The following is a 99,723-nucleotide window of genomic DNA, read 5'->3' as shown; positions in this document are numbered from 1 at the left end:
GAATCCCCAGATGCCGCTCTGAGTCAATCCGCCGCACCAGATATGTGCATGCCCTAGGGCGAAGGCCGGGACCCATACCGCGTGATCTATCAGAGAGTGGCGGTCTTCGTCCCAAAGGCCTCATGACTACCAACCTTCGCCAAACCTCTTCCTGGGGCTACGGGTCCCGGCCTTCGCCGGGACGACCTTGGGGAGATGCATTGCGCTCGTAACAGCAATGCGTTCCTCACGCACTCCGCGCCAGCGCGCCGTCGATCATATTCACCGCGTTCTGCACGCCATACACCGCGACAAAGGAGCCGAAGCGCGGGCCCTTTTCCTGGCCGAGCAGCACCTGGTAGAGCATGTTGAACCAGTCGAGTGTCACGCCGGGACGGCCGTCCTTGCCCTTCTTGACTGGATCGAGGAACGGCTCGCGGCGGCCGATCTCGTAGACGACGTTCTGGATGTCCTCGGCCGAGGCGTCCTGCGGAAGCTGCGATAATGCATCCCGCAAATCCTGCAGCGCCGCGCGCTCGGTCTCGGTCGGTTCGCGGAACGTCTTCGTCGGCGCGACGAAGTCGCGATAATAATTGATGGCATAGCCGACCATCGCGTCGAGCTTGGGATGCGTCTGCGGGCTCACGCCGGGCCGGTAGCGGCCAATGAAACCCCACAGCGTCTCGGCATTCTCCGCATTCGACGACGACACCAGCGTCAGCAAGAGCTGGAACGTGACGGGCATGTCGAACTTCGGCGGATGGCCGCTGTGGACATGCCAGACCGGATTGCCGAGCTGCTGCTTGGCGTCCTGCTTGGCAAAGCCGTCAATGAACTGCTGGTAGTCGTCGACGTTGCGCGGGATGACGTCGAAATACAGCCGCTTGGCCGCCTTCGGCTCGCGATACATGAACAGCGACAGCGATTCCGGCGAGGCGTAGCGCAGCCATTCGTCGATGGTGAGGCCGTTGCCCTTCGACTTCGATATCTTCTGGCCCTTGTCGTCGAGGAAGAGCTCGTAGTTGAAGCCCTCCGGCGGCGTGGCGCCGAGCGCCCTCGCGATCGCGCCGGAGAGTTTGACCGAGTCGATCAGATCCTTGCCGGCCATCTCGTAATCGACGCCGAGCGCGACCCAGCGCATCGCCCAGTCGGCCTTCCATTGGCACTTGACGTTACCGCCGGTGACCGGCGTCTCGACTTCCTGGTTGGTATCGGGATCGAGATAGGTCACCGTGCCGGCCGCAACGTCGCGGCGGATCATCGGCACCTGCAGCACGACACCCGTGGTCTTGCTGATGGGGAGGAACGGCGAATAGGTCGCGCGGCGGTCGGGTCCGAGCGTCGGCAGGATGATCGCCATCACCTTGTCGTAGGCAGCTAACATCTTGAGCAGCGTCGCGTCGAAACGGCCGGACGTATAATAGTCGGTCGAGCTCGCGAATTCGTAGTCGAAGCCGAAATGATCGAGGAAGGCGCGCAGCCGTGCATTGTTGTGGTGCCCGAACGACGGGTACTCGTTGGAGAACGGATCCGGCACGCGGGTCAGCGGCTTGCCGAGATGCGCGGCCAGCATCTCCTTGTTGGGGACGTTGTCGGGCACTTTCCGAAACCCGTCCATGTCGTCGGAGAACGCGAGCAGGCGCGTCTTGATCTTGTTCTCGGTCAGCACATGAAAAGCGTGCCGCACCATCGAGGTGCGCGCGACCTCGCCGAAGGTGCCGATATGCGGCAGGCCTGATGGCCCGTAGCCGGTCTCGAACAGCACCTCGTCCTTCGGGCTTTTCTTCAGCCGCGCGACAATGGCCTTCGCCTGCTCGAACGGCCAGGCGTTGGATTGTTCGGCGAGCGCACGCAGATCGCTCGGGTTCGCGGCAAGATCGATAACGGACATCTAAGGGGCCTCCGGGGCGCGGAAAATAGCGATTTCCGGGCAGAATGCAATTTTGTGAGACCCTCATCCTCAGAGCTTGTGACGCTTTTGCTCGTTCGGAGCGGAGTGGGGCTGCTTTATCGCGGTAAATGGCGGGTCTGAGTTCGTCGATGAGCTCTCGCTTCTGCGCTGCGGAGGCGGTTACCTTGCAGGATGTTGTTGGTGAGGGCGCACCAGAGCACGACGGCGTGGACTTTTTCAATCCCGCGCACGGTCAATTGCCGTAGGTTCCAGCTGCGCCAGCGGGCATGGATGCACTCGCATATCTAGCGCCTCACGTCCCGCGCGGCTTGACCCGCCGGGTCGGAAGCGCATTCGCCGGATCTTCGGGCCAGGGATGGCGCGGGTAGCGGCCGCGCAAATCGGAGCGCACGGCACTGTAGCTGCCGCGCCAGAAGCCAGGAAGATCGCGCGTCACCTGCACCGGGCGCTGCGCCGGCGACAGCAGCTCCAGCACCAGCGGCACCTTGCCGGCGGCGATCGAGGGATGGGTGTTGAGGCCGAACAATTCCTGCAGCCGCACCGCGATGGTCGGCCCCTGCTCGGCTTCATAGTCGATGGCGAGCACGCTGCCGGTCGGCGCCTCGAAATGCGTCGGCGCCTCGCGGTCGAGCCGCGCGCGCATCTCCCACGGCAACAACGCCATCAGCGCGTCGGAGAGATCGCCGGCGGAGATGTCCTTCAGCGCGATCTTGTCGTAGAGCGCCGGCACCAGCCAATCGTCGCGCCGTGCGATCAAGCCGTCGTCCGACAAATCGGGCCAGCTGTCGCCCTCGGCCTTGCGCAAAAACATCACGCGATCGCGCCATTGTTTGGCTACCTTCGACCAGGGCAGCCGGTCGAGTCCGGCGGCGATGAGCCCATCCGCGAAGATGCGCGCAGTGTCCTCCGAGGGCGACACGGCGAGCGTCGCCTCGGAGAGCGTGATCGCGTGCAGCGCGCGCTTGCGCCGCGCCCGCAGCGCCATCGCGCCGCGATCGAACGAGATCTCCTCGACGGATTCGATATGCTCGGCGAAATGCCGTTCGATCTCGTCCTGCGAGATTTGCGCTGCGAGCAGAATGCGTCCGCTCGCCGCCGTGCCCGTCATCTCGCCGATCGCGATATAGGGGGCGCGCGCGAGCGAGGAGGTTTGATCTACGGCAGCACCTCGACCGTTGGCGAGCACGAAGCTGCCATTGCCGCGGTTGCGCGCGACGCGATCCGGGAAGGCGTAGGCCAGCATCAGGCCGGTCGAGAGGCCAGCTTCTCCGGTCGCCGCCTTCTCTGACGCCGCCACCTGCGAGGCCCAGCGCCGCGCGAGGTCGCGCGCGCTTGCGGCTCGCGGGGAACGGTCGCGGCGGAACTGATCCCGACGGTGCTCGAGATCGACGCTGTCGCCGCCGAGCCCGCGCTCGGTGATGATGGCAGCGATCTCGGCGGCGGCTTCGCCCTCGCCGGCACGATGCGAATCCACGATCATGCGCGCGAGCCGCGGCGGCAGCGCCAGCGCGCGCAGGCTCTTGCCTTCCGCGGTGATGCGGCCATCGCCATCGAGCGCGTTGAGCTCGGAGAGCAGGTTTTTTGCTTCCTTCCAGGCCGGCTGCGGCGGCGGGTCGAGAAACGACAGTGCGGCAGGATCGGCGACGCCCCATTGCGCGAGATCGAGCACCAGCGAGGACAGATCGGCGCTGAGGATCTCGGGCTGGGTGTAGGGCGCGAGCGAGGCTGTCTGAGGTTCGTCCCAGAGCCGGTAGCAGACACCGGGCTCGGTGCGGCCGGCGCGGCCGCGGCGCTGGTCCGCCGCCGCGCGCGAGACGCGCACGGTCTCGAGCCGGGTCAGGCCGATGTCGGGCTCGTAGCGCGGCACGCGGGCAAGACCGGAATCGACCACGATGCGCACACCCTCAATGGTGAGCGAGGTCTCCGCGATCGAGGTCGCCAGCACCACCTTGCGCGTGCCCTTGGGTGCCGGCGAGATGGCACGATCCTGCACGGCGGCGTCGAGTGCGCCGAACAGCGGCACGATTTCGATGCTGGAATCCTGCACTCGTTCGGCGAGGAGGTTCTGGGTTCGGCGGATTTCAGCGGCGCCCGGCAGGAACGCCAGCACCGAGCCGGCATCGGCCCGTAGCGCCGAGGCGATCGCATCCGCCATCTGTCGCTCCACCGGCGCGTCCACCTTGCGGCCGAGATAGCGGGTCTCGACCGGAAAGGCGCGGCCCTCGCTTTCGACGACGGGCGCTTCGCCGAGCAATCTTGCCACGCGGGCGCCATCGAGCGTTGCCGACATCACGAGGATGCGCAAATCCTCGCGCAGGCCGGTTTGCGCGTCGCGCGCCAGCGCGAGGCCCATGTCGGCATCGAGCGAGCGCTCGTGGAATTCGTCGAACAGGACGGCGGCGATGCCCGACAGCTCGGGATCGTCGAGAATCTGGCGGGTGAAGATACCCTCCGTCACCACCTCGATGCGGGTCGCGCGCGAGATCTTCGAGCCGAAGCGGACGCGATAGCCGACAGTCTCGCCGGCGCGTTCGCCCAGTGATTTGGCCATGCGGTCGGCGCTGGCGCGCGCCGCGATGCGCCGCGGCTCCAGCACGATGATCTTCTTGCCCTTGGCCCAGGGGGCATCGAGCAGCGCCAGTGGCACGCGCGTGGTCTTGCCGGCGCCCGGGGGCGCCACCAGCACGGCGGCATGATGCGCCTCCAGCGTGCGCGAAAGGTCGTCGAGCACGGCATCGATCGGGAGGGGCGTGTCGAAACTGCGGGGCAAGGCCTGTCCATTCGTCATGCCCGGCAAAAGCGCGAAGCGCGTCTTCGCACGGAAACCGCCGGGCATCCACGTCGTCACACTAGAAAACAGACGTGGATGGCCGGGACAAGCCCGGCCATGACGGAATTATGCGCGACGTTGGATCGCTAGCCCTGCACCGGCGGCCGGCCAATGCTCTCGTAGACGAAGCCGGCCGCAGCCATCTCCTCGGGGCGGTAGATGTTGCGCAAGTCGACGATGACGGGCTGCGCCATGGTCGCCTTCAGCCGGTCGAGGTCGAGCGCCCGGAACTGCACCCATTCGGTGACGATCACGATCGCATCGGCGCCTTCCGCGCAGGAATAGGCGTCCTCGCAATAAGTGATGCTGGGCAGCTCGCTCTTCGCCTGCTCCATGCCGACGGGATCGAAGGCCTTCACCTTCGCGCCCATGTCGATCAGGCCGGTGACCAGCGGAATCGACGGCGCATCGCGCATGTCGTCGGTGTCGGGCTTGAAGGTGAGGCCGAGCACGGCGATGGTCTTGCCGCGCAGCGAGCCGCCGAGCGCCTGGCTCACTTTTCGCGCCATCGCGCGCTTGCGGTTCTCGTTGACCGCCAGCACGGACTCGACGATGCGCAAGCTCACATCGTAGTCCTGCGCGATCTTGATCAGCGCCTTGGTGTCCTTCGGAAAGCAGGAGCCGCCGAAGCCGGGACCGGCATGCAGGAACTTGGTGCCGATGCGGTTGTCCAGGCCAATGCCGCGCGCGACCTCCTGCACGTTGGCGCCGGCCTTTTCGGAGAGGTCGGCGATCTCGTTGATGAAGGTGATCTTGGTCGCGAGGAACGCGTTGGCGGCGTATTTGATCATCTCGGCGGTGCGGCGTTCCGTGAACATCAGCGGCGCCTGGTTCAGCGACAGCGGACGATAGATGTCGCTCATCACCTTGCGGCCGCGCTCGTCGGCGGTGCCGACGACGATGCGATCGGGGAATTTGAAGTCGCGGATCGCCGCGCCCTCGCGCAGGAATTCGGGATTCGAGGCGACGACCACGTCGGCTTTGGGATTGGTCTCGCGGATGATTCGCTCGACCTCGTCGCCGGTGCCGACCGGTACGGTCGACTTGGTCACGACGACGGTGAAGCCGGACAGCGACTGCGCGATCTCTTTCGCGGCGGCATAGACATAGGACAGATCGGCGTGGCCGTCGCCGCGGCGCGACGGTGTGCCGACCGCGATGAACACGGCATCGGCATCCGCGACCGGCTTGGACAAATCGGTGGTGAACTCCAGCCGCTTGGCCTTGACGTTGGTCGCCACCAGCTCGTCGAGCCCGGGCTCGTAGATCGGGATCTCGCCACGATGAAGGGCCGCGATCTTCTTCTCGTCCTTGTCGACGCAGACGACGTCGTGACCGAAATCCGCAAAGCAGGCCCCGGACACCAGTCCCACATAGCCCGTGCCGATCATAGCAATGCGCATGAAAAACCCTGTTTGGCTTGGTTAACAAAATCCCTATTCCAAGGCGGTTTAGCATTTTACCGGGGTGAGGGAACAGCCCGCGTACAAAAAACGGCACAGCACTTGTACCGGTAAAGAAATCGTAAGCAGCAAGGCGGCAAACTGCCCCGCGTTCACGCAGATCCTGGCGGAACACGCCTCAAAAAGAGACACCATGGCACCATCAGGCACAATCGCCGCGAGCGGGGGACTCAAGGCCCCGGCTGCTGGGCGCGTCGATTGGGTCGATTACGCCAAGGGCATCTGCATCGTCATGGTCGTGATGATGCATTCGGTGCTGGGGGTCGAGCTTGCTGCCGGCGAGACCGGTTTCATGCATGTCTTGGTGGCCTTCGCGAAGCCATTCCGGATGCCGGATTTCTTCCTGATTTCGGGTCTGTTCCTGCCACTGGTGATCGACCGGGACTGGCGAACCTATCTCGACCGCAAGGTGGTGCATTTCGCCTATTTCTATGTCGTCTGGGTGACAATCCAGTTCGGCTTCAAGGCCCCCGCATTCGCGGCGGAAACGAGCTGGCGCGACGCCGGCTTGCTCTATCTGGAATCCTTCGTCGAGCCGTTCGGCACGCTGTGGTTCATCTACCTTTTGCCGATCTTCTTCGTCGTCACAAAACTGACACGGCTGGTCCCGCCGCCCGCGATCTGGCTCATCGCGGCGGCACTAGAGACGGCGCGGGTCGCAACGGGCTGGACCGCGATCGACGAGTTCTGCGCGCGTTTCGTTTATTTCTATTCAGGCTATTTGTTCGCGCCCTACGTGTTCGCGCTGTCGGACCGCGCGCGCAATCATCCCGCATGGGCGCTGGCAGCGCTCGCGACATGGGCGCTGGTCAATAGCGGCTTGGTTATGCTCGGCGCCAGCGAGTGGAAATTCGTATCGCTCATGCTCGGCTTCGCCGGCGCCTGCGCCATCATCACGATGGGCACGCTGCTCGCGCGCGCGCAGTGGTTGAACGTTTTCCGTTTCTGCGGCGAACATTCGATCGTGATCTATCTCGCCTTCTTCCTGCCGATGGCGGCGACACGGACGCTGCTCTTGCGCACCGGCATCATTCCCGACATCGGCGCGGTGTCGTTGATCGTGACCATCGTCGGCGTGATCGGCTCGCTCGCGATTTGGCAGATCGCTCTGCGCCTTAGCGGCAATTTCCTGTTCGAGCGGCCCGATGCGTTCTGGATCGCGCCGAAGAAGACAGGGCCGGTGCTGCAGGCGGCGGAATAGCCGCCCTCTCGATGTCGTCGCCCGGCTTGACCGGGTGACCCAGCACGCCGAGACGTCAGTGATTGAGCCGAGAGGCCGCGGCGTACTGGATTCCCCGCTTTCGCGGGGAATGACAGTGGGGATAGCAGCGCCACGGGTCCAAAAATCCCCCTCCCAAGGCTGTCAAAGTCCGCAAAAATTCATACATTGCGGCCATGCCCAAGACATCCCCGAAGACCGTCGCCAAGGCCGAAACCAAACCCGCTGCTGCGACAGCTGCTGCCAAGCCCGTCGCCGCGAAGGCGGCCGGCAAGGGCGACCATGTCTTCCTGGTCGACGGTTCCGGCTACATCTTCCGCGCCTACCATGCGCTGCCGCCGATGAACCGCAAGTCCGACGGCTTGCAGGTCAATGCCGTGCTCGGCTTCTGCAACATGCTGTGGAAGCTTTTGCGCGAGATGCCCGAGGACAACCGGCCGACGCATCTGGCGATCATCTTCGACAAGTCGGAAATCACCTTCCGCAACAAGATCTATCCTGAGTACAAGGCGCACCGGGCGCCGGCGCCGGACGATCTGATCCCGCAATTTTCGCTGATCCGCGAAGCGGTACGCGCCTTCGACCTGCCTTGCCTGGAACAGGTCGGCTTCGAGGCCGACGATCTGATTGCGACCTATGTGCGTCAGGCCTGCGAGCGCGGCGCGAGCGCGACGATCGTGTCCTCCGACAAGGACCTGATGCAGCTCGTCACCGATTGCGTCACCATGTACGACACCATGAAGGACCGCCGCATCGGCATCCCCGAGGTGATCGAGAAGTTTGGCGTGCCGCCGGAGAAGGTGGTGGAGGTGCAGGCCCTGGCCGGCGATTCCACCGACAACGTTCCTGGCGTGCCCGGCATCGGCATCAAGACCGCGGCGCAGCTGATCGTCGAATATGGCGATCTCGAGCAACTGCTGTTCCGCGCCACCGAAATCAAACAGCCGAAGCGGCGCGAGGCGCTGATCGAGAACGCCGAGAAGGCGCGCATCTCACGGCAGCTCGTATTGCTCGACGACAAGGTCGACCTCGAAGTCCCGCTGGACGATCTCGCCGTCCACGAACCCGATGCGCGCAAGCTGATCGCGTTCCTGAAGGCGATGGAATTTTCCACGCTGACGCGCCGCGTCGCCGAGTTCTCGCAGATCGATCCGGCCAACGTCGATGCCGATCCGGGCTATTCCAGCGGCGCCAGCGTCTTCTCGCCGCTGCCGCCTTCCGACGTCGTGCCCGCCCCGGGAACCGGCACGCCGCAAGCGCCAGTGGGCCAGCGCAACGCATCGGCGACCAAGGAGGACAAGGCCGCGAGCCCGAAGGGCGCGCCGATTTCGCTCGCCGCCGCGCGCGAAGAGGCTTTGCGCAAGCTTACGGTCGATCGCAGCAAGTACCAGGCTATCAACAGCCTCGCGGAATTGAACGCCTTCATCGCGCGTATCCATGATGCCGGCCATGTCGCGGTCGAGATCCGGGCAAACTCGATCGATCCGATGCAGGCCGATCTCTGCGGCATCGCGCTGGCGCTGGCGCCGAACGAGGCCTGCTACGTGCCGCTGGCGCACAAGCAGTCCGGCGGCGGTGCCGGCCTGTTCGACGCCGGCCTCGCGCCCGACCAGGTCAGGCACAGTGATGCGATCGAGGCGTTGCGGCCGGTGCTGGAATCACCAGGCATTCTCAAGATCGGATTCGACGTCAAATTCACCGCGGTGATGCTGGCGCAGCACGGCATCACACTGCGCAACACCGACGATGCGCAGCTGATCTCCTACGTGCTCGACGCCGGCCGCGGCTCGCACGCGCTGGAGCAGCTGTCCGAGCGCTGGTTCGGTCACGCCATGCTCAAGGAGAACGAGCTGCTCGGCAGCGGCAAGGGCAAGATCACGTTCGACCAGGTGCCGATCGACAAGGCCGCGGCGCTCTCGGCGGAAGGCGCCGACATCACCTTGCGCGTCTGGCGCGTGCTGAAGCCGCGCCTTGTCGCCGAGCACATGACCACGGTCTACGAGACGCTGGAACGGCCGCTGGTATCGGTGCTCGCGCGCATGGAGCGGCGCGGCATCTCGATCGACCGCCAGGTGCTGTCGCGTCTCTCCGGCGACTTCGCCCAGACCGCGGCCCGCGTCGAGGCCGAGATCCAGCAGATCGCGGGCGAGCCGGTCAATGTCGGCAGCCCGAAGCAGATCGGCGACATCTTGTTCGGCAAGATGGGACTGTCCGGCGGCACCAAGACCAAGACCGGCGCGTGGTCGACCACCGCTCAGGTGCTCGACGAGCTCGCCGAGCAGGGCCACGACCTGCCGAAGAAGATTCTGGAGTGGCGCCAGGTCTCGAAGCTGAAATCGACCTACACCGACGCGCTGCCGACCTATGTGAATCCCCAGACCCATCGCGTCCACACGACCTACGCGCTGGCCGCGACCACGACGGGCCGGCTGTCGTCGAACGAGCCGAATTTGCAGAACATTCCGGTGCGCACCGAGGACGGACGCAAGATCCGGCGCGCCTTCATCGCAACGCCAGGGCACAAGCTCGTCTCCGCCGACTATTCGCAGATCGAGCTGCGGCTGCTTGCCGAGATCGCCGACATTCCCGTGCTGCAGCAGGCGTTCAAGGACGGTCTCGACATTCACGCCATGACCGCATCGGAAATGTTCGGCGTGCCGATCAAGGGCATGCCGAGCGAAATCAGGCGCCGCGCCAAGGCGATCAATTTCGGCATCATCTACGGCATTTCGGCGTTCGGCCTCGCCAACCAGCTCGGCATCGCACGCGAAGAGGCCTCCGCCTACATCAAGAAATACTTCGAGCGCTTTCCCGGCATCCGCGCCTACATGGACGAGACGCGCGACTTCTGCCGGAGCCACGGCTACGTCACCACGCTGTTCGGACGGAAGATGCACTATCCCGACATCAAGGCTTCGAACGCCTCGGTGCGCGCCTTCAACGAGCGCGCCGCGATCAACGCTCGGCTCCAGGGCACCGCCGCCGACATCATCCGCCGCGCCATGACGCGGATGGAGGATGCCCTGGTCCTGAAGAAGCTATCTGCGCAGATGCTGCTGCAGGTGCATGACGAATTGATCTTCGAGGTGCCGGACGCGGAGGTCGAGGCCACGCTCCCCGTCGTGCAGCACGTGATGCAGGACGCGCCGTTCCCGGCCGTGCTGCTCTCGGTGCCGCTGCACGTCGATGCACGCGCGGCGAACAATTGGGACGAGGCGCATTGATTTTTTTCTTACCTCACCCCGCTTGCGGGGAGAGGTCGGATCGCTCTTGCGATCCGGGTGAGGGGGTACAGGTACCACGGCCATCTCATGCGTGGAGAGGCCCCTCACCCCAACCCTCTCCCGAACGGGGCGAGGGAGCGCAGCGAGCGCGCGGCGGCGAATCAAATTGTCCTCCGTGCAATTGTGCGATGGCACGGCGAGGCCTCGCATACTAGAATCGTGCCATCTCCCGTGCCGGTTCAGCCATGCCCCACATCTCCGCCCTGCTCGGCTTCGCCCTCGTCTGCCTCGGTCTCGTACTCACGCCCGGGCCGAACATGATCTACCTGATCTCGCGTTCGATCACGCAAGGGCCGGCGGCGGGCATCGTCTCGCTCGGCGGCGTGGCGCTCGGCTTCGTGTTCTACATGCTGTGCGCGGCGTTCGGCATCACGGCGCTGCTGCTCGCCATTCCCTTTGCCTATGACGCGCTGCGCTTTGCCGGCGCCGGTTATCTGTTGTGGCTGGCCTTGCAGGCGGTGAAGCCGGGCGGGCGCTCGCCGTTCCAGGTGAAGCAGCTTGCGATCGACAGCCCGCGCAAATTGTTCGCAATGGGCTTCGTCACCAATCTGCTCAACCCGAAGATCGCGATGCTCTACCTCGCGCTGCTGCCGCAGTTCATCGATCCCAATGCCGGCAGCGTGCTGGCGCAGTCTGTGGTGCTCGGCGCAATCCAGATCGCGATCAGTGTCAGCGTGAATGCCATGATCGCGCTGGCGGCAGGGTCGATCGCGCTGTTCCTCGCAAGCCGGCCAAGCTGGATGGTGGTCCAGCGCTGGCTGATGGGCACGGTGCTGGCCGGGCTCGCGGCACGGATGGCGGTCGAGGCACGGAAGGTGTGAGGGCTTTTTCACCTCTCCCCGCCTGCGGGGAGAGGTCGGATCGCTCTTGCGATCCGGGCGAGGGGGTACAGGTCTCACGGCCATCTCATCCGCGGAGAGAGGCCCCTCACCCCAACCCTCTCCCCGTAAGAACGGGGAGAGGGAGAAGCTCAATCCAGCTTCGCCTCCATGCCCCGCTTCACCGCCGGGCGCGCCATCAGGGCCTCGTACCAGCGCTTGACGTGGGGAAAGTCGGCCAGGTCAACCTTGTGGCGAGGGTGACGCCAGGCCCAGCCCAGGATGGCAAAATCGGCAACCGAGAGCTCGCCGGCGACGAAATCGCGGGCCTCCAGCCGGCGGTCGAGGACGCCGTAGAGCCGCCGCGTCTCCGCCATGTAGCGCTTGAGGCCGTAGGCGCGGTCCTGCTCGTTCTCGAGCGCGATGAAATGGTGCACCTGGCCCGGCATCGGCCCGAAACCGCCCATCTGCCACATCAGCCATTCATAGACGGGGATGCGGCCCGAAAGCGGTTTCGGCAGGAATTTGCCGGTCTTTTCGCCGAGATACAGCAGGATCGCACCCGACTCGAAGATGCTGACGGGCTTGCCGTCCGGGCCATCCGGGTCGAGAATCGCGGGGATCTTGTTGTTGGGGGAGAGCTTCAGGAACTCCGGCGACATCTGTTCGCCCTTGCTGATGTTCACCGGGATCACCTTGTAGGGCAGCCCCATCTCCTCCAGCGCGACCGAGATCTTGCGGCCATTCGGCGTGTTCCAGGTGTGCAGCTCGATGGTCATTTTTCGCGTTTTCCTTCCCGGGGATATCCGGCCTCCACCTACTCCAGAACGTTGCACCACCACAACCGGCGGGCCGGGATGGCCGATCCCTGTTGACGAGGGAAGCCCCCTCTGGAATGTCGGGGCCGTCGCGGATAAATTCCGCCACTTCCAAAAACGCTCCCGAGGGCCCGCCGTGTCTAAATCAGCCTCCCGCGCCCGCCTGTTCGAGATCATCCGCCGGCGCTCCTTCGGCCGCGGGGAGGTGACGCTCGCGTCGGGCCGCAAGAGCGACTTCTACTTCAACCTCAAGCCGACCATGTTGGACCCGGAGGGTGCGACGCTGCTCGCCGAGCTGACCTATGAGGCGCTGAAGGACGACAAGCTCGATTTCATCGGCGGGCTCGAGATGGGCGCGGTGCCGCTGGCCGGCGCGCTGGCGCAGATCTCCTGGATCAAGGGCCATCCGATCGCGGCCTTCTTCGTGCGCAAGAAGCCGAAGGAGCATGGCGCGAAGCTCGCGATCGAGGGGCTGCCCAGGGGCGAGACGCTGGAGGGCAAGCGCGTCGTGATCGTCGAGGACGTCACCACCACCGGCGGCTCGGCCATGAAGGCGGTGGAAGCGGTGCGCGAGACCGGCGCTGAAGTGGTGCTGGTGCTGACCATGGTCGACCGCGAAGAAGGTGCCGACGACACCTTTGGCGCGGCCGGGCTTCCATTCCGCTCGCTGTACAAGGCGTCGGAGTTCTTGAAGGCTTGAGCGCTTTCTTCCCCCTCGCCCCGTTCTTACGGGGTCGCGACGAGCTTCGCTCGCGCTGAGAGGGTTGGGGTGAGGGGCCTCTCTCCACGGATGAGATAGCCGTGAGGCCTGTACCCCCTCACCCGAATTGCATCTTCGATGCAATCCGACCTCTCCCCGCACGCGGGGCGAGGTAAAAGGCCCTCAACCGCTCATTTACCATCCCGCCTTATGGTGAATCATGTGCTGAGACCTGATGGTCCCGGCCGGTTGGGTAGCATCGGGTGGAGTAAGCGTTTGCGTACAGTCATGTCCCATGCGCGCCGGCGGCGTCGCGCGATGCTCGTAGTTGCCACACTGGCAGCACCGCTGCTTGCGGCTCCGGCCCCGGTTTCGGCCGAAGGCTTGTTCGACTTCTTCTTCGGCGGAATGCAGCAGCAGCGGCCGCAGCGTGAGGTGCCGCAGCAGGCGAGCTCCTACGCCGACCCCTTCACCGGCCAGCAGAATGCCGCGTCCCCGCAATACGTGCCGCCGACGCGTTCGGCCGCGGCCGGCGGCTCGGGCCCGGCGTTCTGCGTGCGCAGCTGCGACGGCAAATATTTCCCGCTGATGCGCGGTCTCACCTCGCCCGCGCAGATGTGTCAGGCCTTCTGTCCTGCGAGCGCGACCAAGATCTATTTCGGCTCCTCGATCGACGGCGCAGCGTCGCAGACCGGCGAGCGCTATGCCGATAGCGAGAATGCGTTCGCCTATCGCAAGGCGCTGCGCGCTGATTGCACCTGCAACGGCCGCGAGCCGGTCGGCCTCGCGCCGGTCGATCTGGCGCTGGACTCCTCGCTGAAGCCCGGCGACGTGATCGCCACCAGCGACGGTCTCGTCGCCTATACCGGCATCCGCGTCGGCAACGACCAGGCCGCGGACTTCACCCCGGTCGCCTCCTATCCCGGTCTCACCGCGCAGGTCCGCGCACGGCTCGGCGAGATGAAGGTGGCGCCGGTGCGCGCCGACACGGTGGCGGCGGATGGCCCCGCCGCGGAGATCGTGCGCGAGACGCTGCCCGACGTGACGGTGCCGAAGACGCAGAAGCCGGCGAAGCGGGCGGGGCTGGATTGAAATCCTCATGGTGAGGAGCGCGGAACGCGCGTCTCGAACCATGAAGGCCCGCCTCGAGCAGATCGGCCTTCATGCTTCGAGACGCTTGCTGCGCAAGCTACTCAGGATGAGGGTTGAGACCGTCACCGCCCGATGATCACGCCGATCACGTTCGGCGCAGCTAGATATTTCTCCTCGATCGCCGCGCGCGCGGCGGCGCGGTTGTCTGCCGTGAGCAGGCCGCGCTTCTCGGCCAGGATCATCCAGCAAAAACCCCACCAGTCGGTGAGCATGCCCTGATCGTCGACGAGGTCATAACCCTGCTCTGCGGCGAAGATGCGCGCATGCGCCTCGTCCAACGTGTCGAGGAACAGATGGTCCTCGGCCGAGAACAGATCGTCGCTGACGTCGTCGATGGTGTAGCCCCAGATCGACTGGCACACCGCGTTGAACTCGCGGTCGAACTGGTCGTCGTCGACCGCGTAGCGCCGCGCCGCCTGATGCAGCCGCGACAGCGAGCGCGCGAAATCGGCGATCCTGGTGAGGGCAAATTGATCGAAGGCAATGGTGGACATGTAGTCCTCGCGAAGTCTGGCAGACGCTAGATATTGTGTCGGCAACACGCCGAATCACAATGATATATCAAAGACTTGCTAAAGTGTTCTTAATTTGTTCTGATGCTGGTGCGATTGTTGGAGAGTGTCGTCCCGGCGAAAGCCAGGACCCATTACCCCGGTCAGCGTTGCCTTGGCGAAGTTGAGCACACCTATGAGCGCAGGCAGCTACTACGTCTATATTCTCGCAAGCCGTCACCACGGCACGATCTACATCGGCGTGACTAGTCAAATCCGCGCACGGCTTGAATTACACCGGTCGGGTCGAGGCTCCAAGTTCGTGCAAAAGTACAAGATCTTCCGCCTTGTGCACGTTGAAACGTTCGCTACACCGCAAGAGGCGATCGCGCGCGAGAAGCAATTGAAGTTCTGGAAGCGGGATTGGAAGATCAAGCTGATCGAGGAGGAGAATCCCGACTGGAATGACCGGTCGGGCCTCCTCTGAAAGTCGGGGTAATGGGTCCTGGCTTTCGCCAGGACGACATTTGAGTGGGAGCCTTCGCCGGGACGACACCGTTTTTGTAGCGCGCGATCGTCCTCACATCGCCGACATCAACCTGTCCCCACACGCGCTCGCGTAAAACTTGCCGCCGCATTGGCGCTTGATGGCGGCGCAGCGGGTGGCGGGCGTTGCGTTTTGCGGGAGCGAGACGGCGCAGCTCAGGCCGTCGGCGCTACGGCCCATCTTGCCGGCGGCGAAGGCGGCGCTGGAGGCGGTAATGCAGACGACGAGGAAGGTGGCCGCGGCAATTTCGATCAGCCGTCGCATCACAGGTGTCATCAGAGCTTTCATGGACGTCTCCTCCACACTGATGGCTGAATTGGCCGCCATTCTAGCACCAAATCCACGTTTCCCCGTATGCGTCCGGGTTCCCAAATCGGCCCGTTCCTTGCATAATTTTACGCCATCGCAGTGCACGGTCGCACCAGCAATGGTTCCGGTACAGAGGCAAGATGCGTAGGGTCAGTAGTGTTCTCGCGACCAGGAAGTGACGACTTTGCAAGATTCATCGTTCCAGCCCAATTTCCCCGCCGCCAACCAGCCCATCGACGAACTCGCGCTGGCTGAGATCAAGGGCGCGATCCTGGCGAAGCTGCGCCTTGCCATCGGCAAGGATGCTGGCATGGCGACCAAGCACGATTGGTACCAGGCCGCGGCGCTGGCGCTGCGCGACCGCATCGTGCATCGCTGGCTCACGGCCGAGAAACACAGCTACGATGCGGGGCGCAAGCGCGTCTATTATCTCTCGCTCGAATTCCTGATCGGCCGCCTCTTCAGCGACGCCCTGAACAATATGGGGCTGCTCAAGATCTTCGAGGTCGCGCTCGGCGATCTCGGCGTTTCCTTGCCTGAGCTGCGCAAATGCGAGCCGGACGCCGCGCTCGGCAATGGCGGCCTCGGACGGCTCGCCGCCTGCTTCATGGAAAGCATGGCGACGCTGTCGATCCCCGCGATCGGCTACGGCATCCGTTATGATTACGGCCTTTTCCGCCAGATCATCAATCAGGGTTGGCAGCAGGAATATCCGGACGAATGGCTCGGCTTCGGCAATCCCTGGGAATTGCAGCGCCCCGAAGTGATCTACGACATTCGCTTCGGCGGCGGTGTCGAGCATGTCGAAGACAAGGGCCGCGATCGCGCGATCTGGCATCCGTCCGAGACCGTGCAGGCGATGGCCTATGACACGCCGATCGTCGGCTGGCGCGGCCAGCATGTCAACGCGCTGCGGCTGTGGTCGGCGCGCTCGCCCGATCCGTTGAAGCTCGACGCCTTCAACACCGGCGACTATGTCAGCGCCAGCGCCGAGCAGTCGCGCGCGGAAGCGATCTGCAAATTCCTGTACCCGAACGACGAGAGCCCGGCCGGCCGCGAGCTGCGCCTGCGCCAGGAATATTTCTTCGTCTCGGCTTCGCTGCAGGATCTGATCAAGCGGCATCTTGCATCCGACGGCCAGCTCCGCAGCCTGTCGAGCAAGGTCGCGGTGCAGCTCAACGACACGCATCCGAGTCTTGCCGTCACCGAGTTGATGCGGATCCTGATCGACGACCACAATTTCCGCTGGGACGAGGCCTGGAAGATCACGGTCGCCACGCTGTCCTACACCAACCACACGCTGCTGCCCGAGGCGCTGGAGACCTGGCCGGTCGAACTGTTCGAACGGCTGTTGCCGCGTCATCTCGAGATCATCTACCGCATCAACGTGCAGCATCTCGCGCTCGCGGAAGCGCGCGCCCCCGGCGACATCGACTTCCGCGCCTCGGTCTCGCTGATCGACGAGAGGAGCGGGCGGCGCGTGCGCATGGGCCAGCTCGCCTTCGTCGGCTCGCACCGCATCAACGGCGTCTCCGCGATGCATTCGGACCTGATGCGCGAGACCGTGTTCCACGACCTCAACCATCTCTACCCCGGCCGCATCACCAACAAGACCAACGGCATCACCTTCCGCCGCTGGCTGATGCTGGCGAACCCGAAACTGACCGATCTGTTGCGCGAGACCTGCGGCGACGCCGTGCTCGATGATCCGACGCAGCTCAGCCTGATCGAAGCCCGCGCCAGCGACGTCGAATTCCAGAAGAGGTTCCGCGCGGTCAAGCTTCACAACAAGACGGCGCTGGCGCGCCTGATCGGCGAGCGGCTCGGTATCAAGGTCGATCCGAGCGCGCTGTTCGACGTGCAGATCAAGCGCATCCACGAATACAAGCGCCAGCTTCTCAACGTCATCGAGACCGTCGCGCTGTACCAGGCGATCAAGGACGATCCCAACGGCAACTGGGTGCCGCGGGTGAAGATCTTTGCGGGCAAGGCGGCGGCGAGCTACCGCTACGCCAAGCTGATCATCAAGCTGATCAACGACGTCGCGGAAGTCGTCAACAACGATCCCGCGATCGGCGGCAAGCTCAAGGTCGTCTTCCTGCCCGACTACAATGTCAGCCTTGCCGAAGTGATCATTCCCGCGGCCGACCTCTCCGAGCAGATCTCGACGGCCGGCATGGAAGCCTCTGGCACCGGCAACATGAAGCTGTCGCTCAACGGCGCCCTCACCATCGGCACGCTCGACGGCGCCAACATCGAGATCCGCGATCACGTCGGCGCGGAGAACATCGCGATCTTCGGCATGGAAGCCGGCGACGTCATGATCCGGCGCAAGCAGGGGCTGGACGCTTCCGACGTGATCCGCAATTCGCCGAAGCTCCAGCGCGCCATCAACGCGATCGGCGCCGGCGAATTCTCGCCCGGCGATCCCGGCCGCTTCGAATCCATCGCGCACGCGCTGCGCTATCTCGACCATTACATGGTCAGCGCCGATTTCGATTCCTATTACGAGGCGCAGCGCAGCGTCGATGCGCGCTGGCAGGTGGCGCCGGCCTGGACCCGCGCCTCGATCCTCAACGTCGCGCGCATGGCGTGGTTCTCCTCCGACCGCACCATTCGCGAATACGCCGAGGAGATCTGGAACGTGCCGGTGAATCCGACCACGCCGTTGCTGCCGACCTTGCGCGACGTCGCGGGCTGAATTTCCGTGGCGTGAAATCGGTTACTCCCGAGGTAATTGCACAAGCCGGCGACGGACGTGATATGACGTCCGTCATTGAACGCCGGATCAAACAATGCACGCCAAGCTCCCGCACCCTTTCGACGACGCCACTCGCGTCACCGCCGGCGACTCGAGCTGGCAGGGACACACCAGCGACGACTATTGGGCCTTTGTCGGCCCGTTCGGCGGCATCACGGCCGCGACGATCCTGCGTGCGCTGATCGAGCATCCGGAACGTGCCGGCGATCCGCTGGCGCTCACCGTCAATTATTGCGCACCGATCGCGAAGGGGCCGTTCGATCTGGATTTGCGGCTGGTGAAGGCCAACCGCTCCAGCCAGCACTGGAGCGTCGAACTGTCGCAAGGCGGCGGCGAGGTCGCAACGCTCGCCACCGCGGTGTTCGCCGAGCGCCGGCCGTCCTGGGAGCACAGGGTGGCGCAATATCCCGACGCAAAGCCGTTCGACGAGACGATGCCGTTCCCGAAGATCGCGGCGTCCTGGGCCAACCAGTATGAATTCCGCTTCGTCGAGGGCGAGATGCGGATCGGCCCGCCCAAGCCCGAGCTCGCCAGCACTTACTCAAAGCTCTGGATCAGTGATCGCACGCCGCGCAAGCTGGACTTGCCGTCGCTGATGTCGATGTCGGACGCCTTCTTCGGCCGCATCTTTCACGCGCGGCGCGAGCTGGTGCCGTTCGGCACGGTGTCGCTGACGACGTATTTTCACACGGACGCCGAAGAGCTCGCGGCCGAGGACATCACGCGCGTGCTGGCGACCGCAGATTCAAAGATCATGCACAAGAGCTACGCCGACCAGAACGCCGAGCTGTGGTCGCCGAACGGAAGGCTGCTCGCGACGACCACGCAGGTCGCGTATTTCAAGGCGTGAGCGGACTCTTCCCCTCTCCCGCAAGGGGACAAAGAAAGACAAAAAGGGCGGCCTCGCGGCCGCCCCTTTACATTCCAGCCAGAGAGAAACTACTCCGCCGCGAGCTTCACGTCCGGCGCGGCCGCGCGCACTTCGGCGTCGACCTGGGCTTCGAACTTGGCAAAGTTCTTCTGGAACATGCCGACCAGCGCGCGGGCGGTCTTGTCGAACTCGTCCTTGTCCTTCCAGGTGTTGACCGGGTTGAGTATCTCGCTCGGCACGCCCGGCAGCGCGGTCGGGACCGCGAAACCGAAATATTTATCGGTGCGGAATTCGACGTTGCGAAGCGAGCCGTCGAGCGCAGCGGTGAGCAGCGCGCGCGTCACCTTGATCGGCATGCGCGAGCCGGTGCCGTACTTGCCGCCGGTCCACCCGGTGTTGACCAGCCAGCAGTCGACATTGTGCTGGGCGATCAGGTCGCGCAGCATGTTGCCGTAGACGGAGGGGTCGAGCGGCAGGAAGGGCGAGCCGAAGCAGGTCGAGAATTCCGGCTGCGGCTCATTGCCGAGACCACGCTCGGTGCCCGCGACCTTGGCGGTGTAGCCCGAGAGGAAGTGATACATCGCCTGCGCCGGCGAAAGCTTGGCGATCGGCGGCAGCACGCCAAAGGCGTCGGCGGCGAGCATCACCACGTTCTTGGGCTGCGGGGCGCGGCCGGTGCGCGAGGCGTTCGGGATGAATTCGAGCGGATAGGCCGAGCGCGTATTCTCGGTCTTGGAGCCGTCGTCGAAATCGACCACGCGGGTGTCTTCGTCCAGCACGCAATTCTCGAGCACCGCGCCGAAGCGGGTCGAGGCGGCGTAGATCTCGGGCTCGGCTTCCTGCGACAGCTTGATGCACTTGGCATAGCAGCCGCCTTCGAAATTGAAGATGCCGTTCGGGCCCCAGCCGTGCTCGTCATCGCCGATCAGAGTACGGTTCGGATCGGCTGACAGCGTGGTCTTGCCGGTGCCGGACAGGCCGAAGAAGATCGCGGCATCGCCCTTGGCGCCGACATTGGCCGAGCAATGCATCGGCATCACGCCGCGCTCGGGCAGATAGTAGTTCAGCGTGGTGAAGACCGACTTCTTCATCTCGCCGGCATAGTAGGAGCCGGCGATCAGCACGATCTTGCGGGCGAAATCAATCGCGACGACGTTCTCCGACTTGCAGCCATGGCGCTTCGGATCGGCGCGGAAGCTCGGCATGTCGATGATGGTGAGCTCGGGCACGAACGCCGAGAGCTCGATCGCCTCGGGACGAATCAGCAGCGTGCGGATGAACAGCGAGTGCCACGCGAGCTCGGTGAAGACGCGGGTCTTGATGCGATAAGCCGGATCGGCGCCGCCATAGAGGTCCTGCGCGAACAGCGACTTGCCTTCGGCGTGCTTGAGGAAGTCCTGGTAGAGCGTCTCGAACTGCTCTGCGGTGATCGACTGGTTGCCGGCCCACCACATCTTCTTGTCGGTGGTGGCGTCACGCACCGTGAATTTGTCCTTGGGGCTGCGGCCGGTAAACTCGCCGGTGTCGGCGCAGAGCGCGCCATCAGCCGACAGCACCGCCTCGCCCGCGGAGAGCGAGTATTGATAGAGTTGCGGCGCACCGAGGTTCCAGTGAACCTGCTTGAGATTCTTTAAGCCGAATTTGTCGGCGCCGAAGGCACCGTTGCGCACGCCCGTCTCTTGCACGAAAAATCCTCCTAGAACCCACTCAGCGCGATCATGCTTGGCGCCGCCGCGGTCACCGTGATTACAGGCCGTCCGGCCTCGGTTGGAACGACCTAATACTGATGAACGCTGGCGTTGCCAAGCTGATCCCTTAGGATTTGGTTTATTCAAGGACCGCGCCAAACGTCGCGCATGTCAGCTCTGAGCAGGCGCATCAAAAAATCAACAATGATCGCGCAACCAAATAGGCGTTTCGGCGTTTCCCAAGGTTATTGCGTCGCACAACGCCGAATACAGTCTCGATGAAATTTCCAAGCCCACCCTATCTTACCGCGCCTTCGCCGATGAGCGCGAACGGCCCCCACATTGCAGGATAGGCGTTGCGGGGAGACGAGGTGTCGTCAACATAGGTTAACATTGCGCGGCGCAAGGCTTCGGCACGCCCCATTTTTGGTTCGTTTTTGAGCAGCTCGAAAGTCATCGTGGTCAGGCGTGTAGCAGCTTCCGAATCCACGGCCCAATGCGAGACCAGCAGTGCGCGCGCACCGGCGTAGAAGAACGAGCGCGCCAGTCCCGACAGGGCCTCGGCGCCGGGCTTGTCGCCTGCGATGGTGTTGCAGGCCGACAGCACAACCCAATCCGCATTGAGCTTGAGCTGAGCGACTTCACTTGCGGTGAGTAGACCGTCGTCGAGCTCCGTGGGCTGATCGGGAATGGAGAGCGCGAGCGAGGGCTCACCCAGTCCCTTGATGTCGCCGGCAACGAGGCCGTGGGTGGCAAAGTAGATGATGCCGTATTGAGCAAGCGCTGCACGCTTGAGCGTCGTCTCGCTGGCGTCCCGGCCGAGATGAATATCGGTCTCGGCCGCCCCGACATCCCTGGCCACCGCGTTCAACTCATCGGCGGTATCAGGCAGTTGCGGCAGCGCCTGCGCAAGCCGTGCGCGATCGACGCCGGCACCGCGCCAGAAATCACTATAGGCGATGGTCGCGATGCTGCGCGCGGCGACCTTGCCGTTCGCCGCGCGCCGCTCGGCGGGCCCTTCCAGTGCAGGATTGAACACGGGATCGCCGAAGCCGGTCATCGGCTTCACGCTTTGGTCCCGGCGCGCGAAGGCGCGCAGCGATTTCAGACTGACCACCGAGGGCAGCACCGAGACGGCCTGACGCCGCAGCAGCCAGGCAGCGCCGCGATAGCCTTCGAGCGTGTCCGGGATCGCAGCCTGCGGCTTCTCGGTGACGAGCAGATGAAACGGCAATGCGGTCAGCGCAGCCGACGGCACCACCAGCAGGCTGCGCTTGTCCTTTGTCAACGCCTCGACCGGACCGAGCAGCGCGACATGGAGCTCGTTGGCGAGCGCGAGATCGAACAATCCGGATTTGCCGGAGGCATCGCGCGCTTTGCCGACGTCGAGTCCCTTGCGGAATGCCGTCACCTTCTGCGTCAGCGCATCCGCGCCGAGTGGAATCGCCTTCCAGTCGACGCCCTCGCGCGTGATCGCGATGACATAGCTCTGCTTGTCGACGACGGAGTAGAGCACCATCGCCTCGTCGGCCGACAGCAGCAGCTGAATGTCCTTTGCCGTCAACGGCAGGGGATTGGAGAGCGACGCGTAGTCGGGAAACTCGACCGCGAGCGTCTTCTGCAAGCCCGCACGCTCGTTGGTAATCGTTGCAATCCGCGCGCGGCTGCGCTGCTCGCTTGCGAGATCGCGCTGCGCGGATTGCTTCGAGACCGCGGTGACGATCGCCTTGTCGAGCGCCTCGGACTCAGCCGCGAGATCCTGGTCCCGGCGCACCAACTCGGCGAGCCGGTCGCTGCCGGCGGCAAGCCGAACCGCGAGCTTGTTCACGGCGGATGCGGCGGAGGATTGCGTGCCGCGCTGGATCGCGGCGAGGGCCTCGTCCAGCGCCTTGTCGCCGGCCAGCAGATCCTGTTGCCGTGCGGCGAACAGGACCGGCAACACGACGCGCAACTGGGCGCGATCGCCCCGAAGTGTCCTTTCCGCGAACGGCAATGCGTCCGCGGCGCGCCCGGCCACGTAGAGGAAATAAGCGAGATTGCTGGTCGAGGTCATGACGTCAGGATGATCGGGCCCGAGCGCATTTTCGCGGATGACCAGCGCGCGGCGATAGAGCGGCTCGGCGTCGCCGTAGCGCTGCTGGTGCTCGTAGAGGCCGGCGAGATTGTTCAGCGAGCGGGCAACATCGGGATGATCCGGTCCCAGCACTTTCTCCCGGATCGCCAGCGAGCGCTTGATCGGCGCTTCCGCGTCCGCATCGCGGTTGAGATCGCGATAGACTTGGCCGAGATTGTTCAGGACCGTGGCCACTGCCGGATGCTCGGGGCCGCCGGCCTTCTGATAGATCGCGAGCGCCCGCTGAAACAACGGTTCCGCGTCGGCATAGTGCTGCTGTTTCACATAGAGCGTGGCGAGATTATTGAGCGACTGCCCGACATCGGGATGCTCCCGCGACAATCCCTTCTCGCGAACGGCGAGCGCGCGCCTGAACAGCGGCTCGGCCTCAGCGTAGCGGCTCTGCCGCTGGTAAAGCGCGGCGAGATTGCTCAGTTCGGCTCCAATCAGCGGGGTTTCGAGACCGAGCGACTTTTCCATCAGCATGATGGCGCGCTTGTAGAGCGGCTCGGCCAGATCGTCGTGGCCCTGACCGGCATGAACCTGGCCGAGGTTGTTCAGCGCCGCGGCGAGCTCGCGACCGGTGTCGCTCTTCTCCAGGTTCGCGACCATGCCTTGCGCCAAAGGCAGTGCTTCCGAATATCTGCCGGCGCTCATCAGTGCGTTGATTCGCGCGCTCTCCGCGGCGAGACCTTTTTGGGCAACGCCAGGCGTGACTAGCGATGCGGTGATCGCGAGCGCCAAACCCGCAACCAGCGTCAGTCTCTTCCATTCTGCCATGACGCTCTCGCCGCCGCCTTCAGACCGGTAACGAACTTGGGTCGCGGCGATGGGCAGCAGCGTTCAATGTGTTGCGCTCTCGTCCATCCTGGTGCGCGCTTCGCCGGCGAGGCGAACCAGCATCTTGCGCAGCGCGGTGCCATCAGCCACGCGCTCCGGGAAGTCCAGCCGCAAGGCGGTCTGGCCGTCCTGCATGTCGAGGCCCTCCGGATCGCAGCCGGTGCAGCGCCAGTCGCCTGGGGCAGCGCCGAGCAGCTTTGTTGCATAGAGGCCCATGGCGTCGCGGTGGTCGGCATTCATGTGCTCGACCGCCCCCTCCTCCGCCGCCAGCAATTCCTCAGTCCCCGTGAGGTCGGTCAGGAATTGCTCCGGCTTGAGGTCGACGATCCGGCCGAAGCCGGCGACCAGATGGGTTCCCGTGGGCCGAATCCGGAAGAAGGAGAAATCCTTAAACGAAACAAAGGCCTCCGCGGAGGGATGGGCATTGAGGTACCGTCGCCGGAGCAGATCCTTGTCCGCATCGGCCGGCTCGGCATGGCCGGACAGCATGATCCGGGCGCCCTCCAGCGGATCACCCGCCGCCCGCTCGTCCAGCATCAGGGACACCCGGCTGTCGGCCAGGATGTTTTTGGTGTGCACGGCCAATCCCGAGATCAGCAGGATCGGAGAGCCATCCGGGTGGCTGGCCAGATTGACCAGGGAACAATATGGATCGCCGCTGCCGGCCATCAATGTCGCCAGGGCCCCCTGCCGTGACCGCCGCAGCAGCGATTTGGCGAGCTTTCCGGGGTCGAAATCGGGGGTCGGTTGCATCGGCTTTCTCGGGTCAGGTGGTTGCATGGAGGGCCTTTTTTCGGGTAAACCGGGGCCTGATTATGGGTCGAACGCGGCGAATCTGCCGTGTTTCGTGGAACTTGGTCACACTTCAGCCTAGCTTGCATTGCTCGGTGACAAGGTTCGAATGCCAACATCGGCACCCATGTATGCGGCGCATCAGTGGATTGCTCGCCGTTTTCAAGCCACGACCCAAACGGAAAGCAGAAAGCAGAGGCTCATGCCCACAATCGCTTTGGTCGACGACGACCGCAACATTCTCACATCCGTCTCGATCGCGCTGGAGGCCGAAGGCTATCGCATCATGACCTATACCGACGGCGCCTCCGCGCTCGACGGTTTCCGCACCACCCAGCCCGATCTTGCCATCCTCGACATCAAGATGCCGCGCATGGACGGCATGGAGACCTTGCGCCGGCTGCGGCAGAAATCCGACCTGCCCGTGATCTTCCTGACCTCCAAGGACGAAGAGATCGACGAGCTGTTCGGCCTCAAGATGGGCGCCGACGACTTCATCCGCAAACCGTTCTCGCAGCGCCTGCTGGTCGAGCGCGTCAAGGCGGTGCTGCGCCGTTCGGCGCCGAAGGACCCGACCGTCACGCCGAAGGAGAACGACGCCAAGGCGCTCGACCGCGGCCTGCTGCGCATGGATCCTGAACGGCACACCTGCACCTGGAAGAACGAGCCGGTGACGCTGACCGTCACCGAATTCCTGATCCTGCAGGCGCTCGCGACCCGGCCCGGCGTGGTGAAGAGCCGCAACGCGCTGATGGACGCCGCCTATGACGACCAGGTCTATGTCGACGACCGCACCATCGACAGCCACATCAAGCGGCTGCGCAAGAAGTTCAAGGTGGTCGACAACGAGTTCGAGATGATCGAGACGCTCTACGGCGTCGGCTACCGCTTCAAGGAAGCCTGAGGCGCACGCGCCTCCACGAAAGACCGAGAGCATCGCCGGTTCTGATTCCATCGGCACCGGGATGGCTCTAGGATGCGGGGACCTTCGCACGAGCTGTCCTAACGCGGGCGTGAGCATTGCTTGACCGAACGCAGCCTGACGAGAACCAGAACGCCGAGGACGCCAGCGCCCACGGCGCTCCGGATCAATTGGCCGAGGACAAGCCGGCCGTGCAGGGCTGGCGTCCGCTGAACTGGCTGAAGCGCGCCGGGCAGTTCTTCTTCGCGCTGTCCTTCTCGAGCCTGACCCGCCGCATCGTCTCGCTCAACCTCGCCGGCCTGGTCGCGCTGGTGGCGAGCATCCTCTATCTGTCGCAATTCCGCGCCGGCCTGATCGACGCGCGCGCGCAGAGCCTGCTGGTGCAGGCGGAGATCATCGCCGGCGCCATCGCGGCCTCCGCGACGGTGCAGACCAACGCCATCACCATCGACCCCGACCGGTTGCTCGACCTCAAGCCGGGCGAGACCTATGGCGGGTCGGACGAGTATTCCCCGCTGGATTTTCCGATCAATCCGGAGCGCGTGGCGCCGGTGCTGCGCACGCTGATCTCGCCGACCAAGACGCGCGCCCGCATCTACGACCCGAACGGCAGCCTGCTGGTCGACAGCCGCAGCCTCGATACCGTGGTGCGCTTCCCCCTGCCGTCAGTCTCCGCCGAGAAGCCGGGCATGGTCGAACGCGGCATGGTCGCGGTCCGTACCTGGCTCAATCGCGGCGACCTGCCGCTCTATCGCGAGCTCGGCCCCGAGAACGGCAATGGCTATGCGGAGGTCGGCGACGCGCTCCAGGGCCAGAAGCGCTCGATGGTGCGGGTCAATGCGCGCGGCGAGGTGATCGTCTCGGTCGCGGTCCCCGTACTGCGCTCGCGCGCCATCCACGGCGCGCTGATGCTGTCGACGCAGGGCGACGACATCGACCAGATGGTCACCGCCGAGCGCCTCGCCATCCTCAAAGTGGGCGGCGTCGCCGCCGCCGTCATGATCATGCTGTCGCTGCTGCTCGCCAGCACGATCGCAGGTCCGGTCCGCCGGCTCGCCGACAGCGCCGAGCTGATCCGTCGCCGCATCAGGACCCGGGTCGAGATTCCCGACTTCACCCGTCGTCGCGACGAGATCGGCCATCTCTCCGGTGCGCTGCGCGACATGACCAGTGCACTCTACAGCCGCATCGAAGCGATCGAGATGTTCGCCGCCGACGTCGCGCACGAATTGAAGAACCCGTTGACCTCCTTGCGCTCCGCGGTCGAGACGTTGCCGCTGGCGCGCAACGAGAACAGCCGCGCGCGCCTGCTCGAGGTGATCGAGCATGACGTCAAGCGGCTCGACCGGCTGATCTCGGACATCTCCGATGCCAGCCGTCTCGATGCCGAACTGCAGCGCCAGGATGCGATCCCGGTCGATTTGCGCCGCCTGCTGACGACGCTCGTCTCCGTCGCCAATGAAACCAAGCTCGGCCATGACGTCGCGGTCGAAATGCGTTTCGAGGGCCGCAGCCCGACCGACAATTTCGCCGTGACCGGCCACGATTCGCGGCTCGGACAGGTGGTCTCCAACCTGCTCTCCAACGCACAGTCCTTCTCCGAGCCCGGCAACAAGGTGCGCCTCACCTGCCGCCGCGTGCGCGGAGAGATCGAGATCGTGATCGACGACGACGGCCCCGGAATCCGCGACGACGCGCTGGAGCGCATCTTCGAGCGCTTCTACACCGACCGACCTCATCAGGGCTTTGGCCAGAATTCCGGCCTCGGTCTGTCGATCTCCAAGCAGATCGTCGACGCGCATGGCGGACGCATCTGGGCGGAGAACCGTCCCGGCCCGGCGGACGAGGACGGAGCGCCGAGTGTTGTCGGCGCGCGCTTCGTGGTGAGGCTGCCGGCGCTATGAGCCAAGGCAGCTTGGACGAAGGCGGCCCCAGCATTCACGCCTCGGCGGTCAAGGTTGGAGATCTGGCGGTGCTGATCCGCGGGCCCTCGGGCTCCGGCAAGTCGCGCCTTGCCTTCGATTTGATCATGGCGGGACGTAGCGGCGTGATCGAAAGGGCCGTTCTGGTCGGTGATGACCGTGTCCATCTGGCGACAGTCGGCCGCGAAATTGAGGTCCGCCCCGCCCCGGTCCTGGCCGGCCTGATCGAGATCCGGGGGCTGGGAATCCGCCGCTGCGACTTTGTGGAGCATGCGACCGTCGGCCTCGTGGTCGATCTGGACGCGGCGGATGCGGAGCGGCTGCCGCCGGCCGAATCCCTGAAAACAGCCATTTTAGGTGTCGCAATACCGCGAATCCCTGTGGGCCGCGACTATTTTTCCCTCCCTCTGGTTGTCGCGGCCTTGACCACTACCAAGAGTTCATCTTCCGTTAACCCTTCCGGCGATTGTTTGAAGGGAAATGGTAACCATATGAACCCCACACTCGCGACCGAATAGACCGGCGCAGCTCCCCTTATCCATCCGTCTAGATTCAGGGAGATACGCAACATCCCCTCTTGCGCGGGGGCTCTGGATGGTCAAAGTGGCGCGTTCGTGCGGTGCACCAAAAGCGCCCGCGAGGAGTTTTCCGATGATTGGTCTAGTACTTGTGACCCACGGGCGCCTTGCCGACGAATTCAAGGCAGCGCTTGAACATGTCATGGGCCCACAAAAGCAAATCGAAGCGATCACGATCGGCGCCGAAGATGATTCCGATCTCTGTCGAAGCGACATCATCGAGGCGGTTAACCGCGTCGATTCCGGCGATGGCGTCGCGATCCTCACCGACATGTTCGGCGGCACGCCATCCAACCTGGCAATATCCTGCATGAGCCGGCCGAAGGTCGAAGTGCTCGCGGGGATCAACCTTCCCATGCTGGTGAAGCTGGCCAAGGTGCGCGAGGAGCGTCCGCTCCCCGACGCGATCGCGATGGCCCAGGAAGCCGGCCGCAAATACGTCACCATCGCCAGCCGCGTCCTCGCCGGCAAATGAGCGACGAAGCGCCGCAAGCCGGGACGGGCGTGCCCGCGGGCGCGATCTCCAAGGATCTCCTGATCATCAACAAGCGCGGCCTGCACGCGCGGGCCTCCGCGAAGTTCGTCCAGGCCGTCGAGCGCTTCAGCGCGCAGGTCTGGGTGACGCGCGGCGGCGAAACCGTCGGCGGCACCTCAATCATGGGCCTGATGATGCTCGCCGCCGGTCCCGGCACCACCATCACGGTCGCCGCTGCCGGCGATGATGCCGAAGCCGCGCTCGCGGCGATCACCGAACTCGTTGAAAGCAAATTCAACGAGGAAGGGATTTAGGCGGCGCCGCCTCGATCACTTCCCCGGCGGCGCGATGTAGATGTTCCAGCTCATCGACGGACCGGCCTTGCCGTGGGTGAAACGGCGCGTCGTCATCACGATGCGCTCGGCATTCGGCGCAACCTCGGACACCCATTTCTCGAACGCCGGCAGGCGGCCGTCGGCCGGATCGAACACGCCGATGAAGCCGTATCTCTTGACGTCATCGGGCGAAATCAACCCGGACCCCCAGGTTTCGAGCGGCGTGAACGCGGCCGGATGATCCGGGCTGTAGAACACCATCGGCTGGATCGACTCCATGGTGCCGGCGACGACCGCCCAGCGCGAGGCGAAGCGCGCGTGCCAGGCCTGCGTCAGCTCGCGCGCGAGATCCGAGCGCGCGCCATAGGTCGCCGTGTTGCCGGCATTGGCCGCCATCTCCCGCGCGGCGATCCAGGGCGAGGCAATGAGCGTGGCGACGCTGAGCACCAGCCAGATCGCGACAATGTTGAACAGCGCCGCACTCTGCACCCGCAAGGCCGGGATCGCGACCAGCGCGAGCGGCACCAGAAAGAACAGCGAGATGCCCCAATCGGTTTTCATGTAAATGCTGAAGGCCAGCGCGCCGAGCGCGGGGCCGACCGCGACGATGATCTGGATGATCCAGACGTTGCGCGCCTGCGAAAGGTTCACGCTGGAATTCGCGCCGCGCGCCCAGGCCCGCGTGACGATGCGCGCGGGCGCATGCAGGAGCAGCCTGAACCAGGGCGGCACCAGCGCCATCGCCAGCGCGGCCAGCGCCACCGGCAATGCCAGCAGCGCGACATTATGCAGGGCATAGCCGGCCACGAGCTGATGCACCTGGCCGCTGTCCTCGAGGCTGTAGGTGTCGCCCGCATAGGTCAGCGGCACGAAATGCGCGTCCGCCAGCCAGACGATGTGCGGGATCATCGCAACCACCATCGTCGCGATCGCAATCCACGGCGCCGGCGACCACAGGAACTTCAATCGCTCCGGATGGATCAGCGCGGCAAGCCCGATGGCGCCGATCATGGTCAGCACCCAGTACTTGGTCATCAGCGCCAGCGCGCCGGCAAGGCCGAGCAAGGCTCCGGATTGCCAGCTCCGCTTCTCGAACGCATTGAGATAAGCGAGCACGAGGAGCGGCAAGGTGACCAGCTGGAGCAGGTCGGGATTGTACTTGAAGCCCTTGAAATTAAAGATCGGGTAGAGCGCGACCATCACCACGACCAGGAACGCGCGCCGCGCATCCACCACGCGCAACGCGATGAGCCAGCAGATCACCATACCGGTGCCGACTGTCGCCATCGCGAGCGCATAGGTCGCCCAGTCCGTCGGCGGGAACATTGTGAACCAGAGGCCGGCGACCCAGCCCGACAAGGGCGGGTGCTTGCCATAGCCCCAGAGGAATTTCTGGCCCCAGCCCCAGGCTTCCGCGACGTCCATGTGAACGTCTTGCGCGGCCTTGAGGTTGATCAGGATGAAGGTCCAGAGCACCGCATGCAGGATGGCGAGCTGGATCACCAGCCAGAGGCGCGCCTCGGGGCGGGTGGCGCTGGCAACCAGCCAGGCCCGGAAACGCATCAAACTCACCCGGGCTTTCGCGCGTGGCCGGGTGGAGGGGATCGATGTTGTAGACATGGCCGCTTGGGTAGCGCGTTTCGCGCTTGAGTGAAATCAGCTTGGCGTGAATGAATGACGGCCTGGAGCACGGAAACGATACGGAATCACCGGGCCAGTAGTTCCGGGCGATATTCAAAGTGCATCGTGTCGTAATGATACCATTTGCCTCCCCAGATGAACCCGTGGCGTTCGAAGATATCGACGATCTCCTGCGGCATCCTGTTCTTGTACGGGATCGACTTTCCGCGGCCCGCCCACAGCCAATAATCGGAATATCGCAGGTTCAGATCGATCGCGACGGCATAGCCATGCATGCTCATCTTACCGGTATCGGCGACCGGCCGGCACGACAGCACGCCGGCAATGGGAAAGGCTGCGGCCCTCAGCGCTGGTTCGAGCTTGTCGATTTCCGCCGACACCTCCTTGAGCCGATCCGCGACGCCATTGATCCGCGTCACCTGGACCGCCTTCCCCCATGATCGCGGCAACCAAGTGATGGTCACGAGATTCCGCTGCACCGCTCCAGCACGGCAGTCGCCATACATCTTCGTGAAGAACGCTTCGTTCCGGAATCTGCCGGGATCGGCGTTCAACGCGGGCGGCGCAGAAGCCCCTACGGGATAGGCCAACCGGAGCTGGTCGATGATCGAGGCATTGCGCAGCCGCTGGTCAAACGATTTGTCGTCGACACCATCGTCCACCGGCATCTTAGTGCCATCGCGCCACGAAATTTGCTTGCCATCGTGGCCGGTCAGGAAATCGGGATAGGCACGCACCAGCTGATCCAGAAGTTCGGTTCTGGTTTGAGCGTCCGCCGGCACGGACGCAGCCACCAAGGCGACGACGATCTGCGCTGCCCGCAATGCGATTGTCATCGACGCCTGCCGGCCTGATCGAGCAGCGCGGCATTCGTCTCCTCGATGGAATTGAGTTTCGGATTCCATGTGTTGGGGGCGTACCACGGGAAGCGTTCAAAACGGGCCTTGAGATCTGCCGCCTCGAAGTATCGCCCCCGCCGCGCGTAGATCTCGTTGCGTGCGATACGGATTTCCTCGTTCGACAGCCCGCGCAGATCCGCCGGCGTGAGCAGGCGTCGATCTGAATCGGGAAAGATGAAGCTGCCTTGAACCGGGCCGCCGGATTCATAGCGGTCGATCAGGGCGACGTTTGCCTTCTCGACGGCGTTCAGCGGCGGGTCCCAGGTGCGGGGTACATACCAGGAGAACTTGCTGAACCTCGCCGTCAGTTCGGGCGAGTTGAAGTAGCGCCCTCGCCGCGCAAAGATTTCGTTGCGGGCGAGGCGCAGCTCTTCCTTGCTCAGCGTCTTCAAATCGCCGTCGGCAAGCAGCCGGCTATCCGAATCCGGGAAAAGGAAATCCGATTGGGTTCTCGCAACCGGAGGTGTGGAAAGCGGAAGGTTCGCAGGGGGCGACGTGACCGTCGCCGGCACGTTGACCGGCGCGACCTGCACTGCAGGCGCACCTGAAAAGTAGAATGATCCATCGATCGGCGAGCTGGAGACCCAGGGCTGTTGCGAGCTACCGGTCGCGCGCTTGACGATGAGCCCCACCTGATTGAACGCCTGGAGCACGTCGAGCCCGGGTCTCTGCATCGTCTCGACCAGCGCCCGCGTGTAGGGGCTGTGTCCATCGGATCCGTCGAGCGCGACGTTGCCCGGTTGTGTGGCATAGGAGAGCAGCGTTCCCTCCGGCGCCCGGATTTGCGCCAAACCTCCGTCGGAGCCACGGAGGCCGCGACCACCGAACGGATTGTTCCTGCATGCATCGAGAATGACGATGTTCAGCTTGGTTCCTGCGCCGTCCATCTGCCGCAGCACCAGCGCGGCGTCGACCATTTGGAAATCCACATCGGACTCGCGCGTCGGATTCGCCGAGACCGGAACGAGATAGTTCGTGCCGCGGACCTGGATGCCGTGTCCGGCGTAATAGAACAGGGCGACATCTGCGCCGATCAACTGGTTGCCGAAACGTTGGACCGCATTGTCGAAGCCTGCCTTGTCCAGCTCGACCTGGGCGCCGCCGCCGACCAGCGTGAAGCCGAGCCTATGCAAGGTATCGGCCACCAGCAGCGCGTCATTCCTGGGATTTTCCAGCCGCGACACGTTCTGGTAGGCGGAATTGCCTATGACGAGGGCCACGCGTTTTTCAGCAGCGGCCGGGAAGGCGAAACACGCCGCAAACAACAAAGCGGAAAGGCGCTTCCAATGCATTGCCTGTTTCCATGACAGAAAGCCGGAAAACTAGCAGAGGCGGTCGCTGAAATCGATGGCAGGGAGGCTGGAGATTGCAGCGGCTGGCGGATCGATGCCGTCCACCCTCCTGGTCCCGCGGGAGGCAGGGCCGGCTGCCCCGTCCCGGACGCGCAGGCGCACTGCCGGACGCGCCTTCTGGGACGCAGCAGGACCAAGTGAATGGTTGCCGCACGGGGATGTGAGTGGTATCCCGCGCCCATGACGACCGTCCCCATTTCCAACATCCGCAATTTCTCCATCGTCGCCCATATCGACCATGGCAAATCGACGCTGGCCGACCGCCTGATCCAGATGACCGGCGGCCTCACCGACCGGGAAATGGCGGGCAAGGAGCAGGTGCTCGATTCCATGGACATCGAGCGCGAGCGCGGCATCACCATCAAGGCGCAGACGGTCCGCCTCGCCTACCGCGCCAAGGACGGCAAGGATTACATCTTCAACCTGATGGACACGCCCGGCCATGTCGACTTCGCCTACGAAGTCTCGCGGTCGCTGGCGGCGTGCGAGGGTTCCCTGCTGGTGGTCGACGCCAGCCAGGGCGTCGAAGCCCAGACGCTCGCCAACGTCTACCAGGCACTCGACAACAACCACGAGATCGTCCCGGTCCTGAACAAGGTCGACCTTCCCGCCGCAGAGCCCGAGAAGGTCAAGCAGCAGATCGAGGACGTCATCGGCATCGACGCGTCGGACGCGGTGATGATCTCGGCCAAGACCGGCCTCGGCGTGGCCGATGTGCTGGAAGCCATCGTCACCCGCCTGCCGCCGCCGAAGGGCGACCGCGATGCGACGCTGAAGGCGCTGCTGGTCGACAGCTGGTACGACGTCTATCTCGGCGTCGTGGTGCTGATCCGCGTCGTCGACGGCGTCATGAAGAAGGGCAGTCGGGTCCGCATGATGGGCACCGGCGCGGCCTATGACATCGAGCGCGTCGGCTTCTTCACCCCGAAGATGACGCAGGTCGACGAACTCGGCCCCGGCGAGATCGGCTTCATCACCGCCGCGATCAAGGAAGTGGCCGACACCCGCGTCGGCGACACCATCACCGACGACAAGAAGCCGGTGACCGAGATGCTGCCGGGCTTCAAGCCGGCCATTCCCGTGGTGTTCTGCGGCCTGTTCCCCGCCGACGCCGACGACTTCGAGACCTTGCGTGCGGCGATGGGCAAGCTGCGCCTCAACGATGCCAGCTTCTCCTACGAGATGGAGACCTCGGCCGCACTCGGCTTCGGCTTCCGCTGCGGCTTCCTCGGCCTGTTGCACCTGGAGATCATCCAGGAGCGTCTGTCGCGCGAATTCGATCTCAATCTGATCGCGACCGCGCCGAGCGTGATCTACAAGATGAGCCTGACCGACGGGCAGGAAATCTCGATTCACAATCCCGTCGACATGCCTGATGTGGTCAAGATCGCGGAGATCCAGGAGCCCTGGATCGAGGCCACGATCCTCACCCCCGACGAATATCTCGGCAGCGTGCTGAAGCTGTGCCAGGACCGCCGCGGCGTGCAGAAGGAGCTGACCTATGTCGGCTCCCGCGCCATGGTGAAATACGATCTTCCGCTCAACGAGGTCGTGTTCGACTTCTACGACCGCCTGAAGTCGGTCTCCAAGGGCTACGCGTCGTTCGACTATCATCTCACCGACTACAAGCCGGCCGATCTGGTGAAGATGCAGATCCTGGTCAACAACGAGCCGGTCGACGCGCTCTCGATGCTGGTGCATCGCACCCGTGCCGAAGGCCGCGGCCGCGCCATGGTCGAGAAGATGAAGGATTTGATCCCGCCGCACATGTTCCAGATCCCGATCCAGGCGGCGATCGGCGGCAAGGTGATCGCGCGCGAAACCGTCCGCGCGCTGCGCAAGGACGTCACCGCAAAGTGCTACGGCGGCGACATCACGCGTAAGCGCAAACTTCTGGAGAAGCAGAAGGAAGGCAAGAAGAAGATGCGGCAGTTCGGCAAGGTCGACATCCCGCAGGAAGCTTTTATTGCCGCGCTGAAGGTGGACAGCTGAGGCGAGCGCCTCGCCCGCCTCGATCGAGACGAGACAAGTTCGGTCCGCGCTATTCGGGCCAGAAAATAAAAATCGCGAAAACAACCCCATGCACAGTAGCGAGGGGCTTGTTCGGATTGAAGTTTTGATTTTCAGAATTTTGTTTGACCTGTCGGGCAAAACAGGGGCATAATGTCACCATGCAGCACGTGGCAATGCCGTGCGCATGAGACGCAGCATCGTCCTCCGAACGCTTTGGGAAGATGTGGACTTCAGCCGAATTGCTTCTACGTCGGAGGCAGCGTCACCCCCGTCAACTCGCCCAGTCTGTCCAGAAGCCGCTCCTGAAAATCGGGATCGGTCGCTTCGTGCGCCGGCTCCTGTTGGCGGATGTCATGCCAGTAGCGACCGCTGACCAGGGCGGCGGGATCATCGCTCACCGCCAGCCAGGTCTGCGTCCGTTGTCCGGTGACCACACCGACCGGCGCTCCGGCACCGCCCATTTTGGTGCGCGCCCAGCCGGGATCGACGGCGTTGCTCAGCACCTGCGGCCAACGCCGCGCCAAGGCAAAGGCCAGTGCGACCATGTGCAGCTTGCTCTCCGCGTACGCCTTGGCGGGATCCCAGGTTCGCCTCGTCCAGTCGAGATCGCCTAACGATCCCTCTCCGCCGCGATGAAGCCCGCTGCTGAGATACACCAGCCGATCGGGGCGCTTCATCAGAGCGGTGAGCAAATAGGGCGCGAGCGTGTTGACCGCCAGGGTGGAGGCGTGGCCTTCGGGCGTCGGGCCGCGGCTGCGCTCGGTATAGACCCCGGCGTTGTGAATGACCGCGTCCATTCGTCCGAGGGCGTTGACCTGATCTGCCACGTGCCTCGTCTGGGCGGCGCTCTTGAGATCGCCGATCACGACCCGTACGGAACGCGATTCAAGCTCGGAGATTGCCGCCGCACGTTCCGCCGATCGAGCGTGCAGGACGACCTGGTGGCCCTGTTCGAGGAGAGACTGGGCAGCTGCGCGGCCCAGACCGTCCGTGCTGCCCGTGATGAAGACGATTGCCATTGCCGCTCCTGTTCGATCCCCCCGCTTCGGTGCCTCCGTCGAAAGCTCAAGGAGAATGCAACATGTTCGACTGATCATGCCGCGCGCAGCTCGCTGCGAACGAAGACATCACAACCGAACAATCTTCCAGGATGCGCATTAACATCCGATAAGTTGGGAATGACCGCATGTCGAATTTCGTCATGCTGCTGGTCGAGGATGACTCGCTCCAGCGCGAAGTTCTATCCGACCTTCTCAAGGACGAAGGGTTTGAAGTCGTCGAATGTGCCACCGCGGAAGCGGCGGAGCTTATCGTGGCGTCGACGGGCACGGAGCTACGGGCGCTCATCACCGATCACAACCTCGCGGGCAGAATGACCGGGCTCGAACTCGCAGAGTACGCACGCAGTGCTCATCCGGGGCTCAACATCGTGCTGATGTCCGGGACAATGATGGCGCCGCTGCCGCCCAATACGATTTTTTTGCACAAGCCGTTTGCGCACGCCCATTTGCTGGCGGCCGTGTAGAACCAGGATGCCCTCGAGGGTCATCCGCCCGAATTTTCCGCGCCGACGGCGTTCTCGCTCTCCGGCACCGTCAGCCGGACAGAGTGACCCTGCCGCATGGCGAGCGACGCAGCCGCGACAGCCGCCTCGAAAGCGGCTTCCTTGGTCTGGTAGGTGTTCCGGATTTCGCCATCGTGGTCGACGTGCCAGGCACCGTCCCTGCCAACGATATCATAGGCTGCGAGGCCCATCGTCTATCCCTCCATCATGCGTCCGGTGTTGCCTTGGACGCCTGGGTGCTGCTCACCGGGTCCGACGCCGGGAAACTGTCCTTCAAGCCCTTTTCCAACTCGTCGTCCTTGGCCTTATCGCGTCGGATGCCACGTTTGAGATCTTCCGCGTTCTTGTCCGGCGGTGCCGGATCGAATTTCTCGGTCATGCAAGAGTCCTTTCATGACCTAAAACGCGTTGAGCTGATGACCGTTCCTCTCAAGGAACTAACGCAATCGCGGCTTGCTGTCGGCGGGAAAACCAGAAAAGCGCCCGCAGCGCTCATTTATTCAGGTTGCGCCCACCGCTACAACACATCTTGGGATAGTATTGCGCATTCCTTCCAATCAGGGGAATGCGATGAAAGCTTCGGTTTTTGCGCTAGGGGGCTTGATCATTTTGTCGATCACCGGAGCGAACGCAGCTCCCAAGGCCACTGCTGCCCCGACCACGGCAGCCAGCCCGGTCGCATGTTCCACCTCGGGTGGCGGCTTCGGGAGCTACCCGTCGGGCTGCCGAAACGGAGCAAACTTCAAGACCTACAATGAATGCAAGGAATCAGGCGTCAAGCGCGGCTGGAGACACGAAGACATGGCGTGGTACTGCAGCGGGCTGGGACTGCAATAGCGAGCGGTCATTGTGCTTTTCACGGCCGCGAACCCGGCGCGACGACTGGAGCGACCCATGGAATGCACAATCCGGCCCGCACTCGCAGATGATGCCAATGAGATCAGCGCGGTCATCTTGCGGGCGCTGCGGGAAACGAACGCGAAGGACTATGCGGAAGGGATCATCGAAAGGATCGCGCATAGCTTCAGTCCCGAAGCCGTACGGCGGTTGATCGGACTACGCACCGTCTTTGTCGCCACGATCCGCAGCCGCATCGTTGCGACCGCAGGTCTCGACGGAAATGTGGTCCGCACCGTCTTCGTGGCTCCCGATGTTCAGGCCCGGGGTATCGGCAAGCTGCTGATGGCCGAGATTGAGCGCACGGCGCGCGCACGAAACGTCGCTTCGCTGACCGTCCCCTCTTCCGTCACCGCCGAGACTTTCTACGCGCGGCTCGGGTTCAAGGCGGTGCACGACAGCCATCATGGTGACGAACGCACGATCATCATGGAGCGCCTGCTAAAGGACCCGATCTAGATCCAGCTTGGGCCGTTCTCTGGGATTCAGCGGCCTGATGCTTGTTGTCTGCCAACCCGTGCGCGTGCGCAGGGACGTCGCCGCGAAACGCATCACGCGCACGCGCAAGCTTTCAGGTGAAGCAGCCCGCAGGATGGATTGAGCTCTTGCGAGACCCATCACCCGACGAGTGCAGTCTAGAAGTTTGTGGGTTTCGCTTCCGCTCTACTCCTAGGGGCTGACACCGCAGCCTTGCCCTCTCCCGGCAGATAGGTCACCATCCCTGCTGCGCACCATCAACAAGACCAAAAGCGCAGAGGAAACGGATGAGTAAGCCATCAGGCTTCAACTACGGCTGGGTCGTTGTCGCCGCGGGTGCGCTGATGACATGCGTCGGCTTCGGCACGATGCTGTCCCTTGCGGTCTTCCTGCAGCCGATCTCGGACTCGATGGGATGGTCGCGCGCCGGTGTGTCGGCGGCGGCGACGATCGATTTCCTCTGCATGGGTGCTGCCGCGTTTGTCTGGGGCACGCTGTCGGACCGGTTTGGCACCCGCATCGTGGTTCTTGCCGGAAGCGTTCTGTTGGGGCTCGGTCTCGTGGCCGCGAGCCAGGCCGCAAGCCTGTGGCAATTCCAGCTGTGCTTCGGCGTGCTGATCGGCGTTGCCGCCGGCAGCTTCTACGCGCCGATGATGGCGCTCGCGAGCGCCTGGATCGAGACCAACCGCAGCCTTGCGGTGGCGCTGGTCTCCGCCGGCATGGGCGTGTCGCCGGTGACGATCGCGCCGACCGCAAGCTGGCTGATCACCGCCTACGACTGGCGCACCGCGATGCTGGTGATCGGCATCGCGGCGTGGGCGCTGCTGATCCCCGCCAGCTTCCTGGTGCGCTCCGCGCCGGCAGCGAATGGGCCCACAACGGCGAATGCCGCGCCGGAGATGGAGTTGACCGGGTCGCAGGCGCTGCGCACGCCGCAATTCATCGCGCTCGCGGCGGCGCATTTCGCCTGCTGCGCCGCGCATTCCGGCCCGATCTTCCACATGGTATCCTATGCGATGGTGTGCGGCATCGCCCCGCTCACGGCGGTGACGGTCTACAGCGTCGCCGGTGTCTCCGGGCTTGGCGGGCGCCTGCTGCTTGGCGCGGCTGCCGATCGCATCGGCGCCAAACCGGTGCTGGTCGCCGGGCTGTTCGTGCAGGCGATGTGCATCGCGACTTATCTCGCGGTGGCCCAGCTCGGCGAATTCTACGCGCTGTCCGTCGTGTTCGGTCTCGCCTATGGCGGGGTGATGCCGCTCTATGCGGTGCTGGTCCGCGAGTTCTTCGGCGCGCGCATCATGGGCACGGTGTTCGGCGCGGTGTCGGCCTTCGCGAGCCTCGGCATGGCAATCGGGCCGTGGGCCGGCGGTCTCGTGTTCGACAATTTCCAGCGCTACACATGGTTGCATGCGGGCTCCTTCGCCATCGGGCTCTCCGCCGTCGCGGTGGCACTGAGCTTCCCGACCAGACGCAAGGAAACGCTCGATCTTGGCCGCGCCGCGGCCTGGCGAGGTGGCTCATGAACAGGCCGCAAGTCTTCGATCAAGGCCATGATCTCGTCGAACGCGCCCGCGCCATCGCGCCACTGATCGCGGGCGAGGCCGACGAGATCGAGCGGTCGCGGCGGCTGACGCCGGCCGTCGTCTCTGCGCTGATCGAGAACGAGCTCTATCGCGCGCTGCTGCCGCAGAGTCTTGGCGGCGTCGAAGCCGCGCCGGAAGCCTTCATGCAGATGCTGGAGGAGATCGCGAAAGCGGATGCTTCCACCGCCTGGTGCCTCGGCCAATGCAGCGTCTGCGCGATGATCGCAGCTTCGCTCGACCACGACACCGCGCAGGAGATCTTCAACACGGCGCCGGGCATTCTCGCGTGGGGCGCGATCGCGCATGAGGCGCGCATCGTCGAGGGCGGCTATCGCGTCACGGCGCGCTGGGACTTTGCCTCGGGCTCGCGGCAGGCGAGCTGGCTCGGGGCGCATGTCCGCATCGTCGGGGCCGACGGCGCGCCGCGGAAAAATGCAGACGGCTCGGCGGAGGTGCGCACCATCCTGTTTCCGGTCGCGAGCGCCGTGCTGCACGACGTCTGGCAGGCGATCGGGCTCGCCGGCACCGGCACCGATTCCTACGAGGTCGCCGACCTGTTCATCCCCCAGCGCTTCACCGCGTTTCGCGACGTGCCGTCCGCGCTACGCGAGCAGGGTCCGGTTTACAGGATCGGCACCGGCTCGACGTTCAGCCTCGGCTTTGCCGCGGTGTCGCTCGGCGTGGCACGGGCCACGCTGGATGCCGCAATTGCACTGGCGCGCGGCAAGCATCAGTCGCTGGCGGCCAACGCCATGCACGACAACCAGGCGGTCCAGGGCCTGATCGGCCGCACCGAGGGGGACCTGCGGGCCGCGCGCGCTTATCTCTATGCGACGGCAAGTGCGATGTGGCGCGATCTCTGCGCGACCGGCGCGTACAGCGCGGCGCATCGGAGCTCGGTTCGCCTCGCCGCGACCTGGACCATCCACCAGTCGGCCAAGGTGGTCGACACCGCCTATCACATGTCCGGCGCCACGGCCGTATTCCGCAGCAATCCGTTCGAGCGACGGTTTCGCGACATGCACGCCATCGCCCAGCAGATCCAGGCGCGCGACACGCATTACGAGGATGTCGGTAAGATGATCCTTTCAGGGGACCGCTGACGTCGACCAGTTACGAAAGTGCACGCACGCTGACCTATATTGAGCTCACCATCCGGCGTCTTCGCCGCTGAACCTTTGCGGATTTCCTCGGACCAATTTCTATAGCTACAAAAACGACGGCTTTTCCGCCGTGACCGCGCCGACCATTTGGAAGTGATGATTCGAATTGTTTTTTGCGCGCTGCATTTGCGCAAGAGAGGTCCGTTATGGGCCGAACAGCTGGCAGGAAAGTCAGTTGCCATGCCATTCAGGGGCGTTCGCCGGGATGGCACCATGGTGGCATTCTCATTGTTGCCACCCTCTGCATCGCATGCACTCTCCTGTTTGCGAGCGAAGCCGTGGCTCAATGCTCGGCGCGAGACGTCCTGCGGAATCAGCTGAAGCTCAAGCAGGCGCCGTCTGATCGGCCGCAAGTCCCAATCAAATCCGCCGTCGATCTCCCCGCGTGGAAGACGATCCGGATCGGGACGTTTGCAAACTTCTTCGCCCTCAGCAACGCTTTGGATACGGCAGGTTGCGGCATCGGAAACTCGGCTGGCGAAATTCTCGCGCGGCCGACGTTTACCGTTAGCGCCACGAAAACGAGCGTAGAGCTTTTCACGGTGTCGGCAGCCGAATTGGGCTTTCGGACCGACACGGCGTTGCTGGCGGATATCTACGCGCGCGCCAAACAGTTGGGTTTCGGCTTGGCGGCTGCAGAAGTCGGACCCCAACTGAGGCTTCAATATTTCGACCAGCCGATCGGTGAGTTTCTCATCATCGGAATGGAGCCAATCAGGACCTGGCAAGGCGCGCCCGTCATCTTGAATGTCGCCAATGGCGGCGCGGGACTCATCCTCATCGGCCAGGATGGCAGCGCCGACGCACAGATCCCCGCGGCATCCCGCTTCGTATTCGTGCGGAGCAACCAAACCGCTCCTGCCGAGGGGCATGAGGCCGTATCGCTTGTCGGTCACTGAACTTTCAGCTGTGCGCAGATCAAGACGCAAGCCGACATCCCGCAGCCTAGGCCACCAGCGCAGCGTCTTCCTCGCCTACTCCATCGATGCCCCGTTGCGCGGCGAGCAGGCTGATGATCTCCGCATTCGGCCGGGCCTTGCTGAACAGAAACCCCTGGCCTTCGTCGCAGCCCTCAGTGCGGAGGCAGCTCAGCTCGGCCTCGGTCTCGACGCCTTCGGCGGTGATGGTGACGCCGAGGCCTTTGCCGAGGCTGACGATGGAGCGGATGATCGCCTGGGCCTCGCGATTGGCGCCGAGATCGCGCACGAAGGACTGGTCGATCTTGATCTTGTCGAAGGGGAAGCTGCGCAGATAGCTCAGGCTGGAATAGCCGGTTCCGAAATCGTCCATCGAGATGCGCACGCCGAGCGCGCGCAGCGCATGCAACGTCGCCAGCACCTGGGCGCTCTTTTCCAGCAGCAGCGTCTCCGTGATCTCGAGCTCGAGCCGCCGCGGCGGCAGGCCGGAATGCTTCAGCGCATCCGTCACCACCGAAAGCAGATTGCCGCTGCGGAACTGGAGCGGCGACAGGTTGACGGCGACGCGGACGTCGTCCGGCCAGGTGGCGGCGTCGTGACAGGCTCGGCGCAGCATCAAACCGCCGAGCGGATTGATCAGCCCGGTTTCTTCCGCAACCGGAATGAACTCGGCCGGCGAGACCATGCCGCGCTCGGCATGCGGCCAGCGCACCAGCGCCTCGAAGCCGGTGATGCGGCCGCTCTGGAGGTCGATCAGCGGCTGGTAGTACGGCCGGAGCACGTCGTTCTGGATCGCGTCGCGCAGCTCGACCTCGATCTTGCGGCGGGTCTGCGCTTTCGCATCGAGCGCCGCCTCGAAGAACGCGAACGAGCCGCGCGCATCCAGCTTGGCACGCGACAGCGCCATGTCGGCACTCTTGAGCAGCTTTTCGGAATCGTCGCCGTCGCCCGGCGCCATCGCGATGCCGATGGAGGCGCTGATCACCACGGAATGGCCGTCGAGCAGATAGGGATCGGCGATGGCTTCGAGCAGGCGCTTGGCCAACAGCACCGCATCCTCGGGACGCGTCAGGCCGCTCTGCACGATCGCGAACTCGTCCGAGTTCAACCTCGCCAGCGCGTCCTCCTCGCGCAAGGTCGAACGCAGCCGCTTGGCGACGCCGCGCAGCAGCTTGTCGCCGACCGCGTGCCCCAGCGTGTCGTTGACCGCCTTGAAATTGTCGAGCCCCAGCATCAGCAGGGCGACCTTGTCGGTGCTGCGCCTCGTATGCAGCAGCATCTCGTCGACCTGCTGGCGCAGCAGATTGCGGTTTGGCAGACCGGTCAGCCCGTCATGCTGGGCCATGAAGGCGAGCCGCGCCTCGGCGCGCTTGCGCTCGGTGATGTCCATCAGCGCGAGCAGCACCGCGGGCCGCTCGGCATAGGTCAGTTCGCGGGAATAGATCGCAAGGTCGATCAACGCGCCGTCGGCCTTGACGTGCTTCCAGGTGCGTCCGGCCTGCTCCTCACCGGCCGAAGCGGCGGTCCAGGGCGGCTCACTGTCGAAAGCCTGAAGGGAGCGGATCGTCAGCCGCTCGAAGTCGGCGCGGCTGTAGCCGTAATGGGCGACCGCGGCATCGTTGACGCCGAGGATGCGCTCGTCGTCCAGCGCGCAGACGATCATGGGGACCGGATTGCCGTCGAACAGCAGGCGGAACGAGGCCTCGCGCTGCTTCAACTCGGTGATGTCGACGCGCAGGCCGACGACGCCGCCGTCGTCGGTCAGCCGCTCGTCGATCAGGATGACGCGGCCGTCCGCCAGCTTCTGCTCGTGGCGCGAGCCGGGCTGATAGAGCTTTTGCAGCCGCTCGGCGATCCATTCTTCCTCATGGCCGGCGGCCTCGGGATAGTCGCCGCGGGCGACGCCGATGCGCAGCGTGTCCTCGAGGCGCGCGCCTTCCTCGAACAGATCGGCAGTCTTGCTGTAGATTTCCGCGTATTGCTTGTTCCAGAGGACGTAGCGGCCTTCGGCATCGAGAAACACGATGCCTTGCGGCAGAATGTCGATGGCCTGGCGCAGGCGCTCATGGGATTTGCGCGCTTCCGCGATCGCGGCCTCGGCACGGCCGCGCAGAACTTCGTCGCGTTCGAACGGAGGATGAGGGGCGCGCGCAAAGCGCGGCTTGCGCGGGTGCAGGCCGGACCTGCCAAGCACGCCGCCCTTTCGCTTTTTCGGCTTTCGAAACCCCAAACTCAACTTCACTCGTCCCAGTCGCGCCCAGCGATCGCAACTCTTGGGGCAAGTGTCTGAAAAAAAGGTAATCTTGGGTGGCATGACGATGGGACGCACGGTCTGGCAGTCTCGGAAAAACAGCCCTCATTGCCCGTTTGCAAGGCGCGGCAGTGCTGATGGGCGCTCCAGGCCCATCGCATTGTCGTCATCGGAGAACGAGATGGCGCAAAATTGCGCGCTGCCTTGAATCATTTCCGGGATCGCGCGCGATTGCATGCAGAAGGGCGTGAGTACGCGTCCCGCGCACGAATTTTGGTCAATGCATGAGAGGGTTATCGCGTGGTTAAAAAACGGCCGGCCGACGCCGCGGAACTGCGACTTTTGAACGAAATTTCGGCGGAACGACTGTTTCTTAACCCTGACGCGGTGTTGGGCTATAAGAATGTCAGCATGAGTCCCCGCCGCCTCGCCCCTCTCCTGCTCGTCATGACGCTCCTGGCCGCCGGCGACGCGCTGGCCCAGGACAAGGGCAGCGTCAACCCAAAGCCGCTGCCGCCGCTCGCCAATCCGAACGATCCCAATATCGGCGCCAAAGAGCTGTTCGCGCGAAAGCTGCTGCCGTCGAAGGGACCGGCGCACGTCATCGGCTCCTATGTGAAGGGCTGCATCGGCGGCGCCGAGCAGATGCCGCTCAACGGCGACAACTGGCAGGTGATGCGGTTGTCGCGTAATCGCAGCTATGGTCACCCCGCGATGATCGCGCTGATCAAGCGGCTTGCGGCGAGGGCGCACAAGGACGCGGGATGGCCGGGCATCCTGGTCGGCGACATCGCCCAGCCGCGCGGCGGGCCAGCGCTGTCCGGCCATGCCAGCCACCAGATCGGCCTCGATGCCGACATCTGGCTGACGCCGATGCCTGACCATCGCTTGTCGCGCGAGGAGCGCGAGGACATGTCGGCGGTGATGATGGTGCGCCCGGACCGGCTCGACATCGATCCGAAGGTGTTCACGCCGGGCCATGTGCTGGTGCTGCGCGACGCGGCGCAGGAGCCGGCGGTGCAGCGGATCTTCGTCAATGCCGCGATCAAGAAGGCGCTGTGCCGCGAGGCCAAGGGCGACCGCTCCTGGCTGTCGAAGATCCGGCCGTGGTGGGGCCACGACTATCACTTCCACATCCGGATGCACTGCCCGGCGGGCGCGAGCGACTGCGAGGGCCAGCCGTCGCAATCCGAGGACGAAGGCTGCAAGCCCTCCGATCTCGCCTATTGGTTCAGCGACGGCGTGCTGCACCCCAAACCCCCGCCGGAGCCGCCGAAGCCCAAACCGCCGATGACGCTGGCGCAGATGCCCGCGGCGTGCAAGGCCGTGCTGCACGCGGGCAATGCGAAGCCGTAAAGCTCTCCGCCGGGATGACGAATTCCTGGTTGGCGCCATGCGAACCGTCGCCTTTGACCTGTTCCGCCACCCTGTTATGATGACCCAGCGATCGCTTGCCGGACCGTAAGTCCGTCGGGCTTGTCGGAACAGCGCTTCCGCCGGTCGCAAGCCTCATTCAACCAACGCCGTCTTGCGCGCGCCGCCTTGCGTGCCTTGAGCGCGCGCATGGAGCGCTTCCGATGTCCCGCCTTTCCGTGTTTTTTTCGGCCTTGTTCGTTCTGGCCGCGAGCCATTCGCCCGTCGCCGCCGAGGACAAGACCATCACCGTGTTCGCGGCAGCCTCGATGAAGAACGCGCTCGACGAGGTCGACGCGGCCTACACCGCCAGGACCGGCGTCAAGTTCAGCGTCAGCTACGCCGCAAGCTCCGTGCTCGCCAGGCAGATCGAGCAGGGCGCGCCGGCCGATGTGTTCGTCTCCGCCGACACCGACTGGATGGACTACGCGATCTCCAAGAAGACCATCAACGAGTCGACCCGGGTCAATCTGCTCGGCAACAGCATCGTGCTGATCGCGCCGAAGGATTCCAAGATCGACAACGTCGCCATCGCACACGGCTTCGACCTCGCAAAACTCGCCGGCGACGGCAGGATCGCGACCGGCGACGTCAAGTCCGTACCGGTTGGGAAGTACGCCAAGGCGGCGCTTACGAGCCTGGGCGCCTGGCAGGCGGCCGAGCCGAAATTCGCCATGGCCGAGAGCGTGCGTGCCGCGCTGACGCTGGTCGCGCGCGGCGAGGCCAATCTCGGCATCGTCTATTCCACCGATGCCAAGGTCGAGCCCGGTGTGAAGATCGTCGGCACCTTCCCGGCGGATTCGCATCCCGCGATCATCTATCCCTTCGCTGCGACCACGTCAGCAAAGGGCGAGACCAGCGACTATCTCGCCTTCCTGCGCTCGACCGCCGCCAAGACCATTCTGGAAAAATACGGTTTCAAGTTCCTGATCAGCCCCTCCACTTGATTTTGCGATTTGATGCTCGACATCTCTCCCGCCGAATGGACGGCGATCCTGCTCTCGCTCAGGGTTGCCGTGATCGCGACGCTGGTGGCAACGCCGTTCGGCATTGCGCTGGCATGGTTGCTCGCGCGGCGTGATTTCTGGGGCAAGTCGGTGCTCGATGCGCTGATGCATCTGCCGCTGGTGCTGCCGCCCGTCGTCACCGGCTATCTGCTGCTGCTGACCTTCGGCCGCCGCGGCCTCGTCGGCGGCTTTCTGGCGGACCATCTCGGCATCGTCTTCGCCTTCCGCTGGACCGGTGCTGCGCTTGCCTGCGGCCTGATGGCGTTTCCGCTGCTGGTGCGCCCGATGCGGTTGTCGATCGAGGCGATCGACCGCCGGCTCGAGCAGGCCGCCGAGACGCTCGGCGCCACTCCTTTCAAAGTGTTCTTCACGGTGACGTTGCCCTTGGCGCTGCCTGGCGTGCTCGCCGGCATGGTGCTGGGTTTTGCCAAAGCGATCGGCGAGTTCGGCGCCACTATCACCTTCGTGTCCAACATTCCCGGAGAGACCCAGACGATTTCGTCCGCGATTTATTCGCTGATCCAGACCCCCGATGGCGACGCCGCCGCGGGACGGCTCGTGATCGTCTCGATCGTGCTGGCGCTCGGTGCGCTGATCGCCGCCGAATGGTTCGCCCGCCGCGCCACCGCGCGCCTGCACGGGAATTGACCATGCTGCGCGTCGACATCGAAAAGAAGCTCGGCGAGTTTTCGCTGTCCGCCGCCTTCGAAAGCGAGGGCCGCGTCATCGGCCTGTTCGGAGCGTCGGGCGCCGGCAAGACCTCGCTGGTCAACATGATCGCGGGGCTGCTGCGGCCCGACCGCGGCACCATCGTGATCGACGGCGAGACTGTCGACGACAGCGCGGCCGGCATTCATGTCCCGACCTGGCGCCGCCGCATCGGCTATGTGTTCCAGGATGCGCGGCTGTTTCCGCATCTCAACGTCGCGCAAAATCTCGACTATGGCAGGCGGATGAACGGCCTCGCGCCCGATCCGGCGCAGCACAAGCGCGTCATCGAGCTGCTCGACATCGGCGCGCTGCAGGGGCGCCGCCCCGGAAAGCTCTCCGGCGGCGAGCGCCAGCGCGTCGCGCTCGGCCGCGCACTGCTGTCGAGGCCGCGCCTGCTGCTGCTCGACGAGCCGCTCGGCGCGCTCGACGAGGGCCGCAAGCTGGAGATCCTGCCCTATCTGGTGCGGCTGCGCGACGAGGCCAAGGTCCCCATGGTCTATGTCAGCCACGACGTCGCCGAGCTGCGCCAGCTCGCGACGCAGATCGTGATGCTGAAGCAGGGCCGGGTGACGTCGTTCGGCGGGGTGAAGGTGCTGACGTGAGGGAGGTGGCGGCTTGCCGGAACACGCTTCCGCTCCGCGCCCGCTGTCATGCCCCGCGAAGGCGGGGCATCCAGTACGCCGCGGCCCCTCGATTCAATCACGACCGCCTCTGGAATACTGGATTGCCCGCCTTCGCGGGCAATGACAGCGGGGGCTAACGCCCCTTCCGCCGCTTCGGCTTCAGTGCGCTAAACACGCTTTCCAAATCCTCGCTCGCCGGCGCCGCATCGTCATCCAGATGCAGCCGGCTCTCGACATGCAAAAAATGCTCGCGCGAAACCGCGATGGCACGCGCGACGTCGCGGGCGCGAAGGGCTTCGACGATGGCGCCGTGCTCGTCCACCGCGCAGATCGAATCACTGGCGGGTTCGTAGACCGAGACCATCACCGAGGACCGGCTGAGCAGATCGGCGAGGAAGTACGACAGCTCCGCGTTGCCGAGCGCTTCCACCAGATGAACGTGGAACGCGCCCGACAGCCGCACCGAGGCGGCGCGGTCGCCGCGCGTGGCGGCGGCGCGCTCCTCGGCGAGATGCGCCGTCAGCCGCTCGATCAGGGCGTCGTCGACACGACGCACGAGCTGCGTCAGCACGCCGGCCTCGAGCACGCGATGCGCCTCGTAGACGCTGCGGACGTCGTCGAGCGTCGGACGCGGCACGCGAGCGCCGCGGTTGGGGATCATCTCCAGCCGCCGCTCGGCGCCGAGCCGATGCAGCACCTTGCGGATGCGCTCGCGCGAGACGCCGAAGATCTCGGCCAGCGGCGGCTCGGCGAGCTTGGCGCCGGCCTTCAGCTTGCCTTCCAGCAGCGCGTGCAGGATGGCCTGATAGACCGCCTCGTCCTCCGCCGGATTGGCCTTGCCGTTCCTCTTGCCGCTTCCCTTGTCGTCTCGCCTACGCTGCGTCGCCATTGTGGTAGCTAGGCCCAAAGACTGCGCAGCGTCACCTCCAAAAAATGTGCACATTTGCCTTGTCGGCATGCAGGCGCCCCGCAGGGGGCAGGATCACCATCCGCTCAGCCCATTGATACAACTCATAATTAATAAAATGTGCACATTTGGCACGGCGCTTGCTGCGTCCTCGCTGCAAGCTTTACGCACAACAAACGGGACATGCCCATGCACACCCCCTCCCGACGCAGCGTTTTGACCTCCGGCGCGGCCCTGGCCGCGATCATTGCCGCCCCGGCGCGGCTGCGCGCCGCGCCCAGGGAGATCGTCATCGGCGGCCCCGCGGGCGCCGCGAAATATTTCAATGCCGATTTGTTTCCCGTGCTGGAGAAGAAGCTCGACTGCAAGGTGCTCTATGAGGGCACCAACTCGCTGACCAATCTCCAGAAGATGCAGGCTGACAAGGCCGCGCCGAAAATCTCCGTCGTCATCATGGACGATCCGGTGATGCTGCCGGCAGCCAGCGACGGCCTGATCACCAAGATGTCGGCATCGTCGATCGCCAACCTCGGCAAGCTGGTCGACGGCTCGGTGCATCAGGACGGAATGTGGGCGAACTATCAGCGGCCCTGGGCCGGCATCGCCTATTCGACCAAGCGCATGAAGACGGCGCCCGCAAAGTGGTCCGACCTGTGGGACGCGAAATATGCCTCCAAGGTGATCGTGCCGTCGCTGTCGAACACCGAAGGATTCTGGACGCTGCTCGCGGCCGCCCATCTCGAGACCGGCAAGCCCTACAAGGAGGCGCAGTACGAGATCGACGCCGCCTTCAAGAAGGTGAAGGAGCTGAGGGCCAACCTCTTGAATGTCTACACCAACGCGCCGCAGGCCATCAATCTGATGGAGCAGGGCGAGGCGTGGATGATCGGCGGCCAATTCTCGGCCTACACGCTGATCCGCAAGGCGGAAGGATCACCGGTCGATCTCGCCGTTCCGCAGGACGGCGGCTTTGCGATGCCGTCGGGCATCGCGAAGGTGAACGGCGCACCGGCCGGCGATCTCGCCGATGCCGTGATCGACTTCTTCCTGAGCCCGGAAGCGCAGATCATCCTCGCCGACAAGGCTTTCGTCGCGCCCACCAACAAGGGCACGCCGACGCCGGCGGGCTTCCCGGACCCGGCTTCGCTGTTCGCGCCGGACTGGGCATTCGTGGCCAAGAACCGCGCCTCCTGGGTCGACCGCTGGAGCAAGGAGATGACATGAGCGAGGCCGCCCCGCATCTCGTCGTTCGCGGCGTCTCCAAGACATACGGACCCACGACAGTCCTCGACCACATCGACCTGACCATCCGGCGCGGCGAGCTGGTCACGCTGCTCGGCCCGTCCGGTTGCGGCAAGACCACGCTGCTCCGTGCCATCGCCGGCCTGGCGCAACCAGACACCGGCAAGGTCGAGCTCGCCGGGCGCGACGTCACCCACGTGCCCCCGCACAAGCGCAATGTCGGCGTGGTGTTCCAGAGCTACGCGCTGTTTCCGCATCTCACCGTCGCCGGCAACATCGCATTCGGGCTGAAGGTGCGCGGCGCGGCCAGGCGCGAGATCGATGCTGCAGTGGAACGCGCGCTGTCACTGGTCAAGCTCGGCCATCTCGCCGGTCGACGCATCACGGCGCTGTCGGGCGGCCAGCAGCAGCGCGTGGCCCTGGCGCGCGCCATCGCTGTCGAGCCCGATGTGCTGCTGTTCGACGAAGCGCTGTCGGCGCTCGATCGGAAGTTGCGCGAGGAGATGCAGGTCGAGCTGCGCCGCCTGCTCCAGGACGTGAAGGCCACCGCGATCTTCGTGACGCATGACCAGGACGAAGCGCTGACCATGTCCGACCGCGTCGCGGTCATGAACAAGGGACGCATCGAGCAGCTCGCCGAGCCGCGCGAACTGTATCTGCGTCCCGCAAGCCTGTTCGCACTCAACTTCGTCGGCCTCTCGACGCGAATTGCCGGCACGGTGCTAGCGGCTGGCAACGGCCAGGTCGAGGTCGAGACCAAGGTCGGCCGCTTGTCCGCGCTCGGCAACTTCCAGGCGGGTTCGCCCGTCATCGTCGCAGCGCGCCCCGAGCAGTTGCGAATCGGCGAGCAGGGCGATGCGAATGCGGCCGCGGGCCGGGTCCGCTCCGTGGTATTCCAGGGCTCGCGCACGCTGGTCGAGGTCGATGCCGGGGCCGGTGAAAGCCTGCTCGCAGAACTCTCCGGGCGCGACGGCGCGATCCCCGCTGTGCATGACGAGATCCGCCTGAGCTGGCCGGTGACCGAGACCTTTGCATTTCCGATGGAGGCGCAGGCATGACCGAGGCGGCCCTTCCGGCACCTTTGGCCGCGCCTTCGGTCGACCGCGAGCGGCTCGCCGCGATCGGATTCGTGCTGCCGTCCTTCGTCATCATCGCCGGCGTTTTCGCGCTGCCGCTGGTGCTGCTGCTCGGCGTCAGCATCGTCGATGCCAACGGGCTGACCTTCGCCAACTACAAGCGCCTGCTCGGCACGCCCTATTATCTCGGCGTGGTCTGGAATTCCCTGCGGCTCGGGCTGCTGACGACGCTGATCGCTTTCCTGATCAGCTATCCCGCCGCCTTTGCGCTCGCCCGCGCCCGCGGGCCTTTGCGCTCCGTGCTGCTGGCGACGCTGTTTCTGCCCCTGGCGGCCAGCGTCATCGTCAAGGCGTTCGCCTGGACGATCCTGTTGCGCAGCGACGGCATCGTCAACGAGACGCTGATCGCGCTCGGCATCATCGAAGACCCGATCCGGATGATTTTCACCGAGACGGCGCTGATCGTTGGCGCTGTCAACATCTTCCTACCGTTCATGATCCTGCCGATCTATGCGATCGTGGCGCAGCTCGATCCGCGCTATGCCGAAGCCGCCGCCACGCTCGGCGCCTCGCCGGTCGTGACGTTCTTTCGCGTGATCCTGCCGTTGACCTTGCCCGGCATCGTCGCTGGCGTGGCGCTGGTGTTCTCGCTCTCGGTCTCCGCCTATGTGGTGCCAACGCTCCTGATTGGCGAAAAATACCCGACGCTCGCGAGTGCCATTGCAAAAGCCTATCTGCTGGCGCGCGAACCCGGCTTCGGTGCCGCCGCCGGCGTCGTGCTGCTGGCGATCGCGATCGCGATCGTTGCGCTCAGTGCGCGCCTGTCGCGGGAGCCGAAATGATGAGGCGCGCCGCAATCATCGTCTGCTGGGTGATGGCGATCGGGCTGGCCCTGTTCCTGATCGCGCCGCTGCTGGTGATCGCCGCCGCGAGCTTCTCGCCGACACCGGTGTTCGACCTGCCGCTGACCGGCGCATCGACGCGCTGGTACGGCAAGATCGGCCGGCTCGACGGCTTCTGGCCGTCGCTGCTGCTGTCGCTTCAGATCGCGCTGCTGTCGACGGCGATCTCGCTGATATCAGGCACGCTCGCGGCGATCGCGATCGCGCGCGGAAAGCTGCCGGGCGCCGGCATCTTTGCGACCGCGCTGGTTTCGCCGCTGATGATGCCGGGCCTCGTGCTCGGCATCGCGCTGCTGCAGGGCTTTCGCGCCGTCGGTTTCACCGCGCCCTGGGCGACGCTGCTGGTCGCACATCTCGTCATCACGCTACCCTATGTCGCGCGCACGATGATCGCGGGTCTCGCGCGGTTCGACTTCACGTTGATCGAGGCGGCGCGAACGCTCGGCTGCACCTATCCCGGCAGCGTATTGCGGGTGATGGTGCCCGCGCTGGCGCCGTCATTCCTGATCGCGGGAATCTTCTCGTTCCTGGCCTCGTTCGACAATTATCCGGTATCGATCTTCCTCGCCGACGTCCGCACCAAGACGCTGCCGATCCGCATGCTGCAATATATCGAGGAGGCGCCCGACCCGACGCTCGCGGCGCTCTCCACCCTCATCCTCGCGGGCACGGTGATCCTGCTGTTCGTCAGCGACCGCGTCGTCGGCCTGCATCGCATGGCCGGAACCACGGACTGATTCCATGAGCGAAGCAAAGCAACCCGTCTCACATCGCGACTTCGTCGGCTATCGCGGCAAGCTGCCGAACCCGCACTGGCCGAACGGCGCGCGCGTCGCGGTGTCGCTGGTGGTGAATTTCGAGGAGGGCTCGGAGTTTTCCGTCAACGACGGCGATGTGGCCAACGAGGCGATCTACGAAGTGGTCCACAAGCTCGACGGCCCGGATTCCTGCATCGACAGTCATTTCGAATACGGCACGCGCGCTGCATGGTGGCGCATCATGGACCTGTTCGACGCCTACGGCGTCAAGGCGACAGTGAGCTCCTGCGGCCGTGCGGTCGAACGCTCGCCGGAGCTGGCGCGCGATGCCATTGCCCGCGGCCACGAGGTCTCGGCCCATGGCTGGCGCTGGCAGAGCCACGCCGACATGGATGAAGCGAGCGAGCGCGAAATCATTGCCAGGACCGTGGCGGCGATCGAGCGCGCCACCGGGCAGCGCCCGGTTGGCTGGCACACGCGCTCGGCGACCTCACCGAACACGCGGCGGCTCCTGGTCGAAGACGGCGGCTTCCTCTACGACAGTGACGCCTATAACGACGACTTGCCCTACTACAAGGAGGTCGCCGGCAAGCAGCATCTGGTGCTGCCCTACGCTTTCGACACCAACGACATGCAGTATTACAACGCCGCGCGTTTCAGCGGAAACGACTTCGCCGACTATGTCATCGAGGCCTTCGAATGGCTCAAGCGCGAAGGCGAGACGGCACCAAAGATGATGTCGATCGGGTTGCATCTGCGCATGATCGGCCGCCCCGGCCGGATCGGCGCGCTGGAGCGCATTCTCACGCATATCACGAAGAGCGGCGCCGCCTGGGTCGCGCCGCGAGCGGCGATCGCGCGGCATTGGATGGTAGCGGTGCCGGCCGAGTGATCCTCGCCGACACCGCTACCGAGACCCGCCACTACCAGCCGCGATCGACGTTGCGCACCTCTCCCGTTCGCGCGTCCACGTCGACCTCCATCCAGCGGCCGGCGCGATCACGACCATCGATCTGCCATTCATCGCCGAGGAACTCGGTGTGCGAGACGGTCATGACGCCGATATCGGTGGCGACGTCGAGCGCGACCTGCATCGAGATCTGATCGCCGGTGTCATAGGCCATCGCGGGCGCGGCCGATCCGAGGCCGATCGCGACGATCGCGGGCAAGATGAGCTTTCGCATGGGTTACTCCTGTCGGAAGCGTATACGCCGCTAAGAACGACCGGCATCACGGAGCGTTCCGGGAGCAGCGGTCACGAAGACGCGCAAATCTTCGGCGGTTGCAGCGATTTGGTGGCGGTTCCCGCGCTGTCGCCATCGCTCTCCGCCGTCGTCCTGGCGAAAGCCAGGACCAATTACCCCAGGGAGGAGTGGTGGGGGGCAGATCGTCACCACCAGCACTCGCAAAACAGCTGACGGTGGCTATGGGTCCTGGCCTTCGCCAGGACGACATCGGGGAGGCATATCGCTTCAACGATTCCCACGGCCACGACGCGCGAAACGCTGCTAAACCCCGGCCACCGAGGTCCACAAATCCGCCAGCTTGCGGCGGAGGACCTGCCTGCGCGTCAATGGCGCGGGGGTTTCCTCGTCTTCCGGCAGGCGCAGACCGACAACGTTGACGCGGCCACCGGAGATCGAGCGCGCCACGAGCACGATCGGGTCCAGCACGAGCTCCGCCCCCTCTTTCGGCGCGCGGTCGAGATGGACGTCGAAATAATCAGCGAGCGTGTGCCCGCTCTCATCCTCGCTCACCTTCACGCCGTAAATCTCCGCGAGCTCGGCCAGCGTGTGCTCGCCGGAGACCATGAAGTCGCCCAGCAGATGCGGGTCCGGCGCCGAGCTCGGCTGCATGTCGACGAAGAAGCGGTCGAGCGATTCAGCCTTTTCCGGCGGCGCCAGCAGATAGATGTAATCGCCGGCCGCGATCGGCTCGGCTTCCGTCGGCGTCAAGATGTTTTCGTTGCGGATCACCAGCGTCGGTTTGGACCAGGACGGGATCAGCCCGCGACGGAAATACAGGCTCTTGGGCCGCACCGGATAGCCGACGAGCTGCTGCTCGAGCTGGCCGGGCAGGTCCAATTCGACACGGCGCGGGCCACGCTCGGCGCGCGGCAGCGCCACGTGCAACTTGCGCGCGGCCGGCGCCAGGGTCCAGCCTTGCAGCAGGAGCGAGATGATGACGACGACGAAGGCGACGTCGAAATAGAGATAGGCCTTCGACAGCCCGACCAGCATCGGGATCGAGGCCAGGAAGATCGCGACCGCGCCGCGCAGACCGGTCCAGGCGATGAAGATCTTTTCGCGCCAGTTGAAGCGGAACGGTGCGAGGCACACGAACACGGCGATCGGCCGCGCCACCAGCATCAGGACGAATGCGATCCCGACCGCCGGCACCACGCTGCCGCCGCGCCGGCGCGGCGAGACCAGCAGGCCGAGCAGCACGAACATCACGATCTGGGCCAGCCAGGTCGCGGCGTCCAGGAAGGCCACCACCGAATTATGCGCGCGCGTCGGGCGGTTGCCGATGATGATACCGGCGAGATAGACCGCGAGGAATCCCGAGGCATGCATGATCTGCGAGCCGCCGAAGATGACGAGCGCGGCGGTGGTGACAAACGGCGCGTGGAGGCCCTGCGGCAGCGCGACCTTGTTGAGCGCGATGACGACCAGACGCCCGCCGATCACCCCGACGACGGCGCCCAGCACGGCCTCCTGGGCGAACTCCATCAGCACGTGCGCGGCCGTGCCCGTTCCGAGCGAGATGTATTCGACCAGCATCAGGGTCAGGAAGATCGCGAAGGGATCGTTGGTGCCGGATTCCACCTCCAGCGTCGCGCCGACGCGCGGGCGCAGGCGCAGACCCTGGGTATGCACCAGCAGGAACACTGCGGCCGCGTCAGTCGAGGCCACCACGGCGCCGACCAGCAGCGACTCCGTCCAGTTGAGATCGAGCGCATATTTCGCGAACGGTGCCGTGATCAGCGCGGTCAGCAGCACGCCGACGGTCGCGAGCACCATGGAAGGCGCGAGCACGGTGCGGATGCTGGCAAAGCGGGTCCGCAGGCCGCCGTCGAACAGGATCAGTGCGAGCGCGACCGAGCCGACCAGATAGGTGGTGCGGACGTCGTCGAATTGCAGCTGCCCGGGACCGGAATCGCCCGCGAGCATGCCGATCGCGAGGAAGACGAGCAGAAGGGGCGCGCCGAAGCGCAGCGCAAGCAGGCTTGACAGGATCCCGGCCAACACCAGGACGGCGCCGAGCAATATGGCGAGGCTGACAGTGTCGAGGGAAGCCATCCACCTTCCGGGTACGAAATCGCTGGAATTGCATCCTTATCGTCGGCGGACTCTCACGCCAACCCATTTTCTCCCGCTCGCGGCAATCTGCCCGCATTTTGCGGCCTTAACGCACTTCACTTAGCGGTGTATCGGTGGTCCCGCCGGGCCCTTTGTGGGATTCTCCGGCGCGCTCGAATCAATGCCTCCCGACGACTTCCCCACGAGACCGATGGACATGGACCTCAAAGACTTCATGGAGTTCGTGCAGACCACCGCGCGCAGCGTCGGGGCGGAAATCTCCTCGCCCTGGTTCTACCTGCAATTCGGGCTCATTCTGGCCGCGGCCGGCATCGCCTATGCCACGGAAGCCGCCGTTCGCAGCCGGGTCGACATGACCTCGCTGGCGATGCGCTGGCCGCTGCCGCTCCGGCACTTCGCCCGGGTGATGGTCTCCAGCGCCTCGACGGCGGCGTTCACCCTGCTCGTGATCGTCTCGCGCGTGGTCATGTACCACGCGACCTGGCCGAGCCGCAGCTATCTCCTGATGGTCGCCGCCAAGCTCGGCCTGGCCTGGCTCGCGGTCCGGCTGGTGACCTCGGTGCTGCGCAACGCCTTCATCGTCAAGCTGGTGTCGATCACGGCCTGGTTCGTCGCGGCGCTCTCCATCGTGGGCCAGCTCGATGCGACGGTCGACCTGCTCGACTCCTTCGCCATCGTGCTCGGCGGGCTGCGGCTGACGCCGCTGCTCGTGATCAAGGCCGGCGCGCTGCTGCTCATCGCGCTCTGGCTCACCAACATCGCCAGCAATTTCGCCGAGAGCCGGATCAACTCGACCACAGATCTGACGCCATCGGTGCAGGTGCTGCTGGTCAAGATCATCCGCATCGGCCTGCTTGCGGTCGCGATCGTGATCGCGCTCGGCACGGTCGGCATCGATCTCTCGGCGCTCGCGGTGTTCTCCGGCGCGGTCGGCGTCGGCATCGGTATCGGCCTGCAGAAGATCGTCGCCAATTTCATCTCGGGCATCATCCTGCTCGCCGACAAATCGGTGAAGCCCGGCGACCTCGTCACCATCGGCGACAACACCGGGCGGATCAGCGCGATGAAGACGCGCTATATCTCCGTCGCCGCCGGCGATGGCCGCGAATTCCTGGTGCCGAACGAGGATCTGGTGACGCAGAAGGTCGTCAACTGGACCTACACCGACAAGAACACGCTGGTGAAGATCGCCTTCGGCACCAATTACGACGCGGACCCGCGGCTGGTCTGCAAGCTCGCCGCCGAGACCGCGGCCGCGCATCCGCGCGCGCAGAAGGGCAAGCCGCCGAATTGCATCCTGACCGAATTCGCCGAAGCCGGGATGAAGTTCTCGCTGACCTTCTGGATCGCCGACCCCGACGGCATGGACAACGTCAAGAGCGACGTGATGCTGGCGCTGTGGGACGCCTTCAAGCGCGAGGGCATCCGGGTTCCCTACCCCGTTCGCGAAATCCGCGTCCGCGGCGGCGCCCTGCCGGTGGAAACCACCGTAGAAGTCCCGAATTGAGCCGGCTTTCGGGCGCATGCCCGCCAAGCTTGGCTTGCATGAAGGCTCGCGATCATTAAATTAGGGCCTTAAATCAGACCCTTGCGCCCACCTCGATACCGGCCCCGTGCCGAGAAGACCGCATCCGCATGAGCTACGTTGAAGCCTCCGATACCTCGCTCCGCAAGACCGGACAGATCAAGCTGCATGGGCCAAGCGCCTTTGCCGGCATGCGCAAGGCGGGCGCGCTGGTGGCGAAGTGTCTCGACGAGCTCACCGACATCGTCGGGCCCGGCGTTCCGACCGAGCGCATCGACCAGTTCGTCCGCGACTTCGCCTTCAGCAACAATGCCTATCCGGCGACGCTGATGTATCGCGGCTACCGCTATTCGACCTGCACCTCGCTCAACCACGTGGTCTGCCACGGCATGCCCGGCGACCGTCCGCTGAAAGAGGGCGACATCGTCAACATCGACGTCACCTTCATCGTCGACGGCTGGTACGGCGATTCCAGCCGGATGTATGCGGTCGGCCCGATCGCGCGCAAGGCCGAGCGGCTGATCGAGGTGACCTATGAGGCGATGATGCGCGGCATCGCCGCGGTGAAGCCCGGCGCCACCACCGGTGACATCGGCCACGCCATCCAGAGTTTCGTCGAGCCGCAGGCCATGAGCGTGGTGCGCGATTTCTGCGGCCATGGCCTCGGGCGCATGTTCCACGACGAGCCGAACATCATCCATATCGGCCGGCCCGGCGAAGGCGTGCAGCTCAAGCCCGGCATGTTCTTCACCATCGAGCCGATGATCAATCTCGGCAAGCCGCATGTGAAGATCCTCTCCGACGGCTGGACCGCCGTGACCCGCGACCGCTCGCTGTCGGCGCAGTTCGAGCACTCCGTCGGCGTCACCGCGACCGGCGTCGAGATCTTCACGCTGTCCGAGCGGCACGGCGAGAAGCAGATCGGATGATGGCGGCTGACGGCTGACCTTCGGGTCGCCGGCTGGCGTGAACCGGGTTCGCCGCCGCAATTGACGGTTGCAAAAACGATTGCCCGCGGCAATGCTGGCGGCCGATGCCCGCCAAGCCTGACCACGACAAGAGCAAGCCCGAAGAGGCGCCGCACTATCTCGGCCATCGCGAGCGGCTGCGCGAGCGCTTCTACAGCGCGGGTGCAGACGCGCTCAGCGATTACGAGCTGCTGGAGATGGCGCTGTTTCCGGCACTGCCCCGACGCGACACCAAGCCGCTGGCGAAGACGCTGATCAAGATTTTTGGCTCATTTGCCGAGGTCGTGCACGCGCCGGTGGCGCGCTTGCGCGAGGTGGACGGCATCGGCGAATCCGCGATCCACCAGCTCAAGCTGCTCGCGGCGGCGTCGCATCGCGTCGCCAAGGGCGGGGTCAACAGCCGCAACGCGCTGTCGTCCTGGAACGAGGTGATCGACTATTGCCGCACCAGCATGGCGTTCGCCGACAAGGAGCAGTTTCGGCTGCTGTTCCTCGACAAGCGCAACCAGCTCATCGCCGACGAGGTGCAGCAGACCGGCACCGTCGATCACACCCCGGTCTATCCGCGCGAGGTGATCAAGCGCGCGCTGGAATTGTCCGCGACCGCGCTGATCCTGGTGCACAACCATCCCTCAGGCGATCCTTCGCCGTCACAGGCCGACATCCAGATGACCAAGGCGATCATCGACATCGCAAAGCCGCTCGGCATCGCCGTGCACGACCACATCATCGTCGGCAAGAGCGGCCATGCGAGTTTGCGCGGGATGCGGTTGATCTAGTAGCAATATCTCGGATCGACCGGGACGTAGGAGCCGTCCCGGCGCTGCATGTAGCAGCCGCGCTGATAGGCGTAATAGCCGGAGCGGCGGCGCTCGCCTTCCGAGGCGATCGCGGCGCCCGTGCCGGCACCGACGACGGCGCCGATCGCGGCGCCACGGCCTCCGCCGATGGCGCCACCCACGATCGCTCCACCGACGCCGCCGAGGATGGCACCGCCAATTGCGTCTTGCGCCGCTGCCTCATGAGGCATCGCCATCACCACTGCCAGACATGCCGCGACAGCGAAACTTCCAATGCGAAGACCTCGAAGCATGCTCGCCCTCCCTTGTGGTCAGACGACTCATAGCGCCGCAGCCGGATTCGGACCAGACAAATCACCATGCCGGGACCCGGCACGTCTCGCGATGGCGCCGGAGGCTCCGCTCGAAGGCGGCTCAGGCCATGCCGCGCGCAGCGCGGGCCGGCCGCTTCATCTCATGCATCGACCCAGCGCTGCACGGCCTCGGCGGTGTCGGCCGGCGTGGTGTTGAAGCAGATCGCGGCGTCGGGTGCCAGGCGGTGGACGAGGTTGAGCACCTTCTCGAACAGCAGCAGGCGCTCCCTGGGCTCGCGCAGGCCCGCGCCGATCACGATGCAGTCGAAATTCTCCTCGCGCAACGCCGCCGTGACGGCGGCTTCCGCCGCGGCATCGAGATCGATCAGGCAACTCGTGACCTCGTAACCGAGATCGCGCAGGCGCAGCAGTTGCGCATCGATATAGTTGCGCACGAGCTCCGGCGTGAGCTGCGGGAATGCGCTGTAGTCCGCATTGCCGGGTTCGATGCCGATCGCGAGGACGCGCGTGGTCATGCAGGGCTCCTTGGCCAGACTGCCTCGCGTCGCTAACGGGGCAGCGGTCCTGCCGGTTCCCTCGCCGGCGGCCGCCCTGATCACGGTCCTGCCGCTCATTTTCCCGGCGAGGTTGTAACCCACTTCACACGCGGCGCCGCGGCGGCCTGCCAGACTTGCGGGAGATCACGCTGGCCTCGCGCCCTGATCACGGCACTGGTCCATTTCGACTGACGCGCAGTTGCGAAAATTCATTCATTGCGGGAGCGGAAAATGATTTCATTCGAGAGTCTGAAAAGCGAATACGAGGGCAATTGGTCCAATCTCGAGATCCGGCCTTCACGCCTGTCCGACGCGAACGCGGTCGCGCGCAAGGCCATCAACGGCAAGGCGACCTATCAGCAGATCGAACGGCTGACCGGCGTCCCCTGGTATTTCGCTGCCCTCTGCCACTACCGCGAGTCCAATTTCGATTTCGACACCTACCTCGGCAACGGCGAAACGCTTCATCGCGCCACGACCATCGTTCCGAAAGGGCGCGGCCCGTTTGCCACGTTCGTGGACGGCGCCGTGGACGCCTTCAGAATCGAGAATTTCATCGGTGCTCACGACTGGGGGATCGCGCGGATTCTGTTCCGGCTCGAAGCGTTCAACGGCTTCGGCTATCACGCCAAGGGCTGCAATTCGCCCTATCTCTATGGCGGTTCGACGCTGTATGGCCCGCCTGAGGCAAGGGCCGGCAAATTCGTCCGCGATCATGTGTTCGATTCGAACCACGTCGATTCGCAGCTCGGCACCGCGGTGATCCTGCATGCCATGATGTCGCTGGATTCCTCGATCACCCTCGACGGCAGCCCGCAATTCGCGAGCCGCGCGGAGCCAGAGGACGACGCGGCGTCGACGATCGTTCTCATGCAGCAGGCGCTCAACAAGCTCGGCGCCAATCCGCCGCTCGCCGAGGACGGCATCAGCGGACCGAAGACCAAAGGCGCGGTCTCGCAGTTTCAGCAGCAAAACGGCCTGAAGGATACCGGACTTCTCGACGGCGCCACGGTCGCCGCCCTCACGCGCGCGGCGCAGTCGGGTCCCACCGCACCGACCGGCGATATATCCCGGATCATGAAGCGACTGGAGGATCTCGCGCAATTGCTGCGGCCGCCGGTCGGCGCCGTGACGCCGGCAACGACGACATCGGGCAACACGCTACCCGCCACCACCGATCCGATCAGCCTGTTCGAACGGCTCTTTTCCCTCGTCAACAAGACAGCCCCCATGCCAGGACCAGTCACCCCGACCAGTTCCGCCCCCGTCGATCAGTTGAAGCAGGTGGTCGACCTGCTCGGCACCTTGCTCAACAGGGACGGCAAGCCCGTCCTCGGCCAGGTCAACGGCGCGCTCGGCGACACCATCGGCAAGATGCTCGACGGCAAGAAGACCGCGCTCGGCATCGGCGGCTCGCTGATCACGGCGCTGCTATCTTCGGTGACGGCGAGCCCCAACGCAGGCGGTATTGCCGGACTGCTCGGGACGCTCGTGTCGGCCGTGCCGGGGCTCGGCCAGTTCGCGATGCCGATCTCGCTGGCGCTCACGGCCTGGGGCGTGCTCGGCAAAATGGAGAAGTGGGCCCAAGGCACCGCGCCGCCGCCCAGGCCGACGACCTAGCCTGAGGTCATCCTTCGAGACGCCGGCCTATGGCGGGCCCTCAGGATGAGGTCGGGTTTCGCGGCGCCTACTGACGCAGCATGATCAGGGGATCGGCGGTATCGGGGACGCGCCGCCATTGCGCGTTGTCGTCGGCCTCGAACTGCCAGGCCTCACCGGCCTTCGACAGCAGGATGATCTGGCCGCGGTCGAGCCGCCATTGCGTCGGGTTGAACTGCGCGATGGCCGCATCGCATTTCGGCTTGAGGAAGACCTGGAAATTGTCCGGCCCGGCTTCCGTGTTGGTCAGCGTCAGCCCGCAGACAGGCTGGCCGTTGCCGCGCACGATCGACCAGTCGCCGATCATCTGGTCCATCGACTTCGCCATCGAGCGGGCGGCGGCGAGGTCTTGCAGAATGTAGACGCCCTCGCCTTGCCGCAGACCCTCGAAGATGCCGGCCTCGACCTCGGTGAAGTCGATCACGGCTTCACCGCTCGAATCCTGCAAGCGGACGATGTCGAGACCCCTGACGCTCCAGGCGACGATGTCCTTGGTGAAGGGCAGCGCGGCCTTGCAGGCCGGCTCCAGCTCGAGCTTGAAGCCTTGAGCCGCAGTGTCGGCCTTGAGCGTGACGACGCAGGTCTTGCTGCGCTCGGTGGTCGAGAGCTCCCACTGCCCGGGCATCTCCTTCTTCAGGGTCGTCGTATCCTGCGCCTGCGCAATGCCGATCGCGGCCAAGGAGGCCGCGACGGCGAATGCAACGACCCGAAGAACTCTCATCAGCGCCCCTTGAAAGGCGTTTCCGCAACCGGCGTCAACGGCGCCTTGCCGGCGAACCAGGACTTGAGATTGTCGACCACGAGCTGATCCATCGCGTTGCGCGTCACCACCGAGGCCGAGCCGATATGCGGCAGCAGCACGACGTTCTGCATGGCCTTGAGCTCGTCCGGCACGTTCGGCTCGGCCGCGAACACGTCGAGGCCGGCCGCGAGGATGGTGCCCGACTTGAGCGCCTGGACCAGCGCCGGTTCGTCGATCACCGAGCCGCGCGCGACGTTGACCAGCACACCGCGCGGGCCGAGCGCCTTCAGCACCTCGGCGTTGATCATCTTGTTGGTCGAGGCGCCACCGGGCACAATCACCATCAGCGTGTCCACCGCCTTCGCCATCTCGATCAGGTCGGGGTAGTGCTTGTAGGAGACGTCCTTGGACGGATTGCGGGTGTGATAGACCACCGGCACCAGCGAGGCATCGAGCCGGCGCGCGATCGCCTGTCCGATCCTGCCCATGCCGACGATCCCGACCTTGCGGTCGCGCAGCGAGCCGACGCTGAGCGGATAGTTCTGGGTCTGCCAGAGACCGGAGCGCACATAACGATCGGCCTTGATGAACTCACGCACCGTGGAGATCAGAAGGCCCATTGCGACGTCGGCGACCTCCTCGGTCAGCACGTCTGGCGTGTTGGTGACGATGATGTTGTGCTCGGCGGCGTATTTGGCGTCGACGTGGTCGTAGCCGACGCCGAAGCTCGCCACCATCTCGATCTTGGGCAATTGCGATAGCGAATCCCTGTCGGCGCGCACGGTGTGATAGGTCACCGCCACGCCGCGGATCTTTTCGCGGATTGCCGGCGTCAGCCGCTCGAGATCGCCCCGCGTCTCGGCCTTGTGCACGACGAAATGATCGGAAAACCCGTTCTCGAGGATCGGCCGGACCGGCCCATAAATCAGAAGGTCGATCTTTTCGGACGAAATCGAACCGGTGGTCATCAGTTGTCCTTTCCAAGCGCGCTCTCGTGCCAGCGCCGTAAAACGAGGTGGGAAACTAGCGCCAGCACCCCATAGATGACAATCCCGGCCAGCGACAACAGCAGCAGCGCTGCGAACATGCGGGGTATGTTCAAGCGGTAGCCGGATTCCGCGATCCTGTAGGCGAGCCCGGAGCCGGCGCCGGCCGTTCCCGCCGCGATCTCGGCCACGACCGCGCCGATCAGCGACAGGCCGCCGGCAATGCGGAGGCCGCCGAGAATATAAGGCAGCGCCGCCGGCAGCTTGAGAAAGCGCAGGGTCTGCTGCGGCGAGGCGCCATAGAGCTGGAACAGGCCAGCGAGGTTGCGATCGACCGAATTGAGTCCGAGCGTGGTGTTCGACAGCACCGGGAAAAAGGCGACGATGAAGGCGCAGACCACGACCGCGGTCTGCTGCTCCAGATAGATCAGCAGCAGCGGCGCGATCGCGATGACCGGCGTGACCTGAAGCACCACGGCATAGGGGAATAGCGATGCTTCCACCCATTTGGACTGATTGAACAGCAACGCCAGCGCGATGCCGCCGATGCTGGCCGCGACAAAACCTTCAAGCGTGGTCAGCAGGGTCGCGGCGAGCGACTGTGACAGCACCGCCCAATCCTTGATCAGTGTCACGAATATGACGGAGGGCGCCGGCAGCACGTAAGGCGGGATGTCCTTGATGCGGACCACGAGCTCCCAGGCGAGCAGGCCCGCCGCGAACACGATGACGGGCAGCACGAAGCGCACCGCGCGTTGCGCGCCGGACGGCTTCGCAGTGACGGAAGCTTGCGCGTTCATAGCGTCGACTGCCCTGCATAGGACGGCGCCAGCGCCGCCGACACTTTCCGGCAATAATCGGAATAGGCGACTGAAGTGCGAAACTCCTGGCCGCGCGGCTCGACCGTCTCGATGCGGAAGTCGGCCTGGATGCGACCCGGCCGCGCCGTCATGACCACCACGCGCTGCGACAGATAGACGGATTCGAACACCGAATGCGTGACGAAGATGACGGTCTTGCCGAGCCTGCGCCACAGCGCGAGCAAATCGTCGTTGAGGCGGAAGCGCGTGATTTCGTCGAGCGCCGCGAACGGCTCATCCATCAGGAGGATGTCAGGGTCGGTGACGAGCGCGCGCGCCAGCGACACCCGCATCTTCATGCCGCCGGAGAGCTCGCGGGGGAAAGCCTCGGCGAAATCGCCAAGCCCCACGCTGGCCAACGCCTCGTCGGCACGCGCGCGCGCTTCCGCCTTCGGAACGCCTGCGAGCTTCAGCGGCAGTCGCACGTTTTCGCGCACGCTGGTCCAGGGCATCAGGGTCGGCTCCTGAAACACGAAGCCGATGCCGTGACCTGGCTGAACAAGACCTGGCTGCGCCTTATTCTCCCGACGCGCCAGCCTCACGATTCCGGATGACGGCGCGCTGAGCTCCGCGATCAGCCGCAGCGCGGTGGATTTGCCGCAACCTGACGGGCCCAGCAACGAAACGAACTCGCCCTTGCGCACCGCAAGATCGAGCGGGCCGAGCGCCAGCACGCCGTTGTCATAGGTCTTCGTCACGCCGCGCAGGCTGACAGCCAGGGCCGTCAGGCCGGTCTCGGCCCCCGCCGACGTTTGGATTGATGACATCGGACTTGCGCTACGGCTTGCTCGGGCGCAGCTCGGCGCCGACGCCCTTGTTGACGAAGCGCAGCGTATAGGATTTGCGGAAATCGAGGTCTGCCTTCACGACGCCCGCCTTCACCATCTTGTTGAAGAAGGAGGTGTAGCGCTCGTCGCTCATCGCGCCGATACCGTTCTTCAGCGAATCGCCGGAATCAACGATGCCGTACTCCTTCATCTTGGCCACGGAATAGGCGAGCAGCTCGTCCGTCATCTCCGGATTGAGCTTCTTGATCATGGCGTTGCCCGCGGAATTGTCGCGGTAGATATAATTGTACCAACCGACCATGGAGGCATCGACGAAGCGCTGCACCAGGTCGGGCTTCTTCTCGACCACGTCGCGGCGGCTCTCGATCAGGGTCGAATAGGTGTTGAAGCCGTAATCGGCGAGCAGCAACACGTTGGGCTTGAAGCCGGCGGCCTTCTCGACCGCGAAGGGCTCGGAGGTGACGTAACCCTGCATCGCGCTCTTGGGGTTGGCGATGAAGGGCTGCGGATTGAAATTATAGGGGCGAACGTTCTTCTCGCTGAAGCCGTATTCGGATTTCAGCCACTGGAAATAGCTGGTCATGCCCTCCTTGGAGACGAACAGCGTCAGCGGCTTGAGGTCCTCGATCTTGGTGACCTTGGCATCGGGCTGCGTCAGCATCACCTGCGGATCCTTCTGGAACACCGCGGCGATGGTGACGACCGGGACGTTATTGGCGACCGCGTCGAACGACATCAATGTGTTCGCGGCCATGAAGAAATCGATCTTGCCGGCGATCAGCAGCATCCGGTTGTTCTCGTTGGGCCCACCGGGAACGATGGTGACGTCCAGCCCATATTTCTTGTAGGTGCCGTCGGCGACGGCCTGGAAAAAGCCGCCGTGCTCGGCCTCGGCGACCCAATTGGTGCCGAACATGACCTTGTCCAGGGTCTCGGCGCGCGCCGGAACGACCGAGACGAAAGCGGCCATCAGGCCCGCCGTTAAGGCTCGCCGCAGATGAGAGGGGCTCATGATGGGACTCCGTCGATCGCTTCTAGCCGATGTCCAAGCAACGCGATAAAACCGCAAGACATTCAGGGACGCGAGCCGGCCTGGCCCGCGTCCCCAGATAACCCAAATTACGTGACAAATTCGGGCAAAGAAACCTTGATGACGCCTTCCCGCGACTGGACCGAGATCCGCTGGGCCGATGCTAGCCCCACCGAGGTGTCGCGCTGGATCGCAGTGCTGCCGCTGGCGGCGACCGAGCAGCACGGCCCGCATCTGCCGCTCGAGACTGACGTGCTGATCGCCGACGCCTATCTGACGCGGGTGCGCGAGCTCCTGCCCGAGAGCGCTCCGGCCAGTTTCCTGCCCGTTGAACCGATCGGGATTTCCACCGAGCATATCGACTATCCGGGCACGCAGACGCTGCCGACCGACATTGCGTTGAAAAAATGGACCGCGATCGGCGAAGACGTCGCGCGCCGCGGATTGAAGAAGCTCGTCATCATCACCAGCCATGGCGGCAACAGCGCGGCCATGATGCTGATCGCGCAAGATCTTCGCGCGCATCAGAAGCTGTTCGTGGTGACCACGTCGTGGTCGCGGCTGTCGGGCGCGGACCAGCTGTTCCCGGCCGACGAAGTACGGCACGGCATCCACGGCGGTGCAGTCGAGACCTCAATCATGCTGGCCCGCTATCCCGATCAGGTGCGCGTTGATGCGATCGCGGATTTTCCCGCGAGCAGCATCGCGATGGAGCAGCAATATCGCTGGCTGTCGACGCAGCGACCCGCACCGTTCGCCTGGCAGGCGCAGGATCTCAACCCAAGTGGCGCTATCGGCAATGCGACGCTAGCCGTCGCCGCGAAAGGCGAGCGGCTGATCGACCAGGGCGCCCGCGCTTTTTGCGAACTGCTTGCCGAGGTTGATAACTTCGACGTGAACAGGCTCGCCAAAGGCCCTCTCGGTTAACGCCTATCCTCCTGGAAACATTCGGGAAAGAGCCAGACTCGAGCTCCGGTTTTGCCGGTTTCGAACCGGACGCGCGGAGCCTCCGTCCAACTCGGTGCGCGGGCCACAACGGACCGCCTCAACCCGGATGGAGTTTCACATGTCGATCAAGACCAAGATTTTCGCAGTTGCCCTCACCGCGCTCACCCTGACTGGCAGCGTCGTCGCCACCACCTCGCAGGCGCAAGCCAAGCCGCTCGGCTGGGGCGTCGGCGTCGGCCTGGGCATCGCCACCGCCGCCGTCGTCGGCTCCGCGATCGCCGCCAGCAACGACCCCTATTACAACGGCTATCACCGCTGCGGCTGGGCCGCCCAGTACAACGCCTTTGGCCAGTACGTCGGCCGCGTTCGCACCTGCTTCTGATTTGAGGCCCTGAGGCCGATCTCACGTGGATCCTGCGTCCGACACGGGCGCCTCATCCACCCCGTGTCGTGCCCCGACCCCGCCCGGATGTCCCCCCGGGCGGGGTCAACCGTTTTAGCGCCAGGACCGCTCTGCTACGGCTTGGCCCAGACTGCCCTTCCGATTGCACGTTTGGCGTGTCAGACTGTAAATGGGTAGCTGGAGGGCGAGCGTGAATTGGCGGGTCTTGGTTGGATCGATCCTGATTGCGATCCTGACATCGACGCAAGCATCTTCCGAGACGGCGCCGCAGGCGCATGGAGTGCCTCCGGGCGACAGCCGGCCCGCCGTGGACGTCGAACTCGTCATCGCGGTCGATATTTCCTACTCGATGGAAATGGAAGACCTGGCAGCTCAACGCGACGGCTTTTCCAAAGCCATCGTCTCGCGGGAATTTCTTCAGGCGTTGCGGGCCGGCCCGATTGGCAAGATCGCGCTGAGCTATTTCGAATGGTCAGCCACGAACGACCAGAAGATAGTCGTCCCCTGGCGACAGATCGACGGACCGGAAGCGGCCAACGCTTTCGCAGACGAACTGATGAAGGCACCAATCCTCCGCGGGTCGCGCACGTCGATTTCGAGCGCGATCAAGTTCGCCATGCCGCTGCTCGAACAGAACCCATACCGTGGCTCGCGCCAGATCATCGACATTTCGGGCGACGGTCCCAACAACGTGGGCGATCCAGTCGCCACAGCGCGCGACGCAGCGTTGCAGCAGGGCATCGTCATCACCGGCCTGCCGGTCTTGATCAATGCGACGCCGAACGGAACGACCGATATCAGCCATATCGAGCACATCGACTGGTACTACGAGGATTGCGTCATCGGCGGACCAGGCTCTTTTGTCGTGCCGATCACCGATCGCGAGAATTTCAACGAGGCGATCCGGACCAAGCTGGCGCTCGAGGTCGCAGGCCTCACTCCGAGGCGATCGACTGCCCCGTCTGTCGACAAGGAGCCGCGGGTTCTCTGCACGATCGGCGAGAAGCTTTGGCAGCAGCGGTGGAATACGATCGTTCCGGCAAGCAAGGATACGAGCAGTCCGCACATCAAGGATGCCTCCTCGGTCGACAAGCGAGTGAGCAAGGATGACGCGATGCTCAACAAGAAGATCAAGGGCATCTGCCGCGGCTGCTAGCTGCCTGATCGTTAGCCGACCGTCGACCTTTCCGGCTTCTCGCATTTGCCCTGTCCTGGATAGGTCTCCAACAAGGAGCCAGCCCCCCTATTGCCAGGCCCAGATTTCCCCGCCCCATCAAACGATGTTGCAGCCGCGTCACACAGCCGTGGGAACCCTCCTCTGCGGCAATCCGCATCAGTTGCTATTGCGAATTAATCGCAATAAGGTTCGCAACAGGCTAAACGGGCTTGGGAAGAAGTCGCGCCGGACTGAGATCATCAGGTCCGATCGCGGAGCACCTAAGCCTGATGACAGGGTCGCCGCGAATCGGCAGGGATAGTGTGGCGAGTGGACACACTCGCTTTGGGGGCGTGCGTTTTGACGTTGAGGGGTCACCGTTACAGGTATTTGCGGACGGCCGCGGCGATTGCCACGGGCGTCTTGGCTTTGCCCGCCACCAGCCGCGCGGCCGATCTGCCGCTGAAGGCACCTGCGCTGAAGGCCGTCTATGACTGGACCGGCCTCTACATCGGTGCGCACGCCGGCTACAGCCTCGGCTCGTCGCGCTTCGCGCTGAACGACGGCACCGGGATCAACGACAGCGGCGTCTTCAGCGGCATGATCGGCGGCGTGCAGGCCGGCTACAATTACCGGCTCAATTCCGGTTGGCTCCTCGGCGTCGAAGGCGATTTTTCGTTTCCGAACTACATCACCTCCAACTCGATCGTTTCTTTCCTGGCGACACCCGCCAACACCGTCACGCAGCAATGGGACTACACCGCCAGCCTGCGCGGCCGCGTCGGCTACACCAGTGGCCCATGGCTGGTCTATGCCACCGGCGGCTTTGCTTGGATGGGTGAGCGCTATTTCGACACGCCGGCCGGAGGGGAAGCAGTCCCGAAAATCCTGAACACGCGGCCCGGCTGGATCGCGGGTGGCGGCATCGAATACGGTTTCGCACCGCATTGGAGCGCACGGGTCGAATATCTCTACAGCCGCTTCGACGGCGCCAATGTCGCCTTCTCCACCGGCGCCCAGTACAATTCGTCATCGCTCGACTTCCAGTCGGTCCGGCTCGGCCTCAACCGCAAGGTCGATTGGCCGGGCATGCCGAGCTACAACCCGAAGAGCTCGCTGATCGACACGGAATCGGACCGCTGGGAGATCCACGGCCAGAGCACGTATCTGCCGCAAGGCTATCCGTCGTTCCCCGCCCTCTACACCGGCCCAAATTCGCTCTCGCCATCAAGGCAGGCCAAGGCGACCTGGAGCAACAGCCTGTTCCTGAACGCAAAGCTGTGGGACGGAGGTGAGGTCTATTACAATCCCGAACTGCTGCAGGGATTTGGACTGAACGACACCGTCGGTGCCGCCGGCTTCCCGAATGGCGAAGCGCAGAAGTCGAACTTTCCCTATCCGCATTACAACACCTCGCGCCTGTTCGTGCGTCAGACGTTCGGCTTTGGCGGCGAGCAGGAAGAGCTCGCGAGCGGCCAGTTGCAGCTCGGGCAGAAGGTCGATGTTTCCAGGCTCACGGTGCAGGCCGGCAAATTCCCGGTGATCGACGTGTTCGATGGCAACGCCTACGCCAAGGACACCCGCAAGGACTTCATGAACTGGTCGCTGTGGGCGCCAGGCGCCTTCGACTATTCCGCCGACAAGGTTGGCCTCACCTACGGCGTCACCGCCGAGCTGAACCAGAAGCAGTGGGCGTTGCGCGGCGGCTACTTCCTGATGGTCGCCGAGTCCAATTCGAATCATTTCGACACCAGGGTCGGCGAGCGCGGCCAGTACGTGCTCGAGCTCGAAACGCGCTTCTCGCTGCTCGGCCAGCCCGGCAAGCTCAGGACCATAGGCTGGCTCGACAGCGCCAATATGGGCAGCTTCCGCGAGACGCTGGACAATCCCGCGCTCAACCTCGACATTGCGCAGACCCGGCGCGGCCGTCTGAAGTATGGCTACGTGCTCAACCTCGAGCAGGCGATCACCGAGGATGTCGGGCTGTTCGGGCGTTGGAGCTGGAATGACGGCAAGACCGAGACGCTGGCCTTCACCGACATTCACCGCAGCCTGTCCGCGGGATTGTCGATCAAGGGCACGAAATGGGGCCGGCCCGATGACGTGGTCGGCGTCGGTGGCGCCATCAATGCCATCTCGCAGGATTATCGCGACTTCCTGGCCGCCGGCGGCCTCGGTGTTCTCATCGGCGACGGCGCGCTCAACTATCGCCGCGAGCGCATCCTCGAAACCTATTACGCCTACGCGCTGAACAAGAGTCTCACCCTCACCGCCGACTACCAGCTGATCGTCAACCCTGCCTACAACGCTGATCGCGGCCCGGTGTCGGTATTCTCGGGACGGCTGCACGGCGAGTTCTGAGCGCGGCTCAGAACAGCAGCGCGACGCCCGAGACCAACAGCAGCGCGAGCACGATCTTGCGGAACGTGGCCTCGTCGATGCGGCCGAACAGTTTCAGCCCGAGCCACGTTCCCGCAAAGAGAAACGGCAGGCCGAGCGCGAACAGCTTTGCGGTCTCGAACGTCAACGCTCCCTTGGCCCCCAGGAAGAGTGCCGCCGTGGCGAACACCACGACTGCGACGGGCTGGAACGTGGCGCGCTGGACGTCCTTGGGCAGACCGCGCAGATTGCACCAGATGGTGATGATGATGCCGGCAAGGCCGGTCAATCCACCCAGCAGGCCGTTGACGAAACCAATGGTCATGTCGGCGGACGGCGCCACGATGGTCGCGACCTTGAGTTTTGGCCTGAAGAACGCATAGAGGCTGTAGACGATCAGGATCGCTCCAACTGCGATGCGGACGCTCTTGGGATCGGCCGAAGTCAGGAGTGACACGCCGACCGGCACGCCCACGACGGCGCCAATCATGAAGGGCCATAGCCGGCGCCAGTCGAGCGCGCTGCGCAGCTTCCAGACCGAGTAGCCCTGCACCAGGAGGCCGAAACCGACGATCAGGCTGGCGCTCTGAAGCGGCGTCAGCACGTAAAGCCACAGCGACGCCGCGACGAGGCCGAAGGCAAAGCCGGAGAGGCCGGCGACGAACGCGCCGGCGAAGGTGGCCAACAGGAAAAGCGGTAGTTCGATCGTGATCCCGTCCATTGCTCGCTCCAAACATCAGCGAGCAGCGCTTGCGTGGGATCACCACTTCACGGGGAGGCTGCGACATCCCCGGCGGTGCAAGCCTAGGTGAAGCCGCTTCCCTCCACAATAACCTTGTTATGCAGCCCGGATCGCGTCCAGGAACTTCCCGACCTCGACCTTGAGGCGGCTGCTCTCGCCGGACAGCGACTTCGCCGACGCGAGCACGGTGGACGAGGCCGATCCGGTCTGGCTCGCGCCGCGCTGCACGTCGACGATGCTGGCGGAGACCTGCTGGGTGCCGCGGGCCGCCTGCTGCACGTTGCGGGAAATCTCCCGCGTCGCCGCGCCCTGCTCCTCGACCGCGGAGGCGATCGCCGATGCGATCTCGGACATCCGGGTGATGGTGTCGCTGATCGACTTGATGGCGCCGACGGAATCCTCCGTCGCGCTCTGGATTCCCGTGATCTGCTGGCTGATCTCGCCGGTGGCCTTGGCGGTCTGCTCGGCCAGCGCCTTGACCTCGGACGCGACCACGGCAAAGCCGCGCCCCGCCTCGCCGGCGCGCGCCGCCTCGATCGTGGCATTGAGCGCCAGAAGATTGGTCTGGCCCGCGATCTGACTGATGAGCTCGACCACGTCGCCGATCCGGCCCGCAGCCTTGGCGAGCTCGCCGACATAGTCGTTGGTACGCGCTGCCTGCTGCACCGCTTCGCTGGCCACCCGCGCGGAGTCCTGAACCTGCCGGCCGATCTCGTCGACCGAAGACGCCATTTCCTCCGCGGCCGCGGCAACGGTCTGCACGTTGGTGGAGGCCTGCTCGGAGGCGGCCGCCACCGTCGCGGTGACCTTTTCCGATTGATCGGCGGTGCTCGTCAGCGTTCCCGCCGACACTTCCAGCTCCGACGATGCCGCCGACACCGTGTTGATGACGTCGCCGATCAACGCTTCGAAATCGCGCGCGATCTGGTCCATGCGCTGGCTGCGCTGAAGCTTCGCCTCGGCTTCCACCGCGGCGGCCTCGTCGGCGGCCTTCTTGGCGGAGAGCGAGTCCTTGAAGTGCTGGAGCGAGCCCGCCACCTGGCTGATCTCGTCGTTGCGGCCGGTCACGGGAATCTCGACCTCGTGCTGTCCGGCGGCAAGCGTTGCGATCACGTCCGCGAGCCGGCTCAGCGGCGTCACCACGCGCCGGCGCAGCATCATGGTCACACCACCGAGTGTCCCCAGCAGCGCCAGCACCGCCACGCCCGCGAGCGCGAGCATCGCAAGCGCGCCGTCGCGCGCGGCCGAGGCGCGCTCGGCCGCTTCGGCCAGGGCGGCATCGCGCACGCCGTAGAACATCTGGATGGCGGGTACGATGACGTTGGCCAGCTCTTCGGCATTGATGCCGTACTTGCCGTCAGCTCGTGCCGCAGGCATCTCCTTGTCCACGACGAGCGCTGCCTTCCCGAAATAAGAATCCGTCGCCGCCTTGAGCGCGGTGGCGATGCGGGGCGGACTTCCGAGCTGGTCGATACCGGCCTCGATGCGTTCGCGGTCGGCCTCGACGCGTCCCTGCATCCGATCCATCAGCGAGAATTCGGTCGCCGTGAGCGGTCGGCGCGCGCTCAGCGCCGGCGACAGCGAGGCGGCGCGACTGCCGGCCGAGACGCGCAGATCCTGCGCCGTTCGCGCCAGGCCCAACAGCGCCGCAAGCGAAGAATCGGCATTGATAACCTTCGCTTCGAGCCGGTTCATGATCGGCTCGATATTGCCGATGACCTCGGCAACGCCCGGCAGGAAGCCCTTGATCGCAGCGCTGTCGCGTGTCGCCAGCGGAACGCTCATCGCGCGATCTGCCGCCGTGGTGATATCCTTGAGCCGCCGCGCGGTACGGTCCAGGTTTTCGATCATCGCTCCGGAATCATCCAGCACCATGATGGCGCGCCTTGCCCCCTCGAATGCGGCATCGGCCGCCTTCGCAGCCTTCGCGGCGGCTTCGATCTGGACCTGCGTCGCAGCGTTCTCCTGGAAAATCGGGGAGATGTAGGGGGCACGAAGGCTGGCAATGTGCTGACTGACCGTCAGGGTCGCACCAAAGGCGTCGACCGTCTTGATCGCGTCGGAGCGGTTCGCGAAGATACGCGCCTGGGGTATCAGCACCTCGGCGCCAAGGACGACTGCAAACACCGTCACCATCAGCATCGACAGCGCAAAGAGCTTCCCGATCCGCATCTGATCCCCCGAATACATTCCTGCAAATGCCGAAAACTTAGCCGGTTGCCGCTAAGAGCCCGTTAAGCAACGGCATGCCCGTAGTTCCGCGGGGTATTGGGCTTCGAGTGCCTTCCGGACGGTGTCGCCGAAGTTCCCTGGCGATGCCGGATGCGACAGAATCGTCGGCATTTCTCCCCCGAATACCTATATCAAGGCCGGTGCCGCCATCCGCGCCACACTCCCTTACCTCGGAACATCAATGCTCTCTGCCGAACTCGCCATCGTCGTCGTCCTGATCGTCATCAACGGCTTGCTGTCCATGTCCGAGCTGGCCGTGGTCTCGTCACGCCCGGCCCGGCTGTCGATGCTCGCCGCCAAGGGGGTCCGCGGCGCCGAGCGGGCACTGACGCTCGCGGCTGATCCGGGCAAATTCCTCTCGACGGTGCAGATCGGGATCACGCTGGTCGGCGTCCTCTCCGGCGCGTTCTCGGGCGCGACGCTCGGACAGCGGCTGACGCAATGGCTGCTCGAGCTCGGCCTGTCCGCAGGAATTGCCGACATCGTCGGAGTGGGCCTGGTTGTCACGCTCATCACCTACGCCACCCTGATCGTCGGCGAACTGGTGCCAAAGCAGGTGGCGCTGCGCGACCCCGAGAGCATCGCGGTCAGGGTTGCACCTGCGATGCACGTGCTTGCGAAGGTCTCGCTGCCGCTGGTCTTCCTGCTCGATCTCTCCGGCAAGCTGATCCTCACCCTGCTCGGCCATGGCGGCAAGTCCGAAGAGAAGGTCTCGGAAGACGAAATCCATCATCTCGTCAGCGAAGCCGAAAGCGCGGGCGTGCTCGAGTCGGGTGAAAAGGAGATGATCGCGGGCGTGATGCGGCTCGGCGACCGGCCGGTCGGCGCGATCATGACGCCGCGCACGGAGGTCAACGAGATCGACCTGAACGATACGCCGGAGAGCATTCAAGCGACCATCGCCAAGAGTCCGCATTCGCGCTTTCCCGTGTCCGACGGCGACCGCGACAAGCCGATTGGCGTGCTCCAGGCCAAGGACCTGCTGGTCGCCTTCATGAACGAGCGCACGCCGGATTTGCGCGTGCTGGTTCGCGAGGCGCCCGGCATTCCGGCGTCTGCCGATGCCCGCGACGTGCTGGCGATCCTGAAGGCTGCGCCGGTGCATGTCGGCCTCGTCTACGACGAATACGGCGCCTTCGAAGGCATCGTGACGACGGCTGACATTCTGGAATCCATCGTCGGCGCCTTCCATTCCGAGGAAGGCCCGCCGGAACCGGCCTACGTCAAGCGCGCGGACGATTCGCTGCTGGTCTCGGGCTGGATGCCGGTCGACGAATTCGGCGAGCTGCTCGGCATCGAACTGCCGCCGCACCGCTACAACACAGTCGCCGGCCTCGTGCTGCAACAATTCAACGTGCTGCCTGATGTCGGCGACGCCTTCGACTTCGGCGACTGGCACATCGAGGTGGTCGATCTCGACGGACGGAGGATCGACAAGATTCTCGCGAGCCGGCGGAGCGAAGTAGAGACGGGGTGAGCCACTCTCGTCGTCCCGGACAAGCGCAGCGAAGCGGAGCGCAGATCCGGGACCCATAGCCACAGGATTGAGTTTGGCGAACGCGGTAGTTGCTCGGTACTGCTGTCTGCGCATGATCGACAGATCACGCGGTATGGGTCCCGGATCTGCGCTGGCGCTTGTCCGGGACGACGGCGGAGTTCGTGGTTAGAGCTTGCGCAAAACTCTAGACCCTCACCCGAACCTCACCCCGATCCGCTTTTCCTTGCGCCAGATCACGATGCAGGCGAGATGTGTTCCGTCGGCCTGGACGAACAGGCTGAAATGGTCGGGGATGCCGACGGGACTGCTGACGTCGAGCGCGGCGCCGGTATCGGACAGGTTGCGGACCGTGCAGTCGATCGCGCCGCCGCCGCCGAACTCGATCGTTCCGGCCTTCAGCACGCGATGCCTTGCCTTGTCGCGCCGCTCGTCCATCGGAACAATCTACACCCAAAGTTGAACCAAACGTTAAACGCAGCCCTCGTCGCGATGCCTTTTGCGCGCGGGGGCCCGCGGCCTTGCAAGTGCACCGGCGCCTACAGCGGCTGGAACGTCTCCGTCCGCGCCATCCGCCAGGCATCGCGGAAGCGCGGGTCTTCGGTGCCTTCGAGCAGTTCGCCCGGGCGCAGCGACGGATAAAGCTGCGCGAAGGATCTCACGTCCGTCGTCGAGGTGCGCTGGGAGAAATGGATCGGGCGCAGCTGCTGCGGATGTTCGAGACCGGCCGCGGCGATCAGCTCGGTCAGCGAGTGCAGCGTCGCAAGGTGATAATTGTGCACACGGTCGATCTTGAGCGGCACATAGAGCGCGCGCGCCCGCGTCGGGTCCTGGGTCGCGACGCCGGTCGGGCAGCGGTCGGTGTGGCAGCTCAGCGACTGGATGCAGCCGAGCGAGAACATGAAGCCGCGCGCAGAATTGCAGTAGTCCGCGCCGATCGACATGGCGCGCGCCATGTCGAAGGCGGTGGCGATCTTGCCGGAGGCGCCGATCTTGATGCGGTCGCGCGCGTTGATGCCGATCAGGGCGTTGTGGACGAAACTGACGCCCTCGCGCATGGGCATGCCCAGATGGTCCATGAACTCCAGTGGCGCGGCGCCGGTGCCGCCCTCGTTGCCGTCGACGACGATGAAGTCGGGATAGATGCCGGTCTCGATCATCGCCTTGCAGATTGCCAAAAATTCCCAGGGATGGCCGATGCACAGTTTGAAGCCGGTCGGCTTGCCGCCGGAGAGCTTTCGCATCTCGCCGATGAACTGCATCATGCCAACAGGCGTCGAGAAGGCGCGATGCGAGGCCGGCGAGATGCAATCCTCGCCCATGGCGACCCCGCGGATCTTGGAAATCTCCTCCGAGACTTTCGCCGCCGGCAGCACGCCGCCATGACCGGGCTTGGCGCCCTGGCTGATCTTGAGCTCGACCATCTTGATCTGGTCCTGGCTCGCGACGCGCGCGAAGGCTTCGGGATCGAAGGTGCCGTCGAGATGACGGCACCCGAAATAGCCCGAACCGATCTCCCAGATGATGTCGCCACCCATCTCCGCGTGATAGGGGCTGAAGCCGCCCTCGCCGGTGTCGTGCGCGAAGCCGCCCTTCTTGGCGCCGGCATTCAGCGCGCGCACGGCGTTCGGGCTGAGCGCGCCAAAACTCATCGCGGAGATGTTGAACACCGAAGCCGAATACGGCTTGGCGCAATCCGGCCCGCCAATGGTGACGCGGAATTTCTCCTCGGCATGCGTCTTCGGCGAGACCGAGTGATGCATCCACTCATAACCCTGGCGGTAGACGTCCTCCTGGGTGCCGAACGGACGCTTGTCGAGCTGCATCTTGGCGCGCTGATAGACCACCGCACGGATGTCGCGCGAGAACGGCATGCCGTCCTTCTCGCTCTCGAAGAAGTACTGCCGCATCTCCGGCCGTATCTCTTCGAGCAAAAAACGGATATGGGCCGAGATCGGGTAGTTGCGCAGAACGGCATGGCCTTTCTGCATGAGGTCGCGAACGCCAAGAGCCGTCAGCGCGCCGAAGATCAGGATCGGGATCAGCAGGATGTCGAAGATCTTGCGGTCGGCGATGCCGATGCCGATCAGCAGCGCGGTGACCACCGCGCAGATCGTCAGGACGATGAACCGTGGGGAGAATGGCAGCAGCAGGGTCTCCATGATCCCCTCTTCCGCCAGCGGCAGCCGTTTGGGCGATAAGTTGGGGGACTCCTGCGTCTTATTCTCGTCGGCCACGATTCCCATCCTCTCGCCAGCATGAGGCGGTACGATACGCCCGCGCCTGTCATACGGATATGACGCGGCGGTTGTTTCACGCTAGCGAATTCGGCGGGGACAAATCAATCAGCCCGATGGGCGGGCTTTTGCGGTGCAGCAGAGGCTGGTGGGGAGGCCCGGGGCACTAACCGGTTAAAACGCTTTACCCACAGCCGTCGTCCTGGCGAAAGCCATGACCCCTAAGCGTGGCGGATTCGAAGACTGACAACGACCAGCCTTCGCCAAACTTCATTCGGCGGGTATGGGTCCTGGCTTTTGCCAGGACGACACGAGAGGGCCTACCGCTCGACGAACGCCTTTTCGATCACGAAATGGCCGGGCTTGTTGCCGGAGCCCTCGACGAAGTCGCGGCCCTCGAACATCAGTTTCAGCTCTTCGAGCATCGCCGGGCTGCCGCACATCATGATGCGGTCGGTCGCGATGTCGAGTGGACCCTGGCCGATGTCGTTGAAGATCTGCTCGGAGCTGATGAGGTCGGTGATGCGGCCGCGGTTCTTGAACGGCTCGCGGGTCACGGTCGGGTAGTAGATGAGCTTGTCCGCGAGCAACTCGCCGAAGAGCTCGTCCTCGCGAAGACCGGCGACGAGCTTCTCGCCATAGGCGAGCTCGGAGACCTGACGGCAGCCATGCACCAGCACGATGCTGTCGAACTGGTCGTAAACCTCGGGGTCCTTGATCAGGCTGGCGAAGGGCGCCAGGCCCGTGCCGGTCGAGAGCAGCATCAGCCGCTTGCCGGGAATGAGATTGTCGGTGATCAGCGTGCCGGTCGCCTTGCGGCCGACCAGGATGGTGTCGCCTTCCTTGATCTTCTGCAAACGCGACGTCAGCGGGCCGTCCTGAACCTTGATCGAGAAGAACTCGAGCTCTTCCTCGTGGTTGGCGCTCGCCATGCTGTAGGCGCGGAGCAGCGGGCGACCCTCAACCTCAAGGCCGATCATCGCGAACTGGCCGTTCTGGAAGCGGAAGCCGGAATCGCGGGTGGCGCGAAAGCTGAACAGGGTGTCGGTCCAGTGCTGGACGGAAAGAACCTTCTCTCGGTAAAACGCGCTCATGATTTTCGATATTCCGAATAATTGCGGTTTTAGGGCAAAAGCGCTGCCCGGCCCCTGAAAGCGGGGCGGACACCATTGCCATGGCGGAGGATTTCGCGAGTGTGATCTACGCCATTGAGACCAATAATCAACCTCGTTCCGGATGCAATTGATGCCGGTCAAACCGGCATTTGCGGCGGAAATGGTCACATCATTAATGGATCTGCTGTCCGGCGCGCGCCGAGGGCAATTTCTTTTCCCTCCGGGGCTCGAATACAGCACTTAATTTCCGTGCCGCTCTCGAGAATTTCATTAAGAATAGCTCTGATTTCACTCCGGTTTGGCGCGTTTTCCCGCATTTTTGCGGCTTTTGGCGCCAACTGGAACTGGCGACTGGGACTGGCGACTGACAGATGGCGAGCGGCGAGCGGATCTTCGTGCAGGCGATCAAGCGCTATTGCGCAACCCATGGCATCGCGCTCGATGTCCGCGCCGATGGCTGGCTGCTCGCGATGCGCCGGGGCGAGCAGCGCCGCTTCGCGTTCGGCTACGACATCGGCCTCAACAGCGCCATCGCGCACCGCCTGGCCAACGACAAATCGGCCACCGCCGAGGTGCTGGCGCTCGAGGGCGTGCCCTGCATTCCGCATCATCTCTTCCTCAACCCGAAGTTGGGCGAGAAGGTTGTCGGCGTCGCCTGGCGAGAGGCAATGCTGGCGCTGCTTCACGACAATCCGCAAGGCGTGGTGGTGAAGCCGAACGAGGGGACGTCGGGACGATCGGTCTTCAACGTCACGACGGAAACGGAGCTCGATCACGCGGTTGGCGAGGCCTTTTCGATGAGCGCCGGTCTCGTGATCTCGCCCTATGTCGTGATCGAGGACGAAGTACGCGTGGTCCTGCTCGATGATGTGCCACTCGTCGTCTACAGCAAGCAGCGTGGCTCGGATTGGCGGCACAATCTCGATGCGGGCGCAAAGCCCGTGCTGATGCGGGACGGCGATCTACGCGCAGCCTGCGCAAAGCTCGCCATCGACGCCGCCAATGCCATCGGCATCACCTTCGCCTCCATCGATCTCGTGCACGTCGACGGTGTCTGGCGTGTGCTCGAGATCAATTCCGGCGTGATGATGGAGACGCTGGCGAAGTTGCATCCGGAGCTGGTGCAGACGACGTACGATGCGGCGCTGGATCGGGTGTTTGGGGGAGAACACTGAGCGACACGCGCTGGCGGGTTCAACCAACCGCCAGCCGATACGCAGCCTTGGCATTCACGCCAAACGCCTTCTCCCGCACCTGCAGCCCGAGCTTCATCAGGCACGCTTCCAGCGCGCCCTTGATCTCACCATAGCTCCCCGCGAGCAAACATACCGGCCAGTCCGAGCCGAAGATCAGGCGATCTTCGCCAAAGCATGTCGCGGCGTGCGCGACGAACGGAAACAGGCGCTCCGCATTCCAGTCGTTCCACACCGCTTCCGTCGCCAGCCCCGAGACCTTGCACCAGACATTGCCGCAGGCCGCGAGTGCCGCGATGCCATTGGACCATTCGTTGCTTCCGCCATCGGCGATCGGCGGCTTGGCTGCGTGGTCGAGCACGAAGCGCGCCTGCGGGAACGCTTGTGCGGTTGCGATCGCGGCCGGCAGCTCGCGGGTGCGGACCAGGAAATCGTAGGCGAGATCGTGCGCGAACACGGCCGTGAGGCCGCGCTGAACGTCCTCGCGCAACAACCAATCCGGGTCGGCCTCGTCATGGACCTGGTGGCGGATGCCGACCAGCTTGTCGCCGCCGGGCGAAGCACGCAGCCGGTCCAGCGTCTCGCCAAGTTCAGCATCGGTCAGATCGGCCCAGCCGATGACGCCGATCACCGATTGCGTCGCATGCGCGGTCGCCAAGAATTCCTCGGTCTCCGCCAGGGCGGAGCGGCACTGCACCAGGATGCTCGCGTCGATGCCGTTGGCTTTCAAGAGCGGCTCGAGATCGGCCGGACCGAAGGCACGCCGGATCGGCGTGAGCTCGGGCGCGTCCATCCAGGGATAGTCGGCGCGCGCGGGATCCCAGAAATGCTGGTGGCCGTCGACGATCATGCCTTACGCTCCGCCCGGCAATGGCGCCCGGGCATCGACGAGTTTTCGCGCACGCAGCTCCTGCCAGAACGCCGCCGGCACCGCCATCTCCGACATCGCGATGTTGTCGGCAACTTCCGCGGCGTTGCGTGCGCCCATCACGGCGACCGTGACCGCCGGATGGGCCATGCAGAACTGCAGCGCGGCGGCTTTTAGCTCGGTGCCGTGCTTGCGGCAGAGCTCGTCGAGCGCCAGCGCACGGGCGACGAGGGCCGCATCGGCGTCCTGATAGTTGAACTTCGCGCCCGTGTGCGGATTGGCCAGGATGCCGCTGTTGTAGATGCCGCCGAGCAGGATGCCGATGTTCTTCGCGGCGCAGACCGGGAATAGCGCATTCAGCGCGCCCTGGTCGAGCAGCGTGTAGCGGCCGGCGAGCAGGAAGCAGTCGACCGGAACGGCCTCTGCGAACCGGACCAGCATGCCCGACTGGTTCATGCCCGCACCGATCGCCTTGACGGCTCCCTCCGTGCGCAGGCGCTGGAGCGCGCGGAAGGCGCCGGCGACGGCGTCGTCGTAGTGATCGTCGGGATCATGCACGAGCAGGACATCGACGCGGTCGAGCCCAAGCCGCGTCAGGCTTTCCTCCACCGATCGCATCACGCCGTCATAACTGAAATCGAACACCGGCCGCTCGCGCGGGGTACCCTTGTAATGCTCGTCCTCGGCGGCAACGCCATCGGGCGCACGCAGCAGGCGGCCGACCTTGGTCGAGATGGCGTAGGAGTCACGGGGCTGTTGCCGCAGGAATGCGCCCAAGCGTCGCTCCGCGAGGCCAAAGCCGTAGAGCGGCGCGGTGTCGAAGAAGCGGATTCCGAGCGACCAGGCGCGGGCGATCGTCGCTTCCGCATCGGCATCGCTGACGGGGGTGAACAATCCGCCGAGCGGGGCGGAACCGAGGCCGAGTGAGGTGACATCGAGAGAGCCGAGCCGCGACCTTTTCATTCCCATTGCCTTCAACAGTCTTCCCCAACAGCCAAATCATCTCTCCCGCTTGCGAAAACCGCAAGCGGGAGAGGCACGCAGGAGCGCGGGGCTGGCGACGCTCCTACTTCAACATCTGCGCAACGTTGTCCTTGGTGACGAGATCGAGGCCGGTATAAACGATCTCCGGCACCTTCTCGCCCTTCTTGATGGCGAGCAGCGTGTCCATCGCCTTCTCGCCCATCTCGAACGGACGCTGGCCAACCAGCGCATTGGCATAGCCATCGCGCAACAGCTCGAGCTGCATCTTCAGCGTATCGGCGACGACAAGCGTGAACTTGCCGGAGTCGATATCCTTCTTGTATCTGGAGGCGAAGGCCTTGAAGCCTTCGGGGGCGAACATCGGCCAGCCGCCGATGGGAACGATCGCGGCGAGGTCGGGCGTCGCGGTGCGCATGTCCGTCATCTGCTGAACCGCCAGCGCGGGATCGTCGTTGCAGAACGTCGGAGAGCCCGCGACCTCGGTCCATTTCGAGCCCTTCAACGCCTCGCGGACGCCGTCGACGCGTTCGGCGAGGTTCTTGGCGCCGGGACCACCCGAGACCATGGCGTATTTGCCGCCGTCGGGCCGCAGCTTCAGGAGCTGCTTGCCGAGGGCGACGCCGAACTCCTTGTTGTTGGTGCCGATATAGGCGATGCGCTTGGCGCCGGGCGCATCGGCGTCGAAGGTGATGACGGGGATGCCGGCCGCGGTCGCCGCGTCGATCGACTTGGTCATCGCCGCGACGTCGGCAACCGAAATGGCGAGGCCGTCGACCTTCTGGGTGACGAAATCCTGGATGATCTGGGCCTGCGTCGCCGGCTCGTGCTCGACCGGTCCCTTGTAGATGCACTCGATATTGCCGAGCTCCTTGGCGCGCTTCAGGCAGCCGTCGCGCGCGAAGTCGAAGAACGGATTGTTCATCGCCTTGGGCACGATCACGAACCGGTAGTTTGCGGCAAACGCCGGCGTAGCCATCATCGCGACGGCGATGCCGGCAAGAAGATATTTCCTCATCGTCTCCTCCACCCTTCTTTGGCGCCTGTCCTCTTGAGATCGTCCGGGAAGCGGACAGGCGGCATTTTCGTTGCCGTCCCGGAACGATTTCGTTTCAGATCATCCGCGAGCGGATGCGGTCGACCAATACGGCCAGGATGATGATCACGCCCACCAGCGTCTGCTGCCAGTAGGAGCTGACCTGGGCGAGCACGAGGCCGTTGCGGATCACCTCGAGCAGCACGCAGCCGACGATGGCGCCGAGCGGACCACCGATGCCGCCGGCGAGATTGGCGCCACCGATGACGGCCGCGGCGATCACGTTGAGCTCGTAGGACGTCGCCATGTTGGCCGGCGCCGACCCAAGCCAGCCCGAGATGATGATGCCCTGGAGGCCTGCGGCGAGCGCGCAGATCACATAGACCTCGATCTTCACCCGCACGACCGGGATGCCGGTGAGTTCGGCCGCCTTCTCGTTGCCGCCGAGCGCGAACACGTGACGGCCGAACGAGCTGTGGTGCAGCACCACGGCCATCGCCAGCGCGAGGACGATCAGATAAATGAATGGCACGGGCACGCCGAGCACGTCGCCCGATGTGAGCGCGTAGAAATAATCGGCATCCGGCCCACCCGGAAAGCTGCCGCGTCCGTTGGAGACGACATAGCCGAGCCCGCGCACGATCGAGAGCATGCCGAGCGTGGTGACGAACGGCGACAGCCCGAGCACCGCGATGCAGAAGCCGTTGACGAGGCCGGCGAGCAGCGCGACGCCGAGACCGGCGAGGAGCGAGACCACCAGGATCAGGCCGGGGACATTGGCGAGCACCGTCTTGCCGTCGGCCGCCATGTGCACCAACAGGGAGCCCGCGGCCGAGCCGGGCGCCGAGAGCTCGGTCATCACCATCGAGGTGACCATGGCGGAGAAGCACATCATCGAGCCCACCGACAGATCGATGCCGCCGGTGATGATCACGAAGGTGACGCCGAGCGTCGCAATGGCGATGAAGGAGAAATTCTTCGCCACGTTCTGCATGTTGCCTTCGGTGAAGAAGTACGGGCTGGCGAAATGCATGACCACCAGCAGCACTGCCAGCGCGAGCAGGACATAGCCGGTCTGGGACGCGAAGATGCCGCGCTGCCACCATCTGATCTTGCCGACATTCGAGAAGGTGATCGGGGATTCCATGGGCATGGCCATCACGCCGCCTCCTTCGCGCCGGTGATCAGGGCGGTGACTTCCTCGGGGGAGGTCTGGTGGATGGGCTTGTCGGCCCGCTTTTCGCCGCGGCGCATGACGATGACGCGATCGCACACCGCGAACACGTCGGGCATGCGATGCGAGATCAGCATCACGGCAACGCCCTGCTCCTTCAGCCGGTGGATCAGGCCGAGCACCTGCTCGACCTGACGGACCGAGATCGCGGCCGTGGGCTCGTCCATCATGACCAGCTTCGCGTTGGAGAGCCGCGTCCGCGCGATCGCAACCGCCTGGCGCTGGCCGCCCGACATCTGCTTGACGAGGTCGTCGGGGCGCGTCTCCGAGCGCAGCTCGCCGAACAGCTCCAGCGCACGCGCAGCCATCGCCTTGTGGTCTAGCAACGCGAACGGCCCGATCCTGCGCTTCAGCTCGCGGCCGAGAAAGACGTTGGCTGCCGCGGTGAGATTGTCGGCGAGCGCAAGGTCCTGATAGACCACCTCGATGCCGACGCCGCGGGCATCGACGGGCCGGTTGAAATGAACCGCGCTGCCGGCGAAACGGATTTCGCCGTGGCTGGGGCGGAAATTGCCGGCGATGATCTTGACCAGCGTCGACTTGCCCGCGCCGTTGTCGCCCATCAGGCCGACGACCTCGCCGGGGAGGACTTGCATGTCGACTTCATGCAGCGCGCGGATCGCGCCGAACTCCTTGCCGATGCCGGTCAATTCGAGGACCGGTGTCGCTTGTGCATTTGTCATCAGCGGCCTTCCTCAGACGTAGCGGTTGACGAGGGATTCCAGATATTCCTGCCGCCCCGAGCGCGGCTGCGGGTCAAAGCCCGGGCCGTGCGCGCGGTCGGCAAGTTCGGCGAGCGAGCGCTGGCCGCCGAGAATGGCGCGGCCCTCGGGCCCGGCCCATCCCTCGTAGCGTTTCGCGAGCGGCGCAGTGAGCACGCCCGCGTCGAGCATGTCCGCGGCGGCGAGCAACGCCCGCGCGCAGGCATCCATCGAGCCGACATGGGCATGGATCAGATCGTCGGGATCGATCGACTGGCGGCGGATCTTGGCGTCGAAATTCAGCCCGCCGGAGCTGAAGCCGCCGCGGCTCAGGAGTTCGTGGAACACCAGGGCAAGCTCGGGCACGTTCATCGCGAATTGGTCAGTGTCCCAGCCGAGCAGATCGTCGCCGCGGTTGATGTCGAGCGAGCCGAACACACCCAGCGCCTCCGCGAGCGCGACCTCGTGATGGAAGGAGTGGCCGGCGAGGATGGCGTGGTTCTGCTCGATGTTGAGCTTGACGTCCTTCAGCAGGTCGTAACGCGCGAGGAAGCCGTAGCAAGTGGCGACGTCGAAATCATATTGATGCTTGGTCGGCTCCTTCGGCTTCGGCTCGATCAGAATCGGCCCCTTGAAGCCGATCTTGTGCTTGTGCTCGACGACCAGCGAGACGAAGCGGCCGAGCTGGTCGAGCTCGCGCTCGAGATCAGTGTTGAGCAGCGTCTCGTAGCCCTCGCGCCCGCCCCACAGCACGTAGTTCTGGCCGCCGAGACGGTGCGTCACCTCCAGCGCGGCGCGGACCTGGCCGGCGGCATAGGTGAATATCTCGGGGTCTGGATTGGTGGCCGCGCCCGCCATGTAGCGGCGGTGCGTGAACAGATTGGCGGTACCCCAGAGCAGGCGCACTTTGCTCGAGGCCATCTTGGCTTCGAGCAGATCGGCGATGGCATTGAGGTTGGCGACAGATTCGCCAAGCGAGTTGCCTTCCGGCGCCGCATCGACGTCGTGGAAGGTGAAGAAGGGCACGTCGAGCAGACGAAACAGCTCGAAGGCGACGTCGGCCTTGGCGCGCGCCTGCACCATCGCATCAGTGCCATGGTGCCAGGGCCGCAGGAACGTCTCGCCGCCAAAGGGATCGCCGCCGGGCCAGCACAACGAGTGCCAATAGCAGACCGCAAAACGCAAATGCTCTTCCATCCTGCGGCCATGGACGAGGCGGTCCTTGTCGTACCAGCGGAACGCGGGCGTGTTTCCCGCATCCCCGCCGGCGAAGGCGACAGGCACTGTTGTATCGAAGAATTTCACAGACGCGTTCACTCAGGCACACTCCTTCAAAGCAGGATAAAGCTCGCGCCAGCGGCGATAGGCCTCGTCATAGGCGGCAGCGACCGATGCGCGAGGCGTGAAGCTCGCGAGCCGGCGCGGACGAGTGCAAACCGCAGCCGCGTCTTCGCCGGTGGCGGCGAGCCGGCCGAGCCTGGCGGCGCCGAGCGCCGCACCGACCTCGCCCTCCTCGACGCGGTGGACGGGAATGCCGAGCACATCGGCGCAGATCTGCGCCCACAGCGGCGAGCGCGAGCCGCCGCCGACGAGATCGACCTCGGGAACCGGTCCGCCGGCCGTGCTCAGCGCCGACAGATTGTCGCGCGCGGCGAAGGCGACGCCTTCGAGCACGGCCTGAACGATCTGGGAGCGCCCGGTCGCGCCGCGCAGGCCGACAAAGGCGCCGCTGGCGGCGGCATCGTTGTGCGGCGTGCGCTCGCCGTCGAGATAAGGCAGGAATTGGACCGGGCTCGGTCCATCGACACGCTCGCCGAGCGGCGCCAGCAGCGCTGCCGCCGGCGTCTCCATCACGCCCGCGAGCCAGGCCAGCGAAGCCGCAGCCGACAGCATCACGCCCATCTGATGCCAGCGGCCGGGCAGTGCATGACAGAATGCATGGACCGCCGAGACCGGCGCCGGTGCAAACCGATCCGTGACGCGGAACACCACGCCGGATGTGCCAAGCGACAGGAAGGCATCGCCCGGCGCGATGGCGCCGAGCCCGATCGCGCTCGCGGCATTGTCGCCGGCGCCGCCGGCGATCACGACATTCTTTGCCATGCGCCAGCGTTGCGCGTAATCCGGCGCAAGCGTCGCGCTGACGTCGCTGCCCTCGACCAGCCGTGGCATGTGGTGGAGATCGAGCCCGGTGGCATGCAGCAGCAAGGGCGACCAGCGGCGCAGACCGACGTCGAGCCACAGCGTGCCGGCCGCATCCGACATGTCCTCGATCATCTCGCCGGTCAGGCGATAGCGGACATAGGCCTTCGGCAGCAGCACCTTCGCGACGCGCGCGAAGATCTTTGGCTCGTGCCTGGCGACCCACAGCAGCTTCGGCGCGGTGAAGCCGGGCATGGCCAGATTGCCGGCGATCGTGTGCAGCGACGGGCAGCGCCGCTCCAGCGCGACGCATTCGGCATGCGAGCGGCCGTCGTTCCAGAGGATCGCGGGACGCAGCGGCGCTCCGTCCTCGTCCAGCAGCGTCGCGCCATGCATCTGGCCGGATAGCCCGATGCCGCGCACCCGCGCGACCTCGCGCGGATGGCGGGCGGCAAGATCGTCGACCGCGCCGACCGCCGCATCGACCCAGCCATCGGGATCCTGCTCGGACCACAGCGGCGCGGAATGCGACAGCGCAAGCTCGCGCGCCGCCGTCGCGACAACCGCGCCGGCTTCGCTCACGAGCACCGCTTTCACACCTGATGTGCCGATGTCGATTCCGAGATACACGCCGTCCTCCCTTTCGCCTGTTGCGGTGCGCGAACTCAAGGTCGCCTTATCCGCAACGGGTCGTTTTGAATCCACCTGCCGCTAAGGCAGATTGTCTCGCATCACGATGTCGATCCTGATCTTCTCCTGTTCGCGCAAGATCGGCTCGCCACGGGCGAGCGCGAGCAGCACGCGCACGGCGGCGCGCGCTTCGTGTCCGGGGTTCTGCGAGATCGCGGCATGCATCACACCCTGCAGCAGCAGCCGGCGCGTCAGCGCGGTGACGTCGTGTCCGACGAACACCACCTGCCTGTCGCGGCCGGCATCGCTCAAGGCCTTCTCATTCAACGCGTTGGCGACGCCTTGCGTGCCGGCGCCGACATTATAAAGGCCGACAATGTCAGCATGCCTGCCCAGCAGCCGCGCCAACAATTGTTCCGAACGCGCGTCCTCGTCGCGTCCTTCGAGCACCGGCAGCACACTGAGGCCGGGGAATTCCGACGCCATCACCTGGTTGAAGCCAAAAATGCGCTCGGCATGGTCGCGCAAGCCCTGCGAGCCCGCGACGATCGCAACCTTGCCGGACTTTTGTCCGACCAGCCGCCCCACCAGCGCACCGGCGGTGCGTCCCGCGGCAATGTTGTCGATGCCGACATAATGGTGCCGGCGCGACGACGGCACGTCCGAGACCAGCGTCACGACCTTGGCGCCGGCATCGACGAGATCGTCGATGGCGGCGCGGACGCCGGGATGGTCCAGCGCCACCACGGCGATGCCGTCGTAATCGTCCGAGAGCCCTTCCAGGGAAGCGGCGAGCACGGACGGATCGAACACGTCGGTTGCGACCGTCTCGACGCCGAGGCGACGGGACGACAGCCAGCCCGACATCTCACCGAGATAATCCTGGATCTGCTGCATGAACGGGTTCGGCCCCGACGGCATCACGAAAGCGAAACGGCGGGCGCGGCCGCGGGCGAGCTCGGCGGCGGCCACGTGCGGCTGGAACGAATTGCGCTCGATCGCCTCTTTGACGCGCCGGACCGTGTCCGGCCGCACGCCCGGGCGATTGTGCAGGACGCGGTCCACCGTCGCGAGGCTGACGCCGGCCTGGCGGGCAATGTCCTTCAGCGTCAGCGCGGTCGTGGTGAGCGTCTCGGCCATGGCTGAAGGCTAGCAGAGGTGTTTTGAGGTACGCAACTCATTTTGAGGGGCGGCGCGCATTTTCCCGCAGCTGAGTCCAGGAACAGCCGCTTCCGTCCGCCGTTGCTGCCCCGTGCGTAACGATATCACCCATGATCCCGGCGAGGGATTGAGCCCGACGCTCGAGCGCAACATCCAGGCCCTGGTCGAGCGCCGCCGCCGCGAGCAGCGCGGTGCCAGGGGTCAAGAAAAGCTTGCCGATGCGATCACGGCGTTCACCGGCAGCATGGCCTTCGTCTACCTCCATGTCGCGGTGTTCGGCTTCTGGATCATCGCCAATCTGCATTGGCTGCCGGGAATCCCGGCCTGGGACGAGAGCTTCGTGGTGCTCGCGATGATTGCTTCGGTCGAGGCGATCTTCCTGTCGACATTCGTGCTGATCTCACAGAACCGCATGAGCGCAGCAGCGGACAAGCGCGCCGATCTCGATCTTCAGATCAGCCTTCTCGCCGAGCACGAATTGACCAAGGTTGCCCGCCTCCTCACGCAGATCGCCGAGCGGCTCGACGTCCAGCCCGACTCCAAGCGGGATCTGGAGGAGGCAAGCCGCGACATTGCGCCCGAACGCGTGCTCGACAGGATCGAGGAGACGCGCTCCTGAGCTAACGGCTCGCCGACAGATCCAGGGTCAGGAACAGGCTGTTGGGATCCTCGACATAGCCCTGGAACGGGCCGCAGAGGACAAAGCCACGCGCCTGGTAGAGCGCGTGCGCCGGCTTGAAATAGTCCCACGAGCCGGTCTCGAGGCTGAGCCGCGCCATGCCGCGCGCGCGGGCTTCCGTGATGATGTGGCGGAGCATCTCACCGCCAAAGCCGCGCCGCCGCGTGGTCTGGAGCGTATGCATCGACTTCACCTCGCCATGCGCTCCCGACAGCGACTTCAGCGCACCGGTGACGACCAGCGTGTCGCCGTCCCAGCCGGTCCAGAACGCGACTTCCGGGGCACGAAGCCCGGCGAGGTCAAGCGCATGCGCACTGCCCGGCGCGGTCTGTGCTCGCGCCGCCGTGACGTGATGGTCGAGCAGCGCGATGACGCGCGGATCAAAGGTGTCGCCGGTGCGGATCTGCATCGTCACGGTCTCACATCTTGCCGTAGGACGCGCCGCGGCGCGTGATGATGACGTAGCGCGCGTCCTGTCTAGTCTCGTTCTCGAAGATCACCGCGCGCATCACGTCGAAGTCGAGACAGTCGCCTTCGCGCAGGCGAACCGCCTTGGCGTCGATGTGCACGGCGATCGCGCCCTCCAGCATCAGCAGCTGCTGGGTGAAGGCGTTGCGCCCCCAGGGGCTGTACGGCACCCGCGCGCCGGCCGGCAAATCGACGACGATGACCTCGATGCCGCTCGCCGCGTCCGTCGGCGAGGCGTGCCGGCGGCGATAGCCACTGTCGGGATCGCGCCAGTGCGGCTGGTCGGCGAGCCGCACCAGCCGCTCCGGCGGCTTCTCGGCGAGCGCGACGACGTCGCTGAGCGACACGTCGAGCGCGGCACAGAGCTTGTTGAGCAGCGACGCCGTCGCACTGCTCTGCGCCCGCTCCACCCGCCCGATCATGGCCCGGCTGACGCCGGAGCGCGCCGCCAGCTCATTCAGCGTCATGCCGGCTTGCGTCCGCACCGTCTTCAAGCGACGACCGATCGCGCGATCGAGCTTTTGCTGGTCCATAGCCCCTATCCGAGCGCTGTTTCGGCAGCCGCATTTGCTTGGGAGAGAGCCTAGCGCGGGAAACAGCGAATGCCGGGAATGAGATGCCAATATATTAGAATTTCGGCGCGCGCGAATGCATCCTCGGCGCAAAATCCGTTCATCGTCCTCGGGATTCGACCGTCGCACTCGCCCAACGACAGGCGCTTGCGAGCCTGGCGCGGACGGAATCGACGCCGGCGAGCTCGAAGATGGCGCTGGTGTTGCGCCCCGCACCGTCGGTAACGGAGATAGACGTCTTTCCGGCGCGCAATGCGCGTACCAATTGGACCGGATCCTCCGGCATGGACGCCGTGCGACCGTCAGATGCCAATCGCCAACGCATTGGCCGCGCCGTGGCCTGGTCGGGAGAGATCGCGACGTCGACTTCCCCTCCGCGCAACGCGCGCCAGAGGCCATTGGAGCCGAGGGACAGCTCGGTCCGCTGGTTACGGCAACGTAGCACGAGCATTTCTGGTGCATTGGCCGTCACCGGGGCAAGCGCATACAATTTGGCGACAAAGAGCGGCGAGAAGTCCCTTGGAGACGTGGTCTCGCTGATCAACCAGCCCTCGGCGATTGACAGTCCCGCGATTGCGTCGTCCCGATTGGCCGGCGTCATCGCCGGCGCCGGTTCAGCTTCGGGTGGCAACGGCTGCATACCGGCGTGCGGTTTGGAGGGGATATCGTCGGGTTGTCGGACCTCGTCTTTGTTGGCGAACAGGCTGTCGAGGCACCGTTTCTCCGCGCTGTGTGCCTTCAGCCTGCATCCGAGACGCAGCGCGGTGTCGATGCCCGCCTGATCGCAGGCAGCTTCCGCTGCACGCGTCTGGGCAAAGCATTGGTCCAGACCCCTAAGCGTGCTGGAGGCGGATTGACCATGGGCTTCCGCGATCTCAAGGCTGGCGAACAGGACGGCGGCGAGCCGTCTCATGGACGTCCCGTCCGATTGGACATTTGGGACTCCTGCCAGTTCTCAGCCGCCTTGAGGCGCTGCAGTCCGGGAACGCCCGCACCGGGATTGGCCTCCTTCCACTTCGGATCGAAGCCGGACGCGCGCAGCTGATCGAGCCTGCTGAACAGTTCATTCACGAAAGCGGTGACCCTGTCATGGCGTGGGGTACCCGGATTCCAGTTATAGGCGACCAGCACCGTCGGCACCGCGATCGTCTCGATATCCCGCCCTGCTTGCACCAAAGCAGGATAGTCGGCCGACGTCAGAGAGGCCGGCACATAATAGTCCGCCAGCTTGGCACCCCAGGGGACCGGCAGGAACTTGAAGCCGTCGTCCCATTTGCGCTTGACGAACGCGTCCACCGGCTTCGACGTGACGAAAACCACAGCCGCCATCTCGCCTTTGCGCATCTGCTCCAGCGCGGCCGGGTGAGGCACGAAGGCCTTCTCCACCTCGATGCCGAGACGACTGAAGATGAGTGGACCCGAATAGGCGGCGGCCGTGCCCTGCGTGTTGAAGTTCACCTTCTTGCCCGCGAGGTCGGCGAGCGAATTGATCTCGGGACGCACGAAGACATGCAGCTCCGACGGGAACAGGTTCATCACATGCACGATGCGCTTTCCGATCTCGGGCACCTGCGCGCGATACTCGTCGAGCGAATCGCTGTTGATGATCGCGATGTCGATCCCCTTCAGATAGAGCACATCGTTGACATTCTCGGTCGGTCCGCGCGTCACCACCGGAAGCACGTGCACCTTTCCGCTCTCGTTGACCACGCGCGAGATCTCGGTCGCGAAGCGGAGTGGTGCGCCTTCAAGGAGCCCGGCGGCTAATCCGACCGTGCCTGCATTGATGCGATCTTTCACGTCCTCTTCGGCCGTCCGCTGTTGAGTGGCCCGCACCGACCGGTTCCCTCGCGCGGGCGCAGACGCGACCGGTTCCGTCGTCTGTTTGGCAGCGCCGGGCCTGGTGGCAGTTTGGGCGGAAGCGGGCAACGCGAGCAGCGACACAGCCAGCACGAACAGCAGCTTGCGCATCATCCCGGCCTCCCCTTGTTGGTTCCTGTCTACGGCCGGACGTAGCTCCAGCCCTTTTCCTGCAGCTCCATCATGCGCACGACACCCGAGGCAACCATGGAAACCTCCGGCAGCAGCTCGAGCGGCTTGCCTTCCTTCTTTTCCATCCCCTCCCGGGTGACGCCGCATGCGGCGAAGCGAACCTTGTTTGGGAAGGCGAGGTCCGTCATGGCGTGAATGCGATCGGCGACCGGCGTCGTGTCCTTGCGCAGCATGTGCAATCCAGGACCGAACGCCACGATCTCGACGTCGGCCTCTTCGCCCTTCTTGCGGTAATAGTCGAGCACGTTGGTGGCGTTGTTGAGCGCGAGATTCATCACGGCGGCATCGTTCTGGTTGACCTGGATCACGAGCCTGTGCGGCGCCGGCTTGACCGGGTGCACGGCTGCTTGCTTCCGCGGGATCATGGCGTGGGCAGAACTCGCAGAGGCCGGCTGCTGTTGCACCGAGCTCATGGCGTACACCGAGCCGATTGCGAATGTCGCGAGCACAGCTGCGGCGATATGGATTCGTACATCAGGCATGGACCATCTCCGTCTGCGATTTGCGCTCGACACGGAGTGCAACTCGCTTCATCCGGACCAGGCCCTCAGTGAGGCCGCAGGTGTTGCGCACTGGACTTGCGTTGGCGGTGACCCGGACCGGGAAACATGAACTCCCGGCCCGCCCTTCGACAGCCTGCAGTTCGTGCTAAGCGCAATGGATTAAGCGCAGCGAGCGTCAGCTCCACGTCCCATTGCGCCCGGGCGGATCGCCAAGAGAGACTTCAAGTCAGTGCGATTGTGCTGCGGCCAAGGCTTTGGAGCGGGCGAAGGGAATCGAACCCTCGTATGCAGCTTGGGAAGCTGCCGTTCTACCATTGAACTACGCCCGCGGATGCGCAGCCTGCGCCCGCTCTGATTAGCCGAGACGGCGCATCTCGCCAAGCGCTTTGGCGCAGCCCGCCCGATCCTTCTTGAGTTTCCGGCAAGATTTTGGGTGCGCCGGATTGTGGCGGTGTTATGATCGCCTGTCTGGGGAGACGTGCACTGAGTGGGGCGTGTGCATGGTGGGGCGTGGCTACGCGATATTCGACACGACCATAGGGCGCTGCGGCATCATCTGGAGCGGCACCGGTATCGTCGCCGTGCAATTGCCGGAGGCGCGGGAGATCGACACCCGCCGCCGGATTTTCCAGGTCCATCCCGAGGCGCGCGAGCAGCGGCCTTCCGCGAACGCCGCGTTCGCGATCGAGGGCATCGTGGGCTTGCTGCAAGGCAGCGATGCTGATTTTTCCGAGGTCAGCCTGGACGCGAGCGGGGTGCCCGGCTTTAACCGGCGGGTCTATGAAGCCGCCTGCGCCATCCCGCGCGGGGAGACGCGGACCTATCACGAGATCGCCAAGGCGCTGGGCGCCTCCGGCGCCGCGCATTCTGTGGCCCAGGCGATCGCGAAAAATCCCTACATGCTGATCGTGCCCTGCCACCGGGTGCTGGAGGCCGGCAATTACACCGACCGGCTCTCGCCCTATGGCGGGGTGATCTCCAAGCGGCGGCTGCTGTCGCTGGAGGGCGCCCATCCAATCGCCAGCAAGACGCTGTTCGACGTGCTGCTGCCCGTTGCCCCTCCGAGACCCTCCACCTAGATAGCTGGCATGGACGCAACCACGCTGCTGACCACTCCCTCGATGACCGTCTCCGAGTTTCGCTGCGACGCGGGACCGGACGACAGCCCGTTTGCGGAGTGTCGCACCGGCCATTCCATTGCCTATGTCCGCGCGGGCAGCTTTGGCTGTCATTGCCGCGCCGGCTTCTTCGATCTGGTCGCGGGATCGATGCTGGTCGGCGCGCCGGGCGAGGAATACACCTGCACGCATGAGCATGTCGCCGGCGACATCTGCCTGTCCTTTTTCCTCAACGAGGATCTGGTCGACGCGCTCGGCGGCCGGCGCGACGTCTGGCAGGTCGGCGCGACGCCGCCGTTGCCCGAGCTGATGGTGCTGGGCGAGCTCGCCCAGACGGCGGCAGATGGCAACAGCGACCTCGGTCTCGACGAGGTCGGGCAGATCCTCGCCGGCCGTTTCGTCGATGTCGTCTCGGGCAAGGCGCGCAAGCCGACGACGCCGACCGCGCGCGACCGCCGCCGCGCCGTGGAAGCCGCGCTGTGGATTGACGCCAATTCGCATGCCGAGGTCGACCTCGAACAGGCCGGGCGGCAGGCAGGCCTCAGCCCTTTCCACTTCCTGCGGCTGTTCTCCGCCGTGCTCGGCGTCACGCCGCACCAATATTTGGTGCGCTCGCGGCTGCGGCATGCGGCGCGGCTGCTGACCGACGACGACATCGCAGTCACCGACATCGCCTATGACATCGGCTTCGGCGATCTCTCCAACTTCGTCCGCACCTTCCACCGCGCCGCCGGCGTATCGCCGACCAAGTTCCGTCAGGCATCGAAGGGGGAGCGCAAGATTCTCCAAGAGCAACTTGCCCTCAACTGACTAGGTTCGTCTCCGGCGCGCGCCGATTGCGGCGCGCTTTGGCAATGGAGACGACCATGTACGACCATATCGGATTGCGCGTTGCCGACCTCGACGCCGCCACGCGCTTCTACACCGCGGTGCTGGCGCCGCTCGGTTATGTCCTGTGCTCGAGCGGTGACGGTTATGCCGGCTTCGGGCCGAAGGGCGAACCCGGGCTATGGCTGCACCTGAACAAGGGGCGCAAGGCCGACGGCGCGCATATCGCGTTTCGCGCCGGCGATCATGACGCGGTGAAGGCATTCCATAGCGAGGGCTTGAAGAGCGGCGGCCGCGACAATGGCGGCGCCGGCCCGCGCAAGGATTACAGCCCGACTTACTACGCGGCGTTTTTGATCGATCCCGATGGCAACAATGTCGAGGCGGTTTGCACGTGAGTGCGGCAGCCCTCACTACACACACGCTGTCATGCCCCGGCTTGACCGGGGCATCCAGTACGCCGCAATTTCCCGATTCGATCACAGCGGCCTCTGGAATGCTGGATCGCCCGATCAAGTCGGGCGATGACAGCTGAGACGCCGGTACTATCGCTCCCCTCTCTACATCAATGGACTCAACCAGGATTCAACAATGGCCTCCATCCACAACGACATTCCCCTGCCCGCCCCGGCGCGCGACGTCTGGGATGCGGTGCGCGATTTCGGCGCGCTGCATCGGCGGCTGGCGCCGGGCTTCGTCATGGCCTGCACGCTCGACGGCGACGCGCGCGTCGTCACCTTCGCCAACGGATCGGTGGCGCGCGAGGTGCTGGTCGATTGCGACGACGCGCGGCAGCGGCTGGTCTACGCGATCAACAACGAGCGGCTGAAGCATTACAGCGCCTCGGTGCAGGTGATTGCCGAGGGCGAGGCGAGATGCCGCCTGCTCTGGATCATCGACATGCTGCCGAACGAGCTCGCGCCCTATGTGCAGGGACAGACCAAGGACGCCGTCGCCGCCATACACCGAGCGTTTCCGGCCGCGGCTGCGTGATCTTTCTCACGGAGCCCAGCCCTCGTCCGCACTAACCATGGCGGCGTGCGTCCGGTTGGCTCCGCTCTCCCGGCGGCGCCCCGCACGCGAGGAGCAGGCCATGAGAGGTGCGGACAAGGTGATCTGCCAGGCGGCCGCCGTGCTGCTGATGTTTTCGATTTCGAGCGGACCGGCAAAGGCGCAGTTCCTCGGCGGCGGAGGTGCCGGCGGCGAGGACATGATGACCCAGATGGCGCCAATGCTGGAGATGATGAAGGCCAAGATGGGCAAGCGCCGCTTCGGCATGATGATGCAGACCATGGGCCCCATGATGAGCCGCATGATGGAGAATGGCGGTGGTGGTCTTGGTGGCATGATGGGCGGCGGCGGAATTGGCGGCCTCGGCGGCGGCAATCTCGGCGGCGGTTTCGGTGCGCCAAATTACGGCGGCTACGCGCCGATGGGCGCAGGCGGCACCATGCCGACTGGAATGGGCGGCATGGGTGGCGGCGAAATCATGGGCATGCTCGGCGGCGCCGGCGGCGGCGACATGATGGCGATGATTCCGCAACTGATGCGGCTCGCCAATGTCGGCGGCGGTGGCGGGCATCGCCGCCACAGGCGCCGCTAGTCCACGGCGGTCGACAGAGCCGGCCTGATCGCAGGTTTGGTTTGGCGCGGTCCCCAGCGCGTCAGCACCACGCTGGAGCACGAGAGCAGGCCGAGCACGACCATCGAGCTCGCCGCCAGCCAGAAGAAGTTTTGCGCGGTGGCATCATGCGTGGACAGCCACCAGCCGACCGCCGAAATGTAGATCAGCCGCGCGGTCTGCGCCAGCACCGGGCCGATCACCTTCGCAGCGCCCTGCGACGAGAAATACATCGTCGAGGCGAGGCCGATGAAGGCGTAGAATGGTGCCACCGTGGACAAATATTGATGGCTGGTGGCGCGCACGGTCGCGCTGTCGGTGAAGATGTTGACCCAGAGATCGGGGAAGATCGCAACCAGGCACGCCGGTGCACCGACGGCGACGAAGGCGCTCGCCGCCGCGATCCAGGCGATGCGCCGGGCGCGGGCGATGCGGCCGGCGCCGACCGCCATGCCGATCATCGGCACCGAGGCGATGCCGAACGAGAACGCGATCGAGGTCAGCAGGAATTCCAGCCGCGCACCGATGCCGTAGCCGGCGAGGATCGCGGTGCCGAATTTCGCAAGCATGTGGGTGAAGATCGAGATCGTCAGCACCGATTGCAGCGGCGAGAAGCAGGCGATGGCGCCGACCTTCAGGATGTCGAAAAACATCGCCCATTGGATGCGCAGGCCGCGCAGCTTCGGCGTCACGCGGGCGCGGCCGGAGAACAGGTACCAGCCCATCACGCCGATGTTCATGCAATAGGCGATCAGCGCGCCGGCGGCGACGCCGCGCATGCCGAATTGCGGCACCGGACCGAGCCCGAGCCCAAGCGTGCCGCCGAGCACGATCTGCCAGGCCGCAGAATTGAGGATCAACAGCGACGGCAGCTTCATGTTGCCGGTGCCGCGCAGGACCCCGGCCATGGTGTTGAGCAGCCAGGGCAGCACCGCGCCGCCGAAAAACACCTGGGTGTAGGCGATCGCATGCGTCAGCACGTCGCCGCGGCCGCCGAGCATCTCAAGCACCTTGGGTCCGAAGATCAGCATGCCCAGCATGAAGACCAGGCCGAAGCTGATGCCGATCAGCAGCGCATGTGCGGCGAGCGTCCCGGCACGCTCGCGATCGCCGGCGCCGAGTGCGCGCGCGATGGCGGAGGCCACCGCGCCGCCCATCGCACCGCCCGACATGGTCATGGTCAGGATCACTGTCGGAAACACCAGCGCCATCGCGGCCAGCGCTTCCACACCAAGACGTCCGATATAGGAGGTCTCCGCAATCACCGTGCAAGTGCCGGCGGAGAGCGCGACCACGTTGGGCCAAGCCAGCCCGAGCAGCGTGCGCAGGATCGGCCCGTCCATCAGCGCGCTCCTCACGGGGCGTGGTGGCGGCGGCAGCGGACGCTCTTGTTCATCGACCGGGATTTCGGCGATGTCGGACATGTCCTCTCCCGGGCGCGAGCACCAGTTGCGGCGCGGCAATGACTGGGTGTGCCAATGAATTTATTCGCGCAGAAGGCGCGAGGTTCAGCTTGTTAGCACGGCAATTGCCGATTCCTCCTGCGCCTGATGCAGGCGTGCCCTGCGGCAGCGCATTTCAGCCCGTGGAATTGCGACTCTCAGTCTCCGTGGGGCCATCCTTCGAGACGCCCGCTTCGCGGGCTCCTCAGGATGAGGTCTTGTTTCGCGGTGACATGTCGGACCCTCATGGTGAGGAGCCCTCGAAGCGGGCGTCTCGAACCACGAGGCCAACGCCCGCGCGGCATTACCCAATCGTCCAGAGCAATGGCGGACGGCCGCCATGCGTCGGGGACAGGTGCACGCCGATGTGCCGCCCGCATCCGGCCGCGAGCCCTTCGAACAACCCCGCCAGCACCTTGGCGCAAGCGGGGTGATTATCGGCGACGTCGTCCATCAACCTCCAACTCTTCTGACGGATTTCGAACGTGCCTTCGGATTGCGTCGTCTCACCCACATCGTCCTGCGCGACCAACAGTGCGTTGAGGAACGTCGCGAATTCGCTCGCGCCGCCGCGGCCCATCGACAGTGCTGCAGCGACCTCATCGAAATATTGCATCCCGATCAGCTTGCCGGTGAGATGCAGGAGATAGCCGGCATCCTCCGGACCGAACAGCTGCACCATCACTGGCGCTGCCGTGCGCACATATTCCATGGCGTAGTTGCGATAGGCTTTTTCCAGTCGCGGTCTTGGCCAGCTTGCGACCGGCAACGCCGGAGCCGCGGCTGCATCGAACAGCGGCGCTTCGAGGTGCCGCGCGAACACGAGGCGCTGGTCGAGTTCGAGCGGCTGGTCATATTGATAATAGTAGCCTTCGAGCCCATCCTGGCCGTCGACGCTCTGCTTGGTGCAGACGAACCCCAATCTGGTATCGCCGAGCGCCACGCCGTTGTTGGCGTGCCAGCCGCGCAGCATCGCGCGCGAGACTTCGCCCGGCACGCCGCAGATCGCAGTGCCTTTCCAGATCCAGCGCGGCGGGGGATAGCGGATCCAGGCTTTGCGATCGCTCTCATACATGTATTCGACGTGCACGCCGCCGATCCAGTTCGAGAGATAGTGATATTGCGCGGCCGCCACGGCGGGAGGCAGATGGCTCAGCCCGAGCTTCTCCAGCCCCGGCAGGAAGCGTTCCTGCTGCTGGCGGCGGAACACGCGAAAGACGAACTCCGCAGCATCTGCCGTGCCGCGACGCGTGACCACGGTGAGGATCAGGCCGGTGAAATAGGCGTGATAGAGATCGGCAACCGCGCGCCAGCGTTTCCATAGAGCTTCCTGCGTGGAGTCTGATGCGGCGGTCATGTTCGCTCCCGATCGTTGTTTTGATCGAGTGTGTCACTGCAGCCGGTGACGGACAAGCTGAGCCGCACGCAGGGCGCCCTGCACGCCGGCTCGCCAATTCCGCATCACGAATTTTGCGCAGGCTTAATTTTGCACAGCTTTGGCGGCACGCTCGCGCTCGACGCGCTCGGTGACGTCGCGTGCCATCGCCACCGATCCCTGCACAACTCCAGCGGCGTCTCGCACCAGCGCGAAGGTCATCTCGATGTAGAGCTTGCGTCCGTCCTTGTGCAGCGCGCGGGTCAGTGTCGGCTTGCCCGCAAGCTTCATCGCGCCGCTGGCAAGCGCGGCCTCGAAACCCTTCCCGTGCGCGGCGCGCAGATGTTCGGGAATGATCAGGTCGAGATTCTGGCCCAGCGCTTCGTCCGCGGAGAAGCCGAACAGTGCGGACGATGCGCGATTCCAGCGCATGATCGTGCCGGAGCGATCCGAATAGATCAGCGCATCGGCGACGTCGTCGAGGATGTTTGCGTCGAGTTCGGATGAATTGGTCATGTCAGCACCTTGTAGCCCGGATGGAGCGCAGCGTAATCCGGGATCGCGCCACAAGTGAGACTTTCCCGGATGACGCTTGCGCTCCATCCGGGCTTCTGTAACGGGCCTTGGTTAGTCAATCCCTTTTTGCGGCATCCTCTCGCCGGGAAC

At 64.8% G+C, this 99,723-nt stretch carries 91 protein-coding genes, 1 tRNA gene and 1 pseudogene; 44 read left to right on the top strand and 49 right to left on the bottom strand.

Annotated features, from left to right (window positions below):
• Positions 1-226: 226 nt before the first annotated feature.
• From AC0L21_RS29325 to AC0L21_RS29310, 4 genes and pseudogenes are all read right to left on the bottom strand, one after another.
• On the bottom strand, positions 227-1,870 hold the full coding sequence (locus AC0L21_RS29325) for a lysine--tRNA ligase (protein ID WP_473265124.1): 1,644 nt from the start codon (positions 1,868-1,870) through the stop codon (positions 227-229).
• A gap of 116 nt (positions 1,871-1,986) precedes the next feature.
• Positions 1,987-2,175, bottom strand: a pseudogene (locus AC0L21_RS29320) (hypothetical protein); the annotation flags it as partial.
• Positions 2,176-2,183: 8 nt separating this feature from the next.
• Positions 2,184-4,661, bottom strand: a complete 2,478-nt coding sequence (gene hrpB, locus AC0L21_RS29315; protein WP_473265123.1) for an ATP-dependent helicase HrpB — start codon at positions 4,659-4,661, stop codon at positions 2,184-2,186.
• 146 nt (positions 4,662-4,807) lie between these two features.
• The gene (locus tag AC0L21_RS29310; RefSeq protein WP_473265122.1) at positions 4,808-6,124 is read right to left on the bottom strand and encodes a UDP-glucose dehydrogenase family protein; all 1,317 of its coding nucleotides are present in this window, start codon (positions 6,122-6,124) and stop codon (positions 4,808-4,810) included.
• Between the two features lie 193 nt (positions 6,125-6,317).
• Between AC0L21_RS29310 and AC0L21_RS29305 the strand changes: the two genes are divergently transcribed.
• From AC0L21_RS29305 to AC0L21_RS29295, 3 genes are all read left to right on the top strand, one after another.
• Entirely contained in the window at positions 6,318-7,385 is a 1,068-nt protein-coding gene (locus AC0L21_RS29305; RefSeq protein ID WP_473265121.1) for an acyltransferase family protein, read from the top strand.
• A 194-nt stretch (positions 7,386-7,579) separates the two neighbouring features.
• Positions 7,580-10,627 carry a DNA polymerase I gene (polA, locus tag AC0L21_RS29300; protein ID WP_473265120.1) on the top strand — a complete coding sequence of 1,016 codons (3,048 nt, stop codon included), beginning with the start codon at positions 7,580-7,582 and terminating at the stop codon, positions 10,625-10,627.
• Positions 10,628-10,872: 245 nt separating this feature from the next.
• Positions 10,873-11,508 carry a LysE family translocator gene (locus AC0L21_RS29295; protein WP_473265119.1) on the top strand — a complete coding sequence of 212 codons (636 nt, stop codon included), beginning with the start codon at positions 10,873-10,875 and terminating at the stop codon, positions 11,506-11,508.
• A gap of 149 nt (positions 11,509-11,657) precedes the next feature.
• On the opposite strand, the gene AC0L21_RS29290 is transcribed toward AC0L21_RS29295, so the two are convergent.
• Complete coding sequence (locus AC0L21_RS29290; protein WP_473265118.1) at positions 11,658-12,284, bottom strand: glutathione S-transferase family protein; 627 nt, start codon at positions 12,282-12,284, stop codon at positions 11,658-11,660.
• 175 nt (positions 12,285-12,459) lie between these two features.
• Between AC0L21_RS29290 and pyrE the strand changes: the two genes are divergently transcribed.
• Positions 12,460-13,023 carry an orotate phosphoribosyltransferase gene (pyrE, locus tag AC0L21_RS29285; RefSeq protein ID WP_473265117.1) on the top strand — a complete coding sequence of 188 codons (564 nt, stop codon included), beginning with the start codon at positions 12,460-12,462 and terminating at the stop codon, positions 13,021-13,023.
• A 318-nt stretch (positions 13,024-13,341) separates the two neighbouring features.
• The gene (locus AC0L21_RS29280) at positions 13,342-14,115 is read left to right on the top strand and encodes a DUF2865 domain-containing protein (RefSeq protein ID WP_473265116.1); all 774 of its coding nucleotides are present in this window, start codon (positions 13,342-13,344) and stop codon (positions 14,113-14,115) included.
• 122 nt (positions 14,116-14,237) lie between these two features.
• Here AC0L21_RS29280 and AC0L21_RS29275 read toward each other — a convergent pair whose 3' ends face one another.
• Positions 14,238-14,669: a hypothetical protein gene (locus tag AC0L21_RS29275; protein ID WP_027514353.1), complete on the bottom strand. Its 432-nt coding sequence runs from the start codon at positions 14,667-14,669 to the stop codon at positions 14,238-14,240.
• A 193-nt stretch (positions 14,670-14,862) separates the two neighbouring features.
• Here AC0L21_RS29275 and AC0L21_RS29270 point away from each other — a divergent pair, with 193 nt between their 5' ends.
• Positions 14,863-15,153 (top strand): GIY-YIG nuclease family protein, encoded by a 291-nt coding sequence (locus AC0L21_RS29270; RefSeq protein ID WP_473265115.1) that lies wholly within the window; start codon positions 14,863-14,865, stop codon positions 15,151-15,153.
• Positions 15,154-15,246: 93 nt separating this feature from the next.
• Here the strand turns inward: AC0L21_RS29270 and AC0L21_RS29265 are convergent, their stop codons facing one another.
• Entirely contained in the window at positions 15,247-15,501 is a 255-nt protein-coding gene (locus AC0L21_RS29265) for a hypothetical protein (RefSeq protein WP_473265114.1), read from the bottom strand.
• 205 nt (positions 15,502-15,706) lie between these two features.
• Here AC0L21_RS29265 and AC0L21_RS29260 point away from each other — a divergent pair, with 205 nt between their 5' ends.
• Together AC0L21_RS29260 and AC0L21_RS29255 are read left to right on the top strand one after the other, a co-directional pair.
• Complete coding sequence (locus AC0L21_RS29260; RefSeq protein ID WP_473265113.1) at positions 15,707-18,223, top strand: glycogen/starch/alpha-glucan phosphorylase; 2,517 nt, start codon at positions 15,707-15,709, stop codon at positions 18,221-18,223.
• A gap of 94 nt (positions 18,224-18,317) precedes the next feature.
• Positions 18,318-19,133, top strand: coding sequence for an acyl-CoA thioesterase (locus AC0L21_RS29255; protein ID WP_473265112.1), 816 nt, complete (start codon positions 18,318-18,320; stop codon positions 19,131-19,133).
• An 89-nt stretch (positions 19,134-19,222) separates the two neighbouring features.
• Here the strand turns inward: AC0L21_RS29255 and AC0L21_RS29250 are convergent, their stop codons facing one another.
• The 3 genes from AC0L21_RS29250 to AC0L21_RS29240 form a co-directional block, all read right to left on the bottom strand.
• The gene (locus AC0L21_RS29250; RefSeq protein ID WP_473265111.1) at positions 19,223-20,839 is read right to left on the bottom strand and encodes a phosphoenolpyruvate carboxykinase; all 1,617 of its coding nucleotides are present in this window, start codon (positions 20,837-20,839) and stop codon (positions 19,223-19,225) included.
• A gap of 301 nt (positions 20,840-21,140) precedes the next feature.
• Entirely contained in the window at positions 21,141-23,735 is a 2,595-nt protein-coding gene (locus tag AC0L21_RS29245; RefSeq protein ID WP_473265110.1) for a CHAT domain-containing protein, read from the bottom strand.
• Between the two features lie 63 nt (positions 23,736-23,798).
• Positions 23,799-24,548, bottom strand: a complete 750-nt coding sequence (locus tag AC0L21_RS29240; protein ID WP_473265109.1) for a HugZ family pyridoxamine 5'-phosphate oxidase — start codon at positions 24,546-24,548, stop codon at positions 23,799-23,801.
• Between the two features lie 241 nt (positions 24,549-24,789).
• Here AC0L21_RS29240 and AC0L21_RS29235 point away from each other — a divergent pair, with 241 nt between their 5' ends.
• The 5 genes from AC0L21_RS29235 (at position 24,790) to AC0L21_RS29215 (ending at position 28,798) form a co-directional block, all read left to right on the top strand.
• Positions 24,790-25,491: a response regulator transcription factor gene (locus tag AC0L21_RS29235; protein WP_007597749.1), complete on the top strand. Its 702-nt coding sequence runs from the start codon at positions 24,790-24,792 to the stop codon at positions 25,489-25,491.
• A 116-nt stretch (positions 25,492-25,607) separates the two neighbouring features.
• Entirely contained in the window at positions 25,608-27,413 is a 1,806-nt protein-coding gene (locus AC0L21_RS29230) for a stimulus-sensing domain-containing protein (RefSeq protein WP_473265108.1), read from the top strand.
• Between the two features lie 11 nt (positions 27,414-27,424).
• Positions 27,425-27,949: an HPr kinase/phosphorylase gene (locus tag AC0L21_RS29225; protein WP_473265126.1), complete on the top strand. Its 525-nt coding sequence runs from the start codon at positions 27,425-27,427 to the stop codon at positions 27,947-27,949.
• Between the two features lie 133 nt (positions 27,950-28,082).
• A complete protein-coding gene (locus tag AC0L21_RS29220) occupies positions 28,083-28,484 on the top strand; it encodes a PTS sugar transporter subunit IIA (protein WP_007597752.1) in 402 nt (133 codons plus the stop codon).
• Positions 28,481-28,798 carry an HPr family phosphocarrier protein gene (locus tag AC0L21_RS29215; RefSeq protein ID WP_007604995.1) on the top strand — a complete coding sequence of 106 codons (318 nt, stop codon included), beginning with the start codon at positions 28,481-28,483 and terminating at the stop codon, positions 28,796-28,798. Before AC0L21_RS29220 ends, AC0L21_RS29215 begins: the two co-directional genes overlap by 4 nt.
• 15 nt (positions 28,799-28,813) lie before the next feature.
• On the opposite strand, the gene AC0L21_RS29210 is transcribed toward AC0L21_RS29215, so the two are convergent.
• From AC0L21_RS29210 to AC0L21_RS29200, 3 genes are all read right to left on the bottom strand, one after another.
• On the bottom strand, positions 28,814-30,439 hold the full coding sequence (locus AC0L21_RS29210) for a glycosyltransferase family 39 protein (RefSeq protein ID WP_473265107.1): 1,626 nt from the start codon (positions 30,437-30,439) through the stop codon (positions 28,814-28,816).
• 86 nt (positions 30,440-30,525) lie between these two features.
• On the bottom strand, positions 30,526-31,296 hold the full coding sequence (locus AC0L21_RS29205; protein ID WP_473265106.1) for a M15 family metallopeptidase: 771 nt from the start codon (positions 31,294-31,296) through the stop codon (positions 30,526-30,528).
• The gene (locus AC0L21_RS29200) at positions 31,293-32,651 is read right to left on the bottom strand and encodes a caspase family protein (RefSeq protein WP_473265105.1); all 1,359 of its coding nucleotides are present in this window, start codon (positions 32,649-32,651) and stop codon (positions 31,293-31,295) included. Before AC0L21_RS29200 ends, AC0L21_RS29205 begins: the two co-directional genes overlap by 4 nt.
• A gap of 240 nt (positions 32,652-32,891) precedes the next feature.
• Between AC0L21_RS29200 and lepA the strand changes: the two genes are divergently transcribed.
• Complete coding sequence (gene lepA, locus AC0L21_RS29195; RefSeq protein ID WP_473265104.1) at positions 32,892-34,703, top strand: translation elongation factor 4; 1,812 nt, start codon at positions 32,892-32,894, stop codon at positions 34,701-34,703.
• A 266-nt stretch (positions 34,704-34,969) separates the two neighbouring features.
• Here lepA and AC0L21_RS29190 read toward each other — a convergent pair whose 3' ends face one another.
• Entirely contained in the window at positions 34,970-35,743 is a 774-nt protein-coding gene (locus tag AC0L21_RS29190) for an SDR family NAD(P)-dependent oxidoreductase (RefSeq protein WP_473265103.1), read from the bottom strand.
• Positions 35,744-35,910: 167 nt separating this feature from the next.
• Between AC0L21_RS29190 and AC0L21_RS29185 the strand changes: the two genes are divergently transcribed.
• Positions 35,911-36,249, top strand: a complete 339-nt coding sequence (locus AC0L21_RS29185; protein WP_473265102.1) for a response regulator — start codon at positions 35,911-35,913, stop codon at positions 36,247-36,249.
• A 20-nt stretch (positions 36,250-36,269) separates the two neighbouring features.
• On the opposite strand, the gene AC0L21_RS29180 is transcribed toward AC0L21_RS29185, so the two are convergent.
• Positions 36,270-36,479: a hypothetical protein gene (locus AC0L21_RS29180; protein ID WP_027514367.1), complete on the bottom strand. Its 210-nt coding sequence runs from the start codon at positions 36,477-36,479 to the stop codon at positions 36,270-36,272.
• A gap of 14 nt (positions 36,480-36,493) precedes the next feature.
• Positions 36,494-36,667, bottom strand: a complete 174-nt coding sequence (locus tag AC0L21_RS29175) for a hypothetical protein (RefSeq protein WP_219679146.1) — start codon at positions 36,665-36,667, stop codon at positions 36,494-36,496.
• 470 nt (positions 36,668-37,137) lie between these two features.
• On the opposite strand from AC0L21_RS29175, the gene AC0L21_RS29170 reads away from it, so the two are divergent.
• From AC0L21_RS29170 to AC0L21_RS29155, 4 genes are all read left to right on the top strand, one after another.
• Positions 37,138-37,644: a GNAT family N-acetyltransferase gene (locus tag AC0L21_RS29170; protein ID WP_473265101.1), complete on the top strand. Its 507-nt coding sequence runs from the start codon at positions 37,138-37,140 to the stop codon at positions 37,642-37,644.
• A gap of 305 nt (positions 37,645-37,949) precedes the next feature.
• Positions 37,950-39,185 carry an MFS transporter gene (locus AC0L21_RS29165; protein ID WP_473265100.1) on the top strand — a complete coding sequence of 412 codons (1,236 nt, stop codon included), beginning with the start codon at positions 37,950-37,952 and terminating at the stop codon, positions 39,183-39,185.
• Entirely contained in the window at positions 39,182-40,348 is a 1,167-nt protein-coding gene (locus AC0L21_RS29160) for an acyl-CoA dehydrogenase family protein (RefSeq protein ID WP_473265099.1), read from the top strand. Before AC0L21_RS29165 ends, AC0L21_RS29160 begins: the two co-directional genes overlap by 4 nt.
• Before the next feature lie 206 nt (positions 40,349-40,554).
• Positions 40,555-41,307 (top strand): hypothetical protein, encoded by a 753-nt coding sequence (locus tag AC0L21_RS29155; RefSeq protein ID WP_473265098.1) that lies wholly within the window; start codon positions 40,555-40,557, stop codon positions 41,305-41,307.
• Between the two features lie 46 nt (positions 41,308-41,353).
• Here the strand turns inward: AC0L21_RS29155 and AC0L21_RS29150 are convergent, their stop codons facing one another.
• Positions 41,354-43,519 carry a putative bifunctional diguanylate cyclase/phosphodiesterase gene (locus AC0L21_RS29150; RefSeq protein ID WP_473265097.1) on the bottom strand — a complete coding sequence of 722 codons (2,166 nt, stop codon included), beginning with the start codon at positions 43,517-43,519 and terminating at the stop codon, positions 41,354-41,356.
• 468 nt (positions 43,520-43,987) lie between these two features.
• Here AC0L21_RS29150 and mepA point away from each other — a divergent pair, with 468 nt between their 5' ends.
• The 4 genes from mepA (at position 43,988) to modC (ending at position 47,309) form a co-directional block, all read left to right on the top strand.
• Positions 43,988-44,932 carry a penicillin-insensitive murein endopeptidase gene (gene mepA / locus AC0L21_RS29145; protein WP_473265096.1) on the top strand — a complete coding sequence of 315 codons (945 nt, stop codon included), beginning with the start codon at positions 43,988-43,990 and terminating at the stop codon, positions 44,930-44,932.
• Positions 44,933-45,153: 221 nt separating this feature from the next.
• Positions 45,154-45,936: a molybdate ABC transporter substrate-binding protein gene (gene modA, locus AC0L21_RS29140; protein WP_473265095.1), complete on the top strand. Its 783-nt coding sequence runs from the start codon at positions 45,154-45,156 to the stop codon at positions 45,934-45,936.
• A 12-nt stretch (positions 45,937-45,948) separates the two neighbouring features.
• Positions 45,949-46,644 (top strand): molybdate ABC transporter permease subunit, encoded by a 696-nt coding sequence (modB, locus tag AC0L21_RS29135; RefSeq protein ID WP_473265094.1) that lies wholly within the window; start codon positions 45,949-45,951, stop codon positions 46,642-46,644.
• A gap of 2 nt (positions 46,645-46,646) precedes the next feature.
• Complete coding sequence (gene modC, locus AC0L21_RS29130) at positions 46,647-47,309, top strand: molybdenum ABC transporter ATP-binding protein (RefSeq protein ID WP_473265093.1); 663 nt, start codon at positions 46,647-46,649, stop codon at positions 47,307-47,309.
• Between the two features lie 154 nt (positions 47,310-47,463).
• On the opposite strand, the gene AC0L21_RS29125 is transcribed toward modC, so the two are convergent.
• Positions 47,464-48,219: a GntR family transcriptional regulator gene (locus tag AC0L21_RS29125; protein WP_473265092.1), complete on the bottom strand. Its 756-nt coding sequence runs from the start codon at positions 48,217-48,219 to the stop codon at positions 47,464-47,466.
• Between the two features lie 207 nt (positions 48,220-48,426).
• On the opposite strand from AC0L21_RS29125, the gene AC0L21_RS29120 reads away from it, so the two are divergent.
• The 5 genes from AC0L21_RS29120 to AC0L21_RS29100 are packed head-to-tail and all read left to right on the top strand — an operon-like array spanning position 48,427 to position 53,107.
• Entirely contained in the window at positions 48,427-49,461 is a 1,035-nt protein-coding gene (locus AC0L21_RS29120; protein ID WP_473265091.1) for an extracellular solute-binding protein, read from the top strand.
• Positions 49,458-50,537, top strand: a complete 1,080-nt coding sequence (locus AC0L21_RS29115; protein WP_473265090.1) for an ABC transporter ATP-binding protein — start codon at positions 49,458-49,460, stop codon at positions 50,535-50,537. Before AC0L21_RS29120 ends, AC0L21_RS29115 begins: the two co-directional genes overlap by 4 nt.
• Positions 50,534-51,397 carry an ABC transporter permease gene (locus AC0L21_RS29110; protein ID WP_473265089.1) on the top strand — a complete coding sequence of 288 codons (864 nt, stop codon included), beginning with the start codon at positions 50,534-50,536 and terminating at the stop codon, positions 51,395-51,397. Before AC0L21_RS29115 ends, AC0L21_RS29110 begins: the two co-directional genes overlap by 4 nt.
• A complete protein-coding gene (locus tag AC0L21_RS29105; protein WP_473265088.1) occupies positions 51,397-52,194 on the top strand; it encodes an ABC transporter permease in 798 nt (265 codons plus the stop codon). Before AC0L21_RS29110 ends, AC0L21_RS29105 begins: the two co-directional genes overlap by 1 nt.
• Before the next feature lie 4 nt (positions 52,195-52,198).
• The gene (locus AC0L21_RS29100) at positions 52,199-53,107 is read left to right on the top strand and encodes a polysaccharide deacetylase family protein (protein ID WP_473265087.1); all 909 of its coding nucleotides are present in this window, start codon (positions 52,199-52,201) and stop codon (positions 53,105-53,107) included.
• A 31-nt stretch (positions 53,108-53,138) separates the two neighbouring features.
• Here AC0L21_RS29100 and AC0L21_RS29095 read toward each other — a convergent pair whose 3' ends face one another.
• Both AC0L21_RS29095 and AC0L21_RS29090 read right to left on the bottom strand, forming a co-directional pair.
• Positions 53,139-53,399 (bottom strand): PepSY domain-containing protein, encoded by a 261-nt coding sequence (locus AC0L21_RS29095; protein ID WP_473265086.1) that lies wholly within the window; start codon positions 53,397-53,399, stop codon positions 53,139-53,141.
• A gap of 324 nt (positions 53,400-53,723) precedes the next feature.
• Entirely contained in the window at positions 53,724-55,517 is a 1,794-nt protein-coding gene (locus AC0L21_RS29090; RefSeq protein WP_473265085.1) for a potassium/proton antiporter, read from the bottom strand.
• A gap of 211 nt (positions 55,518-55,728) precedes the next feature.
• On the opposite strand from AC0L21_RS29090, the gene AC0L21_RS29085 reads away from it, so the two are divergent.
• The 3 genes from AC0L21_RS29085 to radC all read left to right on the top strand — a co-directional run bounded on the left by AC0L21_RS29085 (position 55,729) and on the right by radC (position 58,810).
• A complete protein-coding gene (locus AC0L21_RS29085) occupies positions 55,729-57,045 on the top strand; it encodes a mechanosensitive ion channel family protein (RefSeq protein WP_473265084.1) in 1,317 nt (438 codons plus the stop codon).
• A 128-nt stretch (positions 57,046-57,173) separates the two neighbouring features.
• Complete coding sequence (gene map / locus AC0L21_RS29080; protein ID WP_007597786.1) at positions 57,174-57,992, top strand: type I methionyl aminopeptidase; 819 nt, start codon at positions 57,174-57,176, stop codon at positions 57,990-57,992.
• Between the two features lie 104 nt (positions 57,993-58,096).
• Positions 58,097-58,810 (top strand): RadC family protein, encoded by a 714-nt coding sequence (gene radC / locus AC0L21_RS29075; protein ID WP_473265083.1) that lies wholly within the window; start codon positions 58,097-58,099, stop codon positions 58,808-58,810.
• Here radC and AC0L21_RS29070 read toward each other — a convergent pair.
• Together AC0L21_RS29070 and AC0L21_RS29065 are read right to left on the bottom strand one after the other, a co-directional pair.
• Positions 58,807-59,124, bottom strand: a complete 318-nt coding sequence (locus AC0L21_RS29070; protein WP_473265082.1) for a glycine zipper domain-containing protein — start codon at positions 59,122-59,124, stop codon at positions 58,807-58,809. The two genes, radC and AC0L21_RS29070, sit on opposite strands and share 4 nt — an antisense overlap.
• Before the next feature lie 161 nt (positions 59,125-59,285).
• A complete protein-coding gene (locus AC0L21_RS29065) occupies positions 59,286-59,660 on the bottom strand; it encodes a hypothetical protein (protein ID WP_204513176.1) in 375 nt (124 codons plus the stop codon).
• 252 nt (positions 59,661-59,912) lie between these two features.
• Between AC0L21_RS29065 and AC0L21_RS29060 the strand changes: the two genes are divergently transcribed.
• A complete protein-coding gene (locus AC0L21_RS29060; protein ID WP_473265081.1) occupies positions 59,913-61,301 on the top strand; it encodes a peptidoglycan-binding protein in 1,389 nt (462 codons plus the stop codon).
• A gap of 67 nt (positions 61,302-61,368) precedes the next feature.
• On the opposite strand, the gene AC0L21_RS29055 is transcribed toward AC0L21_RS29060, so the two are convergent.
• The 5 genes from AC0L21_RS29055 to AC0L21_RS29035 are packed head-to-tail and all read right to left on the bottom strand — an operon-like array spanning position 61,369 to position 65,728.
• The gene (locus AC0L21_RS29055; protein WP_473265080.1) at positions 61,369-62,061 is read right to left on the bottom strand and encodes an AprI/Inh family metalloprotease inhibitor; all 693 of its coding nucleotides are present in this window, start codon (positions 62,059-62,061) and stop codon (positions 61,369-61,371) included.
• Complete coding sequence (locus AC0L21_RS29050) at positions 62,061-63,050, bottom strand: 2-hydroxyacid dehydrogenase (protein ID WP_473265079.1); 990 nt, start codon at positions 63,048-63,050, stop codon at positions 62,061-62,063. Before AC0L21_RS29050 ends, AC0L21_RS29055 begins: the two co-directional genes overlap by 1 nt.
• Positions 63,050-63,868: an ABC transporter permease gene (locus tag AC0L21_RS29045; RefSeq protein WP_473265078.1), complete on the bottom strand. Its 819-nt coding sequence runs from the start codon at positions 63,866-63,868 to the stop codon at positions 63,050-63,052. The genes AC0L21_RS29050 and AC0L21_RS29045 overlap by 1 nt, the downstream gene beginning before the upstream one ends.
• Positions 63,865-64,695: an ABC transporter ATP-binding protein gene (locus AC0L21_RS29040; protein ID WP_473265077.1), complete on the bottom strand. Its 831-nt coding sequence runs from the start codon at positions 64,693-64,695 to the stop codon at positions 63,865-63,867. The genes AC0L21_RS29045 and AC0L21_RS29040 overlap by 4 nt, the downstream gene beginning before the upstream one ends.
• Positions 64,696-64,705: 10 nt before the next feature.
• Complete coding sequence (locus tag AC0L21_RS29035; protein ID WP_473265076.1) at positions 64,706-65,728, bottom strand: ABC transporter substrate-binding protein; 1,023 nt, start codon at positions 65,726-65,728, stop codon at positions 64,706-64,708.
• 138 nt (positions 65,729-65,866) lie between these two features.
• On the opposite strand from AC0L21_RS29035, the gene AC0L21_RS29030 reads away from it, so the two are divergent.
• From AC0L21_RS29030 to AC0L21_RS29015, 4 genes are all read left to right on the top strand, one after another.
• Positions 65,867-66,673, top strand: coding sequence for a creatininase family protein (locus AC0L21_RS29030; RefSeq protein ID WP_473265075.1), 807 nt, complete (start codon positions 65,867-65,869; stop codon positions 66,671-66,673).
• A 139-nt stretch (positions 66,674-66,812) separates the two neighbouring features.
• A complete protein-coding gene (locus AC0L21_RS29025) occupies positions 66,813-67,076 on the top strand; it encodes a hypothetical protein (protein ID WP_007597808.1) in 264 nt (87 codons plus the stop codon).
• Between the two features lie 211 nt (positions 67,077-67,287).
• On the top strand, positions 67,288-68,253 hold the full coding sequence (locus AC0L21_RS29020) for a DUF1194 domain-containing protein (protein WP_473265074.1): 966 nt from the start codon (positions 67,288-67,290) through the stop codon (positions 68,251-68,253).
• Positions 68,254-68,643: 390 nt separating this feature from the next.
• Positions 68,644-70,614, top strand: a complete 1,971-nt coding sequence (locus AC0L21_RS29015) for a carbohydrate porin (RefSeq protein WP_473265073.1) — start codon at positions 68,644-68,646, stop codon at positions 70,612-70,614.
• 7 nt (positions 70,615-70,621) lie between these two features.
• Here AC0L21_RS29015 and AC0L21_RS29010 read toward each other — a convergent pair whose 3' ends face one another.
• Together AC0L21_RS29010 and AC0L21_RS29005 are read right to left on the bottom strand one after the other, a co-directional pair.
• Positions 70,622-71,353: a sulfite exporter TauE/SafE family protein gene (locus AC0L21_RS29010; RefSeq protein ID WP_473265072.1), complete on the bottom strand. Its 732-nt coding sequence runs from the start codon at positions 71,351-71,353 to the stop codon at positions 70,622-70,624.
• A 117-nt stretch (positions 71,354-71,470) separates the two neighbouring features.
• Positions 71,471-73,546 (bottom strand): methyl-accepting chemotaxis protein, encoded by a 2,076-nt coding sequence (locus tag AC0L21_RS29005; RefSeq protein WP_473265071.1) that lies wholly within the window; start codon positions 73,544-73,546, stop codon positions 71,471-71,473.
• Positions 73,547-73,787: 241 nt separating this feature from the next.
• Between AC0L21_RS29005 and AC0L21_RS29000 the strand changes: the two genes are divergently transcribed.
• Entirely contained in the window at positions 73,788-75,083 is a 1,296-nt protein-coding gene (locus AC0L21_RS29000) for a hemolysin family protein (protein ID WP_007604938.1), read from the top strand.
• Between the two features lie 213 nt (positions 75,084-75,296).
• On the opposite strand, the gene AC0L21_RS28995 is transcribed toward AC0L21_RS29000, so the two are convergent.
• The 3 genes from AC0L21_RS28995 to AC0L21_RS28985 all read right to left on the bottom strand — a co-directional run bounded on the left by AC0L21_RS28995 (position 75,297) and on the right by AC0L21_RS28985 (position 78,432).
• The gene (locus AC0L21_RS28995; protein ID WP_473265070.1) at positions 75,297-75,539 is read right to left on the bottom strand and encodes a PilZ domain-containing protein; all 243 of its coding nucleotides are present in this window, start codon (positions 75,537-75,539) and stop codon (positions 75,297-75,299) included.
• A gap of 101 nt (positions 75,540-75,640) precedes the next feature.
• Positions 75,641-77,347 carry an FMN-binding glutamate synthase family protein gene (locus tag AC0L21_RS28990; RefSeq protein ID WP_473265069.1) on the bottom strand — a complete coding sequence of 569 codons (1,707 nt, stop codon included), beginning with the start codon at positions 77,345-77,347 and terminating at the stop codon, positions 75,641-75,643.
• 311 nt (positions 77,348-77,658) lie between these two features.
• Positions 77,659-78,432, bottom strand: a complete 774-nt coding sequence (locus tag AC0L21_RS28985; protein ID WP_007597827.1) for a ferredoxin--NADP reductase — start codon at positions 78,430-78,432, stop codon at positions 77,659-77,661.
• A gap of 392 nt (positions 78,433-78,824) precedes the next feature.
• Here AC0L21_RS28985 and AC0L21_RS28980 point away from each other — a divergent pair, with 392 nt between their 5' ends.
• Positions 78,825-79,628, top strand: coding sequence for an ATP-grasp domain-containing protein (locus tag AC0L21_RS28980; protein ID WP_473265068.1), 804 nt, complete (start codon positions 78,825-78,827; stop codon positions 79,626-79,628).
• Positions 79,629-79,647: 19 nt separating this feature from the next.
• Here the strand turns inward: AC0L21_RS28980 and AC0L21_RS28975 are convergent, their stop codons facing one another.
• The 8 genes from AC0L21_RS28975 to AC0L21_RS28940 all read right to left on the bottom strand — a co-directional run bounded on the left by AC0L21_RS28975 (position 79,648) and on the right by AC0L21_RS28940 (position 88,378).
• Positions 79,648-80,496, bottom strand: a complete 849-nt coding sequence (locus AC0L21_RS28975) for an amidohydrolase family protein (RefSeq protein WP_473265067.1) — start codon at positions 80,494-80,496, stop codon at positions 79,648-79,650.
• A gap of 3 nt (positions 80,497-80,499) precedes the next feature.
• Entirely contained in the window at positions 80,500-81,477 is a 978-nt protein-coding gene (locus tag AC0L21_RS28970; protein WP_473265066.1) for an aldo/keto reductase, read from the bottom strand.
• 103 nt (positions 81,478-81,580) lie between these two features.
• The gene (locus tag AC0L21_RS28965) at positions 81,581-82,513 is read right to left on the bottom strand and encodes a sugar-binding protein (RefSeq protein WP_027514400.1); all 933 of its coding nucleotides are present in this window, start codon (positions 82,511-82,513) and stop codon (positions 81,581-81,583) included.
• Positions 82,514-82,607: 94 nt separating this feature from the next.
• Positions 82,608-83,690 (bottom strand): ABC transporter permease, encoded by a 1,083-nt coding sequence (locus AC0L21_RS28960; RefSeq protein WP_473265065.1) that lies wholly within the window; start codon positions 83,688-83,690, stop codon positions 82,608-82,610.
• Positions 83,690-84,448 (bottom strand): ATP-binding cassette domain-containing protein, encoded by a 759-nt coding sequence (locus AC0L21_RS28955; RefSeq protein ID WP_473265064.1) that lies wholly within the window; start codon positions 84,446-84,448, stop codon positions 83,690-83,692. The genes AC0L21_RS28960 and AC0L21_RS28955 overlap by 1 nt, the downstream gene beginning before the upstream one ends.
• Positions 84,449-84,460: 12 nt before the next feature.
• Entirely contained in the window at positions 84,461-85,783 is a 1,323-nt protein-coding gene (gene xylA, locus AC0L21_RS28950) for a xylose isomerase (protein WP_473265063.1), read from the bottom strand.
• Positions 85,784-87,238, bottom strand: a complete 1,455-nt coding sequence (gene xylB / locus AC0L21_RS28945; protein ID WP_473265062.1) for a xylulokinase — start codon at positions 87,236-87,238, stop codon at positions 85,784-85,786.
• Between the two features lie 81 nt (positions 87,239-87,319).
• The gene (locus tag AC0L21_RS28940) at positions 87,320-88,378 is read right to left on the bottom strand and encodes a LacI family DNA-binding transcriptional regulator (protein WP_473265061.1); all 1,059 of its coding nucleotides are present in this window, start codon (positions 88,376-88,378) and stop codon (positions 87,320-87,322) included.
• A 112-nt stretch (positions 88,379-88,490) separates the two neighbouring features.
• On the opposite strand from AC0L21_RS28940, the gene AC0L21_RS28935 reads away from it, so the two are divergent.
• Entirely contained in the window at positions 88,491-89,018 is a 528-nt protein-coding gene (locus tag AC0L21_RS28935) for a DUF1003 domain-containing protein (RefSeq protein WP_473255897.1), read from the top strand.
• 1 nt (position 89,019) lies between these two features.
• On the opposite strand, the gene AC0L21_RS28930 is transcribed toward AC0L21_RS28935, so the two are convergent.
• The 6 genes from AC0L21_RS28930 to AC0L21_RS28905 all read right to left on the bottom strand — a co-directional run bounded on the left by AC0L21_RS28930 (position 89,020) and on the right by AC0L21_RS28905 (position 93,002).
• Complete coding sequence (locus AC0L21_RS28930) at positions 89,020-89,487, bottom strand: GNAT family N-acetyltransferase (protein WP_473265125.1); 468 nt, start codon at positions 89,485-89,487, stop codon at positions 89,020-89,022.
• A gap of 10 nt (positions 89,488-89,497) precedes the next feature.
• Positions 89,498-90,079, bottom strand: coding sequence for a helix-turn-helix domain-containing protein (locus AC0L21_RS28925; protein ID WP_007597841.1), 582 nt, complete (start codon positions 90,077-90,079; stop codon positions 89,498-89,500).
• Between the two features lie 139 nt (positions 90,080-90,218).
• The gene (locus tag AC0L21_RS28920) at positions 90,219-91,031 is read right to left on the bottom strand and encodes a type VI secretion system-associated protein TagO (RefSeq protein WP_473265060.1); all 813 of its coding nucleotides are present in this window, start codon (positions 91,029-91,031) and stop codon (positions 90,219-90,221) included.
• Complete coding sequence (locus AC0L21_RS28915) at positions 91,028-92,092, bottom strand: TAXI family TRAP transporter solute-binding subunit (protein WP_473265059.1); 1,065 nt, start codon at positions 92,090-92,092, stop codon at positions 91,028-91,030. The genes AC0L21_RS28920 and AC0L21_RS28915 overlap by 4 nt, the downstream gene beginning before the upstream one ends.
• Positions 92,093-92,118: 26 nt before the next feature.
• Positions 92,119-92,652: a DsrE family protein gene (locus tag AC0L21_RS28910; protein ID WP_473265058.1), complete on the bottom strand. Its 534-nt coding sequence runs from the start codon at positions 92,650-92,652 to the stop codon at positions 92,119-92,121.
• A 276-nt stretch (positions 92,653-92,928) separates the two neighbouring features.
• Positions 92,929-93,002: transfer RNA gene (locus tag AC0L21_RS28905), tRNA-Gly, on the bottom strand.
• Positions 93,003-93,173: 171 nt separating this feature from the next.
• Between AC0L21_RS28905 and AC0L21_RS28900 the strand changes: the two genes are divergently transcribed.
• From AC0L21_RS28900 to AC0L21_RS28880, 5 genes are all read left to right on the top strand, one after another.
• Positions 93,174-93,752 carry a methylated-DNA--[protein]-cysteine S-methyltransferase gene (locus AC0L21_RS28900; RefSeq protein WP_473265057.1) on the top strand — a complete coding sequence of 193 codons (579 nt, stop codon included), beginning with the start codon at positions 93,174-93,176 and terminating at the stop codon, positions 93,750-93,752.
• A gap of 9 nt (positions 93,753-93,761) precedes the next feature.
• Positions 93,762-94,601 (top strand): helix-turn-helix transcriptional regulator, encoded by an 840-nt coding sequence (locus AC0L21_RS28895; RefSeq protein ID WP_473265056.1) that lies wholly within the window; start codon positions 93,762-93,764, stop codon positions 94,599-94,601.
• A gap of 56 nt (positions 94,602-94,657) precedes the next feature.
• Entirely contained in the window at positions 94,658-95,017 is a 360-nt protein-coding gene (locus tag AC0L21_RS28890) for a VOC family protein (RefSeq protein WP_354063977.1), read from the top strand.
• Between the two features lie 193 nt (positions 95,018-95,210).
• Positions 95,211-95,612 (top strand): SRPBCC family protein, encoded by a 402-nt coding sequence (locus tag AC0L21_RS28885; RefSeq protein WP_473265055.1) that lies wholly within the window; start codon positions 95,211-95,213, stop codon positions 95,610-95,612.
• Positions 95,613-95,712: 100 nt separating this feature from the next.
• Positions 95,713-96,222, top strand: a complete 510-nt coding sequence (locus tag AC0L21_RS28880; RefSeq protein ID WP_473265054.1) for a hypothetical protein — start codon at positions 95,713-95,715, stop codon at positions 96,220-96,222.
• On the opposite strand, the gene AC0L21_RS28875 is transcribed toward AC0L21_RS28880, so the two are convergent.
• The 3 genes from AC0L21_RS28875 to AC0L21_RS28865 form a co-directional block, all read right to left on the bottom strand.
• Positions 96,219-97,664, bottom strand: coding sequence for an MATE family efflux transporter (locus tag AC0L21_RS28875; RefSeq protein ID WP_473265053.1), 1,446 nt, complete (start codon positions 97,662-97,664; stop codon positions 96,219-96,221). The two genes, AC0L21_RS28880 and AC0L21_RS28875, sit on opposite strands and share 4 nt — an antisense overlap.
• 322 nt (positions 97,665-97,986) lie before the next feature.
• Positions 97,987-99,039, bottom strand: coding sequence for a hypothetical protein (locus AC0L21_RS28870; RefSeq protein ID WP_473265052.1), 1,053 nt, complete (start codon positions 99,037-99,039; stop codon positions 97,987-97,989).
• A gap of 123 nt (positions 99,040-99,162) precedes the next feature.
• Positions 99,163-99,573, bottom strand: coding sequence for a PAS domain-containing protein (locus AC0L21_RS28865; RefSeq protein WP_473265051.1), 411 nt, complete (start codon positions 99,571-99,573; stop codon positions 99,163-99,165).
• Positions 99,574-99,723: the final 150 nt, after the last annotated feature.

It is taken from the genome of Bradyrhizobium sp. WSM4873 (assembly GCF_055811355.1).
Note: the sequence above shows the minus strand (reverse complement) of the source record. Positions and strands in the feature narration are given on the sequence as shown.

Excerpts from the sequence above, each read along its gene's own strand:
- AC0L21_RS29085 (WP_473265084.1), top strand. The coding sequence starts at position 55,729 with ATGGACATGGACCTCAAAGACTTCATGGAGTTCGTGCAGACCACCGCG.
- AC0L21_RS29280 (WP_473265116.1), top strand. The coding sequence starts at position 13,342 with ATGCTCGTAGTTGCCACACTGGCAGCACCGCTGCTTGCGGCTCCGGCC.
- AC0L21_RS28975 (WP_473265067.1), bottom strand. The coding sequence starts at position 80,496 with ATGATCGTCGACGGCCACCAGCATTTCTGGGATCCCGCGCGCGCCGAC.
- AC0L21_RS28880 (WP_473265054.1), top strand. The coding sequence starts at position 95,713 with ATGAGAGGTGCGGACAAGGTGATCTGCCAGGCGGCCGCCGTGCTGCTG.
- AC0L21_RS28865 (WP_473265051.1), bottom strand. The coding sequence starts at position 99,573 with ATGACCAATTCATCCGAACTCGACGCAAACATCCTCGACGACGTCGCC.
- AC0L21_RS28890 (WP_354063977.1), top strand. The coding sequence starts at position 94,658 with ATGTACGACCATATCGGATTGCGCGTTGCCGACCTCGACGCCGCCACG.
- AC0L21_RS28970 (WP_473265066.1), bottom strand. The coding sequence starts at position 81,477 with ATGAAAAGGTCGCGGCTCGGCTCTCTCGATGTCACCTCACTCGGCCTC.
- AC0L21_RS29305 (WP_473265121.1), top strand. The coding sequence starts at position 6,318 with ATGGCACCATCAGGCACAATCGCCGCGAGCGGGGGACTCAAGGCCCCG.
- polA (WP_473265120.1), top strand. The coding sequence starts at position 7,580 with ATGCCCAAGACATCCCCGAAGACCGTCGCCAAGGCCGAAACCAAACCC.
- AC0L21_RS28900 (WP_473265057.1), top strand. The coding sequence starts at position 93,174 with ATGGTGGGGCGTGGCTACGCGATATTCGACACGACCATAGGGCGCTGC.
- AC0L21_RS29295 (WP_473265119.1), top strand. The coding sequence starts at position 10,873 with ATGCCCCACATCTCCGCCCTGCTCGGCTTCGCCCTCGTCTGCCTCGGT.
- AC0L21_RS29110 (WP_473265089.1), top strand. The coding sequence starts at position 50,534 with ATGACCGAGGCGGCCCTTCCGGCACCTTTGGCCGCGCCTTCGGTCGAC.
- AC0L21_RS29040 (WP_473265077.1), bottom strand. The coding sequence starts at position 64,695 with ATGTCATCAATCCAAACGTCGGCGGGGGCCGAGACCGGCCTGACGGCC.
- AC0L21_RS29160 (WP_473265099.1), top strand. The coding sequence starts at position 39,182 with ATGAACAGGCCGCAAGTCTTCGATCAAGGCCATGATCTCGTCGAACGC.
- modA (WP_473265095.1), top strand. The coding sequence starts at position 45,154 with ATGTCCCGCCTTTCCGTGTTTTTTTCGGCCTTGTTCGTTCTGGCCGCG.
- AC0L21_RS28940 (WP_473265061.1), bottom strand. The coding sequence starts at position 88,378 with ATGGCCGAGACGCTCACCACGACCGCGCTGACGCTGAAGGACATTGCC.
- AC0L21_RS29095 (WP_473265086.1), bottom strand. The coding sequence starts at position 53,399 with ATGCGAAAGCTCATCTTGCCCGCGATCGTCGCGATCGGCCTCGGATCG.
- AC0L21_RS28870 (WP_473265052.1), bottom strand. The coding sequence starts at position 99,039 with ATGACCGCCGCATCAGACTCCACGCAGGAAGCTCTATGGAAACGCTGG.
- AC0L21_RS28895 (WP_473265056.1), top strand. The coding sequence starts at position 93,762 with ATGGACGCAACCACGCTGCTGACCACTCCCTCGATGACCGTCTCCGAG.
- AC0L21_RS29210 (WP_473265107.1), bottom strand. The coding sequence starts at position 30,439 with ATGTCTACAACATCGATCCCCTCCACCCGGCCACGCGCGAAAGCCCGG.
- AC0L21_RS29325 (WP_473265124.1), bottom strand. The coding sequence starts at position 1,870 with ATGTCCGTTATCGATCTTGCCGCGAACCCGAGCGATCTGCGTGCGCTC.
- AC0L21_RS29290 (WP_473265118.1), bottom strand. The coding sequence starts at position 12,284 with ATGACCATCGAGCTGCACACCTGGAACACGCCGAATGGCCGCAAGATC.
- AC0L21_RS29115 (WP_473265090.1), top strand. The coding sequence starts at position 49,458 with ATGAGCGAGGCCGCCCCGCATCTCGTCGTTCGCGGCGTCTCCAAGACA.
- AC0L21_RS29000 (WP_007604938.1), top strand. The coding sequence starts at position 73,788 with ATGCTCTCTGCCGAACTCGCCATCGTCGTCGTCCTGATCGTCATCAAC.
- AC0L21_RS29120 (WP_473265091.1), top strand. The coding sequence starts at position 48,427 with ATGCACACCCCCTCCCGACGCAGCGTTTTGACCTCCGGCGCGGCCCTG.
- AC0L21_RS29035 (WP_473265076.1), bottom strand. The coding sequence starts at position 65,728 with ATGAGCCCCTCTCATCTGCGGCGAGCCTTAACGGCGGGCCTGATGGCC.
- AC0L21_RS29055 (WP_473265080.1), bottom strand. The coding sequence starts at position 62,061 with ATGAGAGTTCTTCGGGTCGTTGCATTCGCCGTCGCGGCCTCCTTGGCC.
- AC0L21_RS28925 (WP_007597841.1), bottom strand. The coding sequence starts at position 90,079 with ATGGACCAGCAAAAGCTCGATCGCGCGATCGGTCGTCGCTTGAAGACG.
- AC0L21_RS28885 (WP_473265055.1), top strand. The coding sequence starts at position 95,211 with ATGGCCTCCATCCACAACGACATTCCCCTGCCCGCCCCGGCGCGCGAC.
- AC0L21_RS29190 (WP_473265103.1), bottom strand. The coding sequence starts at position 35,743 with ATGGCAATCGTCTTCATCACGGGCAGCACGGACGGTCTGGGCCGCGCA.
- AC0L21_RS29010 (WP_473265072.1), bottom strand. The coding sequence starts at position 71,353 with ATGGACGGGATCACGATCGAACTACCGCTTTTCCTGTTGGCCACCTTC.
- modC (WP_473265093.1), top strand. The coding sequence starts at position 46,647 with ATGCTGCGCGTCGACATCGAAAAGAAGCTCGGCGAGTTTTCGCTGTCC.
- AC0L21_RS29065 (WP_204513176.1), bottom strand. The coding sequence starts at position 59,660 with ATGACCACGCGCGTCCTCGCGATCGGCATCGAACCCGGCAATGCGGAC.
- AC0L21_RS29050 (WP_473265079.1), bottom strand. The coding sequence starts at position 63,050 with ATGACCACCGGTTCGATTTCGTCCGAAAAGATCGACCTTCTGATTTAT.
- AC0L21_RS29310 (WP_473265122.1), bottom strand. The coding sequence starts at position 6,124 with ATGCGCATTGCTATGATCGGCACGGGCTATGTGGGACTGGTGTCCGGG.
- AC0L21_RS29255 (WP_473265112.1), top strand. The coding sequence starts at position 18,318 with ATGCACGCCAAGCTCCCGCACCCTTTCGACGACGCCACTCGCGTCACC.
- lepA (WP_473265104.1), top strand. The coding sequence starts at position 32,892 with ATGACGACCGTCCCCATTTCCAACATCCGCAATTTCTCCATCGTCGCC.
- AC0L21_RS29275 (WP_027514353.1), bottom strand. The coding sequence starts at position 14,669 with ATGTCCACCATTGCCTTCGATCAATTTGCCCTCACCAGGATCGCCGAT.
- AC0L21_RS29125 (WP_473265092.1), bottom strand. The coding sequence starts at position 48,219 with ATGGCGACGCAGCGTAGGCGAGACGACAAGGGAAGCGGCAAGAGGAAC.
- AC0L21_RS29105 (WP_473265088.1), top strand. The coding sequence starts at position 51,397 with ATGAGGCGCGCCGCAATCATCGTCTGCTGGGTGATGGCGATCGGGCTG.
- AC0L21_RS28910 (WP_473265058.1), bottom strand. The coding sequence starts at position 92,652 with ATGCCTGATGTACGAATCCATATCGCCGCAGCTGTGCTCGCGACATTC.
- AC0L21_RS28990 (WP_473265069.1), bottom strand. The coding sequence starts at position 77,347 with ATGGGAATCGTGGCCGACGAGAATAAGACGCAGGAGTCCCCCAACTTA.
- AC0L21_RS29030 (WP_473265075.1), top strand. The coding sequence starts at position 65,867 with ATGACGCCTTCCCGCGACTGGACCGAGATCCGCTGGGCCGATGCTAGC.
- AC0L21_RS29200 (WP_473265105.1), bottom strand. The coding sequence starts at position 32,651 with ATGCATTGGAAGCGCCTTTCCGCTTTGTTGTTTGCGGCGTGTTTCGCC.
- AC0L21_RS29265 (WP_473265114.1), bottom strand. The coding sequence starts at position 15,501 with ATGAAAGCTCTGATGACACCTGTGATGCGACGGCTGATCGAAATTGCC.
- AC0L21_RS28915 (WP_473265059.1), bottom strand. The coding sequence starts at position 92,092 with ATGATGCGCAAGCTGCTGTTCGTGCTGGCTGTGTCGCTGCTCGCGTTG.
- AC0L21_RS28985 (WP_007597827.1), bottom strand. The coding sequence starts at position 78,432 with ATGAGCGCGTTTTACCGAGAGAAGGTTCTTTCCGTCCAGCACTGGACC.
- AC0L21_RS29245 (WP_473265110.1), bottom strand. The coding sequence starts at position 23,735 with ATGGCAGAATGGAAGAGACTGACGCTGGTTGCGGGTTTGGCGCTCGCG.
- AC0L21_RS29240 (WP_473265109.1), bottom strand. The coding sequence starts at position 24,548 with ATGCAACCGACCCCCGATTTCGACCCCGGAAAGCTCGCCAAATCGCTG.
- AC0L21_RS28965 (WP_027514400.1), bottom strand. The coding sequence starts at position 82,513 with ATGAGGAAATATCTTCTTGCCGGCATCGCCGTCGCGATGATGGCTACG.
- AC0L21_RS28960 (WP_473265065.1), bottom strand. The coding sequence starts at position 83,690 with ATGGCCATGCCCATGGAATCCCCGATCACCTTCTCGAATGTCGGCAAG.
- map (WP_007597786.1), top strand. The coding sequence starts at position 57,174 with ATGAGCTACGTTGAAGCCTCCGATACCTCGCTCCGCAAGACCGGACAG.
- AC0L21_RS28930 (WP_473265125.1), bottom strand. The coding sequence starts at position 89,487 with ATGCAGATCCGCACCGGCGACACCTTTGATCCGCGCGTCATCGCGCTG.
- AC0L21_RS29090 (WP_473265085.1), bottom strand. The coding sequence starts at position 55,517 with ATGGCTTCCCTCGACACTGTCAGCCTCGCCATATTGCTCGGCGCCGTC.
- AC0L21_RS29025 (WP_007597808.1), top strand. The coding sequence starts at position 66,813 with ATGTCGATCAAGACCAAGATTTTCGCAGTTGCCCTCACCGCGCTCACC.
- AC0L21_RS29070 (WP_473265082.1), bottom strand. The coding sequence starts at position 59,124 with ATGCTTCGAGGTCTTCGCATTGGAAGTTTCGCTGTCGCGGCATGTCTG.
- AC0L21_RS29215 (WP_007604995.1), top strand. The coding sequence starts at position 28,481 with ATGAGCGACGAAGCGCCGCAAGCCGGGACGGGCGTGCCCGCGGGCGCG.
- AC0L21_RS29155 (WP_473265098.1), top strand. The coding sequence starts at position 40,555 with ATGGGCCGAACAGCTGGCAGGAAAGTCAGTTGCCATGCCATTCAGGGG.
- AC0L21_RS29045 (WP_473265078.1), bottom strand. The coding sequence starts at position 63,868 with ATGAACGCGCAAGCTTCCGTCACTGCGAAGCCGTCCGGCGCGCAACGC.
- AC0L21_RS28875 (WP_473265053.1), bottom strand. The coding sequence starts at position 97,664 with ATGTCCGACATCGCCGAAATCCCGGTCGATGAACAAGAGCGTCCGCTG.
- AC0L21_RS29235 (WP_007597749.1), top strand. The coding sequence starts at position 24,790 with ATGCCCACAATCGCTTTGGTCGACGACGACCGCAACATTCTCACATCC.
- AC0L21_RS29060 (WP_473265081.1), top strand. The coding sequence starts at position 59,913 with ATGATTTCATTCGAGAGTCTGAAAAGCGAATACGAGGGCAATTGGTCC.
- AC0L21_RS29220 (WP_007597752.1), top strand. The coding sequence starts at position 28,083 with ATGATTGGTCTAGTACTTGTGACCCACGGGCGCCTTGCCGACGAATTC.
- AC0L21_RS29100 (WP_473265087.1), top strand. The coding sequence starts at position 52,199 with ATGAGCGAAGCAAAGCAACCCGTCTCACATCGCGACTTCGTCGGCTAT.
- AC0L21_RS29180 (WP_027514367.1), bottom strand. The coding sequence starts at position 36,479 with ATGGGCCTCGCAGCCTATGATATCGTTGGCAGGGACGGTGCCTGGCAC.
- AC0L21_RS29165 (WP_473265100.1), top strand. The coding sequence starts at position 37,950 with ATGAGTAAGCCATCAGGCTTCAACTACGGCTGGGTCGTTGTCGCCGCG.
- AC0L21_RS29185 (WP_473265102.1), top strand. The coding sequence starts at position 35,911 with ATGTCGAATTTCGTCATGCTGCTGGTCGAGGATGACTCGCTCCAGCGC.
- AC0L21_RS29270 (WP_473265115.1), top strand. The coding sequence starts at position 14,863 with ATGAGCGCAGGCAGCTACTACGTCTATATTCTCGCAAGCCGTCACCAC.
- AC0L21_RS28920 (WP_473265060.1), bottom strand. The coding sequence starts at position 91,031 with ATGAGACGGCTCGCCGCCGTCCTGTTCGCCAGCCTTGAGATCGCGGAA.
- modB (WP_473265094.1), top strand. The coding sequence starts at position 45,949 with ATGCTCGACATCTCTCCCGCCGAATGGACGGCGATCCTGCTCTCGCTC.
- AC0L21_RS28980 (WP_473265068.1), top strand. The coding sequence starts at position 78,825 with ATGGCGAGCGGCGAGCGGATCTTCGTGCAGGCGATCAAGCGCTATTGC.
- AC0L21_RS28955 (WP_473265064.1), bottom strand. The coding sequence starts at position 84,448 with ATGACAAATGCACAAGCGACACCGGTCCTCGAATTGACCGGCATCGGC.
- AC0L21_RS29005 (WP_473265071.1), bottom strand. The coding sequence starts at position 73,546 with ATGCGGATCGGGAAGCTCTTTGCGCTGTCGATGCTGATGGTGACGGTG.
- mepA (WP_473265096.1), top strand. The coding sequence starts at position 43,988 with ATGAGTCCCCGCCGCCTCGCCCCTCTCCTGCTCGTCATGACGCTCCTG.
- radC (WP_473265083.1), top strand. The coding sequence starts at position 58,097 with ATGCCCGCCAAGCCTGACCACGACAAGAGCAAGCCCGAAGAGGCGCCG.
- AC0L21_RS29175 (WP_219679146.1), bottom strand. The coding sequence starts at position 36,667 with ATGACCGAGAAATTCGATCCGGCACCGCCGGACAAGAACGCGGAAGAT.
- AC0L21_RS28995 (WP_473265070.1), bottom strand. The coding sequence starts at position 75,539 with ATGGACGAGCGGCGCGACAAGGCAAGGCATCGCGTGCTGAAGGCCGGA.
- AC0L21_RS29205 (WP_473265106.1), bottom strand. The coding sequence starts at position 31,296 with ATGACAATCGCATTGCGGGCAGCGCAGATCGTCGTCGCCTTGGTGGCT.